The sequence below is a fragment of the Streptomyces anthophorae genome (assembly GCF_049310305.1).
Taxonomy (GTDB): domain Bacteria; phylum Actinomycetota; class Actinomycetes; order Streptomycetales; family Streptomycetaceae; genus Streptomyces.
Genome location: NZ_JBLWQQ010000001.1, coordinates 2,728,956 through 2,844,298, shown reverse-complemented (window position 1 = coordinate 2,844,298; position 115,343 = coordinate 2,728,956). Strand labels below are relative to the sequence as shown.

91 protein-coding genes, 1 tRNA gene, 3 rRNA genes and 1 pseudogene (2 of these 96 cut by a window edge) are annotated in these 115,343 nt (G+C 69.1%); 58 read left to right on the top strand and 38 right to left on the bottom strand.

All coding sequences use genetic code 11. The features are described 5' to 3' along the window. Both ACNYS0_RS12610 and ACNYS0_RS12605 read left to right on the top strand, forming a co-directional pair. A protein-coding gene (locus ACNYS0_RS12610) for a protein kinase domain-containing protein (protein WP_422473303.1) crosses the window boundary here: on the top strand, positions 1-1,651 show its 3' portion. The gene continues 446 nt to the left of window position 1, outside the view; the window shows 1,651 of its 2,097 coding nt (coding positions 447-2,097); its start codon lies off the left edge, out of view; it ends in the stop codon at positions 1,649-1,651. A 119-nt stretch (positions 1,652-1,770) separates the two neighbouring features. Further along, positions 1,771-2,688, top strand: a complete 918-nt coding sequence (locus ACNYS0_RS12605; RefSeq protein WP_422473301.1) for a protein kinase family protein — start codon at positions 1,771-1,773, stop codon at positions 2,686-2,688. Here ACNYS0_RS12605 and ACNYS0_RS12600 read toward each other — a convergent pair. The 7 genes from ACNYS0_RS12600 to eccB form a co-directional block, all read right to left on the bottom strand. Beyond that, positions 2,685-2,984: a DUF397 domain-containing protein gene (locus tag ACNYS0_RS12600; RefSeq protein ID WP_422432346.1), complete on the bottom strand. Its 300-nt coding sequence runs from the start codon at positions 2,982-2,984 to the stop codon at positions 2,685-2,687. The two genes, ACNYS0_RS12605 and ACNYS0_RS12600, sit on opposite strands and share 4 nt — an antisense overlap. A 120-nt stretch (positions 2,985-3,104) precedes the next feature. Then, a complete protein-coding gene (locus ACNYS0_RS12595) occupies positions 3,105-4,511 on the bottom strand; it encodes a S8 family peptidase (protein WP_422473299.1) in 1,407 nt (468 codons plus the stop codon). A 137-nt stretch (positions 4,512-4,648) separates the two neighbouring features. After that, on the bottom strand, positions 4,649-6,034 hold the full coding sequence (locus tag ACNYS0_RS12590; RefSeq protein WP_422473298.1) for a S8 family peptidase: 1,386 nt from the start codon (positions 6,032-6,034) through the stop codon (positions 4,649-4,651). A gap of 87 nt (positions 6,035-6,121) precedes the next feature. Then, on the bottom strand, positions 6,122-7,687 hold the full coding sequence (locus ACNYS0_RS12585) for a hypothetical protein (protein ID WP_422473296.1): 1,566 nt from the start codon (positions 7,685-7,687) through the stop codon (positions 6,122-6,124). 14 nt (positions 7,688-7,701) lie between these two features. Beyond that, complete coding sequence (locus ACNYS0_RS12580) at positions 7,702-8,046, bottom strand: hypothetical protein (protein WP_422473295.1); 345 nt, start codon at positions 8,044-8,046, stop codon at positions 7,702-7,704. A gap of 120 nt (positions 8,047-8,166) precedes the next feature. After that, positions 8,167-9,414, bottom strand: coding sequence for a type VII secretion-associated serine protease mycosin (gene mycP / locus ACNYS0_RS12575; protein ID WP_422473293.1), 1,248 nt, complete (start codon positions 9,412-9,414; stop codon positions 8,167-8,169). A gap of 56 nt (positions 9,415-9,470) precedes the next feature. Further along, positions 9,471-10,973 (bottom strand): type VII secretion protein EccB, encoded by a 1,503-nt coding sequence (gene eccB, locus ACNYS0_RS12570; RefSeq protein ID WP_422473291.1) that lies wholly within the window; start codon positions 10,971-10,973, stop codon positions 9,471-9,473. A gap of 257 nt (positions 10,974-11,230) precedes the next feature. On the opposite strand from eccB, the gene eccE reads away from it, so the two are divergent. The 3 genes from eccE to ACNYS0_RS12555 all read left to right on the top strand — a co-directional run bounded on the left by eccE (position 11,231) and on the right by ACNYS0_RS12555 (position 17,134). Then, positions 11,231-12,634: a type VII secretion protein EccE gene (gene eccE, locus ACNYS0_RS12565; protein ID WP_422473290.1), complete on the top strand. Its 1,404-nt coding sequence runs from the start codon at positions 11,231-11,233 to the stop codon at positions 12,632-12,634. Continuing rightward, positions 12,634-14,289 carry a hypothetical protein gene (locus ACNYS0_RS12560; RefSeq protein WP_422473288.1) on the top strand — a complete coding sequence of 552 codons (1,656 nt, stop codon included), beginning with the start codon at positions 12,634-12,636 and terminating at the stop codon, positions 14,287-14,289. The genes eccE and ACNYS0_RS12560 overlap by 1 nt, the downstream gene beginning before the upstream one ends. Before the next feature lie 262 nt (positions 14,290-14,551). Then, positions 14,552-17,134 carry an AAA family ATPase gene (locus tag ACNYS0_RS12555; RefSeq protein WP_422473286.1) on the top strand — a complete coding sequence of 861 codons (2,583 nt, stop codon included), beginning with the start codon at positions 14,552-14,554 and terminating at the stop codon, positions 17,132-17,134. Between the two features lie 77 nt (positions 17,135-17,211). Here the strand turns inward: ACNYS0_RS12555 and ACNYS0_RS12550 are convergent, their stop codons facing one another. The 3 genes from ACNYS0_RS12550 to ACNYS0_RS12540 form a co-directional block, all read right to left on the bottom strand. Continuing rightward, on the bottom strand, positions 17,212-17,955 hold the full coding sequence (locus ACNYS0_RS12550; RefSeq protein WP_422473284.1) for a sporulation protein: 744 nt from the start codon (positions 17,953-17,955) through the stop codon (positions 17,212-17,214). A 93-nt stretch (positions 17,956-18,048) separates the two neighbouring features. Beyond that, positions 18,049-18,645, bottom strand: a complete 597-nt coding sequence (locus ACNYS0_RS12545) for a hypothetical protein (RefSeq protein WP_422473283.1) — start codon at positions 18,643-18,645, stop codon at positions 18,049-18,051. Between the two features lie 86 nt (positions 18,646-18,731). After that, positions 18,732-19,412, bottom strand: a complete 681-nt coding sequence (locus ACNYS0_RS12540; protein WP_422473281.1) for a hypothetical protein — start codon at positions 19,410-19,412, stop codon at positions 18,732-18,734. A gap of 249 nt (positions 19,413-19,661) precedes the next feature. Between ACNYS0_RS12540 and ACNYS0_RS12535 the strand changes: the two genes are divergently transcribed. The 5 genes from ACNYS0_RS12535 to ACNYS0_RS12515 all read left to right on the top strand — a co-directional run bounded on the left by ACNYS0_RS12535 (position 19,662) and on the right by ACNYS0_RS12515 (position 22,934). Beyond that, entirely contained in the window at positions 19,662-20,003 is a 342-nt protein-coding gene (locus ACNYS0_RS12535; protein ID WP_422473280.1) for a hypothetical protein, read from the top strand. A gap of 93 nt (positions 20,004-20,096) precedes the next feature. Further along, a complete protein-coding gene (locus tag ACNYS0_RS12530) occupies positions 20,097-21,230 on the top strand; it encodes a WXG100-like domain-containing protein (RefSeq protein WP_422473278.1) in 1,134 nt (377 codons plus the stop codon). A gap of 54 nt (positions 21,231-21,284) precedes the next feature. Then, positions 21,285-21,641, top strand: a complete 357-nt coding sequence (locus tag ACNYS0_RS12525) for a hypothetical protein (RefSeq protein ID WP_422473276.1) — start codon at positions 21,285-21,287, stop codon at positions 21,639-21,641. Positions 21,642-21,655: 14 nt separating this feature from the next. Further along, positions 21,656-22,300, top strand: a complete 645-nt coding sequence (locus ACNYS0_RS12520; RefSeq protein ID WP_422473274.1) for a hypothetical protein — start codon at positions 21,656-21,658, stop codon at positions 22,298-22,300. A gap of 1 nt (position 22,301) precedes the next feature. After that, positions 22,302-22,934, top strand: a complete 633-nt coding sequence (locus ACNYS0_RS12515; protein WP_422473272.1) for a hypothetical protein — start codon at positions 22,302-22,304, stop codon at positions 22,932-22,934. An 18-nt stretch (positions 22,935-22,952) separates the two neighbouring features. Here ACNYS0_RS12515 and ACNYS0_RS12510 read toward each other — a convergent pair whose 3' ends face one another. Then, positions 22,953-23,768 (bottom strand): hypothetical protein, encoded by an 816-nt coding sequence (locus ACNYS0_RS12510; protein ID WP_422473270.1) that lies wholly within the window; start codon positions 23,766-23,768, stop codon positions 22,953-22,955. Between the two features lie 287 nt (positions 23,769-24,055). On the opposite strand from ACNYS0_RS12510, the gene ACNYS0_RS12505 reads away from it, so the two are divergent. From ACNYS0_RS12505 to ACNYS0_RS12485, 5 genes are all read left to right on the top strand, one after another. Beyond that, entirely contained in the window at positions 24,056-24,409 is a 354-nt protein-coding gene (locus tag ACNYS0_RS12505; protein WP_422473268.1) for a WXG100 family type VII secretion target, read from the top strand. Positions 24,410-24,498: 89 nt separating this feature from the next. Continuing rightward, entirely contained in the window at positions 24,499-25,632 is a 1,134-nt protein-coding gene (locus ACNYS0_RS12500) for a WXG100-like domain-containing protein (protein WP_422473266.1), read from the top strand. Positions 25,633-25,918: 286 nt separating this feature from the next. After that, positions 25,919-26,245, top strand: coding sequence for a WXG100 family type VII secretion target (locus ACNYS0_RS12495; RefSeq protein ID WP_356389436.1), 327 nt, complete (start codon positions 25,919-25,921; stop codon positions 26,243-26,245). Positions 26,246-26,352: 107 nt separating this feature from the next. After that, positions 26,353-26,643, top strand: a complete 291-nt coding sequence (locus ACNYS0_RS12490) for a WXG100 family type VII secretion target (protein WP_422410395.1) — start codon at positions 26,353-26,355, stop codon at positions 26,641-26,643. A 105-nt stretch (positions 26,644-26,748) separates the two neighbouring features. Then, a complete protein-coding gene (locus ACNYS0_RS12485) occupies positions 26,749-27,438 on the top strand; it encodes a hypothetical protein (RefSeq protein ID WP_422473264.1) in 690 nt (229 codons plus the stop codon). On the opposite strand, the gene ACNYS0_RS12480 is transcribed toward ACNYS0_RS12485, so the two are convergent. From ACNYS0_RS12480 to ACNYS0_RS12465, 4 genes are all read right to left on the bottom strand, one after another. Further along, positions 27,387-28,547: a hypothetical protein gene (locus ACNYS0_RS12480; protein WP_422473262.1), complete on the bottom strand. Its 1,161-nt coding sequence runs from the start codon at positions 28,545-28,547 to the stop codon at positions 27,387-27,389. The two genes, ACNYS0_RS12485 and ACNYS0_RS12480, sit on opposite strands and share 52 nt — an antisense overlap. A 215-nt stretch (positions 28,548-28,762) precedes the next feature. Next, entirely contained in the window at positions 28,763-29,839 is a 1,077-nt protein-coding gene (locus tag ACNYS0_RS12475) for a WXG100 family type VII secretion target (RefSeq protein WP_422473260.1), read from the bottom strand. After that, complete coding sequence (locus tag ACNYS0_RS12470) at positions 29,836-30,159, bottom strand: hypothetical protein (RefSeq protein ID WP_422473258.1); 324 nt, start codon at positions 30,157-30,159, stop codon at positions 29,836-29,838. The genes ACNYS0_RS12475 and ACNYS0_RS12470 overlap by 4 nt, the downstream gene beginning before the upstream one ends. A gap of 424 nt (positions 30,160-30,583) precedes the next feature. Next, positions 30,584-30,940: a hypothetical protein gene (locus ACNYS0_RS12465; RefSeq protein ID WP_422473256.1), complete on the bottom strand. Its 357-nt coding sequence runs from the start codon at positions 30,938-30,940 to the stop codon at positions 30,584-30,586. Between the two features lie 68 nt (positions 30,941-31,008). Here ACNYS0_RS12465 and ACNYS0_RS12460 point away from each other — a divergent pair, with 68 nt between their 5' ends. The 9 genes from ACNYS0_RS12460 to ACNYS0_RS12420 all read left to right on the top strand — a co-directional run bounded on the left by ACNYS0_RS12460 (position 31,009) and on the right by ACNYS0_RS12420 (position 39,335). Continuing rightward, positions 31,009-31,668 carry a hypothetical protein gene (locus ACNYS0_RS12460; RefSeq protein ID WP_422473254.1) on the top strand — a complete coding sequence of 220 codons (660 nt, stop codon included), beginning with the start codon at positions 31,009-31,011 and terminating at the stop codon, positions 31,666-31,668. A gap of 81 nt (positions 31,669-31,749) precedes the next feature. Next, the gene (locus tag ACNYS0_RS12455) at positions 31,750-32,073 is read left to right on the top strand and encodes a type VII secretion target (protein WP_422473252.1); all 324 of its coding nucleotides are present in this window, start codon (positions 31,750-31,752) and stop codon (positions 32,071-32,073) included. A 2-nt stretch (positions 32,074-32,075) separates the two neighbouring features. Then, positions 32,076-33,326 carry an amidase domain-containing protein gene (locus ACNYS0_RS12450; RefSeq protein WP_422473250.1) on the top strand — a complete coding sequence of 417 codons (1,251 nt, stop codon included), beginning with the start codon at positions 32,076-32,078 and terminating at the stop codon, positions 33,324-33,326. 73 nt (positions 33,327-33,399) lie between these two features. Further along, positions 33,400-34,209: a hypothetical protein gene (locus ACNYS0_RS12445; protein WP_422473249.1), complete on the top strand. Its 810-nt coding sequence runs from the start codon at positions 33,400-33,402 to the stop codon at positions 34,207-34,209. Positions 34,210-34,215: 6 nt separating this feature from the next. After that, positions 34,216-34,896, top strand: coding sequence for an SMI1/KNR4 family protein (locus ACNYS0_RS12440; protein WP_422473247.1), 681 nt, complete (start codon positions 34,216-34,218; stop codon positions 34,894-34,896). Next, the gene (locus ACNYS0_RS12435) at positions 34,874-35,515 is read left to right on the top strand and encodes a hypothetical protein (protein ID WP_422473245.1); all 642 of its coding nucleotides are present in this window, start codon (positions 34,874-34,876) and stop codon (positions 35,513-35,515) included. Before ACNYS0_RS12440 ends, ACNYS0_RS12435 begins: the two co-directional genes overlap by 23 nt. Before the next feature lie 469 nt (positions 35,516-35,984). Further along, positions 35,985-36,377, top strand: coding sequence for a hypothetical protein (locus ACNYS0_RS12430; RefSeq protein ID WP_422473243.1), 393 nt, complete (start codon positions 35,985-35,987; stop codon positions 36,375-36,377). Between the two features lie 68 nt (positions 36,378-36,445). Next, on the top strand, positions 36,446-37,846 hold the full coding sequence (locus ACNYS0_RS12425; protein ID WP_422473241.1) for a hypothetical protein: 1,401 nt from the start codon (positions 36,446-36,448) through the stop codon (positions 37,844-37,846). Between the two features lie 91 nt (positions 37,847-37,937). Continuing rightward, a complete protein-coding gene (locus ACNYS0_RS12420; protein ID WP_422473239.1) occupies positions 37,938-39,335 on the top strand; it encodes a S8 family serine peptidase in 1,398 nt (465 codons plus the stop codon). A gap of 150 nt (positions 39,336-39,485) precedes the next feature. Here ACNYS0_RS12420 and ACNYS0_RS12415 read toward each other — a convergent pair whose 3' ends face one another. From ACNYS0_RS12415 to ACNYS0_RS12380, 8 genes are all read right to left on the bottom strand, one after another. Continuing rightward, a complete protein-coding gene (locus ACNYS0_RS12415) occupies positions 39,486-40,940 on the bottom strand; it encodes a hypothetical protein (RefSeq protein ID WP_422473237.1) in 1,455 nt (484 codons plus the stop codon). Beyond that, the gene (locus ACNYS0_RS12410) at positions 40,927-42,042 is read right to left on the bottom strand and encodes a WXG100 family type VII secretion target (RefSeq protein ID WP_422473235.1); all 1,116 of its coding nucleotides are present in this window, start codon (positions 42,040-42,042) and stop codon (positions 40,927-40,929) included. The genes ACNYS0_RS12415 and ACNYS0_RS12410 overlap by 14 nt, the downstream gene beginning before the upstream one ends. Next, positions 42,042-42,371 carry a hypothetical protein gene (locus ACNYS0_RS12405; protein WP_422473233.1) on the bottom strand — a complete coding sequence of 110 codons (330 nt, stop codon included), beginning with the start codon at positions 42,369-42,371 and terminating at the stop codon, positions 42,042-42,044. The genes ACNYS0_RS12410 and ACNYS0_RS12405 overlap by 1 nt, the downstream gene beginning before the upstream one ends. Before the next feature lie 259 nt (positions 42,372-42,630). After that, complete coding sequence (locus tag ACNYS0_RS12400; protein ID WP_422473231.1) at positions 42,631-42,990, bottom strand: hypothetical protein; 360 nt, start codon at positions 42,988-42,990, stop codon at positions 42,631-42,633. Continuing rightward, positions 42,987-43,466: a hypothetical protein gene (locus ACNYS0_RS12395; RefSeq protein ID WP_422473230.1), complete on the bottom strand. Its 480-nt coding sequence runs from the start codon at positions 43,464-43,466 to the stop codon at positions 42,987-42,989. The genes ACNYS0_RS12400 and ACNYS0_RS12395 overlap by 4 nt, the downstream gene beginning before the upstream one ends. A 145-nt stretch (positions 43,467-43,611) precedes the next feature. Continuing rightward, positions 43,612-45,132, bottom strand: coding sequence for an outer membrane protein assembly factor BamB family protein (locus tag ACNYS0_RS12390; RefSeq protein ID WP_422473229.1), 1,521 nt, complete (start codon positions 45,130-45,132; stop codon positions 43,612-43,614). Next, positions 45,129-46,517: a hypothetical protein gene (locus tag ACNYS0_RS12385; protein ID WP_422473227.1), complete on the bottom strand. Its 1,389-nt coding sequence runs from the start codon at positions 46,515-46,517 to the stop codon at positions 45,129-45,131. The genes ACNYS0_RS12390 and ACNYS0_RS12385 overlap by 4 nt, the downstream gene beginning before the upstream one ends. 865 nt (positions 46,518-47,382) lie before the next feature. Beyond that, the gene (locus ACNYS0_RS12380) at positions 47,383-50,070 is read right to left on the bottom strand and encodes an SUKH-4 family immunity protein (protein ID WP_422473226.1); all 2,688 of its coding nucleotides are present in this window, start codon (positions 50,068-50,070) and stop codon (positions 47,383-47,385) included. Between the two features lie 185 nt (positions 50,071-50,255). On the opposite strand from ACNYS0_RS12380, the pseudogene ACNYS0_RS44190 reads away from it, so the two are divergent. Continuing rightward, positions 50,256-50,630: pseudogene (locus ACNYS0_RS44190) on the top strand (WXG100-like domain-containing protein); the annotation flags it as partial. Positions 50,631-51,364: 734 nt separating this feature from the next. Here the strand turns inward: ACNYS0_RS44190 and ACNYS0_RS12370 are convergent. Further along, on the bottom strand, positions 51,365-52,264 hold the full coding sequence (locus ACNYS0_RS12370; protein ID WP_422473223.1) for a hypothetical protein: 900 nt from the start codon (positions 52,262-52,264) through the stop codon (positions 51,365-51,367). On the opposite strand from ACNYS0_RS12370, the gene ACNYS0_RS12365 reads away from it, so the two are divergent. The 3 genes from ACNYS0_RS12365 (at position 52,254) to ACNYS0_RS12355 (ending at position 56,736) form a co-directional block, all read left to right on the top strand. After that, positions 52,254-54,644: a toxin glutamine deamidase domain-containing protein gene (locus ACNYS0_RS12365; RefSeq protein ID WP_422473221.1), complete on the top strand. Its 2,391-nt coding sequence runs from the start codon at positions 52,254-52,256 to the stop codon at positions 54,642-54,644. The two genes, ACNYS0_RS12370 and ACNYS0_RS12365, sit on opposite strands and share 11 nt — an antisense overlap. 60 nt (positions 54,645-54,704) lie before the next feature. Beyond that, on the top strand, positions 54,705-56,045 hold the full coding sequence (locus ACNYS0_RS12360; protein WP_422473220.1) for an SUKH-4 family immunity protein: 1,341 nt from the start codon (positions 54,705-54,707) through the stop codon (positions 56,043-56,045). A gap of 319 nt (positions 56,046-56,364) precedes the next feature. Further along, positions 56,365-56,736: a hypothetical protein gene (locus tag ACNYS0_RS12355; RefSeq protein ID WP_422473219.1), complete on the top strand. Its 372-nt coding sequence runs from the start codon at positions 56,365-56,367 to the stop codon at positions 56,734-56,736. Positions 56,737-56,799: 63 nt separating this feature from the next. On the opposite strand, the gene ACNYS0_RS12350 is transcribed toward ACNYS0_RS12355, so the two are convergent. From ACNYS0_RS12350 to eccCa, 4 genes are all read right to left on the bottom strand, one after another. Next, entirely contained in the window at positions 56,800-57,276 is a 477-nt protein-coding gene (locus ACNYS0_RS12350) for a hypothetical protein (RefSeq protein ID WP_422473218.1), read from the bottom strand. Between the two features lie 74 nt (positions 57,277-57,350). Continuing rightward, positions 57,351-58,373, bottom strand: a complete 1,023-nt coding sequence (locus ACNYS0_RS12345; RefSeq protein WP_422473216.1) for an SUKH-4 family immunity protein — start codon at positions 58,371-58,373, stop codon at positions 57,351-57,353. 162 nt (positions 58,374-58,535) lie between these two features. Beyond that, complete coding sequence (locus ACNYS0_RS12340) at positions 58,536-58,808, bottom strand: hypothetical protein (RefSeq protein WP_422473214.1); 273 nt, start codon at positions 58,806-58,808, stop codon at positions 58,536-58,538. 102 nt (positions 58,809-58,910) lie between these two features. Beyond that, positions 58,911-62,852: a type VII secretion protein EccCa gene (eccCa, locus tag ACNYS0_RS12335; protein ID WP_422473212.1), complete on the bottom strand. Its 3,942-nt coding sequence runs from the start codon at positions 62,850-62,852 to the stop codon at positions 58,911-58,913. Between the two features lie 285 nt (positions 62,853-63,137). Here eccCa and eccD point away from each other — a divergent pair, with 285 nt between their 5' ends. From eccD to ACNYS0_RS12305, 6 genes are all read left to right on the top strand, one after another. Further along, a complete protein-coding gene (eccD, locus tag ACNYS0_RS12330; protein WP_422473210.1) occupies positions 63,138-64,607 on the top strand; it encodes a type VII secretion integral membrane protein EccD in 1,470 nt (489 codons plus the stop codon). Between the two features lie 201 nt (positions 64,608-64,808). Next, entirely contained in the window at positions 64,809-65,096 is a 288-nt protein-coding gene (rpsO, locus tag ACNYS0_RS12325) for a 30S ribosomal protein S15 (RefSeq protein ID WP_306323305.1), read from the top strand. A gap of 292 nt (positions 65,097-65,388) precedes the next feature. Continuing rightward, a complete protein-coding gene (locus ACNYS0_RS12320) occupies positions 65,389-67,605 on the top strand; it encodes a polyribonucleotide nucleotidyltransferase (protein WP_422473208.1) in 2,217 nt (738 codons plus the stop codon). Further along, positions 67,602-68,978: a M16 family metallopeptidase gene (locus tag ACNYS0_RS12315; RefSeq protein WP_422473206.1), complete on the top strand. Its 1,377-nt coding sequence runs from the start codon at positions 67,602-67,604 to the stop codon at positions 68,976-68,978. The genes ACNYS0_RS12320 and ACNYS0_RS12315 overlap by 4 nt, the downstream gene beginning before the upstream one ends. A 36-nt stretch (positions 68,979-69,014) precedes the next feature. Then, positions 69,015-69,770: a 4-hydroxy-tetrahydrodipicolinate reductase gene (gene dapB / locus ACNYS0_RS12310; protein WP_422473204.1), complete on the top strand. Its 756-nt coding sequence runs from the start codon at positions 69,015-69,017 to the stop codon at positions 69,768-69,770. Between the two features lie 9 nt (positions 69,771-69,779). Then, entirely contained in the window at positions 69,780-70,232 is a 453-nt protein-coding gene (locus ACNYS0_RS12305) for a hypothetical protein (RefSeq protein ID WP_422473202.1), read from the top strand. Positions 70,233-70,328: 96 nt separating this feature from the next. Here ACNYS0_RS12305 and ACNYS0_RS12300 read toward each other — a convergent pair whose 3' ends face one another. After that, on the bottom strand, positions 70,329-70,883 hold the full coding sequence (locus tag ACNYS0_RS12300; protein WP_422473201.1) for a hypothetical protein: 555 nt from the start codon (positions 70,881-70,883) through the stop codon (positions 70,329-70,331). A 114-nt stretch (positions 70,884-70,997) separates the two neighbouring features. Continuing rightward, positions 70,998-71,237, bottom strand: coding sequence for a hypothetical protein (locus ACNYS0_RS12295; RefSeq protein ID WP_422473199.1), 240 nt, complete (start codon positions 71,235-71,237; stop codon positions 70,998-71,000). A 221-nt stretch (positions 71,238-71,458) separates the two neighbouring features. Between ACNYS0_RS12295 and thyX the strand changes: the two genes are divergently transcribed. From thyX to ACNYS0_RS12255, 8 genes are all read left to right on the top strand, one after another. Further along, complete coding sequence (gene thyX, locus ACNYS0_RS12290; RefSeq protein WP_422473197.1) at positions 71,459-72,199, top strand: FAD-dependent thymidylate synthase; 741 nt, start codon at positions 71,459-71,461, stop codon at positions 72,197-72,199. A 199-nt stretch (positions 72,200-72,398) separates the two neighbouring features. Next, entirely contained in the window at positions 72,399-73,298 is a 900-nt protein-coding gene (gene dapA, locus ACNYS0_RS12285) for a 4-hydroxy-tetrahydrodipicolinate synthase (RefSeq protein ID WP_422410473.1), read from the top strand. A gap of 147 nt (positions 73,299-73,445) precedes the next feature. Continuing rightward, positions 73,446-75,131 carry a ribonuclease J gene (locus ACNYS0_RS12280; protein WP_422473195.1) on the top strand — a complete coding sequence of 562 codons (1,686 nt, stop codon included), beginning with the start codon at positions 73,446-73,448 and terminating at the stop codon, positions 75,129-75,131. A gap of 514 nt (positions 75,132-75,645) precedes the next feature. Beyond that, a 16S ribosomal RNA gene (locus tag ACNYS0_RS12275) occupies positions 75,646-77,171 on the top strand. A 310-nt stretch (positions 77,172-77,481) separates the two neighbouring features. After that, a 23S ribosomal RNA gene (locus tag ACNYS0_RS12270) occupies positions 77,482-80,604 on the top strand. 88 nt (positions 80,605-80,692) lie between these two features. Continuing rightward, positions 80,693-80,809, top strand: a 5S ribosomal RNA gene (rrf, locus tag ACNYS0_RS12265). The 16S, 23S and 5S rRNA genes sit together here, the layout of an rRNA operon. Before the next feature lie 118 nt (positions 80,810-80,927). Further along, a complete protein-coding gene (locus ACNYS0_RS12260; protein ID WP_422411671.1) occupies positions 80,928-81,593 on the top strand; it encodes a DegT/DnrJ/EryC1/StrS family aminotransferase in 666 nt (221 codons plus the stop codon). 84 nt (positions 81,594-81,677) lie between these two features. Then, a tRNA-Thr gene (locus tag ACNYS0_RS12255) sits at positions 81,678-81,750 on the top strand. A 68-nt stretch (positions 81,751-81,818) separates the two neighbouring features. On the opposite strand, the gene ACNYS0_RS12250 is transcribed toward ACNYS0_RS12255, so the two are convergent. Then, a complete protein-coding gene (locus ACNYS0_RS12250) occupies positions 81,819-84,440 on the bottom strand; it encodes a SpoIIE family protein phosphatase (protein WP_422473193.1) in 2,622 nt (873 codons plus the stop codon). 378 nt (positions 84,441-84,818) lie between these two features. Here ACNYS0_RS12250 and ACNYS0_RS12245 point away from each other — a divergent pair, with 378 nt between their 5' ends. The 10 genes from ACNYS0_RS12245 to ACNYS0_RS12200 all read left to right on the top strand — a co-directional run bounded on the left by ACNYS0_RS12245 (position 84,819) and on the right by ACNYS0_RS12200 (position 99,652). Further along, complete coding sequence (locus ACNYS0_RS12245) at positions 84,819-90,377, top strand: HAMP domain-containing protein (protein WP_422473191.1); 5,559 nt, start codon at positions 84,819-84,821, stop codon at positions 90,375-90,377. Between the two features lie 274 nt (positions 90,378-90,651). Then, positions 90,652-91,332 carry a response regulator gene (locus ACNYS0_RS12240; RefSeq protein ID WP_385769324.1) on the top strand — a complete coding sequence of 227 codons (681 nt, stop codon included), beginning with the start codon at positions 90,652-90,654 and terminating at the stop codon, positions 91,330-91,332. A 138-nt stretch (positions 91,333-91,470) separates the two neighbouring features. Next, positions 91,471-94,230, top strand: coding sequence for a DNA translocase FtsK (locus ACNYS0_RS12235; protein WP_422473189.1), 2,760 nt, complete (start codon positions 91,471-91,473; stop codon positions 94,228-94,230). A 217-nt stretch (positions 94,231-94,447) separates the two neighbouring features. Next, entirely contained in the window at positions 94,448-95,302 is an 855-nt protein-coding gene (locus tag ACNYS0_RS12230; RefSeq protein ID WP_422411673.1) for a helix-turn-helix domain-containing protein, read from the top strand. Positions 95,303-95,368: 66 nt separating this feature from the next. Continuing rightward, entirely contained in the window at positions 95,369-96,841 is a 1,473-nt protein-coding gene (gene rimO / locus ACNYS0_RS12225) for a 30S ribosomal protein S12 methylthiotransferase RimO (RefSeq protein WP_422473187.1), read from the top strand. After that, positions 96,838-97,518 carry a CDP-diacylglycerol--glycerol-3-phosphate 3-phosphatidyltransferase gene (gene pgsA / locus ACNYS0_RS12220; protein ID WP_422473185.1) on the top strand — a complete coding sequence of 227 codons (681 nt, stop codon included), beginning with the start codon at positions 96,838-96,840 and terminating at the stop codon, positions 97,516-97,518. Before rimO ends, pgsA begins: the two co-directional genes overlap by 4 nt. Beyond that, positions 97,515-98,084, top strand: a complete 570-nt coding sequence (locus ACNYS0_RS12215; RefSeq protein WP_422473183.1) for a CinA family protein — start codon at positions 97,515-97,517, stop codon at positions 98,082-98,084. Before pgsA ends, ACNYS0_RS12215 begins: the two co-directional genes overlap by 4 nt. A gap of 109 nt (positions 98,085-98,193) precedes the next feature. Next, positions 98,194-98,574 (top strand): helix-turn-helix domain-containing protein, encoded by a 381-nt coding sequence (locus tag ACNYS0_RS12210; RefSeq protein WP_422473182.1) that lies wholly within the window; start codon positions 98,194-98,196, stop codon positions 98,572-98,574. A gap of 175 nt (positions 98,575-98,749) precedes the next feature. After that, positions 98,750-99,223, top strand: a complete 474-nt coding sequence (locus tag ACNYS0_RS12205) for a Dps family protein (protein WP_422473180.1) — start codon at positions 98,750-98,752, stop codon at positions 99,221-99,223. A gap of 93 nt (positions 99,224-99,316) precedes the next feature. Continuing rightward, positions 99,317-99,652 (top strand): hypothetical protein, encoded by a 336-nt coding sequence (locus ACNYS0_RS12200; RefSeq protein ID WP_422473178.1) that lies wholly within the window; start codon positions 99,317-99,319, stop codon positions 99,650-99,652. Here the strand turns inward: ACNYS0_RS12200 and ACNYS0_RS12195 are convergent. From ACNYS0_RS12195 to ACNYS0_RS12185, 3 genes are all read right to left on the bottom strand, one after another. After that, on the bottom strand, positions 99,600-100,376 hold the full coding sequence (locus ACNYS0_RS12195) for an SDR family NAD(P)-dependent oxidoreductase (protein WP_422473176.1): 777 nt from the start codon (positions 100,374-100,376) through the stop codon (positions 99,600-99,602). The genes ACNYS0_RS12200 and ACNYS0_RS12195 overlap by 53 nt on opposite strands. 130 nt (positions 100,377-100,506) lie before the next feature. Continuing rightward, a complete protein-coding gene (locus ACNYS0_RS12190; RefSeq protein WP_422473174.1) occupies positions 100,507-101,313 on the bottom strand; it encodes an Fpg/Nei family DNA glycosylase in 807 nt (268 codons plus the stop codon). Between the two features lie 93 nt (positions 101,314-101,406). Beyond that, positions 101,407-106,260, bottom strand: a complete 4,854-nt coding sequence (locus ACNYS0_RS12185; RefSeq protein WP_422473172.1) for an ATP-dependent helicase — start codon at positions 106,258-106,260, stop codon at positions 101,407-101,409. An 87-nt stretch (positions 106,261-106,347) separates the two neighbouring features. On the opposite strand from ACNYS0_RS12185, the gene ACNYS0_RS12180 reads away from it, so the two are divergent. Genes ACNYS0_RS12180 through ACNYS0_RS12170 form a run of 3 tightly spaced genes read left to right on the top strand, consistent with a single transcriptional unit; the run spans position 106,348 to position 108,352 of the window. Beyond that, entirely contained in the window at positions 106,348-107,346 is a 999-nt protein-coding gene (locus tag ACNYS0_RS12180; protein WP_422473170.1) for an AraC family transcriptional regulator, read from the top strand. Then, on the top strand, positions 107,298-108,047 hold the full coding sequence (locus tag ACNYS0_RS12175) for an AzlC family ABC transporter permease (protein ID WP_422482608.1): 750 nt from the start codon (positions 107,298-107,300) through the stop codon (positions 108,045-108,047). Before ACNYS0_RS12180 ends, ACNYS0_RS12175 begins: the two co-directional genes overlap by 49 nt. Further along, positions 108,044-108,352 (top strand): AzlD domain-containing protein, encoded by a 309-nt coding sequence (locus tag ACNYS0_RS12170; RefSeq protein WP_422473168.1) that lies wholly within the window; start codon positions 108,044-108,046, stop codon positions 108,350-108,352. Before ACNYS0_RS12175 ends, ACNYS0_RS12170 begins: the two co-directional genes overlap by 4 nt. On the opposite strand, the gene ACNYS0_RS12165 is transcribed toward ACNYS0_RS12170, so the two are convergent. Continuing rightward, on the bottom strand, positions 108,342-109,631 hold the full coding sequence (locus ACNYS0_RS12165; RefSeq protein WP_422473166.1) for an MFS transporter: 1,290 nt from the start codon (positions 109,629-109,631) through the stop codon (positions 108,342-108,344). The genes ACNYS0_RS12170 and ACNYS0_RS12165 overlap by 11 nt on opposite strands. Then, positions 109,631-111,034, bottom strand: a complete 1,404-nt coding sequence (locus ACNYS0_RS12160; RefSeq protein ID WP_422473164.1) for an alkyl sulfatase dimerization domain-containing protein — start codon at positions 111,032-111,034, stop codon at positions 109,631-109,633. Before ACNYS0_RS12160 ends, ACNYS0_RS12165 begins: the two co-directional genes overlap by 1 nt. Before the next feature lie 157 nt (positions 111,035-111,191). On the opposite strand from ACNYS0_RS12160, the gene ACNYS0_RS12155 reads away from it, so the two are divergent. Next, positions 111,192-112,370, top strand: coding sequence for a PucR family transcriptional regulator (locus tag ACNYS0_RS12155; RefSeq protein ID WP_422473162.1), 1,179 nt, complete (start codon positions 111,192-111,194; stop codon positions 112,368-112,370). A 96-nt stretch (positions 112,371-112,466) separates the two neighbouring features. Here the strand turns inward: ACNYS0_RS12155 and ACNYS0_RS12150 are convergent, their stop codons facing one another. Further along, entirely contained in the window at positions 112,467-113,417 is a 951-nt protein-coding gene (locus tag ACNYS0_RS12150) for a hypothetical protein (RefSeq protein ID WP_422473160.1), read from the bottom strand. A 79-nt stretch (positions 113,418-113,496) separates the two neighbouring features. Here ACNYS0_RS12150 and ACNYS0_RS12145 point away from each other — a divergent pair, with 79 nt between their 5' ends. Together ACNYS0_RS12145 and ACNYS0_RS12140 are read left to right on the top strand one after the other, a co-directional pair. Then, positions 113,497-113,691 (top strand): DUF3046 domain-containing protein, encoded by a 195-nt coding sequence (locus ACNYS0_RS12145; protein ID WP_422473158.1) that lies wholly within the window; start codon positions 113,497-113,499, stop codon positions 113,689-113,691. A gap of 57 nt (positions 113,692-113,748) precedes the next feature. Continuing rightward, positions 113,749-114,975: an AI-2E family transporter gene (locus tag ACNYS0_RS12140; RefSeq protein WP_422473156.1), complete on the top strand. Its 1,227-nt coding sequence runs from the start codon at positions 113,749-113,751 to the stop codon at positions 114,973-114,975. A 6-nt stretch (positions 114,976-114,981) separates the two neighbouring features. Here ACNYS0_RS12140 and ACNYS0_RS12135 read toward each other — a convergent pair whose 3' ends face one another. Next, positions 114,982-115,343, bottom strand: the 3' portion of a protein-coding gene (locus tag ACNYS0_RS12135; RefSeq protein ID WP_422473154.1) for a hypothetical protein. 403 nt of this gene lie beyond the right edge of the window; the window shows 362 of its 765 coding nt (coding positions 404-765); its start codon lies beyond the right edge, outside the window; the stop codon is at positions 114,982-114,984.

The following is a 115,343-nucleotide window of genomic DNA, read 5'->3' as shown; positions in this document are numbered from 1 at the left end:
CCCGCGCATCATCGACTTCGGCATCGCACGGCCCGAGCACGGACTGACCCTCACCACGACGGGGGAGGTGCCGGTCACCCCCGGATACGGGGCCCCCGAGCAGGTGCTCGGCCGCCGCGTCACACCCGCCGCCGACATCTTCTCGCTGGGCGCGGTGCTCGGGTACGCGGCCACCGGAAGGCGCGCGTTCGACGGCGGACACGTGGCGGCCGTGCAGTACGAGGTGGTGCACGGTGAGCCCCAACTCCAGGGAATTCAGCCGGAGTTGCTCGCCCTCATCGCACCCTGCCTCGCCAAGGACCCGGCGCACCGCCCCACCCCCGCCCAGATCGCCGAGGCGATGCGGCCGCCCAAGGGCGCGGAGAAGATCTGGCGGCGCGGCTCCATCGCCGACGCGATCACCGAACGGGAGACCGGAGCCCGGCACCTGTCGACCACCATCGTGGGCGGAGCGCAGCAGCCGCAACAGCCCGCCATGTCCCGAAGACGCCTGCTGACGACGCTCGCCGTCGGCGGCACCGTCGCCGCGGTCGGCGGCGGCACGGCCGCGTGGTGGTACGGCTCGCGCCCCGACAGCGCCCTGTTCGACATCCCGGCAGCCGTGAGGACCCCCGTACAGGCCCTGAAGTCCAAGCCCGCCGACGACTACGCCGAGAACGGCGGGTCCATGAAGCTGTGGTCCGTCACCACGGCCGACGCCACCTCGCCCGAACTGCTGCCCGTGCGCGACGTGTTGGTCTTCGCGCTCGGTTCCGGCGGCATCGGGGCGTACGGCGTCAAGAACGGCAAGCGGCGATGGTCGGCCGCCGGCCTGCGGGCCAGGTCCGGCTACGTGTCGCTGGCCGACCGGCTCGTCGTCGGCGCTGACGAGCAGGGCACGCTGCACACCTTCGTACCCTCCACCGGAGCGGCGAAGTGGACGTGCGAGCAGGCCGAGGCCGAGACGCTGCTCGCCGCGGACCCCGGCGCGGTCTACATGATCACGAAGGACGACCGGCTGCGCTGCGTCAACAGCGAGGACGCCGAGGTGCGGTGGACGGTCACCGTGCCCGCGAAGTTCCGCAAGAAGCTGCACGGCCCGGCCGCCGTCGGCGGGGGAGTCCTCGTCGTTCCGGCCACCGACGGCACGGTGCTCGCGGTGCGCACCGACGACGGCCGCACGGCGTGGAAGCAGTCCGAGGAGTCCGAGTCGGTCGTCCGCCCCGCCATCGCCGACGGCATGGTCTACCTCAACGGCAAGACCCTGGAGGCCTACCGGCTCCGCGACGGCAACCGGGAGTGGAGCACGTTCCCGCTCGGCGGCGCCGACTCCGTGTACAGCAAGTGGGGCCCGCCCGAGGTGCGGGGAAACCGCGTGTACGCCAACGCCGTCGACGTCACCCGCTGCCACAACCGGGCCGACGGCAACCAGGAGTGGTTCGCGGTCGGCCCGTCCACGGCCAGCCGGGTGCTGACGCAGGGCACCAGCGTCTGGTCCGTCGACGACGGCGGCGGAATCGGGGAGCTCCAGCTGAAGGGCATCCCGCAGAAGGACGGCAAGAACGCGTGGACGACCAGGTTCCCGCGCCCCCACTACACGCAGCTCGCGGTCGGCGGGAACCGGGTCTTCCTGCTGATGGACAGCACGGTGCAGGCGCTGTCGGTGTTCTAGGCGGCGGTAGGGTCGGGCGAGAGAGCGGCGAGAGAGCGCCGGTGGGGCAGGGGCCTTGTTCGCATCGGGTTTCGTATCGGGTTTTCGCATCGGGTTTCGTATCGGGGGAGTGATCGCACGTGCACAGCGTCAGGGGCGGGGGCGGCCGGCAGGTGGGCCCGTATCTGCTGCTCACGTCCATCGATCAGGAGGGCGCGGCGCCCGCGGCCCGCTCCATCGCCCGCACGCCCGACGGCGACCGCACGGTCCTGCTGAGCGCCCCGGCCCCCGGTGTCGACCCGAACCGCTTCATGGCGGAGGCCGACGCGGCGCGCTACCTGCTGGGCAGTTGGACCCTGCCGACCGTCGAACTCGCCCCGCCCGGCGGAGCCCCCTGGCACACGCGCCCCTACGTCCCCGTACTGCCGCTGCCCACCGCGCTCGCACTCCACGGCGGCCCGCTCCCGGAGCGCACCGTGCGCGCACTCGGCGTCGCCCTCGCCGAGACGCTGTCCGTCATCCACGGCCAGAGCCTCGTCCACGCCGGGCTCTCCCCGGCGGCCGTGCTGCTCTCCTTCGACGGCCCGCGCCTCGACTGCTTCGGGGCGGTACGGGCGGCGGCACCCGACGGAGCGGTACGACGCGACCTGCCGGGCATCGACGTCACGGCCCTCGCGCCGGAACAGGCGGCGGGCGGACAGCCGCGCCCGCTCGGCGACGTGTACGGACTGGGCGCGACCCTCGCGTACGCGGCGACGGGCCACACGGTGCCCGAGCGCGACGAACTCCCGGCGTCGCTGCGCTCACTGGTGAGCAGATGCCTGTCCCGTGACCCGGTGCAGCGTCCTCAACTGGCGGACATGGTGGCCGAGTTGAGCGCTGGTGGTGCGGCGCGCCCCGCCGGTTTCGGCTCGACCGACCACGCCTCGACGCTCCTCACCCCCGGCTGGCTGCCGGCCCGCCTCGTCGCCGCGCTGGCGCACCAGGCGGCATCGGTGCTGGACGCGGACCTGCCGACGCAGCCTGCTACGACAGGTACGTACGGGTACGGCTACTAGACCTCCGCACCACCATTGCGCGGAGCCGGTTCCAGGTCGAACTCCCCGTCCCGGGCGCCGAGTACGAACGCCGTCCACTCCGCCTCGGTGTACCGCAGCACCGTCTCCGGCTCCAGCGACGAACGCATCGCCACGGCGCCGCCCGGCAGCTTGGCGATCTCGACGCGCTCCTCGTCCCCCTCGGTCCCGGGCGCGCTCTCCCACGTGACACCGGAGATGTCGAGCGCGTACAACTCGTTCTTCTCGCGCTCCTTACGGGCCTCGATCTCCTCCGGCGTCTCGCCTGTGGTCCCCACGCCGCACCAGCCCTTTCCGTCACTTCATGGCAAACACCCTCAGCTTAGCGAGAGTCGGCCGACGGCAGTCGGGAATCGACGGGCACTCACCCGAACTCCAGCACGCAGGCCGGCCGGCACCTATTGGCGTGGGGGACCCCACGGCGGGGTCTGCTGCTGGCCGTAGGGGCCGGGCTGCGGTGGGGGCTGGGGCGGGTAGCCGCCCTGCTGGTAGGTGGGTTGGGGCGGGTAGCCACCTTGGTGGTAGGCGGGTGGGGGCATGGTGCCGGGGCCGCCCGGGCCGCCGCGGTTGTTCTTGTTGCGGGAGACGACGACGATCACGACGACCACCACGATGACGACGAGCGCGGCGATGCCGATGCCGACGTAGAGGAGCATGTTGGAGCTGTCGTCCTCCGACGAGCTGGAGGCGTTGCCGGAGGCGGGGGTCGGGGCCTCACCGGACTCGTCACCCGAAGCCTTGGGGAGGGACGACAGGTCCCAGGGGCCGTTCGCGTCGCCCTTGGGGATGCTGGCGGTGAGGGCCTTGAGCGGGCTCAGGTCGCCGTAGCCGTGGTACGCGTCGGGGAGCTTCGACTTGTCGACGCCCTTGGCGATGTAGGTCGACTTGATGACGCGGTTGACCAGTTGGCCGGGGGTGTAGTCCGGGTACTTCTGCTTGAGGAGGGCGAAGGTGCCGGAGGCGATGGCGGTCGACATGGAGGTGCCGTCGGTGGTGAGGTAGTCGCTTTTGTGGGAATTGCCGTCGGCGTCCTCGAAGTCGCCGTTCGCAGTGGCCATGATGAGGCTCTTTGCGGGGGCGGTGAACATCAGTTGCTTGGAGTAGTTCGAGGCGCCGTTGTCGTCGTCCCAGCGGTTGCCGTCCTGCGTGGAGCCGCCGACCTGGACGACCCCGGGGACGGAGCCGAGGCCCCTCTTCTCTTCGACGCCGTCGTTGCCTGAGCCTTGGACGACAACCACGTGGTGGTCCAAGGCGTAAGCGATGGCTTTCTTGTCCACTTCGTCCGCGTAGTCCTGGCCGACGGAGATGTTGATGACATCGGCGCCCTGGTCGACGGCGTACTTGATTGCCTCGTCCCATTCACAGGCATGTGGGTTGTCGGCGCCGACAGGGCCGCCTTCGTTCTCGAAGATGTCGATGGGGAGGACCTCGGCGTCCGGGGCGAGCCCGAGAATGCCCTGGCCGTTGCCGGCCCCATGACCGTGGCCCGCGATCAGCGAGGACATCGCGGTGCCGTGGTCGTCGAGTGTTTCCTTGTTCGCTGGCTGGCCATCCTTGCAGCGCTCTCCAGGAAGGACACTGCCCGTGAGGTCTGGGTGCGAGCCGTCCACGCCGTCGTCGAGTACGGCGACGGTGACGCCCTTGCCGGTGGCGACTTTGTGGATGGCGTTGATGTCGAACGCCTTGTTCTGCCACTGATCGTCGCGGGCCGCGTCCGCAGATGCGGCCTGTGCGGTGCCGAGCACCAGGGCTCCCACCATGGCCGCGCCGCCAATCGCGCGGAGCGTCCTGTGCGCGAAGCGCATGCTCTGACACCTTTCTGGGTTGGTTCCAAGCTCGTGACTCGACGCCGCGGCCTCATGCATGAGGCCCGTGACCGCGGGTGGGCGGTCACGGGCCTCACGGTGTCGCTGGGCGTGTGCAGCGTGCGGCCGGTCAGTGCTTACTGGCGCGGGGGACCCCACGGCGGGGGCTGCTGCTGGCCGTAGGGGCCGGGCTGCTGCGGCTGGGGCGGGTAGCCGCCCTGCTGGTAGGCGGGCGGGGGCATGGTGCCGGGAGCACCGGGTCCGCCAGGCCCGCCCGGGCCGCCGCGGTTGTTCTTGTTGCGGGAAACGACGACGATGATGACGATCACCGCGATGACGACGAGTGCGCCGATGCCGATGCCCACGTAGAGCAGCGTGTTCGAGCTGTCGTCGTCCGAGGAAGAGGCGCTGGGGGCGGAGCCGTCGCCGGCTGCCTTGCCGCTGTCGCTGCCGGAGGCCTTGGGGAGGGACGACAGATCCCAGGGTCCGTTGGCGCCGCCCTTGGGGATGTTGGCGGTGAGGGCCTTGAGCGGGCTCAGGTCGCCGTAGCCGTGGACCTTGTCAGGGAGCTTCGACTTGTCGACACCCTTGGCGATGTAGGTCGACTTGGTGACGCGGTTGACCAGTTGGCCAGGGGTGTAGTCCGGGTACTTCTGCTTGAGGAGGGCGAAGGTGCCGGAGGCGATGGCGGCGGACATCGAGGTGCCATCGGTGGTGAGGTAGTCGCCCTTCTGACTGTTGCCGTCGGCGTCCACGTAGTCGCCGTTGGCGGTGGCCACCGTGATGCTCTTGCCAGGCGCAGTGAAGAGCAGGTGCTTCGAGTAGCTCGACTCTTCCCAGGGGGTCCCGCTCTGGGTCGAGGCGCCTACCTGGACGACGCCAGGGACGGAGCCGAGTCCGCCGTTGTCCTCGACTCCGTCATTGCCGGAGGAGAGCACCAGGACGACGTTGTGCGCGAGTGCGTAAGCGACGGCTTCCTTCGAGTCCTGACCGGCAAAGCCCTGGTCGAGCGACATGCTGATGACGTCGGCGCCCTGATCAACGGCGTACCGAATGGCTTCTGGCTTGGTGCACGCCGTCTTCCGCCCGATTCCGGAATCGTCGCCCTCGCTGCCATCAGCGGAAAAGATGTCGATGGGAAGAATCTTGGCGTCCGGAGCCATTCCCAGCATGCCCTGGCTGTTCCCTGATCCGTGGCCGTGGCCCGCGATCAGCGATGCCATGCCTGTGCCATGGTCGTCGCTGATTTCACGGTTGGCGGGCTGCCCGTCCTTGCACCGCTTACCGGGGAGAACACTGCCTGTCAGGTCGGCCTGATTGCCGTCCACACCGTCGTCGAGTACGGCGACGGTGACGCCCTTGCCCGTGGCGACCTTGTGGATGGCGTCGATGTCGAACGCCTTGTTCTGCCACTGGTCGTTTCTGGTCGCGTCCGCCGATGCGGCCGATGCGGTGCCGAGCACCAGGGCTCCCACCATGGCCGCGCCGCCGATCGCGCGTAGCGTCCTGTGCGCGAAGCGCATGCTCTGACACCTTTCGTGGTGAATTCCGGGCTGATGTGCATGGGGCCCACGACCGGAATGGTCGTGGGCCCCACGAACGGTATCTGGTTACTCGATGACGGGCGGGTTGGCCTTGCGGTCCTTCGGCTTCCAGGTGCTCTCGTCCTCGACGAGGTAATCGGGGAGACGGCTGTTGTTGCCGCCCTCGCCGCGCCCCTTTCCGGCGCCGCGTCCGCCGGCGGCTCCGGCGGGACCGAAGCCGTTGCGGCCGTTCTGGCCCTTGCCTGCGGCGCCGGCACCGCCCGCGCCTGCGCCACGGTTGCGGAGGCCCGAACCGCCGGGGGTGAATGCCCCGCCGGTCTTGCCCTTGGCTCCGCCGACCACGCCGCCCTTCAGGCGTGCGCCTGCGCCGGTCTTGCCGCCGAGACCGCCCTTGCCCGCGCCGCCGGCGCCATGGGCTCCGCCGCCCATGCCGCCCATACCGCGGCCGGCGCCCGTGCCTCGACCTGCGCCAGCGCCGGTACCTCGGCCAGCCATTCCAGAACGTCCGGCCGCACCGCCGCCTGCCCCACGGGCAAGCCCCGCCGCGCCGCCGGCGAGTCCGCCCGCCATGCCACCGGCCATGCCGCCGCCCAGACCGGCTCCACCGGCACCGGCGCCACCGCCAATTCCACCGCCGGCCCCGAGACCGCTACCCGCTCCGGTCGCGGAACCCGGGCCGCCGGTGAGGCCGGGTGCTGCGCTGTCCAGGTCCGTACCGATCTGGGACGGAGCGGCGCCCGAAGTGGTCGGTGGCTTCAGGCCGTTCGCGTCGAAGCCGGGGATGCCCTGGCCGGCTCCGCCTCCGCCGATGCCTGTGCCGCCGCTGATACCCGGGTTGGTGCCGCCGGCCCCGGGGACATTCATGTCGCCGGGGCCCTTGATGTCGGGCTTGTTCGGGACCTCCGGCGGCTTGTAGCGGGTGTCATCACCATTGAGCTGCTGGGCATTCGTCTTGTAGACGTTCCCCAACTGCTCCATGTGTGTCGCAGCCTGGAGCGCCGCCTGCCTCTTGGCGCCCATCTTGTCGCCCCACTTGTCCATGACGGCCTGGGTGTCCATGCCGCTGGCGAGGTCGGCATCGATGCTGCTGCCGGAGCTCCGGACGCTTTGGTACAGCTGGTATTCGGTGTACAGCTGCGTGGCGGGGTTGGCGAGCATCATGGCGAAGTCCTTGGCGGACATGTTGGTGAACATGTCCGTCGCGGTGTCCCAGGCCTCGTCCCACCAACTGACGTCGATGCTCTGGACCTGATCCTGGATCTTGTAGAGGTTGTCCGCGGAGTTGTCCATCGCCTTGCCTGCGAGCTGGGCGAAGTTGCCGCCCTTGGCCATCTCCTGGCTGATCTTGTCAGCCTCTTGCTTGAACTTGTCCGCGGATGAGCCCTTCCACTTCTCCAGGACCTTCTTCACCGCGTTGTCGAACTGTTGCTTGAGGCCGCCGCTGCCGTCGGAGCCCACGAGGTGCTCGTGGACCTCGGTCCAGTTCTGTGCGACTTCCTTGACCGTCTGCGGCTTGGCATCCGCGACCATCTGCTTCAGTTTGTCGAGGTCGTGCTGGTTGAAGTGGGTGTCCCAGCCCTTGCCCGACCCAGTGCCACTCAAGCCGCCGCCCGACGGCGCGTCAGCCACCATCTCCCCGTCCCCCTTCAGGCGTTGCGGTTCGCGACGCCAGAGTCACCGGTCTGCTTGACCGCGTTGTCGGCCTCGGCGTCCTGGTACTTGCCCCGAGCCGTGTCCGTCTTCTTGCCGAACTTGTCGACGAGCTTCTCGATTTTCGCGATCATCTCGACTTCGATCTTCTGCTTCATGTCCCCGTGCGCGTTGTACAGCTCACTCGCCTCAGAGAAGTCAACGCCCAAGGCTCCTTCCGGGATGTACGTCCCGTACTTCGCCTTGTCCTTCGGTCCACTCATATCGCTGAGGACCTGATTCAGCTCCTTGACCACCTGGTCAAGGGCGTCAAGATCGACCTCGTAACCACCATCAGCCATCGCAGGCCGCCTTCCCCGTTCTCCCCGAAATGCTGTTGTGCCGCGCGCAGTTCAGTACGCAGGCAGCTTCTCTAGGATCGCTCCCCGCACACTGAACTCACAAGTCGAGCACAGTTTCCCTCACAGAACGTCCTCGCCCCGCCGCCGCAACCAGTCCCGCCGCGCCATCGCCCCCGCCGCGATCACCGCGAGGCCGATGCCGCCGCCGATCACCAGGTACGTGCCGTAGCGGGAGTTGCGCTCCGCAGGGGTCTCGCCCAGCGTCAGCTTCGCGGCGGTGATCTTTTCGCCGCCGGGGCCCGCGGCCGTCGCGCCCTGCAGGTCCTCGTTGGTGATCTGCTGGGCCGGCGGGGTCTCGTCCTTGACGGCCGCCACGGGGTCGATGACGCCCCAGCCGATGTTGTTGTCGCGGTACGCGTGCGAGCGCGAAGCGGTGTCCTCGAGGTGCCAGATGATCTCTTCGGGCTTCCAGTCGGGGTGCTTCTGCTTGAGCAGGGCGGCCACCCCGGCCGCGTACGGGGCGGCGAACGACGTTCCCTGGTCGACGCACTGGCCGCCCTGGGGGACCGTCGAGACCATGTCGACGCCGGGCGCCGCGATGTCCACGTGCTTGTTCGGCGTGGAGAACGGGGCGCGTTCGTTGTTCCGGTCGGAGGCGGCGACGGACAGGACGTTCGGGTTCTTGAGGGCCGCCGGGTAGGTGTCCGAGGCCTTGCCGGACGAGCCGCTGTTGCCGGCCGAGGCGACGATGAGGACGCCCTTGTCCTCGGCGTTGTTCACCGCGGCCTGCAAGGGGGCGAGCTTGGACACGTTCGCCGTCGTGCCCTGCGAGATGTTGATGATCTTGGCGCCGCCCGAGACGGCGGCATTGATGGCGTCGATCATGGTCGCCAGGTTGCCGCCCTCCTCCGCCGTGCTCGTCTGGAGCGGCAGGATCTTGGCGTGCGGAGCCAGACCGTGGAAGCCCGAACCGGTGATCGGGGAGGCCGCGATGATGCCGGCCACCTTCGTGCCGTGGCCGACGCCGTCGGTCGTGGCCTTGCCCTTGCCCTTCGCGAACGACTTGCCGCTGAGGACCTTCCCCGTCAGCTGCGGATTCTTGGTGTCGACGCCCGTGTCGATGACGGCCACGGTCTGGCCGTCGCCCTTGAGCTTCTTGCCCTCCCACAGCTGCTCCGGGATGACGCGCTGCAGCGACCACGGCGTGCCCTTGATGACGTTGCCGCCGAACTGGCAGTCGGTGGAAGCCAGTTGGGTGCCGTCGTCCGCGACGGCGGGCGTCACGGTCAGGCAGGCGAGTACGGTCGTCGCCGCGAGCGCCGCGGCCGTGCGTCGAGCGGCGACGATGGGTGCCATGGTGGGTGCCACGGTCTCTGTTCCCCCTATGAGTTCTGCGCCGGCGATGCGGCGTCAGGAGTTCCGCGTCAGGAGTTCTGCGTCTGCTCGGCGGCCTTGGTCGTCAGATCGGGCCCGGACGGCAGCAGCTTGGACCACTGGGAGGGGACCGACACCTTGCGCGTCTTCTCGTAGCCGAGGCGGATCTGCGCCCTGCCGACCTCTTCCTTCTCCGAACCCGACCCGTCCTTGCCGGAGTCGTTGTTCACGGGAAGGTAGTAGCGCAGGCCGGTGTCGGTGACCAGGTAGTTGAAGCCGCTGGCGGACTGGCCCTCCTCCTCCTGGTAGAGCAGGCCGCTGCCCGGGCTCACGTAGGAGGACGCGCTCGACGCGACCGAGGTGATGGGCAGGGAGGAGCCGGCCCAGGTGCTCAGGTTGGTCGACTTGCCGCCGTTGTAGACGGAGCAGGAGGTGTCGTTCGAGCCGCCGTTGGCGAGCGACACGGCCTCGGTGGGCCAGGTGTCGGCGCCCTGCATGTGTGCGCCCCTGTCCCGCTGGAGCTCGGGCTCCTGGATGATCTGCGGGGTGGAGTCGCGGAGCGTCTCCCGGAGCAGCTTCGCCTGGAAGGCGGTGACGGGGACGACCTTGTCCTGCTCGACGAGGTAGTGGTCGCCGCCGTTGGTCTTCAGGAGCGTGCCGGTGGTGCGGAACTTGGGCGGCACGCCGGTCGCGTTGGAGGGCTGGCCGTCGCCCGGCAGGTAGGGCAGCTTGATCGGCTGGCGGCTCTGGTTGAGCGTGGCCAGCCAGTCGTCGGTGACGGTGCGCGGCTGGGCGCTGTTGCCGAACAGGGTGCGGACGAGGGAGTCGAGGCTGCCGCCCTGTCCCGCCTGGAGCTTGTACGCCACGCCGCGGCTGCTCACGAGGTACGGAGTCCTGGACTCGTCCTGGACGTACAGGGCCTGGTCGGAGCCCACCTTGCCCGAGCTCTTCGACGTGACCTTCTTCGCGTCGTCCTTGTCGAGGACGAACACGGTCTGCTGCGTGGACGTGGACATCGCGTCGGCGCCGCCGATCGCCTGCTGGCACAGCGCCCACACCTTTGCGGTGCCCGCGTCCTTGTCGTTCGGCATTCGGTCGGGGGCGTACGGAATTCCGACCATCGAGCCCTGGGCGATATTCGATTCGTCGAGGAACTTCTCCTTGACGGTCTTCACGGAACCCTCACCGCTGTTTTTCGGGTTCAACAGAAGCTTCGCGGACGCGAGGTTGAGGACGGGGTGCAGGACAGGCTTGTCCTTGCCGTTCTTATCCTTCTTGTCCGACTTGAGTACGACGTATCGAGTCGCCGACGGATCGGTGACGATGATCCCGGCCTCGGGTGTGTCCCAACCCTTGGGCGCCACCGGGCTGATCATGCCGCAGGCGCCGAAGCCCGCAAGGACCACCACGGCCATGACGATGCCCGGGACCGCGTGCTTGAGCGGCCGCGGGGCGCTGTCCACCGATCCATTGGGGAGTGGTTTGAGAAAAGCGGCAACGGTCCGCTTGCGTGCGAAATTGTAGGCATTCAGCTCATCACGACGTGATGCCATCGTTACGTTTTCTCCCCGTCCTCGCTGGACCGTGCTGGACTATTGCTGCTGGCCCACTTCTCGACCACCCCCGGCGCATGCGCCGCACGGGCCTCTACTATGCCGTGTGGTGATCGGGCCGTAGCGTACGGGTACGGTTTTTCCACGCGCCAGCCGACGTTGGGTCCCGATGGCCCGGGGCGGTCCGATAACGACCGATTCAACCCAGCCGGCCATCACGAATCATCACAGCAGCGAGCGAAGGAGCAGGGCGGGGGATGTCCAGCGCCAGCAGGACCCGACAGCGCGGCAATCAGGGGCGACCGGCCCCGAACGGGCGCCGCGGAGGGGGCCGTTCCGGCGGCCGCCCCACCGGTCGACCGGGCGGGCAGGGCGGACGCGGCGGGCGTGGTAGCCGTACCGCGCAGGTCGCTCCGGAGCCGCAGCAGCAGGCCGCAGGTCCGGTGAGGCCGAAGCTGCCTCGCAAGACCGGCAGCTTCGGACCGATCAGCACGCACCACTTGGTGATCATCGAGATCGCGCTGGCCCTCGTCGTGGCGGCCGCCGCGATCAAGGCAGTGCTGATGGTGCCCGCCGCCATCGTCGGCGGGCTGCTCGTCTTCCTTCAGCTCGGCCGGCGCCGCCGCCACCCGCTGCCCGAGTGGATGGCGATCGGCCGCGCCCTCAAGCGCCGCCGCCGCGCCTTCAACGGGCCGCCGCCCGCCGACATCGACAGCGGATTCGCGCCGCTCCTCGAAGCCGACCCGAGCCTGCGCACGTACGAGTACGAGGCCCGGGACCGGCGCCTCGTCGGTTTCGTCGGCGACGGCTCGTTCCTGACGGCACTCGTTCAGGTGGACTCCGCGCCCGGGCCGCTGCGCCCGCAGGGTGACGCGCGGCCGCTGCCCGTCGAGCTGCTGGCCGACGCCCTGGACGTCGAGGACATCCACCTCGAATCGGTGCAGTTGGTGCAGTACACCCAGCCCGCGCCCGCCCCGCATCTGCCGCCGCAGGCCCTCGCCGCGCAGGCGTACGCCGCGCTCCAGGCGCAGGCCGGCACCCCGGCGGTCCGGATGACGTGGGTGGCGCTCAAGCTCGACCCCGAGCTGTGCCCGGAGGCCGTCGAGGCCCGCGGCGGCGACCTGCGCGGCGCCCAGCGCGCCCTGCTGCGCGCCGCCGACCAGCTGATCAGCCGGCTCAACGGACGGGGCTTCGTCGCCGAGGTCCTCGACGAGAACGCCGTGCTCTCCGCGCTCTCCGTCGCGACCTGCGTCAACCCGCGCGCCAACCTCAACGCCCAGTCGCAGCAGGGCCGTTCGGGTCCGCGTACCGAGGAGAGCGTGCGCGCCTGGCGGTGCGACGACCGCTGGCACGCCTCGTACTGGATCGGTACCTGGCCGCAGCTCGGCCGCGGTGGCACGCCGCTCGGCGCGCTCGCGTCCGGCCTGTCCACCACCCGTACGCTCGCGACGACGTTCAGCGTCGCCCTCGCGCGCGCGGGCCGTGAGGACGTCGCGGTCAGCGGGCACGTGCGCCTCTCGGCGCGGAGTGAGAACGAACTCGGTCAGGCCAAGCGCGAACTCGAGCGCGCCGCCTCCGGCCTCAAGGCCGGCCTCGTCCGTCTCGACCGGGAACAGCTGCCCGGCCTCCTCGCCACCCTTCCCCTCGGAGGCACGCGCTGATGAGCACCCCCGGCAACCAGGACCCCCGCCAGCAGATGACGCCCGAGCAGCACGCAGAGCAGGAGCGCCGCGCCGCGGAGGCGGCGGAGCGACGCAGGCAGTGGGAGGCGCAGCAGGCCGCCGCCCAGCAGCAGGGCGGGTACGGCTACCCGCAGCAGGAACAGCAACAGCAGCAGGCGCAGCAGCAGTTGACGCCGGAGCAGCACGCGGAGCAGCAGCGTGCCGCGGAGGCGGCGGAGCGGCGCAGGCAGTGGGAGGCGCAGCAGGCCGCCGCCCAGCAGCCGGACGGCTACGGCTACCCGCAACAGCAGCAACAGCAGCCGACTCCCGAGGCGGGCGGCTACGGCTATCCGCAGCAACAGCAGCAGCCCACTCCCGAGGCGGGTGGCTACGGCTACCCGCAGCAGCAACAGCCCACCCCCGAGGCGGGTGGCTACGGCTACCCCCAGCAACAGCAGCCCACCCCCGAGCAGGTGGCGCACCAGCAGGCCGCCCAGCAGCAGGCTGCCGCCCAGCAGGCCGCCGCGGAACAGGCCGCGCAGCAGCAGGCCGCCGCCCAGCAGCAGGCCGCCGCGGCCCAGCACGCCGCGGAGCAGCAGCAGTTGCGCGCCCGCTACCAGGAGGAGCAGCGCCGCGCGGAGGAGGCCGAGGCCCGCCGCCGCGAGTGGGAGGACCAGCAGCGCCAGCAGCAGATGGCGCAGCAGCAACAGCTCGCGGCCCAGCAGCAGGCGGCCGCCCAGCAGCAGTACGCGCAGGCGCCGGACCAGCAGCCGCAGGACCCGTCCCAGGGCGTCGTCGGCGGCATCGCCCAGGTGCCGCAGCAGGCGGCCCCCGCCACCGGCACCACCATGACGTACGCGCCCGCGCCGGAGGTCGGCTCCGGCCGGCCCACGCACCGGGCGCTCCCCGAGGACCCCGCGAACGAGGACGACTTCGCGGAGTTCGAGGAGGAGTTCACCAGCCCCGGCTACGGGCTGCGCGGACCGCGCCGCCGTCGGCACGTCATGCCGAAGAAGTCGCTCGGCTCGCTCGGCGTGAGCGTGGGTGATGACGGCGTCGTCATCGGCGTCGACCCGCAGGGCAGCCCCGCCGTCCTCGACGTGCTGCGGCCGAAGCCCCGCGAGATCGTCGTCGTCGGCTCGATGTGGACCGCGCAGATCATCGCGCTGCGCACCGCGGCCATCGGCGCCCGCATCGCCGTCGAGTCGGTGCGGCCCGCCGCGTGGGCGCCGATGGCGCAGGCCGCGGGCGGCGGACTCCAGTGCGTCTCGGTCTACGAGCCGCGCCAGATGGCCGCGCAGGGCGCGTCGGTCGCCAGCCCGGTCCTCGTTGTACGGGACCTGGGCGCGCAGCCCGGCCGCTCCCAGATCGCGCCCACGCCGTGGCAGTCGACGCTGACCGTCGTCCCGTTCCTCGGCCCGCGCGCGCCGCGACTGCTCGCCCGCGCCGACGTCATCGGGTTGCAGAACCTGTCCCCGCAGGAGGCCGAGGCCATCGGCCGGGTGCTGCGCCTTCCCGAGCAGCTCACCCAGACGCTGCCGACGCTCAGCGACGCGACGATGCTCTGGATCGCGGGCGACAAGCGCCAGTTCGTGATGGTGCAGCCGACGGAACCGGAGACCGGGCTGCTCGGCGGCCCGCGCCGGATGGACTGACGCCCGGCGGACCGGGCGTGGGGCCGGTGGCCCCGAAGAGCGTGGGGTGGCCCCGTAGAGAGCGGGTACGCGACGTGTACCGACGGGTACGTGAGACGTACCGCCTTTACGGAGGCCGCCCCGAACCGTTTACGCTGTCCGGACGAACGGCTGAGACGCAAGTGACGCGGGGCCGCTGCGACGGTCGGGGGCGACGACGCGCGACCCACCAGGTCCCGCCGGAACCGGTCGTTCAGGTGCACAGCAGAGACCAGGAGGCACAGTGACCAGTGACCGGGACCAGCGGAACCCGGACCCCGGCGACGGTTCGATCGAGACGGAGCTGACGGGAGAGTTCCGGCTCGATTTCGACGCGCCGTCCTGGTACGCGCAGCCAAGCGAATCGAGTGCGACGCCGCCGTCCGGCACGCCCGCGACCCCCTCGTCCGACACGACAGGGGGCGCGACTCCTCCTCCGCAGCCCGCGCCGGTTCCCTCGTCCGAGGGTTCCGCGCCGCCGCCGGCCGCTCCTGGGTTCCCGACCTTCGGAGGTCCGGGTACGACTCCGGCTCCTCCCGCTCCTCCGGCTCCGGCTGCTCCGGCTCCCGCGGGAGAGGCGGCACCGGCCGCGCCGCCCGCCGCCGATGCCGACCCGGCCGCGTCGAGCCGCAGGTCCGGGTCCGTCGATCCCACGGGTGACCTCTGGGGGGACGACGATGACGATGACGACACCGACGGCGGTGCGGAGCCCGCGACGGCGACGTCCGAGCCCGCGACGTCCGGTGACGCCGCAGACGTGAACCAGGCGGCCGCTGCGGCCGGTTCGGCAGCGCCGGGTGCCCCCGTGGCCCCGGAGAGTGCCGCTCCGGCAGCGCCGGTCGCGCCGCACGCGGCTCCCGGTGCCCCGGCGCCGCAGCCGCCCGCCGACGGCGGTTACGGCTATCCGCAGCCCGCGCAGCAGCAGCCCGCCCCTGGTCAGCCGGCTCCTGCCGCGCCGCAGCCGCCGACGGCCGACGGTTACGGCTATCCGCAGCCCGCGCAGCAGCAGCCCGCCCCCGGTCAGTCGGCTCCGCAGCCGCCGGCCGCGGGTGGTTACGGCTATCCGCAGCCTCCGGCTCCGGGTTACGGCTACCCGCCGCAACAGCAGCAGCCGGGCCAGCCGCAGGCGCAGCCCCAGCCGCAGGCGCAGCCCGCTCCCGGCCAGCCGGGTCAGCCGATGCCCCCGCAGCAGCCGGGTCCGTACGGCCAGCCCGCTCCGCAGCAGCCCGCTCCCCAGCAGCCGGGCCCGTACGGCGCGCCGCAGCAGCCGGGCCCGTACGGGCAGCCTCCGCAGCAGCAGCCCGCCCCCGGTCAGCCGGCTCCGCAGCCGCCGGCCGCGGGTGGTTACGGCTATCCGCAGCCTCCGGCTCCGGGTTACGGCTACCCGCCGCAACAGCAGCAGCCGGGCCAGCCGCAGCCGCAGGCACAGCCCGCTCCCGGCCAGGACCCGGCCCAGGCGCCGCCCGCGCCGCAGGCTCCGTACGGCCAGCCGCCCCAGCAGGGTCAGCCTGCCCCGGGTCAGCCGGCCCCCGGCCAGCCGGCTCCGGGTCAGCAGGCCGCTCCCGGTGCGCCTGCGCCCGCCCCGAACGCGTATCCGCAGCCGGCCGTCGACCCGCGCGCGGGCTGGGACCCGGGTGCGGGCCAGCAGCGTTCGGCGCCGGGCGCGCCCCTCGGCTACAACGCGCAGGTCGAGCTCAGCTCCGACCGTCTCCTGCGCAACCAGCCGAAGCGCAAGAACAACAACAAGGGCCCCAGCAAGTTCAAGCTGGGCGCCAAGGCGGCGGAGGCCGAGCGGCAGCGCAAGCTCCAGATGATGCGCACGCCGGTCATGTCCTGCTACCGGATCGCCGTCATCAGCCTCAAGGGCGGCGTCGGCAAGACGACGACCACGATGTCGATCGGCGCGACCCTCGCCTCGGAGCGCCAGGACAAGATCCTGGCGATCGACGCCAACCCGGACGCCGGCACGCTCGGCCGCCGTGTGCGTCGCGAGACCGGTGCGACCATCCGCGACCTGGTCCAGAACATCCCGCACCTGCACTCGTACATGGACATCCGCCGGTTCACCTCGCAGGCCCCGTCCGGCCTGGAGATCATCGCCAACGACGTGGACCCGGCCGTCTCGACGTCCTTCAACGACGCCGACTACCGGTCCGCGCTCGACGTCCTGGGCAAGCAGTACCCGATCATCCTCACCGACTCGGGTACCGGTCTGCTCTACTCCGCGATGCGCGGAGTCCTGGACCTGGCCGACCAGTTGGTCATCATCTCGACGCCGTCCGTCGACGGTGCTTCGAGCGCCAGCACCACCCTCGACTGGCTGTCGGCGCACGGATACGCGGACCTGGTCCAGCGTTCCCTCACGGTCATCTCCGGTGTCCGCGAGACCGGCAAGATGATCAAGGTGGACGACATCGTCAGCCACTTCGAGACGCGCTGCCGCGGCGTGGTCGTCGTCCCGTTCGACGAGCACCTGGCGGCGGGCGCCGAGGTCGACCTCGACATGATGCGCCCGAAGACGCGTGAGGCGTACTTCGAGATCGCGGCGCTGATCGCCGAGGACTTCGCGCAGCGCGCGGAGGCGCAGATGCAGGCGGGCGGCATGTACGGAGGCCAGCAGCCGGGCATGCCCCCGGCCGGCTTCCCGCCGCAGCAGCAGGGCTACGGCCAGCAGCAGCCGCCGGCGGCCCCGCAGCAGCAGGGCTACGGCTACCCGCAGCAGCAGCCGCCCCAGGCTCCCCAACAGCCGCAGCAGCAGCCGCCTCAGCAGCCGGGTGGCGGCGGCCTGCCGTCCGGCTGGACGACGCAGCAGCCGCCGCCGCAGTAGGCGAGGGCAGTACGAGTACGAGGGAGGGGGCCACGTCCGACACGGACGTGGCCCCCTCCCTCGTACGGGTTACGCGTTCACCGCTGGAAGGTGGCCCGCAGATGCTGGTCGAGCCAGGCGGTCCACGCGGGCAGATCGATGTTGCTGTACGAGAAGGGGTACGGCCCGTGCGGGCCGGTGATCAGGTCCAGCGAGTCGTGGCGCGCCACGAACACGGTCTCCAACTGCCCGCCCGGACGCCGGTAGTCGGAGGGGAACCACATCTCGATCTCCTGCCAGTAATCGGTCTGCGAGTTCCGGCCGCCGCTCGGGGTCCCCTTCTTCACCTCCGCCTCGTCGAAGCGGAAGCCGAGGTTGGCGTACGCCTGGAGCAGCGCGTCCTGCGCCGGCAGCGCGTGCACCTGGATCTCGTCGAAGTCCCCGCGGTCCACGGCGTTGTCGACGGTCAGCTCGGTACGCACCGCGACCCGCGCCCCCTTGAGCGGCCGCCCGCCCAGGACGTGCGTCAACGGGGTCTCCCACGGCACCTCGAACGTGACCTGCCCGTCCTTCGTCTCCCCGGCCTTCAGCTCGAACTTCTCGCCCAGCACAAGGGACTTCACGACACCCGGGTTGCTCCACAGGGTCTCGGTCTCCTCCCGGTCCTCGAACCGGGTGACGATCTCGATCCGGACCCGCTCGACCTCGATGTCCACGGAGCCGCCCTGGAGCCGCACATTGCAGTGCAGCTGATCCCCCGGCCGTACGGCGGTCGCGCTGAGCGTGGTCTCGACCTCGGGCGCACCGACACCGAGCGAACTGAGGAACTTCCGAAAAGCCACGAATACCCACTCCCCGGGCCACCGGCACCACCACCTGGACCCTCCAGGCACCCGCCCCCGACCCGCCGGGGCACCCTAACGTGGGGGTGAGCGTCAGAGCTGTACCTGAGACGACACCAGGGAGACGGTGCAGCCGACGACGGACACCGCGACCAGCGCGACAAGCAGCACACGCCAGCTCGTACCGAGCGTGGTACGCCAACTCTCGCGGGCCCCGATCGTGCACCACCTGGCGAGCCAGTATCCGGTACGGACACAGAACAGGCCGAAGGCGAACGGGGCCAGCCCCATGAAAGCGAAGCCGAGGAACACGGTGCCTTCGTTCGTCTCGGTCGCCCCGTAACCCCAGCCCTTTGTTCCCTGCACGGAGAGTTCGGCTCCTGCGGCCTGATTTCCCGCTCCGCTCACTGCGGCCTCGTCGTCGGTGACCGAGCCGTCATCGGAGCGGAATGTGCCCCGGCAGTCCCACGAGGTGCTGCGGTGGGAATGCCGACCGGAACCGCTGCTGTGCGTCTCTTCGTAGCAGTGGTCCACGGTGAGGGTCCCGTGGGTGCCGATTCGCCCGCTGTCGTTCAGCCAGACGACGCCACCGATTCCCGAGAAGGCCAGCGCGGCCAGGATCAGTCCCCACCCGCACAGGCGACCGATACGTCGTCGCGTGGTCGCCGTGCGGGCGGCAAGGTTGAACATCTATGGACTCCAGTGAAGGGCATGACGCATTGGAGGAGAGCCGTTCGAGTACGGCAGGTTCGGACGGCTCAGAAGTCTGGGAAGGTTCAGAAGAACAGGCTCGCGAAGCCGCCGAACATGAGCAGCACACGGAAGACGATGGCGAGCACGAGACCGATGCCGCCGATCACCCACAGCCAGGACTCCGTGGCGGAAAGCCACTTGGGCAAAGTAGCGGTGCCCTCGGAGTAGGAGGGGCCGACGCCCTTCTTCGGGAAGTGTCCGGCAGCGATGCAGGTGAAGCTGTAGCCGAGGAAGATCAGCGCGAGAAAGCCGAGGCAGAGACAGTTCGCGACGGACAGCCAGCTCGTGACGTACAGGCTGCCGTCCGATGAGCGGTTGACTGGGACCTCGTAGCCCTTCTTGTATCCCTGGTCGTAATCCTGCTCACGGATCTTGTCGATGGCGTCGCCGTCACCGCTTCCCGAGTCTCCGTCGAGCACGAGCCGCGCCGACCTGTCCACGACGTCACCGTCGGAGGAGCGGAACGTCCCCGCGCAGCTGAGCTCGGTGACCCGGTGGCTCGGGCGGCTGCTGTGCGAGCGCGACGAGCCGCCTGAGCCGTACGTCGTCTCGCACTGGCTGATGGTCAGGTCGCCTCGTGTGCCGATGACACCTGTCGACATCGCGGCGGTGGAGAAGCCGTACCAGATGACAGCGAGCGCGGCGATCAACAGTGCGACACCGAACCATCGCCCGATCGGGGAAGGGGGAACGGGGGTGGTCACTCCTGTTTCGGCCGCAGGCTCTGGGGGCGGAGGAGGGGAGGAGAAGGCGGGGGAGGTCATATGAAAAGTCCTGTTGGGCCCTGGGCGGCGGGTAAGGGAGGGTTCGCACCGTAGCGGGCTCGCGTGGAGGCACTACGGCAGGTACGTGAAGGGTGGGTGCATTGTGCGCTCCTGTGAATTCGGTCGACTACAGTACGACACCGGCTCAGCGGAGCCGGAACTGGAACGTGATCAGCAGGGGGAAGGCTCATGGCGGGCGGTACTGGATTCGATATCGATCCGGATGTCCTGAAGTCGATAGGGCGAGAATTCGCGCGGCTCGCTGAGACGTTCGGTTCTGCGGCGAAGAAGTCGGGCGACGCGATCGAGGAGCACGAAGAGGGCTTCGGCGATGACGAGGCAGGGATCGCCACTGCGATCCTCGACTTCTACAAGCCGATCAGCGCGGGTATCCGCGACTCTTTGGAGCACCTCACGGAGGGCCTGAAGGGCGTCGGGGAGAAGCTCGATTCCATGGCCGAGCAGTACGACACGACGGAGCAGGACCACTACAGGACGCTGATGCAGGCGTCCCAGAACCGCGGAGCCTAGCCGCTGACGGCGCCCGCGAGTGAAGGCCGAGCGCGCAGTGCACGCCTTCGTTGATGTACCGCTTTCGTTGATGTACCGCTGAGGAGCAACCCCGTGGCTTTGGACGAGATCACCGTACTGCCGCCTGAACTGGACTTCGTCCTGGACCTTCTCGGGTTCGACTGGCCGAACCTGAATGAGATCAAGATGGTCGAGGCGGCCAACGAGTGGCTCCAGCTCGGACAGGCCGCGGCCGACGCGCAGTCGCAGGGCGGCATGGCCGCTCGACCGGCCGAGAATTTCTCGGGCAAGGCAGTCGAGGCGTTTTCCGATGAGTGGGGAAAGTTCGCCAACGCCGCACTCGGGGTCGGTTACCTCGATGTGATCAGCGTTTCCTCGGGGGCGCTGGCCGGAGCGCTCACGACATGTGCCGCCATCGTGGCCGAGATGAAGATCGCCATCATCGTCCAACTCATCGATCTGGCCATCGAGTTCGCCATCGCGCAAGCGGCCGCGATCGAGACCCTCGGGGCTTCCGAAGCGGCGTTCGCGGCCCGAGTCGTCATGATCAGGCAGCTCGTGGGGCGCCTGCTCAAGGAGGCGGCGCAGAAGGTCTGGCAGGCGATCCAGGACGCACTCAAGGAGCGGGTCGTCAAGGAGGCGAAGACCATCCTTGAGGACCTGGCCAAGGACACTCTGAAGTCCGTCGCGTCGGAGGCGGCGACGCAGAGCATCAAGGTGGGGTTCGGCGCACAGGGCAGCTTGGCGGAGTCCGCTCTGGGGTTTGGTGCCTCCGTGGTCAACCCGGCCATGGGCAAGGTGGCCGGCGAGGTCGAGGTGAACGACGAGGGCACCGGTTACGACTTCGAGGCCAAGGCCGGCGGAAAGGTCGTTCAAGGCCTGGCGGCCGCGGACTCGGGTGATCCGGGTGGGCTGCGAACTGCCGTGCAGGGGGCTGGGGAGCTCTTCAACAACGCCACGGAGAAGCCGTCGGCGTCGTCAGGGACGTCCGGGAGTTCCGGAGATTCCACGCCCGGCACGGCAGATCAGGGCGGCGGCACTCCCGAAGGCGGATCGTCGGGCGGCAGCGGCGGTTCGGAGCCGGCGGGTTCGTCCGGTGACCGCGGTTCGGGTGAGCCCACTGCTGCGGAGTCGGGAGGCACCGCCGGAGCCGACGGTACCTCGGGAGACGGTAGTGCTTCCGGCGGCTCGCAGGCTGCTGCGGACGTGCGCGCCGCGTTCGGCTGACCGCCCGCCCCACCCGCGACCCATCACCGTTCCCGTAGGAGGAGATCCCATCCCATGACCCCTGACAAGAGCAATGGTTACGACGCCCTCGGCGAGCGCGAGTACCCGATCGAGGACAAGAACCTCACCGAAGAGCAGAACGAGCACCTCACTGCGTCGCTTCGCAAGGTGCGTGACATGAAGGACGCGCCGCCCGCTCTGCAGGATCTCGCGCGTCAACTCCTCGGTGGGCGTATGGAGTTGAAGGATGTGCTGGACTCGCCGTCCGGGCATCGTGCCCTGGGTGAGGGGCTGTCCGGGATGCGGGAGCAGTGGCGGAACATGTCTCCGCAGGAGCGGCAGAAGGTCCGGGAGTACGACCCGGACGAGGACCCGAAGAACGCCCCCGGGCCCGACCGCAGGATTCGTTGAGAGCAGGCACGCACGTGACATCCACGGGGGCCGCCGAGCAGTACGTGGCTCGGCGCGATTACATCTTCCGGCGCATGTTCGGCTGGATCGTCGGTGTCGGCATCGTGGCCATCGGCTGCGCCACGGCCTGGGCGGGTGTCGGGTATCTCGACGGGCATGTGTCGGTCTCGGCGCGGCCGGGGTCGCTCGTGGTGCGGTCGTGCGAGCCCGCGGGCGCCGAGTACACCTGCGCCGGCACCTTCGGGGACGACAAGACCGGTGAGCGGACCGGCGGCGCCACCATGACGTGGAGCCGCGATGCCATCCCGAGCGCCGCGATCCCCGCGTTCAAGACGGACGACGGCTACACGGCCACGGCCGACGGCGAACTCACCACGGGCAAGCTGTCCCGGGCCCTGTTCTGGCTCGGTCTCACGGACCTGCTGTGGCTCGTCGGAGCCTTCTTCCTGCTGACCGGCTACCAGCCACGGCCGGCTCTCCACTACGGACCCTTCATCGGTGTCTGGCGCGAACGTGAACGCCGTTTCGGCCGGGTCACCCTGGAGGAGGCGTGGCACGTCCTGCGGCACGAGCGTGGTCCGGCGCTGCCGATCCTCGTCGTCGTGACGGTGCTGTGCCCGGTGCTGTTCGTCGGTAGCTGGCTGGCGGGGGGTGCGTGACATGACGCTGCAAGGCGACGACCTGCGGGACCGCTTCGCGTCACGCAGCGCCTACGTCCTTCGGCACCTGGGCGGCTGGTTGCTCGGTACCTTCGTCATCCTGATGGGGCTCTTCTTCGGGATCGCCGGGGCCGGCGCCCTCGATGGGCATGTGACCGTGTCGGCAACCCCCGGCACGCTCCGCGTCCAGTCGTGCCGCCTGGCTGACGACCACTACATGTGCAAGGGCACGTTCGAGAGCAAGGTCGGCGGGGAGACGGCGACCGGCGTATCGATGGAGCGGATCGGCCGCGCCGAACCGGGCGACCGAGTGGACGCCTACAAGGAGCCGGACGGGTACTTCGCGTACCCCACCGACGGCCTTGAACCGAGCGAGCTGTCCCGCGGCCTCTTCCTCGTCGGGGCCGGGGTGGTCGCCGTGACCTGCGGCCTGTTCGCCGCCCTCACCGGCTACTCGCCGCGCCCCAGCTATACGAACCGGCGCCCTGACCCGTCGTACGGACGCATCGGCCTGGCACAGGCGTGGCGCGGTCTTGGCGGCTGGGGGCCGGTGCGCCCGATCCTCTGCGGGGTCGCAGGCGCCGGTGTGCTCATCGCCGTATGGGGCGCGGTCGTGTCGCTCCTGTATCGCTGAGGTCCGGACGAGCGAGGGCTACAGCGCGAGCCCCAGCAACAGCGACACCACCACACCCAGCGCCCCGACCCCGGCAAGTCCGAAGAGGATCGGCCGCGTCGCGCCGCCCGCCGTGGAGCGCCACGCGGTGCCGAACGACACCCGGCTGCGCGTTCCGGTGTAACCGCTCACGGTCGCGAAGGCGCCCAGGGCGGTGCCGATCAGCATCCCGAAGGCGAAGGTGAACATCAGCCCGGCGTTCCAGGCGTTGGCCTCGACGTACGAGTACTGACGGCTCTCCAGCGTCGAGGCGGAGTCGGTCTGCGTCACCGAGATCTTCGACCCCGCGGGGTGCGAGGACGCGGGTTCGAGGAAGGCGTTGGGGTCGTCGCCCTTGCCGCCGTCCGCGGTGAACGTCCCCTGGCACTTCACCTCTTCGCGCGTGCGGTGCTTGCCGTGCGAGCGGTAGCTGACGGTCTGCGTCGAGCACTGGGACACCGTGAACTCGCCGTGCGAACCGCGCAGCCCGGCGGCGTACGTGGCCTGCCAGGCGAAGATGCCGGCGGCGATGAGCGTGACGAGCATGATGCCGACGCCGATGAGGCGCGCCATGAAAGGGACCTGGTGCTTCGGCGGCACGGGGGCGGGCGCCTGCGGCGGCGGGTAGGCGCCGGGCGGCTGTTGCTGGTACGGCGCCGGGCCCTGCGGCGGGTACGGACCCGGGCCCTGCGGTGGGTACGGACCGGGCGCGGGCTGCTGCTGGTACGGGCCGTTGGGCGGCGGCGGGTACGCGTGCGGATAGGGCTGTGGGGCCTGATGCCCACCCGGGTTGGGCTGCTGTTGGTAGTGGGACATCTTTCGGGTGATTCCCCCTGTGCCGAATGGATCGCGGTACTCGCGGTACGCCCCTGCCCGCTCCTCACGGATGCGGTTGTGGACGGTTGCGGAACGCTACCGCAGGTACATGGCAATCGTGCGTGGAGGCGGTGAAGACCGGCGCTTTGCGGCGAGTGATGTGTGTCGGGATCACTAAGGTCGCGTTGTCGGACATCTACGTCCGGGGGACCGGGGCGTCGCGCGCACCAACTGCGTGCCACCGGGCCCTACTTGCGCGACACGCACGCACATTCATGGGGGAGCACATGGCAGGTTTCGGCTCAGGCAGCTTCGACGTCGACCCGGCGGTGCTCAAGGAACAGGCAGCCACCTTCAGCGAGTTGGGCAAGTCCTTCAAGGCCGCGACCAAGGAGCTCAAGGACGCCCTCGAGAGCGCCGAGGGGGACTGGGGCGAGGACATCATCGGGACCTTCAACGACATCTACGAGCCGGTCCGCGAAGGCATGAACACCTCGATGGAGCACCTCGCCGACGAGCTCGACAAGATCGGCGGCAACCTGAAGGTGATGGCCACCCAGTACGAGGTGACCGAGGACGACCAGGCCCAGATCATGATCGGGCAGCAGTCGAGCCGCCCGGGTCTGGGCATGCAGTTCTGACCGCCGGGCGTATGCACGCGCCGCATTCACGTGTCGCGCCGCCACACACACGTACCACCAACACACGAACCACGGGGGAGTGACACGGCATGGCTCTGACCCTGCCCGACGAGGTCGCATGGGTTCTTGACCTGCTCGGCTACAGCTGGCCCGACGCCGACGAGGACAAGATCCACGAAGCGGCCGAGGCATGGCGCCAGTTCGCCACGGCCGTGCGGGACACGCAGAACGGCGGTGCGAGTGCCGCGAGCGCCGTACTCGGATCGAACTCCGGAGACGCGGCCCAGGGTTTCGAGGACGCGTGGAAGAAGTTCTCGGGCGGCGCCGGAGGCGGCTACCTCGACGACGCCGCGATGGCCGCCGAGATCCTCGCCTTCGCGCTCGACGCGGTCGCCCTCATCGTCGTGGCCAGCAAGATCGCGGTGATCGCGCAGCTCATCGCGCTGGCCTTCGAGATCGCGGCGGCGCAGGCGGCGGCACCGGTGACGTTCGGTCTCTCGGAGATCGGCGCGGCCGGAGCCACCCAGGCGACCCGGCTCATCGTGCGCCGCATCCTCGACGAGCTGAAGCAGAAGCTCATCCAGCAGGTGACGCAGGCCGTCGAGCAGGAGGCGGTGCAGTCGGTCAAGGAGATCGTCCTCGACGTCGTGAAGGAGGCGGCCGTCGAGGCGGGCAAGGCGGCCGGGCAGAACCTCCTCCAGCAGGGCGTGCAGAACCACTTCGGTGCGCAGGACGGCATGAAGTGGGGCGAGGCGGCCGTGGTGGGCGCGGGCACCTTCGCCTCGGAGAGCGTCAACGGTGCCGCGGGCGCCATCGACGAGGCCGCGGGGCGGTTCGGACCTGCCGGTCGGCTGGTCGGAGGTGCCGCGAGCGCGGGGCTCGGCGCGGTCGGTGAGGGCATCGGCGAGGGTGTCCACGCGACGGGTGAGGGCGTGGGCCAGGGTGCCGGGGCGGCGGCCCAGGGCATCGTCGACAGCACGGCCGAGAGCCTGCCGGGTGCGGGGGAGGCCGTCACGGAGGCACTGGACCCGAGGTCGATGGTCTCGTCGCCGGGCGAGGCCGCCCAGGGCGCGGTGGACGGCGCGGTCGAGGGTGCGACCGGGAGGCTAGAGGACGCGGCTCAGGGTGGGCTCGGACGCCTGAGAGGGGAGCAGCCGGCGGCCGACGAGCCGAGCCCCGGACGTACCTCCGAGGACGCCCGCGCCAGATCAGTCTTCGGGTGACGTAACCGGTGTATACGGCGTATGCGTCGTAACCGCCGTAACTGTCGTAACCGATGTAACGGACGTAAGGGGCCTGTGAGAGCGGTGTGGCCCCGCGTTGATCCGTGACATTGTGTGGATCCTGTCACGGCACGGCCGGTCACCTGGGAACCGCCTTGGGTGACCGTGTCAGTTGTGGCTAAAGTACTGTCGCGGCACTATCGAGAAGTGCCACCCGCGCCCCAGTTTCCTTCCGGAGTCGAGCGGCGCGGGGACCGTTGTCGAATTCTCATGGGGGCTAGTGGCCATGGCCGGTCAATTTAATGTGACGCACGAGGAGATGGTCGCGTTCAGCGGCCGTATCTCCCAGGTGAACGAGTCCATCCAGGGTGAGATCCAGCGACTGCAGACGGTGGTCGACTCGATCACCTCTGGCTGGAAGGGCCAGGCGGCCACTGCGTACAACAACCTGCAGAACCAGGTGAACGAGGACGCCACCGCCCTCAACCGCGTGCTGAACGAGATCAAGGAAGCGATCGACGCGACCGCCCAGAACTACCAGACGTCCGAGGACGAGCAGGCCTCGTCGATCTCGCACGTCGCCTCGGGCGCGGAGGCCTCTCCCTTCGGATGAGCCGCCCCGTCCGCTGATCAGGCGCCGCGAGGAGCCGACAGCGGGCAGCGCGCCACCGTCGTAATCCTTCTTCACCTTTCCGTCCAACATCCCCCGGGGGAGACATCATGTCCGGTCAGGTTCTGGTCAATTTCCAGACCATTTCCCAGGCTTCGCAGGACGTCAAGTCCACGGCCAGCAACGTCCGCCAGCAGCTCGACGACCTCGAGGCCGGCGTCAAGCGCATCGCTTCGACCTGGGAAGGTTCGGCCCAGGAGGGCTACCAGGCCAAGCAGCAGGAGTGGGACCAGCGCGCCGCGTCCCTCCACTCGACGCTCGAGTCGATCGCCCGCGCGCTCGACACGGCCGCCCAGAACTACCAGGCGACCGAGAGCCGGAACACCAGCGTCTGGTCGTAATGCGTGACGCGCGAGGCGTAACGCCTGACGCGTAGCCATACGTGACCGGGGGCGGCGGGTGCACTTGCACCGGCCGCCCCCGGTGGCATGTACGGGGGCCACTCGATGAAGCCGGAGTACCGAAGCGAGGTCGAACCGCGCCTGGAACCGGGCGAAGAGTTGATCGCCGCCTGCGAGTGCGACCTGGCGCCGGGGGTACCGGACCGGCCGTTGTGGCTACGCCCGCCGCCGCGGGAGTCCGATCTCGAGCGCCGGATCAAGTCTCGGCTTCCCGGACCTGTGCAGGATTTCCTGCGGCCGAGCGAGCCGAAGCCCATGGGCCGCTTCGAGAACGCCATGGAGTCGACCGAGCGGGCGATCGACAACGGCCTGATGCGGGCCGCACACGGCAAGGCCCTGCACGGCGGCTGGGACGGCCAGGCCGGACAATTCCTGGTGACGCACTACAGCGCTGCGTACGTGCCCGCTGTGACACTCATGCTCGCCGTGACCGACCGCCGGGTCCTCGTACTCGCCGACCGGGCGAAGCTGTGGCAGTTCAAGCGGGTGTACGAACCCCAATGGGAGGCGCTGCGGGCGTCCGTCGCCGGAGATCCGGGCGAACCCGAAGGGCCTCGTCCAGCGTGGCCGCTTCGAGCTCGCCTTCACCGACGGTTCGTGGATCGCGCTGGTGGCGTCGGTGCCCACGTACGCCGGGGGCTTCGCGGCGCGGGTGGGGCCGTGATGGAGAGGCAGCCGGCGAGTCAGCTCTCCATTGCCGTCGCCGGAGCGCGTACCTCCTTCGCGAGGAGTTGACCGACGAGCGGCGCGAGGACCACCACGAGGGCTGTCCAGACCCGCCAGCCACCGTTCGCCGGTACGAGCAGCGCACCCACCGCGGCCGTCGAGACCAGCAGTCCGACCACGAGCCCCATCGGTACCGTGCGCGGCCAGAAGGCGCCGAGTTCGAGGAGCCGTGTACGGCGCCCGGCGTCGGCGGTGAACGCTCCGCGTGCTCCCGTGCCCCCGGCGACGCGGGTCGCGACCGCACCGGGGACCCGCCCGGGCAGCTGCCACCCGTCGTCCGCCACGAAGTCCGCGGTGACCTTGGCCTTGTCGTCGCTGCGCGGGTTCCACAGGAGCCAGCCTTCGGTGCCGGTGAGTACGGGAGCCGCTGTCTGCAACTTCGCCGGGATCGCCAACGGGACGTCTCCTCCAGCTTCGGTCCGCAACGTCAGACACGCGTAACGACTGGTGCTCTTCCCGCTGTTGGCCTGCTTGCCGCCGCTGCTCGCGGCTTCTTCCACGTGCTCCGCCTGCCCGGTCACGACCGTCCGCAGCGCGACCCAGTCACCGTCCACGCGCCGTGCGGCGCGAGGACGCGCCGCGACTCCGGTTCCCACCGCCACCGCCAGGACGACCGCGATCAGCCACGCGACGGCGACGAACGGGATGTTGCGGGAGGGCAGGGCATGCCCGGTGAGCTGTCCCTCGACGGCGTCGACCGAGGTGTCACCGACCGCGCCGAGCCCGGGCTGCGCCGGCACGTAGGCCACCTCGTAGGTGTCTCCCACGCCTCGTACACCCTTGCCGCTGTACGCGCGGAACGTCGCCGGGGTGGCCTTGCCGCCGTCCGCCGACGGCAGGTTGACGGTGTAGTCGGCCATCGCCGAACTCCGCGAACTGCTCCCGGCAGCCTGCACGTTGGAGACGGAGACGATCGACAACTCCTCGATCACGTAGTCGGCGTCGGCGATGGCGGCGGCCGCCCCGGAACGCTCGGGCTGAGCGAAACCGAGGCACGCGGCGAGCACCGCTGTGGTCACGACGGCGAGCGCGACCGCGGTGACCCGCGCCCAGGTCCAACGTGTCCCGTGCAGCGTCGCCGGCACCCCGCTGTCACGTGGCCCCTGAACCGACGCCACGGCCAGTCCGTACGCCTCCGCGCGAGACACTCGCCCACCGGACCCCGCGACCGCCCCCACACATCCGACGAGGACGACGAGCCCGGCCCACGTGAGCGCGGTCCTGACCGCCCCGGCCCCCAGAAACAACCAGCCGCCCGTCACGACGACAAGAGCGCCAATCCCGGCGGCAGAAACCCACCGGCCGATCCGAACGGCCGCGGTATTCATCGGGCTCATCCGAACGCCCCGAACTTCCCGGTGTCAGGCTTGTCCTTCACGCTGTTCGCGCCCTTCTCGTTTGACTTCGCAGCATCTTCCTGCGCGTCCTTGACGTCGTTACCGGATTCTCCGGCTCCCAGGCCGACGGCACCATTTATGCCTACGTCGATGCCGAGTTCACGAGTGCCGTTGAGACCTCCCGGCACGTTGACCGCGTGATGGGTGGCTGCGCCTCCTGCCGCGCCGCCGAGACCGCCGGCGACTGCACCGATGGTGATTTGTGTGGCGTCATTGTCCTCACCTTTGATCGCGTTGTTGGTCAGGTCACCCACAACGCTCGCCCCGGCTCCACCGAGGCCGCCGGAAACGGTGCTCTCGACGATCCCGCCACCGAGGCGCCCACCAATAGCAGCTCCCACTCCGGCGCCACCCAGTGCGCCGTAGCCGGCATTGATGGCGTTGTCCCGCCATTCGGGTCCCTTGCCGCTGGCGATGCTGGTCCCAACTCCAGAGGCAAACCCGCCCGCGTACTGCGTACCCATCTCCACCAGGAACCTCTGCCACTTTCCTGCACGGGCGAAAGTCTGCACTGCACGGAATGCCTTGGCCACCTTGCTCAGGATGGTTCCGAGACGTGTGGCCGCCCGGGCGGCCTGGGCGGCGAGTCTGGCCGCGTTGGCTGCGCCTGCGGCCGCACCGAACCCCAGAGTTACGAAGGACAACGCGACACCTGCGGCGACCGAGACACCGATTTCCAGATAGATCTGGTGGATCTCGTCATTGATCTCTTCGATGGCATCCGCAGCTTCGTCAAGCCCCTTGGCTGCCTCTTCGAACACCGGAAGGGTGTCGTCGACAGCCTTCGTCAGCTCACTCCAGTGCGCCTTGAAGGCGTCGGCGGAATCGCCTCGCCAGTGATCACCAAGAGTGTTCTCCACCTGCTTGTCGAGCTCGGAGAACATGCTCTCGAGGTGCTTGCTCATGGATCGCCAGCCACGAGCAGCGTCACGCAACACATCTGGGCGACCACCAGGATTGATGATCTCAATGCCCGCCTCGTAGACCTTTTCGGCTACGCCCTCGTCGCTCACTGGCCGTTCCCCTTGAACAGGTCTGCCATGGCGTCGTCTGCAGATTCCGTATTGTTGGCGTTGTCCCGCATGCCTGCGCCGATGTCGTCCAAGTGGCGATGGAGGTTTCCGAGCGACTTCGACATGTGCTCGGCCAACTCGATATATGCGGAGGTCACTTCTTCGGACTCCGTGAGAACGCCGAATCCATCGTGAATCTGTTCGCTTCCGGTCTTGGAGCTGAACTCCTTCACGTAGCTCTCAAGGTCGTATGCGTATGCCTCGAAACTCTTTCCCAGCTTCTTGAGTTCCGACTCGTCGATGTACATGCCGTCGGCCACGACGCCAACTCCCCTCCGGCAAGGTCACTTTACCTTCTCATTAACCTTAGCGGCTCTGTCCTGGTGCGCGAAGGGTGGCCCTGGCTGTCGCCTGTGGACTGTGATGCCGCCAGGCCTGGGTTTGTGGCGCCGCTCTCCCGCCGGGATGGGTCGGACTCTTGCCCGAACGGATGAGTTCTTCTCGTTTGTTGGCGGCCCTTCAATCTTCTCGCGTAGGGCAATAGGCCAACCATGGGGAGATTGTCCGGTTTAGAGTGAAAGGCGCGGTGGGGGATCTTCCCGGCGACAACTCCAAGAATTGGCTGAAATGGGGCGAGGTGGTTCTTGCGGCATTGGCGATTTGGTGACGAAGGGAGCGGGACTGTGGGCCCGTGGTGCGCCGCGCGACGTCGGGCGTTTGCCTATGGTGCAAAGTCCTCAAGCCTCAGCCGAACATCGGCCCGTCCCCCAACATGGCGACCCCCGCCCCCGCACACATCGCCGCGAACGCCCACCGCGTCCGCCCGAAGCGTGCCAACACCACCCCGCACCCGCTCACGAACCCACCCGCGAGGTACAGCACCGTCCACACCCCGGCGTCGCTGCCCTGGGCGAGGCGGATGCCCGTGAGGGCGATGGCTACGAATGCGACGAGGGCCGAGACTCCCGCGGAGACTCGACGCGCCTGCCGTGCCGCGCGTCGGCGGTCCACCACGAGCCGCTCGCGTCCCTGGCCCCGGAACCGCGCCTTGAGCGCCTGAGGCATCGTCAGCTCTTCGTCGACTCCCGAGCCATAAGTCATGTCCCGGAGCCTAAACGGCACCGATCTCCCTGGTGCCCGACGCGACAGGTTCCCTACACTCCCTGCCCATGTCGACACCTCACGCCCACGCCCCCGCACCTGGTGCAACCGTCATACGCACAGGTCAGCGCAGTGCGACCAAGGCGCTGCCGCTCGGTGTCGTGCTGACGGCGGTGGGGCTGCTCGTGCTGTTCGGCGGGGTGGCGGTCACTGTCGGCCTCCGTGACGCCGAACCCAGCCCGAAGGGCGTCGTCGGCATCGTGATGGGCCTGCTCATCCTCTTCGTCAGCGTCACCAGCCTCATCTCCGCCTGGGTGTCGCGCCGTTCGACGGTGAGCATCGACCGGACCGGCCTGTGGGTCAGCGACGGCAAGGTGCGCGGCGTCGTCCCCTGGCACACGCTCGCCGGCGTCGGCCTGCACTGGAGCAAGCTCGGCCGCACGAAGGTCTACTCCATCGAGCTGTGCCCCTCGGGCCCCATCGACCGCGACGACCCGGTCCTGTGGCCCCTGGTCCGCGACGAGGCACCCCTCCACCCGAACCTGCCCCGCCTGCGCTACCGCCTCCCCGTCCCGCCGGGCTCGCGCGACGCGGTCGTCATGGCGATCCAGTCGTACGTTCCCCAACTGTGGCTCGGCGAGGCGGAACGCGAGTCCGGGCACCTGGGCGCACCGGACCGTAAGGGGCACCGGGAGCGGACGCGGCGGTCGCGCGGACAGGAGGGCTGAACCGCGGGCCCGTACGATGATCGCCGGATTCGAACCGGCGACCGGTGACGGCGGTTCACAACGGGGGAGTTGCCCACACCCATGGCAGACATCGACATCAATGCCGCACGCGTACGCGCCACGGCCGATGACACCGAGTCCCTGGCCCGCCAGACGGCCAAGCGCCTCGGCCACGCACTCGACACCAGCGACGAGGTGGCCGCCTCCCACCACGGCCACGGCTGGCGCAGCCCGGCCGAGCTGAGGGACTGCGCGCACAAGTGGGAGGAACACATGGTGTCCCTCGCCAAGCGGATGGGCGAGCTGAGCGAGAAGCTGCGGGATTCCGCGGCCGGTTACGACCGCGCGGACGTCGAGGCCGAGTCCCGCCTGCGGGCCGGCCTGACCGACCTCGGGAGGGCCTGACGATGGTCGCGTACGAGGGTGTGGCAGGCGCCCACCCGAAGACCTGGGCCACCGCGGCCGACGAATGGCACGCCCTCGCCAAGCACGCCCTGGGCGCGGCGAAGGACCTGCGCGAGTACGGCGCCAAGCCGCTCGCCGACAACTGGACGGACGAGGTCGGTGCCACGGCGGCGGCCGAGTTCGAGAAACTCGCGAACCAGCTCGAGTCCGCGTACGACATCCTGCTCGCGGTCAACATGGTCGCCGACGGCATGACGACGACCATCGAGACCGCGCAGAGCACCCTGCACGCCGCGCTGGACCTCGCCGCGCGCCACGGCCTGGAGATCGCCGCCGACGGCACGATCACGGACCCGTCGGCGAGGGCCGAGGGAGCGGACTCGTACAGGTCCGAGGTGCAGGACCTGATCGACCAGGCGGTCCAACAGGTCACCGCAGCCGATGAGTTGGCGGCCGCCGAGTTCGCCGAACTGGCGGGACAGACCGGTGTCGGCGACCCGGACAAGGCGCTGGGCGACCTCCAGGAGCTCGCCTCGCACGTCCAGATGCGGATGCTCGCCGCCGACATCCCGGTCGGCGAGGACAGGGAGACGGCCCGCCGCTGGTGGAACGGCCTCACGTCCGAGCAGCGCAAGGACATGATGCTGGCCCAGCCCGTCGCCCTCGCCGGCCTCGACGGCATTCCCGCCGACGTACGCCGGGAACTGCGCGGCACCGACGGCAAGTTCGACCGCGTGAAGATGGTCGAGTACGCCCTCGCCAACTGGAACAAGGCCGACCCCACCGACTTCGGCAACAACTGCGCCAATTTCGTCTCCAACGCCCTTCAGCACGCCGGGATGAAGGAGAAGACCAGCCTCTGGGGCCCCGCGGACGACGACACCTGGATGGCCGGCCCGCGTACCGGCATCGACGCGATCGACAAGCGCGTCTCCTACTCCGACAGTTGGGCCGCGGCCGAGAACCAGCAGAACTTCATGCTGGAGCACGGCGGTTCGGAGGTCCCGCAGGCGGAAGTGAAGCCGGGCGACATCATCTACTACGAGCAGGCCGGCACGGGTGACACCGAGGACAGGGGCAACACGCACCACGCGGCGATCGTCACGGCGGTGATGCCGGACGGCGAGATCAAGTACACCCAGCACAACAACGAGTACCAGAACGTCAGCCTCGAGGGCCGCCTCCCCTCGACGGAAAAGAACGAGGGCGACCAGAACCTGCGCTTCGTACGCCCGAGCCCGAACTGGTACTGATGCGGTCCCGCCAGGCCGGCGGCCTACTTCGCGTAGGACCGTAGGAGCCGACAACGACAAGGGCCTGGGCCTCATGAACTCTGCCGAGAAACTGATCTCGTACGCCCGGGGAGGGCACTTCCAGGAGGCACTGCCGCAGCTGCTCGAGATCGCTCACCGGCCCGGTGGCGCGCGGGGCCCCGTCTGGGAAGCGGCTGCCGCAGCGATCCAGATCCTTCAGTGGCTGGACCGCCTCGGAGAGGCCGCGGATCTGGCCGAGTCGTTGATCCGCACGGACGGCCCGGGCGGGGGCGAGCTGTGCGACCAGGACATGCCGTTCGACGACGCGTTCCTGGCCGCACCGAACGTCACGCCGGAGGCCATCGCGGACCGCCTTGTCGCGGTGGCGGAGACACTGCCGCCCGGGCGAGTGCTGGAGCAACGGCTGTCCTGGCTTTCCGAGCAGCTGGCTCAGCCTCCTCTGGCACAACTGATGCCGGGGTTCAAGCCTTGGGGCGTACCGCTTCCGCCGTCGGGCGCCAAGCACCGTACTCCCCTCGTGGAGCGCGATTACGAAACGCTCGGCGCCGACGAACAGCACGTCGTGTGGATGTCACTCAGAACCGCCAACGACTTCCCGCGCGCACACGACCTCTTCGTGCAGCAAGGGCACACACCGCCCCGGTACGCCGAGTGCTGCTGGTTGGCGGGCTGGTACGCGTACCAGGGGGACATTGAGCGCGGCGAAACCCTGTTGCTCGCCGCACACAGCCGCTGGCACCCGTACAAGAAGTGGGACGCGGTCCCGACGTGCCCCGTCCTCCAGCCCACGCTTCGCTCGGCCGTCACGGACCGGGTGCGTGAGCACTTTCTGACCCGCCCCATCGGCCCGGAAGCGAAGTGATTCGAAATGTCCGACGAGGCACTGGAACACCTCATGAGCCGCGCCCGCGGCCCCATGGGCCCGGGGATCGACCTGGACCTCGGCAGGGAGACCGGCCCCCTCGCCGAGCTCGGCACGGTCCTCTCCGCCATCAACGGCTTCTTCCTCTTCAACGCCGGCGTCCAGGTGTTCCGCGCGGGCGACGAGGGCCTCGGCCCCGACCTCCTCACCTGGAACGCCGAGGACACGTGGAAGGACACCTACGACGATCTCGCCGACGACGTCCTCTGTTTCGGCCAGGACATCTGCGGCACGCAGTTCGGCATCGTCGAGGGCGAGAAGGTGGTCACCTTCGACCCGGAATCCGCGGAACTGACCGACCTCGGCACCAGCCTGAACGACTGGGCCCAGTGGCTCCTCGACGACCCCGACGTCAACGGCACGGCGAGCTTCGCCTACGCGTACCAGAAGGCGAACGGGGCCCTGGATCCGGCCGAACGCCTGCTCCCACGCCAGTTCTTCGTCACGGGCGGCGGCTACGACTTCGACAACCTCCAGGTCGTGGACGCGGTGACGGCGATGCGGATCCGGGGGCCGATCGCGCAGCTGGTGTTCGACCTTCCTGATGGGGCGACGCTGCGGTTGCCGAGTGAAAGTCAACTTGGCCGAGGAGCCCATGGACACGATGAATCAGCCGGAGACCCCTGACATCCCGCAGGTCCTGAAGCACACTTCCTGGCTGCTGACACGACACATCATCCGACGCCTCGCCTTGAGTCTGGCTCTGATGGCACTGCCACCGGTGTTGTTCTCATTGGGGGCGCCGAACACCTTCTTCCTGGCCCTGCCCATCCCGGTGGGAATGTGGCTCCTCCTGTTCCTCGCGCTACGACTCAGACACGGCTGGCGCTTGAACGTGTGCAAGAAAGTCCTGCACACCTATCCGCTCGAACACCGAACGCGAGTGGTGAGGAAGCACGGGGACGGGACCGGGACCGAGTGGAAGTACCTCGGCACCATTCACACGATCAAACTCTCCAGCCGCGGCAGCCACGGGGCGCCCCGTATGCGGGCCGTCAACGCCACGACGATGCGACGCTGGCCCGAGGGCGCCGACGACGGCGGCGCCTGGTTCGCCGGTGATCCGATCTTCGGCGGCGTCATGATCGTCCCTGGCGCCAAGGACATGATGTTCATGCAGCCCGCCAATTGGCAGAAGTACGCCCAGGCACGTGCCCAAGCCGAACCGGCCCGGATTGAGAGGGCTCAGCGGGCGGGCATCGCCGAACTGGTCGAGCGCGACCCGATCGTCGGCGGCTGGGTGTAAGGGGACAGGACACGTGGTCCTGCGGTACGCGGCGTACGACCTGGGTCAGTACCGCGGAGCCGAGGCATGGGCCTGGGGTGGGGCCGCGCGCATTCCCTGCGGAGCGTTCTGTCGTGCAAGTCCCCCTGGCAGTTGGATGGTTCGGCCAGCGGGCACGGGCACGCGTTGAGTGAGGCAGGCGGTCCGAGTGGTGCCTGGCGGGGTCGCGCCGTGGGACTTGGAGGCAGACCGTACCGGGGCGTTTCTCGGGTCTCCACTGCCGAGGGGACACGCGTGCGAGGTGATTGCGCGCTTTATGCCCCATAAGGCAGCCTGTCCGCCGCGCCTGTCGCGGAGTTGTGACGGGTAGCACCGAGCGGGGTGTGGGTGCCGTTCGATAGGCTAAGGACAGGCTTGTGACAGGGGACCGGACTTATCGCCCCCAACGGGAAGAACGGGACTAGCGGGATGAACGGGGAGGGTCAAGCGCATGGCCAGTGACGGGTACAAGGTCGATCTGAGTGCGCTCGACAACGTCATCAAGAGGCTGAACGCGGTTATTGGTGACCTAGGCAAGGCGAACACGGACACAGAGCACAGGACGTACCTGCCTGCCGGTGCGCTGGGCAGGAGTGTGGGAGGGCACCGCTTCGAAGAGGCGGAGGACCTCTCCAAGGCGCACTCCGAGATGAGGGAGTACCTCAAGGAGGTCGTCCGTCACCTGGAGTCGGTGATGGACGACTTCGGGACCAAGACCAAGAAGGCGCACGGGGCGTATCAGGATGCCGAGGCAGACACGGCGGGCGGGATGCACGGGGCGGAATCGGCTTCGGCACCGTCTTCGTCGCCCGCGGCCTCCACGGGGTCGATGTCCGGTGTGTAGCAGGAGAAGCGCACGCGGTAGCGGGTATGTAGGACATGACGTGAGAGACGAAGGGGGCCTCGGGCGCAATGAGTGACGAGGGTACGAGCTACACCTACAACGCGCCGACCCAGTGCTACGCCGGCGACAACACGACTGACTTCAAGAACCTGGACATGGACACCATGAAGGCCATGGTCCAGGACGCCAAGCCGGAGGACGTGCATCACGCTGCCCGGGGCTGGAAGGGCGTCCACGAGCAGCTCGTCGGGATCAAGGAATCCTACGAGCATGCCGTGGCCGAGGTGATGCAGCACTGGGAGGGTTCATCGGCCGACCAGTTCCAGGCTCGGTCAAAGGTGATCTCCAAGAAGATCCATGACACGTCCACGTACGCCTCGCACGTCTCCACTGCCATGACGAGCGCGGCGAACGTGCTCGGCGAAATCCAGCCCATCGTCAGGGACATGGAGAAGCCGAGCAAGGCCAGCAGCGCGACGGACTGGGCGACAGACGGCGGCCGTGACACGGAGGGCCTTGACCGGGACCTCGCCAACAAGAATGTTTCTGCGCAGCAGGTTGCCGACAGTCGTGAGGGCGACATGTCGGCGGGGCGAGAAGCGCAGATGCAGATGGCCGTGAAGATGGAAGAGCTGGGGACGGCCTATAACGCGCAGTCCAAGTCGATGGGGTCGTGGAAGAAGAATCCCCGACGAGACGACAGCGAGGACTATCCGGGTGACCCCGGTGGCGTCGCCCCTGTGCCCATCGTCGCTGGTTCCGTAGGCGGCCCCTCGGGCGGTTCCGGTGCTGGCAACCTCAGCCGCTCAACAGCGTCGGGCTCTGCGGTCAAGAGCATGAAGTCGCCGACTGCCGGTGGCATCAGCGGAGGAATCGGCTCCCAGAAGCCGACGGCCGGTTCGCAGATTGGAGCTGGCAACCTGAGCTTCGGAGGTGGCTCGGGTTCCGGGACCACTGGCATCGGCGCAGGTTCCGGCGCTGGTGTCGGCGGCGCCGGTGGCGGCATGGCTGGTTCCGGAGCCGGCGCCGGCGGTGCCAACGGTGCAGGGATCGGCGGCGGGATCGGTGCCGGTGCAGGCCTCGGTGCGGGTGCCGCCGGCCGTGGCGGCGCAGGTGCTATGGGCCGTGGTGGCATGGGTGGTGGCGCGGGTTCCGGAGCCGCCGGTAAGAATGCTGCGAAGGGCCTGAAGGGCAACTCGCTCGCCCGCACCAAGGGCGGCGAGATCGGCAAGTCCGTCGTCAAGCCTGGCTCGGGACAGCAGGGCGGTTCCGCTCTGCGGCAGAAGCCAAAGACCGCGACCGGCGGTGCTGCGAAGAACGCCGGACGGAATGGTCTCGCCGGGCACGGTGCCCAGACGGGCAAGGGCAAGGACAAGAAGGGGCGCGAGAACGCCCGCCCGGACTACCTCGTCGAGGACGAGGAGACCTGGGCAAGCAACCGCACCGTTAACCCCAAGGTCGTGGACTAGTCAGGCCTACTGGTTAATATGCGGTGAAAACGAGACGGGGCCCGCAGCCTTCAGGCTGTGGGCCCCGCCCTGCGAGGGAAGGTGTTACGGCATGAGCTTCACGCGAGCGCTGCGCGCGGTCGGCGCTGCAGCAGCGGCGGGAGCGCTGCTCTTCGCGGCCGCGCCGACGGCGTCGGCGGACCAGGTGAGAGACGACCAGTGGCCTCTTACGGCGTTCTCTGCCGACAAGATCTGGAGCGTGGCAACCGGGAAGGGCGTCACTGTCGCCGTTATCGACGGTGGCTTCAAGACCGACCACCCCGACCTCACCGGCCAGTTCCTCAAGGGGAAGGACTTCATCGGAGGGGGCATCTCGAGCCAGTCCGGTGTGAACGAAGCCGATGTGGCACACGGCACCGCGATGTCCGGCATTATCGCTGGGCACGGTCATGGTGCGGGGAACGAGAGTGGCGTAAAGGGGCTGGCCCCCGATGCCAAGATCCTCCCCATCCGGTCTATCGGAGATGTCTCCGAAAATAACGCCACATACTTCGCGGAGCCGATCAAGTACGCCGTAGATCACGGTGCTGATGTCATCAACATCTCTCGTGGTGCGGATATTTCGGGTAATGACTCATCGGCGCTCAAGGCGGAACGTGAAGCCATCTCTTATGCCCTGGATCATGGCGTGCCCGTTGTAGCAGCATCAGGCAATGAGGGAAAGACGGGAGTTGAAAACCTGCTTGCCCCCGCTATCGAACCTGGCGTGGTTACTGTCGGTGCCGTCGATTCGCAGGGCAAGATCTGGAACAAGTCCAACTATGGGCCTCAGCTCATGCTTGCCGCACCTGGTGTGAAGAACGTCGCCCTAGGCCTCGATGCTGACGGCTACGACATGAATAATGGCACTTCTGACTCCACTGCCTATACCTCAGCAGCCCTGGCCCTACTCAAGCAAAAGTTCCCCGACCTTTCCGCGGGCCAGCTGGTCAACCGTCTCGTCAAGACCGCTGGCCTCCCCCCTTCCGAGAAGGGCGCGTCGCTCCCCGACGAGCACTACGGTTACGGCTTCATCCAGCCGCTGGCGGCGCTCACGAAGAACGTCCCCGCAGGCCCCAAGAATGGCCCGCTGAAGGTCGATGAACTGAATTCCGCCATCGCCAAGGACAAGGGCGGTGACACCTCGGCCCCGTCGTCCTCGTCGCCCGACGCCGCCTCCGACTCTTCGGACTCCGGCGGCATGAGCACCGGCCTGATCATCGGAATTGTCGCCGGTGTCCTCGTCCTCCTGGTGATCGTCGTGCTCGTTATCGTGCTCAGCCGCAAGAAGAACAACGGCGGCGGCCCACCCCCGCCCCCCGGTGGTGGCTGGGGTGGCGGCGGGCACCAGCCGTATCCGACGCAGCAGCCGTACCCGGGCTCGTACCCGCAACAGGCGCCTCAAGCGCCTCCCGGGCCGCCGGGCTCGTACCCCCAGGCTCCCTCGCAACCGCCGTACGGCCAGCAGTAGTTGCTACCGCCATAGGTACCGCCCTCGCGCCCCACGTCCGCCTCGGACGTGGGGCGCTTCGCTATTGCGCGAACCAGGGTGGGCCCTTCAAAGTGGGCCGACGGAGTTCTGGTCGGAAGAGATCGAGATCAGGGCCCGCCACGGAGGGAGTCAGCCCGCTTGCGTCCCACCCTCCGCCACAGCCGAGCGGTAATGCGCCTTGTGCGGGCCGACCGCCACAAGCACACAGAGCGTCAGTCCGATGACGACACCAGAGACCCCGATCACCCAGCGCAAGGCGCCCGGGATATCGAAGGTCAGCAGTGCAGCGCAGCCAACGAGTACCGCGGCGAGCATCAGGACGGACGGTGCCACGTACAGGGGCCACGCCGAGTGAGGATCCCAGAGGCGTAGAACGCGCGGCTCGCCGTTCTGCGCGGTGGCCTTGTCGATGGAGACGCCCTCGGTGGTCATCATCCGAGCGTCGTCGGGGTGGAGCATCCCGTGCATGACCCAGCCGTCGTCGGACACCAATGCCGCCGGAGTGTCGCTCTTGGAAGCCCCGTCGTTGTCGGCGTCGCCTCGGGCATCCCAGCAGAGCCAAAGAGGCTGGCCCGCCAGGGACTTGGGAACTTGATCCTCTGTGACGGAGACCAGGAAATGAGCGGTGCGTGACGATGGGGTCACCACCTTCAGGCACACCTGCTTCTTGGACTCCCGCACCGACATTCCGGTGCTGAGGAATGTCACGCGTACGGCCATGGAGGTCCCCCTCAGCCGGGAGAAGGAGCGGAAGCCGTAGGTGAGGGAGATGCCGAACAGGGAGAGGGCCAGGCCGATCGCCCAGGCGATGCCGATGACCCAGCGGGCGGAGGCGCGCAGGGTGAAGCCGTCCAATGCGAAACCGAGTGTGTCTTCGTCCCCTGCGACGGCGCCCAGTTCGGGCTGTGACGGGGCGTAGAGGACGGAGACGTCGATCTCTGGGTGCGGACGGTCGTCTGTACGTGGATGGACCGTTGCCGCCATGGAGTCCTCGCCCGCACCCCTGGGCAGCCTGACGACTGCCGTCGAGGTGTAGTAGCTGCGGCCGCGACTCGGATCGTGGAACTGGACGTCGCGGACCTTCTCCACCCGGACGTTGGCGAACTCTGCACCGGCATCTACGATCTGCTGCATGGGTGCCGGACGCTGAGGCGTGCCCATCGCCAGTGCGAGAAGGGTGACCAGCGCTGTACTGACGCCCAGGTACCAGGCGAAGGACCGCGCCATCATGCCCCGTCGTGAGGGCAGCGCCCGGGGCGGCTGCTGCGGCCCCGTGGCAGGAAGTCCGCCCGTCTCCACGGAACCGGAGAACTCGGCGTGGGCGATCGAGGAGTACGGCTGCCGTCCCCCTGCCGAGCGCTGGAAGGCGGCGAGACCACCGACGCAGACCAGTGCGCACCCGAGGGCGAGGAGGATCGCCGTCCTGCGCCACTCCGGATTCGCGGAAAAGAGCCACAAGGGCAGGATGGGGGCAAGGGTTGCCAGCCCGAGCGCGGCGAATCCGACACCGGCCCTACGGGGGCCCGGACCCACCCGACGAAAGGCGGGCGCGGTAGTGCTTGAAATGTGGTCAGCCGAAGACATCTCGTACCTCATCGGTTGCTGAGGCATCTTGCCCCTTAGGTCCCTGCTTGGCGCCTGGCGGGACGTCCTTGGTCTGGTCGTCGAGGTCTTCCAAGTTGTCCTTGGCGTCGTTCGCCGCGACCCCACCGGCAACGGGGACGGCCGTACCCCACGCAGTGTCTCGCGCCGCGTCGTGACTCTCGGGGGTATGCGTTCCCCTGAGGTCGTTTGCGATATCGCGAAAGCCTCTGTCGACGCTTCGCATAGTGCCGCCCGCGCCACCGGCTGCCCCTCCGGTGACGGCGTCGATCGCGGCTTGCCGCCCGTCGAACTTTTCGTCCCCGATCGCGGAGTTCAGAACGTCGCCGCCGACTCCGCCGGCTGCACCGCCGGCGATGCCGCTGATGACCTCGCCGCCGCCCAGGCGGGTTGCGGCTGAGGCAGCTCCGGTACCGAAGGTCGCACCGGCGATGCCTCCCCTGAGGTTGTTCTCGACCTCGAAACCCTTGCCGCTGAGGAGGCTGGTGGCCATACCGCCGACGGTGCCGGTAGTGGCGTTCAGCGCGAAGGAGGACATCAGTTTCGCCATGACAGCGGTGACTCTGCTGAAGTCTCTGAAGGCCTTATATGCGTTGGCAATCGTCCGCAGTATTCGGCCCAGCATGTTGGCCGCACTCAGAGCCTTTTCGGCCAGCATCGCTATGCGGGCAGTGCCGACTGCGGCGGATACGCCGAAGGTGAGGAAAGACATACCGACCGAGACTCCGACGGAGATTCCGATCTCTATGTAGATGTCCTCGATCTCATTGTTGACCTCTTCGATGGCGTCCGCGGCCTTTTCGAGGCCTGCGGCGGCTTCATCGAAGTTTTCCGTCACAAGGTCGGCGGCCTTGGCGCACTCATTCCAGTGTTCATGGAACGCTTCGGCGGCCGGGCCCCGCCATGCGTGCCCGACGGTGGCGTTGACCTGCTTGTCCAGAGCGCCAAAAATCTGACCGACCTCAGTCTTGAGGTGGCGCCACTGCTGAGCGGCCTGTCTCAGTTCATCCGGTCGGCCACCGGGATGGACGACCTCAATGCCGAGCTCAACTATCTCCTCGGCAACGGACTCGTCCCCACTCATCACTTGCCCCCGTGATTGCCGAACAGTGCGCCAACACCCTCGTCGTTGGTTTCCGTGTTCGCGGTTACCTGTCGTAGGCCGGAGCCGATGGCGTCGAGGTGCGTGTAGATGGACTTCATGGCATCGGTGACGTCTGCGGAGTATTCGATATACGCAGAGGTGACTTCCTCGGACTCAGTCAAGACGCCGAAACCATCACTGATCGCCTCCTCTCCGGTTTCCGCGGAGAATTTTCGGAGTGTCGATTCAAGGTCGTAGGCGTGCTGTTCAAAGCTCTTCGCCAACTTCATCAGTTGCGCATGATCGACGTACGATTCCTGGTCTGCCACTTGTCCTGCCCTTCTGCGCTCGATCCGGCCCTCGGCGCATGCGCCCCGTGCGCCACACCCTAGTTGGCGTTCCTTGGCCGCTGTCCTCGGTGCCGACGTAGGCGGTGTAGGTCCACGCGCGTTCGGTGTCGTATTCCTGCGCCCAGGGCAGGAGCTCGTCGATGTCAGCCTCGCCGAGGAACTCGTACTCGTAGGAGTTGTTGGTGGAGCGGTCCGGTCGGTAGCGGGCGATGCTCGGCGTCCGCTGCCCGGCCGGCCGTCAGTGCCGATCCGTGGCGCGCGGGTGTCCCGTACCCGCGAAGGTGATCCAGCAGGTCTCGCGGGCGATGTCGAGCAAATACCAGATGCGGCCGCCGCCGGTCACTTCGATCTGCCACTGCTCGCAGGTCTGCCCGCGGTGGATGCCGTGCGCCAGGCTGCCTTTGAGGCGGTGGTGTCGGGGTGTCTCGGTAGCTGGTCTGGCGGTGGTGCGCATGGTCACCCAGGCGCGGTAGGTGTTCTCACGGGCCTGTTGGGCGAGGCTCTCCCAGCCTTTCGCCGAGGCGGCATCGGCGAAGCGGACCTCCCAGTGGCCGTCCGCTGCCGGGGGCGCGGCGCGGTCCCCGCGGCCTGCGCTCACGCGGCACCTCGCGGGTCCGTTACGGGGCCGTAGTCCTCGCCGTGGTCCTTGGTCAGCGCGGCAAGCAACTCGGGATCCGAGTGGACCTCGGCGGTGTGCTGCCAGGAAATGAGGAGTTGTGCGACAGATGCGCTGTTACCGATGGAGTCGGCGGCGCGCATGGTGTCGACCAGTTCGACGGCGAAGGCGTGGAGATCGGGCTCGGGCAGGAAGCGGACCCATGGGAAGGCCTCCGGCAGTATGTCGAGGAGCAGTTCCATGCTGCCGGGCTCGCGGCGTGCCATTGCGGTCAGCATCCGGGTAGCTGCCGACACAACGGTCTGGTCCTGTTCGGCCCGTGCTGCGGTGGTGAGGACCAGATCCTCGCCGTCTCTGCGGTGCAGGAGCAGTCTGGGGGATACCTGGAGCCGGGCAAGCGTCTGCTTGTTCTTGTTGACCAACTCGGAGAAGTTCACTGCCGCGTTCTCAGCACTCATGGATTTGAAACTACTTTGAAACTGGGCGGCGCGCCATCACTCAAAAGAGGGCAGGCCCTTGCACCCCACGTGCCTGTCGATGTGACGGTGCCCGCCGGGTGGGGCAGGCGACCCCGTGAGGGCCGCCCCCCCCACCCCCGAAGCGTCAGTCGCTCATCTTGATGAGGGACGCCTCGTGCGCCTCGCTCGCGACCGAGCTCTTGCCGGTGTTGGAGACCGAGGCCAGGAACATGCGGTCGTCGTGCAGGTAGGGCATCGCCCAGGCATCGTGACCGAGGGCGCCGTCCAGGTGCCCGTAGTACTGCTCCTGCGTCTCGGAGCCGGACTTCGGGTCGAGGCTGACGAGATACATGGGGGAACCGTCGCCGCCGAAGGTCTCCTCCCGCCAGCCGGTGTCGTCCTGCTTCAGCGCCAGGAGCTCGTTCCCGGAACCCTGGACGAGCGAGTACTGCACGTCCTCACTGACCCCGGTGGACCAGACGCGCTTGCCGCTGTCGAGGTCGTACGCGTCGATCGCCGATCCCAGGGCCGAACCGTCGTGCTTCTCGGCGATGTAGAGCGTGTCGCCGATGACCTTCATCGCGGCCTGCGGGTCGCCCTCCGTCGCGGCCTCCTTCTGCGAGAAGAGGCTGCTGGCGGATGCGTAGGCGTCCTTGCTCTCCCCGAGGACCATGACGTTTCTGGCCTTGCCGTCGTCCCGCAGTACGGCGTACCCGTTCTCCTTCACGTCCTGTGGGACGCCGACGATCACCGGAGAGGTCGACACGACCGTCGCGTCCTCGCCGTAGTCCCACTCGCCGTCACCCATGGCGTAGGTCCACGTCGCCTTGCCGGTGGCCGGATCGACGCCGGCCGCCGTGGAGCTCTGGCCGTCCGGGGAGCCATAGGCCCAGCGGGTGGTGCAGATCTGAACTCGCACCAGCTGCTTGCCGCCGACGTACCCCTGGCCTTCGCACGCCTTGCCGCCGTACGTCTCCTTCTTGCTGTCCTTCCAGAGCACCTTGCCGGTGCGCAGGTCGTACGCGGTCTTGTCGTTGACGACGACCGTGCCGCCGCTCACCGCGGTGGCGGGGCCGTCCTGGCGCTTCGGGATCGTGTGCTGCCACAGCTTCTTGCCGGTCTTGAGGTCGACGGCGAACAGGCCGTTGCAGTCGTGGACCGCGCCGACGGCGAGGACCGCGATGTTCTCGCTGGACACGGAGGAGGCGTGGCAGATCGTGGAGGCTCCCTTGCCGGGGGCGGCCATGCCCCACTGAAGGTCCCCGCTGTCGGCATCGAGGGCGCTGATGCCGTCCGTCTGGGCGCGGACGACGTTGCTTCCCGTGAACCACGTGCCGAGGTAGTTCTGCGTGTCGGATTCGCCTCCGTAGTACGGAAGGCTCCACTCGACCTCGGTCTTGGTGGGGTCGAGCAGGATCCAGGCCACCAAGCCGAAGACGCCCGACATGATGACGCTGAGCACCAGGAGGAAGACCATCAGTCCCTTGCCCCGCTGTTTCCCGGGGGCAGAGGATGCCGGATGCATGGGCGTGAACTGCTGCGGAACGAAGCCCTGTTGGGGCTGTGGCGGTGCGTACGGCTGCTGTTGCTGCGGCGGATACGGGGAGTTGTACGGCTGCTGGCCCGGAGTGGGCGGCATGCCGTTGGAGTAGCCGGGCGTCGTCATGAGATCTGCTTCCTCACGTAGTCGGCCCAGGCGCTCTGGAACTCGTCCGTACCCATACCGGTGGCCTTCCGCAGCTGCGCGTCCATCCCCTTGGGGGTCTTGTACTGCTCGGCCACGAAGGCGAGGGCCTTGTCCTCGCCGTACTTCTCGGCGATGAAGCGGATGCCCAGCCAGCCAAGGGTGTAGTGCGCGCTGTTCTCCGCGTCGTCCGGGCTGTGGAAGTCCTCGCTGAGGGGGAGCTTGCCGTCGAAGGGATCGACGTAGCTGCCCGCGTAGTACCTCTTCAGGGAGCGCAGTTCCTTGGTCGCCGCCGAGGGATCGTTCCGCATGGCCATGTATTCGGCGAAGCCTTCCACGACCCACAACTGGGACTGGCCGTCAGGGCCCGTGAGTGGCTCCACCATGGTGTGCGCCAGTTCGTGGTGGCTGATCTCGAGGACGCTCGCGGCATGGTCGGGGCGCTGGAACCGGCTCTGCGCGGTGTCCATGACGATGCGGGCTCCACCGTTTTGAACGTTCACCTTGGCCTTGGTTCCGCCTGCCGTCACCGCCGGCATCTGGATCGAGACGCCGGCCTCGGCGATCGACTCGTCCTCCTCTTCGCCGGAGCCCTCCCGGTACATGTGCTTGTACACCTTGCGGTTCTTCTCGAGGGTGACGACGAAGCCGGGCATGGTGTGACCGCTCTTGGGGCCCTTGGCGGCCCAGACCGCGAGGTTGTCCGTCGCCGCCTTCTCGATGTACGGGGCGAAGCGACGGGCGTCGGCCGACTGGGCGGAGTCCGACATGATCACGGTGTGCGGCTTGACGGTGACGGCCATCGAGTCGTACGCGTCCCAGGGCGCCGGGTAGTTGGTCATCTCGCCGTAGCCGGGGATCTCCGGAGTGGACGGGCCCACCGCGGTGACCTTCAGGTCCGCGTTCTCGGTCTTCTTCTCGACCGTCCAGCGGTACAGCTCGGCGACGGGGCTGGCGTCAGCACCCTTCACCTGGTGGACGAACGCCACTTCGACAGTGGCGGAAGCGCCCGCTCCGTAGTGGTCGACGGCCCGGCCGTCGATGTTGAGGTACTGGTACTCGGACACCGCGAACGGGACCTTGCGGAGGTTCGCGAACAGCGAGGCCTGCTTGTTCTTGAGGGCCGGCGAACCGCCTTCGAACGGCTTGAGGTAGGCACCCTTGTCGCCACCCGTGAGCGCCTTGGAGTGGTTCTTGAGGAGGCCGGCCATGTCGGCCTGAGTGATCTCGGTGGCCTGGCCGCCCTTGCCCGCCACGGGCAACGGGTCGTCACTGACCGCCTGCGCGATGCCGAACACCATGAGGCCGAGCGCGAGGACTGCGATTCCGCCGAAGGCAACGGTCACCCATTTGAGGACCGGGTTCACGCCGCGCGACGTATCGCTCGGTGGCGCGTTCGGCGGTCCCGGGGGCGCAGGCGGCGGAGACGGCGGCCTGGGTGGCTGTTGCGGGGGATACGACTGCCCGTATCCCTGCGGCGGTTGAAACGACATGGATCCCTCGTTATAGGGGGGACACACGTCCGTCCCCCGTGACGACGCTTGTCATGCATCCGGCTCAGGGGACGCGAACGTCATTCTTATCAGATACTTATATCGGCAACTCTGGTAACTCCCGTGGCGCCGAGTCCGGCAGGAGGGTCAGGAGAGCCCGGACAGGCGGCTGCCCCGGCCTGGGGTTTGTGGCAGCTGTGCGCTTCGGGGGCGTGCGTCGGTTACCTGGCTTCCGGCCGCATTTGGAAGGGGGTCAGGGCTTTGACCGAAGTGACCGGAACAGAGGTTGAGCGTGGCCACGATGAAAGAACCCGGTGTGTGAGTTCCCGAGAGCGACTGAACTCCCAGGGTTCGGAAGTCAGTCGGATGAGTGGTGCGGTCAGCCGCGCCGAGGTCTGGGACGCCGTGCATCATCAGGGCAGCAGAACGGGCAGCTGGCCGCAGGGTATTGAGGCCGGCCTGTGGTTCGCGGGGGGACAGGCTCTTCGGCGCGGCGCGGCGCCGCGTTCGAACCCGGCAGTGGCGAGCTGCTGATCATGCAGCCCAACGGTTGGAATCTCTGGGCCCCGGAGAGGAAGAGCGCTGGTGCTGAACGCATCGCGCGGGCCCGGAGGGCAGGGATCAGACGCCTTCGGATCCGGCGGCTGGTGCGAGTGAATGGGTGTCGCGAGAGCGACGCGCACCCTGCTTGCTCAGTACGTGAGCGGGCGCACTACGCGAGTAGGGCCCCGCCCCCTCCTCAGAACAACCCGTGCCACATCTGCTCGATGATCAGGGACCACCAATTGTCCGGCTCCGACAGGGCGTTCGGGTCGATGGTCAGGAGGCGGGTCTGGAGGTCGGCGACGATGTTGCCTGCCGTGTGCGGGTCCGCGTCGACCATGTGGCCGCGGGTCGCGTACAGGGTGGCGAGGGAGTACGCGAAGGCGGCGACCGAGGAGTTCACGTACTGGAGGCGGCCGTCGAGGGGCAGCGCCGCCCAGACCTGGCCGGTGTCGCGCTGCACCGTGATCACGCATACGCCGTCGGTGCCGATGCGGGTGTGCGTGGCGAGGGTGTTGGCCGCGTCGGGGGACAACTGGACGCCTGTGCCGATGAGGTGGGTGCGTACGTCCGCGAACATGCCGCCCATGACGGGCGGGACGCCGGGCGCGTCCGTGTCCGCCAGGAAGAAGAGGGGGACGTCCGCGGGGAGGCCGGTGGTGGCCAGGGTCGTGCGCGCCGCGTCCGGGAGGGCCGCCGTGGCCAGGAGCTGTGGAGCGTAACGGCGTACCTTCTGCTCGCCGAAGACCTGGGTGAGCAGCGGGCCGAGTTCCGCGTCCGGCAGGACATGCGTGGGCGGTACGGGGTGGGGGAGCGGGGCCCGGGACGGTTGCGGCGGGGCTTGCTGGCCGGCGAGTTGGGCCATCATCTGCGCGTGCGAGGTGAGCGCGGTGATGCCCTCGGTGCGGGAGGCCTGGTCCCGGCCGTAGGGGTGGGCGTGCGAGTGGGAGGCCTTCGGGAACGTGGACAGCAGGACGTTCGCCGTGTAGCCGCCGGGGAAGTAGCCGGGGGACAGGTCCGTGTGGATCGCCACGACGTTGTCCACGGGCACCCGCAACTCGCCCAGTTGCGCCATGCCCTGGTACTCGGCCGGTGGCTTGCCGGGGGCCGACACGGCGGTGACGTAGGCCTCCTGGCCGGTGCGCGGGTCGACGTAGGTGAACACGGCAGTGTTGCCCGGGCCCGTTGCCGGGCGGCCGCGTGGTGGGTCGGCGGGTGCCGGAGTGGGGGCCGACTGGTGCGGCTGCGGCTGCGGCTGCGGCTGCGGCGATGGCGCGGGCGGCGCCAGCGGGTAGTCCACCACGGTGGGTGTGGGTGTGGGTGTGGGTGTGGGTCGGGAGGCCGTGGAGTTCGGGCCCCGGGCGGTCGAGCCCAATGCGTCCGCGTACTGCGCGAGTCCGTCTTCCTCGAACGCCGACGCCAGCATCCGCGCGCGCTGCGCCGGCCCCGCCTGCGTACGCGTCATCAGCGGTGCGATCCGCAGATACGTACGTCCCGGAGCCGGCAGCGACGCCCGCGCCCGGTCGTCCGGGGCGATCTCCTCCAGCGCGGCCCGCAGCACCACCGGGTCCGCGTGCACAAGGAGCCACGGGTCCTTGAGCAGGCGCGGCAGCTGGCCCGCGCCCAGGAGGTGGCCGACGATGCCGTCCCTGACGTAGGGGTCGGCCTGCTCCCAGCCCTCGTCGGGCACCCGCTCGGCCAGCTCCATCGCGAGGCAGAGGTGGGCGGCGCGAACGTCCGGCAGCGTGGCACGGAGAGCCTCGGCGAGCGCCGGGTGGGTGAGGGCGACGAGGGTGGGCTCCGCTTCGTCCTCGTCGTTCACCGTGGTGACGAACGGGCCGGCGAGGAGCATGCCGCCCGCGATGTCCTGCGACAGGTCGCGCGCGGCCAGCGCCGAGGCCAGTGGTGCCCACAACGGAAGCGGCAGTCCTTCGCCCTCGGCCAGGGCCAGCGGAGCGAGCATCGCCGACAGGAGGGCCGGGTCGGCGCCGAGGCGCTGGGCGTGCATGGCCACGGCCTCGGCGGGACCTGCGGGGAAGAGAGCGGCGTTGGGCGGCGGTTCCGGCGCCAACAGGTGTGCGCTGACGGCCAGTTGGGCGGTGAGGCGGCTGCCTCCCGGGCCCGCGGCCGTCCGTGACGCGATGCCCTGCGCGAGCCAGAGCCGCATCTGCGGGTCGTCGGTGAACGGCAGCCGGGGCGCCCCGAACGTCGGGTCGAGCGCGATCTGCGTCTGGAGGGTGAGGCCGTGAAGGTCGGCGTGCTCGGGCGCGTCGAGATCGATGACCTGCGCCGTCCCGGCGGGGAGTGCGGCGGCGATCTCGGCGGCCACCGCGCGCGGGACCTCGGCGAGCAGTCGTACGGAGGGAAGCCCCGCGAGCGGCAGCAGCAGCTCGCGCGCCATCCGCTCGGCCCCGCGCCCGGCCCGTACGGGACCGGCCTCGGCCACGTCGGGCACGACGATCACGTGCTCGCTCGCGCCCAGGGCCTCGTAGACCTCCGCGTCGCGCGCGACATTGATCCCGTAGTGATCGGCGAGCAGCCACAGCACCTGCGCGGGCGTGCGTCCCGCGGCGCTCGGCACGGCGGGCGCGGGCAGCGCCGGCGGGACCGTCCACGGGTCGAGGCGCGAGAGGTCGATGCGCTCGCGGTGGCCGGGGTCGCACAGCATCAGGAAACCGGTCAGCAGACGCGAACTGCCGCACCCCGGGGACCCGGTGAGGAGCGCGACGCGCGGCGCGTCCGGCACGGCGGCCCGCCAGACGGCGAGCGCGCGCAGGGCGGAGGCACGGCCGCCGATGAACGGATGCGGCTCGTAGGCGACCTGCTGCGGCCCTGCCATGGGGTGCTGCTGCGGCGCCGCCATGGGGCTGTTCTGCCAGCTCACGACTCTCCCTGGTTCCCCGTAAACACGTGCCTGCTCACTCTACGGGCGAGCTCTGACAGCGGGGTACGTGAGGCCGACGGGGGTTGTCCGGGCGTCAGTGCGGCTTGGTAAACTCCGCGCAAAATTACGTCTGTTGAGGCACGCGTGGGCCTACGGATGTACGGCGACACGGGGGAGATGCCGCCATGGCGATGATGTTGCCGGACGAGCTGGCGTGGTTGCTGGAGATGTTGGGCTTCGATTGGCCGACGGCCAATGAGGACCACATGATGCAGTGCGCGCAGACGTGGCGGGACTTCGGGGCGCAGGTCGGGGACATCCAGTCGGATGCGGTGCGCTCGGCGGGCAATGTCACGTCGGACAACTACGGCGAGTCGATCGACGCGTTCGTCGAGAAGTGGGACAAGTTCTCGGGCGGGTCGGGGTATCTGGACGATGCGCGGCAGGCGGCCGAGGTGATCGCGTCGGTCTTCGACGTCGCGGCGATGCTGATCATCGGGATGAAGATCGCGGTGATCATCCAGCTGATCGTGCTGGCGATCCAGATCGCGGTGGCGGCGGCGACGGCGGTGGTCACGTTCGGGTTGTCGGGGGTGGCGTCGGCGGCGATGACGCAGGCGTCCCGGGTCGCGATCCGCAAGATTTTGAAGGAGGCCGCGCAGGCGCTGATGGAGGCGGCGCTGGAGGCGGTGAAGGAGCCGTTCGTCTCCGCGCTGGAGGAGATGAGCAAGGATCTCGTCGCGCAGACGGTGAACCAGAACTTCGGTGCGCAGGACGGCTACAACCTGGGCCGGACGGCGGATGCGGGCAAGACGGCGGTCAAGGACGGCTTCGACAACTTCGGCTCCACGTTGGGTGAGTCGCTGCGGGACGGGGCCGGGGGCCGGGCCGGGTCGCATGCGCGGGGCGGGCTGGACAGTGCGGCGGGGAACGGGGCGTCTTCGTCGGGCGGGACGGACGCGGATGCCGGGGCCGGGGCCGGGGCCGGTGATGGTTCCGGTGGGGCTGCGTCCGGCGGGTCGACCGGGGGCGGCTCGGGCGGTTCCGGTTCCGGTTCCGCTTCCGGTGGTTCCGGGGCTGGTTCCGGGGTGTCCGGGGTCGGGGGTGAGGGAGGCGGTGCGTCTGGTGGATCCGTTTCCGGCGGCGCCGGTGGAGCGGAGACAACAGGCCGTAGCCATACGGGAGTTGGGGCGCAAGCGGGTTCGAGTGTTGACGCCGGATCGGCCCCGGCCCCGACCCCGCCCCCTTCTTCGGCGCCGTCGTCCGACCGGCCGCTGACCCCGTTCGACGCGGGCTACAACGAGCAGCAGCCGACGCCCGGATCCTCCGCGAGCCCGTCGAGTTCGCCGGACGCCGCACCGTCGTCCGGAACGCCGGACGTGTCGACGGGTACGGGCGCGGACGCGCAGCGCAATGGCGGCGGCGAGACGGCCACGCCCGCGCCCGCCGCGCCGTCGGACCCGTCCTCCGCGGTGCCGCACGCGCGCGTGGACGCGGACGTGACCACGCCCTCGCCCGCGCCGACCTCCACGCCGGACACGTCGCCGCCCACCGGGCAGCCCGATCCGTCCCAGGGCATCAACACGGCCTCGGAGAGCGTCGCCCCGACGCAGGAGACCAACGGCCCCGCCGCACACGCCCCTTCGCCCGACCGCGGCAACGACCCGTCCCAACCCACGGCGACGGTGACGGCGACGGCGACGCCGGCGGGCACCCCCACGCCCACCGACACCTCGTCACCCACGCCCACCTCCGCCTCTACGACGCCGGGCTCCATACCCGGCGCGGGTGCGGGCGCCCACACGGGCTCCGACTCGCCCTCGCGTACGTCGGCCAGCCCCACGTTCCACTCCCAAAGCGCCACGGCCACCGAGGCCCACGCCCCGACCCGCCCCGCACCCACGGCGAACCCGACGCCCACCGGCGACCAGCACCCCACCACACCGGCCCCGAACCAGACGCCGAACGTCGCACCGACCACGACCCCGGGCCCGGTCACGAACACCCCCACCACGCCGACCCAGGGCCCGTCGCGCCAGCCCACCCCCACGACGACGCATCCCCGTACGGACACACCCCGTGCCGAGGCCCCCCAACGCACGACACCCACCCCCACACCGACCCGCCGCGAGCCGACAACCCCCTCGACGCCCCGCCCCAACACCCCGAACCAGCCCGGCGGCTTGTCGTCCACGCCAACCCCGAACCAGCCTGCCAACCAGACGCCGAACCAGCCGTCGAATCAGGTTCCGAGCCAGACGCCGAACCAGCCGACCAACCCGGCCCCAAGCCAGACGCCGCAGCACACTCCCAGCCAGACGCCGCATCAGCCTGCGAACCAGATCCCGAACCAGGTGCCGGTCCAGGTCCCGATCCACACCCCGAACATCAACCCCGGTACCCAGCAGCCCAGTTCGAACGGCCACCCCGCGCAAACCGCCTCCGACACCGCGCCGCCCAAGCAGGACCAGCCGGCGCCGCTTTCGCAGGGCCAGAGCCTCCAGCAGATCCGCGACAGCCTCAACCACGCCCCGTACGGCCTGCTGACGCCGGACCCCGCCCACCAGCAGGCCCTGGCCGACGCCGTCCCCCGCAACGAGGACGGCACGCCCCAGCGCCACCCCGACCCCAACGGCGAATGGGCCCAACTCCAGAACGACGGCGGTCTCCAGCAGCCGGGCCGTTCCAACAACTGCCTCGACAACGCCCGCGCCGGCCTGTCCACCTGGTTCGGCGACCCCCAGGTCTCCGCGCCCCGCACCCCGGACAAGAACCAGGACGGCTCGCTCGACACGATGTCGCCCGAGCGTGACTCGTACAACAACCTCGACGCCTGGGCCGGCCGCCCCCAGATCTGGGCCGGCGACGACCACCCCAACCCCTACGGCCGCATCGCCAGCCACCTCCAGGAGGCGGGTCCCGGCTCGGCGGCCGTGGTGGGCGTGCAGTGGCCGGGCGGCGGCGGTCACGCCTTCAACGTCTACAACCACAACGGCCAGATCATCTGGGTCGACCACCAGACCGGTGAGGTCAGCCCCAACCCCATCCACACCGGCGCCGCCGGCGTCCGCTACGTCCCCTTCGACCCCAACGGCCAGACCATGGACGCCCCTTGGGAGAAGAAGGACGAGACGGCGGAGGAAGGGGACCAGAAGCAAGAAGACTCGCAGTCGCAGGGGGTCCAGAAGCAGAACGGGAACCAGACACAGTCCCCGCAGGGCCCGACCGCGAACCAAGCCGACGATTCCCCGCAGAGCCCGACCGCGAACCAAGCCGACGATTCCCCGCAGAGCGATACGACTCCCGCCACTCCCACGCCGCCGGGCCCCGGCGGCGACACCCCGGCCCATGGCCCGAGCCCCGACTCCATGGCTGCGACCACGTCCCCGGCCGGCTACGGAGCGGCGCCCTCCGAAGCCGACGGCAACGCCTCCCCGCCGAAAGGCCCCGCGCTCACACCCCATCCAGACGACTCGGATCCTTACCTGGAGCGAGAGGGCCCCGCGACTCTCCGGCCCACGACTTCGGACGACCCCAACTCTCCAGGGCTTCCCCCGGACCCGGCGCAGCAGGCTCTTCGTGCCCGCAATCCCGTGTTCCAGGTGCAACACGAACGAGTTGACGCGCAGATCGACAAGTGGGCCGATCCGAACCACCCTGCTGCCCACGACGGTGTCAGCCCTCTCGCGAATGTCCTCAGACAGACGGCGGGGCAGACGCCCGACGGCACTCCCATGACATTCGACCGCGAGAGGCTCAGGCTGGCCCTCCCGGGCTTTGACGGCCTGAACCGCGGCGAGCAGATGCATGTCGTGAGCACTCTGGCGCGCCTGAGTCACACCTTCCACGAGCGGCACGGTGTGAGCGGTTACGAGGAGTCCCCGGACCGCACGGTCTCGGCAGCCGCCGAGAATCGCAGGGAGGCCAAGAAGACGGTCGGCAACGACCTGGCCAACAAGCACGGCCTGGGCGATTCTCCCCATGTCCCGGACCTCAGTGAGAAGAACTATGCCGTCATTGAAGTCGACAACGGGAACGGGGAAATAGAGTACGTAGTCGACTCCTCCATACCGACGGGCTCTCCGGGGGAAATATCGGCGCGCCATTCGGAAGACCATCTCATGCAGTGGGTCGAGGAAAGGAATCGCCGGGACGGAAACGGTGAGAGAAAGATCGTCGGTCTCTACACCGAGCGTGAACCTTGCGGAAGCAAGAAGGGTGGCCGAGGGTCATCGAACTGCTCGTCCTTGCTGAAGAAGAACCTCGCGGCCGACGTGCCCATCTACTACAGCTCCACGTATCGCGTGGACGGGGAGGTCGTGGCCGAAAGGCGAGAGATCCGCGCCGACGTTCAAAGGGCCGCCCGTGAGATGATTGCGCAGAAGCATGGGGTGAAGGGTGGAAAAATGGACAGGGCGGATCTCAACGCCCTTGCGTCCGGGGTGGATGAGCTGAGTCCGAAGACTCCCGCGGAAGAGCGAATGAACGAGGAGTTCAGGGAGCGCGTCCTGTCCAAGGTTGAGAATTTGTACGACGCCCTGGCCCAGGAACTCGGTACGCAGAACAAGAAATGACGCAATGTCGGGGAGTTTCAGTTGCCTGAAAATGTGTTTCCTGAAAATGTCCATGAGTTCTTGAGTTCGGACATCAGCGCTCTGCTCGCCTCTGCCGAGCGCAGTTACGCCCCCCGGGTGGAACTCCCGCTCCCCGTCCACTACGCCTTGCAGCTGTGGCTGGCAGGCGTGCGTCCTGCGGACCGGGGGGAGTGGGCTGCGTGGTTGCATCTGGCCGCCACGGCCCACGCCGATGCCGAAGTCGCCGCCGAGATCGACGACTTGCCGACAACGCTCCCCTGGCGCGTGCGCTGGCACCACTGGCGGCCGCCGGGGGCCGTATCGTTCGACGGCTGGCTCCCCGGCCCGATCGAGCGGATCGAACCGGCTCCCACGGACTGGTCCCCGGACGGGCGCCCCGCGGTGATCGGACGCGAGTACGTTTCCGATGAGTCGCCCCACTGGGCCTGGGACGCGGCGAGCGGTCGACCGCTCGCGGGGCCCAGTACCGGTCCTCTGCCGACCCCTGGGCAGTCGAGTCCCATCGGCACCTTCAACGAGTTCACGCTGCCGCTCTGGACGGATCTTGGGGGGCCCTCGCGGTGTCTACCGCTCGTTACGGGGCACCTGCGCATGGACGGCCTCACTGGTCCCACGATCTACTGCTCGCCCGGCGGCGTGTTCGCCATCGACTCCACTACGGACGACCCGCTCACCTCGGCGTGCACAAATCCTCCGGAGAGGCCGCAGACGCGTACCTTCCCCTTCGACGTGGTGCCCGGTTTCGACGCCAGGACGTACGGCAGGCACCCGGACTTCCCCGCCTTCGAGGCCGCGGACTTTCACCGCGTGCCCCCGGCGGACCTCCCTACGAGCATGGGCGACCACGCGAGCCGGGAGACGCTCGTCGAGGTCGGTGTCCCGGTCTTCCGGCGCCACCCGCTGGAGCTGACACCGCCGCGCCGGCGGCCGCACGCTTCCACCGACGAGGACGACGGCACCAACGGCACCGACGACCTTCTTCCCATCGGCTCACTGGAAGGCGGAACGCTGGTCATCGAGTGCTCCACCGGGGTCGTCTACCGCCTGCCACCCGGATCCGACGGCACCCGGCTCGGCCCCTGGCATCCGGACGAGAACACCGACGCCGAGGAACGAACCACCCCGTGGTTCGAGGCAGTCAACACCCTTGAGGACGTCGAGGGCCCCGAGGACGACACGTACGTCACGTGGATCGCCCCCGACCTCGCCACGTTCCTCACCTTGGCGTCCAGGTACATCGGTATCCGCTCCCAACTCCGCATGACCACAAGCGGTTTGGAGCTCGACACGTTGTCCGCACGGATCGAGGTCGGCCTCGGCAGCGCTGTCCCCATGGCGATGTTCAGCTGGTGGACGGCGACTCTCAAGAGCGTTGTGTGAGCAGCAAGGGCCTGCAAGGGGCGCAAGGGCCTGCAAGGGGCGCCAGGAGTGGGTGGAAGCATGCACCGGTGAGCCGGGACCTCGTTTCCCGCCATCGGCATCGAAGGCGGCGGGTACCAGGGGAAGGGCGGTGCCGTCGGTCGGAGTCCCGAGCCCGCCGAGATCTTTGCCGGCGCCTACGGCCAACGTGGGCGGCGCCCACTTCTGGGAGGCGGCCACCGGGAGCCTCGCGGATCACTACGAGCCGTAGAGAGCACGTAGAGAGCACGTAGAGAGCTCAGGATGAGCCGCAGCCCCCTGGTCGGCTAGGGTCGCGGGCATGACACGTACGGGTGGAGACGGCACCGGACTGCAGTGGGAGGCGGACTTCTCGCGGAAGTGGGAGACCGAGCTCCCGCCGGAGGAGCGCGCGCTGGCGGAGGAGCGGGAGCGCGTCGCCGAGGCGGTGCGGCGCGAGCGGCTGCGGGGGATCGTGTGCGCGGCCGTCTTCCTCGCGGCGGCCGTCGCGGCGCTCATCGGACAGGCCGTGGGGAGCGCCGGTGCGGTCGCGATCGGTGCCAACGCCCTGGGGGTCGTCGGCGGCTGCGGCGCGCTGTGGCTCGCCGTGCGCGGCGCGGGTGGCATGGGACGTAAGGGGCTGTGGCTGATGGTCGGCGCGCTGCTCGTCATCGGGGTGGGTCAGGCGATCTGACCCGCGCCACGGGCCCCCGCCTCGTACCCGCCCGGCAGGCCCGCCAGGCGGGCCCGGCCCCCGTCACGTCATCTTGCTCATGCTGGAGATCGTGCCGCCCCCGCCCGCCGCGAAGTCGACGTCGTTCTGTTCCTGGCGGATCAGCTGCTCGTTGAAGGACTCGTTCTCGCTGTGGTTCTTGGCCATCGCGCCGAGCGCGCCGCCGATGTTCGTCAGCTCCTGCGCGAGGTGCTGCATCGACTCGAACATGCCGGTCTGAAGCCCCTCGTAGGCGATGCCGAACTTCTCGCCGATCTCGTCGTCGCCCCACGGCGGCATGTCCGCCTTGTCGGCGAAGCTGGTCAGCCCCTGGACGAAGCCCTCCACCTGGCCCTTCTCGGGCGCGGGTGCCTCGCCGCTGGTGGGGGCGCAGGCGTTCACGGACGCCAGGCCGTTCTGGAGGGCGGCCGCCGCCTTGGCGAACGCGGTCCCGAAGTCCTGGAAGTTCGCGCCTTCCGTGGCCAGGGACGTCGTATCGGTACGGAATCCTTCGCGGGGCATGAGTGTCCTCTCGGGCTGCGGACGGGGCGGACAGACGGACAGACGGACAGACGAACAGACGGACGGGCAGCGGGTCAGAACAGGCCGTGCCACATCTGCTCGATGATCACCGACCACCAGTTGCCGGGATCGTCGAAGCACGTGGGGTCGAGCGCGATGAGGCGGGCCTGCAAGTCGGCGACCGCGGAACCGGCCTCGTACGGATTCATGCCCGGCATCGGCCCGCGCGTGGTGACGAGCGCGGCGAGGCAGTGGGCGAAGGCCGCGACCGAGCCGTTCACGTAACGGCCGCTGCCCGTCGCCGGGTTCGCCGCCCATACGCTGCCGGCCTCCTGCTGCACCGTGATGACGTACTGGCCGTCGGTACCGATCCGGGTGTGCGCGGAGAGGATGTCGGCGGCGGCGTCGGACAACTCGGCGCCGAGCTCCCGCAGATGGGTCGCCGCGTCCACGAACAGGCCGCCGCGCGGAGGGTCCTCGGGCCGGTCCGCGGTGAAGAAGAAGCGGACGTCGGCGGGGAGGCCGGGGCTCTCGAGCACCGCGCGCGCGGCGTCCGGGAGCGCGGCCGAGGCGAGCAGCTCCGTCCCGTAGCGCTGTACGGGAAGGTTCCCCGGGAGCTCGGCGGCCGGCGCCTGCGCCGAACCCGTCGGGGCCGGCAGCGGCACGCGGTGCGGGCGCGGCGGCGGCGCCTGGCCCGCGAGCCGCGCCATCGACTCCACCTGCGCGGTCAGCGCCGCGACGCCTTCCGCGCGCTCCGCCGGGTCCCCGCCGTACGGATGGCCAAAGGAGAGCGCCGCGTTCGGGAAATTCGCGCTGAGTGCGTCGAGTGTGTAGCCGCCCGGCAGGGAGCTGGGACTGAGGTCGGTGTGGACCGCCACCACATTGCTCGCGGGCACCTCCGCGGCGCGCAGGTCCGCCCACCCCTGGTACTCGACGTGCGGCAGGCCCGGTCCGGAGACGCGCGTCAGATACGTCTCCTCGCCGGTGCGCGGATCGACGTACGTGAACACCACGGTGTTGCCGGGCCCGGTGGCGGCGCGGGAGCCGCCGCTGTCCGGCTGCGCGGCCTGCCGTTCGTCCTGGTCGTGCGTGGTCACGGCTGGGTCTCCATCGGACGGGGTGGTGAACGGTCAAGGAAGGCGTCGAAGCGGCCGGCCGGCAAGGCCCTCGCGAAGTGGCCGAGGACCGCGGCGCGGTGACCGCGAAGTCTAGTGCCGCCCGGTGACAGTGGGCAGGGCGAGATCTGGCGGCGTCCCGCGTCAGCCCCGGCCGATCTGCCGCCGGTACAGGCTGATCGCCGAGTCCGGCGGGAAGTTCGGGACGTACATCGTCGAGCCGTCCGTCTTCGAGATGACCAGGTGGCTGCCCCCGTACGAAGGCGGCTCGGTCGGCGGGAACGTCGCGTAGATCAGGAAGCCCAGGTCGAACTCCTGGACGTTGAGCGTCGCGGGGGTTCCGTCCGCGCACTGCGGCTGGAAGGTCGTCCGGGCGATCGCGAGCGCCTCATCGGCGGTGCGGGGCGGCGTGCTCAACTGTCGTCTCCTTCACGTCGGTTCGGGCAAAAGCGTACGGCGCCGGGCATCGGTTCCCCGATCCCCGGCGCCGCACGGTACGCATCGTCGCCCAAGCGGCCGCTAATTGCTCCGCATCGGCATCCAGGCCGTCTGCACCAGCTGCGCCCCGCCCTTGCGGGTGACGAGCATGCCTCGGCCCGGCGGCAGCTTCTGCGGCTTGAGCGGGCCGAAGATCTGGCCCTCGCCCGGGTCACCGGACAGCACGAGACCGGTCGCGCCGAGCTCCTTCATGCGCTGCATGACGGGCTCGAAGGAGGACCTGGCCGCACCGGAGGAGCTGCGCGCGATGATGACGCGCAGGCCCAGGTCGCGGGCGAACGGCAGGTACTCGAGCAGCGACTGGAGCGGGTTGCCGGAGCTGGTCGCCACCAGGTCGTAGTCGTCGACGATGACGAACGCGTCCGGCAGGTCGTACCAGGACCGGTTGCGCAGCTGCTCCGGCGTGACGTCCGGACCCGGCATACGGCGGCCCATGGAGCCCGCGAGGCCGGTGACGACCTCCTGGAGCTGCGGGCCCGAGGCGCAGTACTTGTAGAGGTGCGATTCGGGCAGCTCGCTCAGGTGCGCGCGCCGGTAGTCACCGGCGACGATGAGCGCCTTGTCGGTCGCGTACCGCTCCGAGATCTGCTTGGCGATCATGCGCAGGAACGCGGACTTGCCGGACTCGGACTCTCCGTAGACCACCATCAGCGGGTCGGTCTCGAAGTCGATGAACGACGGCGACAGCGTGGTCTCGTCGACACCGATCGCGACGCCCCGCTCGGGGAAGTCGTTGCCCTTGGGGACCTCGCTGATGTGCAGCTTGGTGGGCAGCATCCGCACCGGCGGGGCCGGCGGGCCCTGCCAGTGCTCGGCGACCGTCGTCACCATGTGCTCGATGGCCTGGCCGAGGGTCTCCACGTCGGACGAGGCGTCGATGCGGGGCAGCGCGCTGAGCGAGCTGAGCTTGTCGGGGGTCAGACCGCGGCCGGGCATGCCGAGCGGCACGGCCTCCATCTTCTTGCGGTCGAACTCCGACTCCATCGGGTCACCGAGCTTGAGCTCCACACGGTTGAGGAGCTGGTCGCGCAGGGCGGGCCTGACCTCGGTGTAGCGGCCGGAGCCGATGATCAGGTGGATACCGAAGCCGAGACCGCGGGAGGCCAGATCGAGGATGACCGGGTCGAGCTGCTCGTAGTCGGTCTTGAAGGCCGCCCAGCCGTCGATGATGAGGAAGACGTCGCCCCACCGCTGGTCCGGGTACTGCCCGGCCGCACGCCGGGACCGGAACGTGCCGATGGAGTCGACGTTGTTGGCGCGGAAGAACTCCTCGCGCTCGTTGAGGATGCCGCGGACCTCGGCGACCGTACGGCGCACCTTCTCGGAGTCGAGGCGCGAGGCGGCCCCGCCGACGTGCGGCAGGCCCTCCATCGCGAGCATGCCGCCGCCACCGAAGTCCAGGCAGTAGAACTGCACTTCGGACGGGGTGTGGGTGAGCGCGAACGAGGTCATGATCGACCGGATCAGGGTCGACTTGCCGGACTGCGGACCACCGACCACGAGACCGTGACCGGCCGAACCGGAGAAGTCCAGGTACTGGATGTCGCGGCGCTGCTCGAACGGCTTGTCCACGAGCGCCATCGGCACGACCAGCTTGCCGAGCGCCGGGTAGTCGGCGGCGTGCAGACCGCGCTCCGCGGTCGCCGACAGCGGCGGGAGCAGCGAGTCCACCGAGGGCGACTCCTCCAGCGGCGGCAGCCACACCTGGTGGGCGGGCGGTCCCTGGCCGACGATGCGCGCCACGATCACGTCGAGGACGGTGTCCGCGAGCGCGTCGTCGACCTGGTCGGGAACGACCTCGGGCTCCGGCTCGTGGATGATCTGCTCGGCGACGGGCGCGGCCGTGAACAGCACCGGCTGCCGGTGGGTGCGCGAACCGCCGCCACCGCCGCCACCGGCCCGGTAGACGCCACCGACGTACGCCGCCTTGAACTGGATCATCGTCTCGGTGTCGTACTTGAGGATGCCCGAGCCGGGGACGTTCGGCAGGTGGTACGCGTCGGGGACACCGATCGCGGTACGGGACTCGGCGGCCGAGAACGTACGCAGACCGATGCGGTACGAGAGGAAGGTGTCCAGACCGCGGAGCTTGCCCTCCTCCAGGCGCTGCGAGGCGAGCAGCATGTGCACACCCATGGAACGGCCGATGCGGCCGATCTGGATGAACATCTCGATGAAGTCCGGGCGCGCGGTGAGGAGTTCGGAGAACTCGTCGAGCACCATGACGAGCGAGGGCAGCGGGTCCAGCGGGGCGCCGGCCGCGCGGGCCTTCTCGTAGTCGGTGATGTTCGCGTAGTTGCCCGCCGAGCGGAGCAGTTCCTGGCGGCGCTGGAGTTCACCGGTGATCGAGTCGCGCATGCGGTCGATGAGGGTGAGGTCGTCGGCCAGGTTGGTGATCACGGCGGCGACGTGCGGGAGTTCGGACATGCCCGCGAAGGTCGCGCCGCCCTTGAAGTCGGCGAGGATGAAGTTCAGCGTCTCCGAGGAGTGCGTCACCGTGAGGGCGAGCACGAGGGTGCGGAGCACCTCGGACTTACCGGAACCGGTGGCGCCGACGCACAGGCCGTGCGGGCCCATGCCCTCCTGGGAGGCCTCCTTGATGTCGAGCATGACCGGCTGCCCGTCGCGGTCCACACCGAGCGGCACACGCAGCCGCTCGTGCAGGGTGCGGGGCCGCCAGGTGCGCGCGACGTCGACCGAACCGGCGTCGCCGATGCCCATCAGCTCGGTGAAGTCCAGGTTGGCGAGGAGCGGTTCGTCGCCGTCCGCCGAACCGGCGCGCAGCGGCGCGAGCTGGCGCGCGAGCGCCTCGGCCTCGGTCAGCGACAGGGTGTCGCAGGTGCCGGTGTACTGGGTGCCGCCCTGCGATTCGAGCAGCAGCTCACCCGGCTGCACCTGCACGGAGAGCGAGCCGCGCAGCTCCTCCACGATGCCGGGGACGACCTCGATGATCGTGACGCCCTGAAGGCCCTCGGCGCCCGCGATGAGCGAGTCGTCGGGGATGCCGCCGCCGTCCATGACGACGACGAGGTGCGGCTGGTCGACGACCGGAGTGCCCTGCGGGTTGAACCGGCCGCGGCCCTCCAGTTCGTCGGCGAGCATCTCCTCGACCTCGCCGAGGTCGCCCACGATCACGCGCTGCGATCCGGCGCCGTCGTTGGTGCTGTGCTGCACGTGCGGCAGCCACTTCGTCCACTCCCACTCGGCCATCGCGCCGGGGGAGGCCACCACGGCGACCCGCAGGTCCTCGGGGGAGTGCAGGGTGCACAGTTGGGCGATCATGGCGCGCGCGGCGCCGTACGTGGTGTCCGGATCTCCGGAGACGCTCACGTGGTAGAAGGACCGCAGCGACACGGCCAACGGCAGTGCGTCCAGCGTGCCGTGGGTCTCCAGGAACGACTTCATCGCGTGCGCGGTGAGCGGTTCCAGCTCGTCGAGCGGCGCGGTCTCGGGCGCCATCAGGGGAGTTGCCAGCTGCTGCGGGCCGAGGCCCAGGCGCACCTGGGTGAAGTCCGAGTCGCTGGAGCGCCGTTCCCACACCCGGCGGCCCTCGGCGACGAGCGCCCACAGCTGTTCCGGGTTGGGGTGCAGGAAGTACTGCCCGTCCCGCTGCATGCGCGCGGTGGTCCGCACGTCACGCCGCACCTGGGTCAGGTACTTGAGGTAGTCCTGGCGTTCCTGGGCCATCTCGGCCCCGCCGCCCTGCCGGGCCTTGATCAGCTGTGCGAGCGCCATCGCCAGGGTGGAGACGATCATGACGCCGCCCATGATCTTCATGATCGACTGGCCCGAGGTGAAGAAGAACGCCGAGGACGTGCCCATGCCCAGCATGGGCAGCAGGCTCATCATCAGGTTCTGGTCCTCGGCCCGCGCCAGCTCCGGCGGCGGCTCGAGACGCACCTCGTCCGTCGGTACGTCGGGTGGCAGCACCCGAGGCGGTCGCTTGACGATGACCACGCTCACCGAAGCACCAGTCCTTAAATCTTCAGTCGACGATCAGTTCTGCGCGCACGGATGTCGTGCACGTCGGGAAATGTCGGACCGCCCCCGTTACTGGCGGTTCCCCCAGGCCGAAGACAGCAGAGCTCCGGCGTGCCCGGTGATCCTACTGACTCCCGTCAAGTAGCGGGGCCTGTGGGGTGAGATGGGCTCAGGACGCTACGCTGTCGCACCGCGCGTGACGCCGTCCGGACGCCGCGCCGCCGCACCGATGCCACACCAAGTCATGACATTAGGGGGAACCGCGAGGTGAGCACCACAGCTCTTGCCGGGGGCGGAACCGGCTTCTGCCGGGTCACCGTCGCCGCACCGGACGCACGTATCGATGTGGCACTGCCCGAAGACGCCGCTCTGGCCGACATCTACCCGGAGATCCTCCAGCTCTCCGGGCAGAGCCAGGCCGAGGGCGACCCCACCGGGTACCACCTGGTCCGCAGGGACGGCACCGTTCTCGACGCCGGCCGCTCGCTCGCCGACCAGCGGGTCCTCGACGGCGACGTGCTGCTGCTGCGTCCGTTCTCCGAGTCGCTGCCCGCCGCGGTGTTCGACGACGTCTCCGACGCGGTCGCCTCCGCGGTCCGCCGCGACCGGCGCCGCTGGAGCGACGGACTGATGAGCGTCGTCGGCCTCGGCGCGGGCGTCCTGCTGCTGACGCTGATGGCGTTCGCGCTCTGGTTCTCGAACCCGGTCGACCGCGACATGCACAGCCTGCCCGGGATCATCGCCGGTGTCGTCGGCGTCCTGCTCGTCTCTTTCTCCGTGGTCCGTGCGCGGGTGTACGACGACCGTGCCGCGTCCACCTCGCTGGGCCTCGCCGCCCTGCCGCACCTGCTGATCGCGGGCTCGGGGATCTTCCCGGCCGAGGACGGCTCGGGCCCGGGCCGGCTCCAGCTGCTGTCCGGCTGCGTCGTGGTGCTCATCGCTGCCGCGCTGCTCGTGGTGCTGCTGCCGCACGGCGACGCCGTCTTCGTCGCCGCCGCCCTCGGCTCGGCCGTCGGCGCGCTCGCCACGTTCGGCGCACTGATCACCGAGGCCTCGCCGAGCGAGGTCGCCGGTGTCACGGCGGTCGTCTCGATCATCGCGATGGCCTGGCTGCCCGGCATGTCCGCCCGCTCCGCCCGGCTGCCCATCGGCTACCGCTCGCCCGACCAGATCTCCCAGGGCCGCGACTACGGGCGCGACGAAGAGGAGCACATCGACTTCGACCGCATCGGTGCCCAGGTCAAGCGCGCCCACGAGCTGCTCCTCGGCCTCGTCATCGGCTGCGCGGCCCTCGCCGTCGCCTCGGCCGGTGTCGTCCTCGGCTTCTCCGACGACGTCTGGGCGCAGCTGCTCGCCCTGGCCGCCGGCATCGCCGTCATGCTGCGCGCCCGGCTGTTCGACTACACGGCGCAGGTCGCGTCCCTGGTCGTCGGCGGTCTGCTGATCCTCGGCCTGCTGATCCTCGGCGTGACCCTGAACACCCCGCACGACCTGCTCCAGAGCTTCCTCCAGGGCGACAGCGCCCCGCTCAACATCCACATCCTCTGGTTCGCCGCCGCGATCGGCGGGGGAGCGGGCCTGCTCGTGATCGTCGGCCTGTCCGTGCCGCGCAAGGGTGTCTCCCCGTTCTGGGGTCGCATGCTCGACCTGTTCGACGGCTTCGTGCTGCTGACCCTCGTACCGCTGTGCCTCGCGGTGCTCGGCCTCTACACGCAGGTGCGCAGCATGGTCAGCTGATCCGGGGCCCGGCGGCCGCCGTCCGGCCGGCCGCCGGGCTGCTGGTACGCTGTGTGACGGCCGTTTGTGTACGCGCCCCCGGCATTGCAGGACATTCCTGGGGGCAGCGCCCAGCGGATCCCCGCCTCCCGAGTTTCGGAAGCTCTCCTGAGATGTAGACCAGGGGCACTCGGCGGCAATCAGACTCTACGAGGAGTAAGCGTGGCTCTCGACACCGCTACGAAGAAGCAGATCATGACCGAGTTCGGCACCAAGGAGGGCGACACCGGCTCCCCCGAGGTCCAGGTCGCCATGCTCTCCCGCCGCATCTCGGACCTGACCGAGCACCTCAAGACGCACAAGCACGACCACCACTCGCGTCGTGGCCTGCTCATCCTGGTCGGCCAGCGCCGCCGCCTGCTGCAGTACCTGGCCAAGAAGGACATCCAGCGCTTCCGTACGCTGGTCGAGCGCCTCGGCATCCGCCGCGGTGCGGCCGGCGCCCGATAAAGACGCTGTGAGAGGGGGCGGTTCCCGATTGAGGGGGCCGCTCCCTTTGCCGTACGTGCGCACTGTCACCGAGGCTTTGTAGTCTGGTGACGCACGACGACGCATATGAGGAGAAGCGTCACCTCGCCGCCGCCGGTCCTCGGTAGTGGCCCCCGGAGACGCAAGAGGATCCCCGGGAGCTTCGATCGAAGACCGGCCCGCACCCAAGGCGCGCTTCTCCACCTCGTCCCTCTGCCACACGGGCAGCAGCGGACAAAAGACGTAACAGACGAAAGTAACGGAGAAAACGCTAGTGGAGAACGAGACCCACTACGCCGAGGCCGTCATCGACAACGGCTCCTTCGGCACCCGCACCATCCGCTTCGAGACGGGCCGTCTGGCCCGCCAGGCCGCCGGCTCCGCCGTCGCCTACCTCGATGACGACACCATGGTGCTGTCGGCCACCTCGGCCTCGAAGAACCCCAAGGACAACCTCGACTTCTTCCCCCTCACGGTGGACGTCGAGGAGCGGCAGTACGCGGCCGGCAAGATCCCCGGCAGCTTCTTCCGCCGTGAGGGCCGTCCCTCCGAGGACGCCATCCTCACCTGCCGCCTCATCGACCGCCCGCTGCGCCCGTCCTTCAAGAAGGGCCTGCGCAACGAGATCCAGGTCGTCGCCACGATCATGGCGCTCAACCCCGACCACCTGTACGACGTCGTGGCGATCAACGCCGCGTCCGCGTCCACGCAGCTGGCCGGACTGCCCTTCTCCGGCCCGGTCGGCGGCGTCCGCGTCGCGCTGATCAACGGCCAGTGGGTCGCGTTCCCGACGCACACCGAGCTCGAGGACGCCGTCTTCGACATGGTCGTCGCCGGTCGCGTCCTTGAGGACGGCGACGTCGCGATCATGATGGTCGAGGCCGAGGCCACCGACAAGACCATCCAGCTGGTCAAGGGCGGCGCCGAGGCGCCGACCGAGGAGGTCGTCGCCGCCGGTCTGGACGCCGCGAAGCCCTTCATCAAGGTGCTGTGCAAGGCCCAGTCGGACCTCGCCGCGAAGGCCGCCAAGCCGACCGCCGAGTTCCCGATCTTCCTGGACTACCAGGACGACGTGCTCGAGGCCCTGACCTCCGCGGTCAAGACCGAGCTCTCCGCCGCCCTCACCATCGCGGGCAAGCAGGAGCGCGAGGCCGAGCTGGACCGCGTCAAGGGTCTGGCCGCCGAGAAGCTCCTCCCGGAGTTCGAGGGCCGCGAGAAGGAGATCTCCGCCGCGTACCGCTCGCTGACCAAGTCCCTGGTCCGTGAGCGCGTCATCAAGGAGAAGAAGCGCATCGACGGCCGCGGTGTCACCGACATCCGCACCCTGGCCGCCGAGGTCGAGGCCATCCCGCGCGTGCACGGCTCGGCGCTGTTCGAGCGTGGCGAGACCCAGATCCTGGGCGTCACCACCCTCAACATGCTCCGCATGGAGCAGCAGCTGGACACCCTTTCGCCGGTGACCCGCAAGCGCTACATGCACAACTACAACTTCCCGCCGTACTCCGTCGGTGAGACGGGCCGCGTCGGCTCCCCGAAGCGTCGCGAGATCGGCCACGGCGCGCTCGCCGAGCGCGCGATCGTGCCGGTCCTGCCGACCCGCGAGGAGTTCCCCTACGCGATCCGCCAGGTCTCCGAGGCGCTGGGCTCCAACGGCTCGACGTCCATGGGCTCGGTCTGCGCCTCCACCATGTCGCTGCTGAACGCCGGTGTGCCGCTGAAGGCCCCCGTCGCCGGTATCGCCATGGGTCTGATCTCCCAGGAGATCAAGGGCGAGACGCACTACGTCGCCCTCACCGACATCCTCGGTGCCGAGGACGCGTTCGGTGACATGGACTTCAAGGTCGCCGGTACGAAGGACTTCGTTACGGCCCTCCAGCTGGACACGAAGCTCGACGGCATCCCGGCCTCCGTCCTGGCCGCCGCCCTCAAGCAGGCCCGCGACGCCCGCCTCCACATCCTCGACGTGATGATGGAAGCGATCGACGTCCCGGACGAGATGTCCCCCAACGCCCCGCGGATCATCACGGTCAAGATCCCCGTGGACAAGATCGGTGAGGTCATCGGCCCGAAGGGCAAGATGATCAACCAGATCCAGGAGGACACCGGCGCCGACATCACGATCGAGGACGACGGCACCATCTACATCGGTGCCGCTCAGGGCTCGCAGGCCGAGGCCGCCCGCGCCACGATCAACGGCATCGCCAACCCGACCATGCCGGAGGTCGGCGAGCGCTACCTGGGCACCGTCGTGAAGACGACGACCTTCGGTGCGTTCGTGTCGCTCATGCCGGGCAAGGACGGTCTGCTGCACATCTCGCAGATCCGCAAGCTCGCCGGCGGCAAGCGCGTGGAGAACGTCGAGGACGTCGTCGGCGTGGGCCAGAAGGTCCAGGTCGAGATCGCCGAGATCGACTCCCGCGGCAAGCTCTCCCTGATCCCCGTGATCGAGGGCGAAGAGGGCGACGAGGCGAAGGACGACACCGACAAGTGACGTCCCGTAGCACCCAGGCGACGGCCCGCACCTCTTCGGAGGGGCGGGCCGTCGCCCGTACCCAAACCCTCATCAAGGGCGCGAACGGCATCGGCACGGTCCGCAAGACGACGCTGCCGAACGGTCTGCGCATCGTCACCGAGACCCTGCCCTCGGTCCGCTCGGCCACCTTCGGCATCTGGGCGCACGTGGGCTCGCGCGACGAGACGCCGACGCTGAACGGTGCGACGCACTACCTGGAGCACCTGCTCTTCAAGGGCACCAAAAAGCGCAGCGCGCTGGACATCTCGGCCGCCATAGACGCGGTCGGCGGCGAGATGAACGCCTTCACGGCGAAGGAGTTCACCTGCTACTACGCGCGCGTGCTCGACACCGACCTGCCGCTCGCCATCGACGTCGTCTGCGACATGCTGACCGGCTCGCTCATCGAGGAGGAGGACGTCGACGCGGAGCGCGGCGTGATCCTCGAAGAGATCGCGATGACCGAGGACGACGCGGGCGACGTCGTGCACGACCTGTTCGCGCACACGATGCTCGGCGACACCCCGCTGGGCCGCCCGGTCCTCGGCTCGGTCGACACGATCAACGCGCTCAGCAGGAACCAGATCACGCGCTTCTACAAGAAGCACTACGACCCGACGCACCTGGTCGTGGCCGCGGCGGGCAATGTCGACCACAACAAGGTCGTACGCCAGGTCCGTGCCGCCTTCGACAGGGCGGGCGTCCCGCAGGACCTCGCCGCGCCCGTCGCCCCGCGCGGGGGCCGCAAGACCCTGCGCACCGCCGGACGTATGGAACTCCTCGGCCGCAAGACCGAGCAGGCCCACGTCATCCTCGGCATGCCGGGCCTCGCCCGTACGGACGACCGCCGCTGGGCCATGGGCGTGCTCAACACGGCGCTCGGCGGCGGCATGTCGTCCCGCCTGTTCCAGGAGGTCCGGGAGAAGCGCGGGCTGGCGTACAGCGTGTACTCGTACACCTCGGGCTTCGCCGACTGCGGCCTGTTCGGCGTCTACGCGGGCTGCCGGCCGAGCCAGGTGCACGACGTGCTGAAGATCTGCCGCGACGAGCTGGACCAGGTCGCGCAGCACGGCATCAGCGACGACGAGATCAGCCGCGCCATCGGCCAGCTCGCGGGTTCCACGGTCCTCGGCCTCGAGGACACGGGGGCGCTCATGCACCGCATCGGCAAGAGCGAGCTGTGCTGGGGCGAGCAGATGTCGGTCGACGCGATGCTGGAGCGCATCTCGGCGGTGACCCCGGACGAGGTGCGCGCGGTCGCACGCGACATCCTGGGACAGCGCCCGTCCCTGTCGGTCATCGGCCCGCTCAAGGACAAGCAGGCATCGCGCCTGCACGAAGCGGTCGCGTAACCCCTTTTCCGTACGCACTGAAGGAACTGGTAGATCATGAGCAAGCTGCGCGTGGCGGTCATCGGGGCCAAGGGCCGCATCGGCTCCGAGGCCGTACGGGCCGTCGAGGCGGCCGAGGACATGGAGCTGGTCGCGGCCCTCGGCCGGGGCGACAAGCTGGACGCCCTCGTGGAGTCCGGCGCCCAGGTCGCGGTCGAACTGACCACGCCCGACTCGGTGATGGAGAACCTGGAGTTCTGCGTACGCCACGGGATCCACGCCGTCGTCGGCACCACGGGCTGGACGGACGAGCGCCTCGCGCGGCTGAACCAGTGGCTGGCAAACTCCCCGGAGACGGGCGTGCTCATCGCCCCGAACTTCTCCATCGGCGCGGTCCTGACCATGAAGTTCGCGGAGGCGGCAGCGCCGTACTTCGAGTCCGTCGAGGTCATCGAGCTGCACCACCCGAAGAAGGTCGACGCCCCGTCCGGCACGGCTGCCCGCACCGCGCAGCTGATCGCGGCGGCACGGGAGAAGGCGGGCAGCGCCCCCGCTCCCGACGCCACGGCCACGGCGCTCGACGGAGCGCGCGGCGCGGACGTCGACGGCGTCCCGGTCCACTCGGTCCGCCTGCGCGGCCTCCTGGCGCACCAGGAGGTCCTCCTGGGCGCCGAGGGCGAGACGCTGACGATCCGGCACGACTCGCTGCACCACAGCAGCTTCATGCCCGGCATCCTGCTCGGCGCCCGCAAGGTCACCACGCACCCCGGCCTCACCTTCGGCCTGGAACACTTCCTCGATCTGAACGGCTGACCTGCTGCGATGCGCGCGAAAATCACCTATGCCGTCACGGCCCTCGTCCTGGTCTTCTACTTCGTCCTGGCCGGCGACCGCGGCGTGATGCTCCTCCAGCAGGGCACGGCACTGACGATCACCTTCGGTGTCGCGGTGCTGATCCTGCCGGTGATCGGTGTGTGGTTCCTGTGGGCGAACACCCGGTTCGTCACCAAGGCCAACCGGCTCGGCGAACTCCTGGAGGCGGAGGGCGGGCTGCCCGTCGACGAACTCCGGCGCGACCAGTACGGCCGCATCGACCGGGACTCGGCCGACGAGGTCTTCGCCAGGCGCAAGGCCGAGACGGAGGACGCGCCGGGCGACTGGCGCTGCTGGTTCCGTCTGGCCGTCGCCTACCGGGACGCACGGGACACTCCGCGCGCGCGGAAGGCGATGCAGCGCGCGATCGCGCTCCATGAGGGCCGCTCCGTGAGCGTCTGACCCGCGCAGGCGCCCGATCCACGGACGAAGGGGCCGCACCGGCATCGTGCCGGTGCGGCCCCTTCGTAGGTGCGCGTACGGGTACGCGCGTGTGCGTCAGCGCCGGGCGCGGTACTCCTCGGCCCAGACCTCCACGGTGTCGGCGGCCCGGTCGAACGCCGTGCGCCGCCCCAGGAAGTCCGCGCTGTGACTGGTGAGCAGCGTCGTCTGGTCCCCCTGCTGATCCCGCTGTACGAGGATCAGCGCCTGCCCCTGCACGGTGCGGGGCAGCCCGAGCCAGCGCACGGGCTGCTGCACCGTACGCGCCGTGGCGACCCGGTCCCACGGCGCCGTCCGGGTGCGGAAGAAGGCGACGTGCCGCACGCCGCGCGCGCTCACCCAGGTGCCCATGCGCAGCAGTCGCAGCGCCGACGCGATGATCAGCACCGCGAGGATGCCGCAGAGCGTGGCGGCAGGCGTGTCGCCCGCGACGGCGATGATCACCGAGGCGAACAGCACGTACGACGCCAGGAGCAGCAGCAGCGCGGCCGCTCCCACCCGGTACGGGCCGGGGCGGTAGGGACGGCGCCACTGGTCGCGGTCGTCGAAGGGCAGCGGGATGTCCGCGGCCTCGTCCAAAGCACGGTCGGCCGTCAGGAAGGGCAGGGGCACGACGGGTCCTCACTCGGTCCACGCGGTATGGGGGCTGTGCCCGGTGAGGCTATCCGGGGTCGCACCCGCCTTCCACTCCAGGGGGCCAGAGGGGGCGGGGCCGACCGGCGACCGTCAGCGGCTGTCGGCCGCCTCCGACTGCTGTACGTGCTGCGTGGTCTGATCGATCGACAGGGCGGGCATGCCGATCAGCAGGGCGCCCACGAGGCCGGCCACGACGGTGAGGCCGACGAGCGCGCGTCCTGCGCGCTGCCCGGCGGAGGGACGCTCACGCGCGGGCGGGGTGACGTTGCTACGGAACTGGTCGGCTTCGGCTATGAAGGCGAACGGTACGGGCTCGCGCCGACGGAACATGGGACTGCTTCTCCTCAAGCGACTGGTGATGCTCGATCAAAAATGTGTTCATCTACACAGACGATCGATCGCTTCAAAGGGTGCCCTGTTTCACCAAATTCACCAAACTTCGCTCCTCTTCGCCGGAGATCGTTGTGACAAGCGAGCGAATGCCCTGTTGTCAGTGGTGGCCCGTAGAGTGGGCGCCGCCCTTGCGAAGTGATGGGAAGGACCCCGGCAGCATGACCGAAACCCCAGCTGAAGACCTCAAGCCGACGTTCCTCGGCGACGTCACCGTCGAGCTGGTGAAGCACACCGCGAGCGACACGGACGTGCTGTTCGCGGCCCGCGTCTCGACGCTCGGCGAGCAGTCGATCGACGAGCTGTCGAAGGACCCCGAGCGCTCCAAGGGCCTGATCAACTACCTGATGCGGGACCGGCACGGCAGCCCCTTCGAGCACAACTCGATGACGTTCCTGATCAGCGCCCCGATCTTCGTCTTCCGGGAGTTCATGCGGCACCGCGTGGGCTGGTCGTACAACGAAGAGTCGGGCCGCTACAGGGAGCTCCAGCCGACGTTCTACGTCCCGGACGCCGACCGCAAGCTGGTCCAGGAGGGCCGTCCGGGCAAGTACCGGTTCGTCGAGGGCACGCAGGCGCAGCAGGAGCTGACGGGCCGCGTCATGGAGGACTCGTACCGCCAGGCGTACGAGGCGTACCAGGAGATGCTGGCCGCGGGTGTCGCCCGCGAGGTGGCCCGCGCGGTGCTCCCGGTCGGCCTGTTCTCGTCGATGTACGCGACGTGCAACGCGCGCTCGCTGATGCACTTCCTCGGCCTGCGCACGCAGCACGAGCTGGCCAAGGTGCCGTCCTTCCCGCAGCGGGAGATCGAGATGGTCGGCGAGAAGATGGAAGCGGAGTGGGCCGCCCTGATGCCGCTCACCTACGCGGCGTTCAATGCCAACGGCCGCGTGGCGCCGTAGCTCGGGTATCGGCACAGATGTACGGACGCTCGACTGAAGTGTCCGTATTGCGGCTTTTCGTAAAGTTCATCTAGCCTGATCAAACGGACCCGGCACTGCTTGAACCCCCGAGCAGGCAGTGCCGGGCTCCACCTTTGTTCTGACTTGTCGCATCCCCCGAGGGGGGACCCGGTACTGAGCAGCGAGTAGCGTGTTACCCATGGCTCCGACCTCGACTCCGCAGACCCCCTTCGGGAGGGTCCTCACCGCCATGGTCACGCCCTTCGCGGCGGACGGCGCACTCGACCTCGACGGCGCGCAGCGGCTCGCCGCCCACCTGGTGGACGCAGGCAATGACGGCCTGGTCGTCAACGGCACCACCGGCGAGTCCCCGACCACCAGCAACGCGGAGAAATCGGATCTCGTACGAGCCGTCGTCGAGGCCGTCGGCGACCGTGCCCACGTCGTCGCGGGCGTCGGCACCAACGACACCCGGCACAGCATCGAGCTCGCCCGCCAGGCCCAGCAGGCCGGAGCGCACGGCCTGCTCACGGTGACGCCGTACTACAACAAGCCCCCGCAAGAGGGCCTGCTCCGCCACTTCACGGCGATCGCCGACGCGACCGAGCTCCCCGTGATGCTCTACGACATCCCGGGTCGCAGCGGTGTCCCGATCAACACCGACACGATCGTCCGGCTCGCCGAGCACCCGCGCATCGTGGCCAACAAGGACGCCAAGGGCGACCTCGGCCGCGCCTCCTGGGCCATCGCCCGCTCGGGCCTCGCCTGGTACTCCGGCGACGACATGCTCAACCTGCCGCTGCTCTCGGTCGGCGCGTGCGGCTTCGTCTCGGTCGTCGGCCACCTCGTCTCGCCCGAGCTGCGCGCCATGCTCGACGCCTTCTCCACGGGCGACGTGCACAAGGCGACGGAGATCCACCAGAAGCTGCTCCCCGTCTTCACCGGCATGTTCCGCACGCAGGGTGTCATCACGACGAAGGCCGCTCTCGGCCTCCAGGGGATCCCCGCGGGGCCGCTGCGCCTGCCGCTCGTGGAACTCACCCCCGAAGAAACGGCCCAGCTCAAGATCGATCTTGCTGCCGGCGGGGTACAACTCTGATCACAGACTTGGCAAAGCTTCACAACTGAATGAACAGAATCACCAACTGAACAGCAAGACCCAAGAACCACCACAACTGCTATTGCACGAACGTCATGCGCGCCACGTGCCTACAGGTACGTGGCGCGCGTGTTTGAGGAGAGTCTTTTGAGTCATCCGCATCCTGAACTCGGCGCCCCGCCGAAGCTTCCGAAGGGCGGCCTGCGGGTCACCCCGCTCGGCGGCCTCGGTGAGATCGGGCGCAACATGACCGTCTTCGAGTACGAAGGCCGTCTGCTGATCGTCGACTGCGGAGTGCTCTTCCCCGAGGAGGAGCAGCCCGGAATCGACTTGATCCTGCCGGACTTCACGTCCATCAGGGACCGTCTCGACGACATCGAGGGCATCGTCCTCACGCACGGCCACGAGGACCACATCGGCGCCGTCCCGTATCTCCTGCGCGAGAAGCCGGACATCCCGCTGATCGGCTCCAAGCTGACCCTCGCCCTCATCGAGGCGAAGCTCCAGGAGCACCGCATCCGCCCGTACACCCTCGAGGTGTCCGAGGGCGAGCGCGAGCGCCTGGGCCCGTTCGACTGCGAGTTCATCGCGGTCAACCACTCCATCCCGGACGCGCTGGCCGTCGCCATCCGCACCCCCGCGGGCATGGTGGTCCACACCGGCGACTTCAAGATGGACCAGCTCCCGCTGGACCGTCGCCTGACCGACCTCCCGACGTTCGCGCGGCTCGGCGAGGAGGGCATCGACCTCCTCCTGACCGACTCGACGAACGCCGAGGTCCCGGGCTTCGTCCCGCCCGAGCGCGACATCTCGAACGTGATCCGCGGAGTCTTCGCCAGCGCGCAGAAGCGGATCATCGTCGCCTCCTTCGCCAGCCACGTGCACCGCATCCAGCAGATCCTGGACGCCGCGCACGAGTACGGCCGCCGGGTCGCCTTCGTCGGCCGCTCGATGGTCCGCAACATGGGCATCGCCCGTGACCTCGGCTACCTGAAGGTCCCCGCCGGCCTGGTCGTGGACGTCAAGACGCTCGACGACCTGCCCGACAGCGAGGTCGTCCTGGTCTGCACGGGTTCCCAGGGCGAGCCGATGGCGGCCCTGTCCCGCATGGCCAACCGCGACCACCAGATCCGGATCGTCTCCGGTGACACGGTGATCCTGGCTTCGTCGCTCATCCCCGGCAACGAGAACGCGGTCTACCGCGTGATCAACGGCCTGACCCGCTGGGGCGCGAACGTGGTCCACAAGGGCAACGCCAAGGTGCACGTCTCGGGCCACGCGTCCGCGGGCGAGCTCCTGTACTTCTACAACATCTGCAAGCCGAAGAACCTGATGCCGGTCCACGGCGAATGGCGCCACCTGCGCGCCAACGCCGAGCTCGGCGCCCTCACCGGCGTCCCGCACGACCGGATCGTCATCGCCGAGGACGGCGTCGTCGTCGACCTGGTCGGCGGCAAGGCGAAGATCTCCGGCAAGGTCCAGGCCGGTTACGTCTACGTCGACGGCCTCTCCGTGGGCGACATCGGCGAGCCCGTGCTCAAGGACCGCAAGATCCTCGGGGACGAGGGCATCATCTCGGTCTTCGTGGTGGTGGACTCCAGCACCGGCAAGATCACCAGCGGCCCGAACATCCAGGCCCGCGGTTCCGGCATCGAGGACTCGGCGTTCCACGCCGTCCTCCCGAGGATCCAGGACGTCCTGGAGAAGTCGGCCCAGGACGGCGTCGTCGAACCCCACCAGCTGCAGCAGCTCATCCGCCGCACGCTGGGCAAGTGGGTCTCGGACACGTACCGCCGTCGCCCGATGATCCTCCCGGTCGTCGTCGAGGTCTGAGGCACGTAAGGAGCGGGGCGCCTCGATTTGCATCGGGGCGCCCCGCTCCAGTACGTTTACGGCTCCGCTCAAGGGGAACCCGCCGCACTCACGTGCTCGGACCAACTCCCCGACAGGGGCGGGAAATTCCGACTCAGAATCTCTGATAAAGTCGGCACCGCCGAAAGGCAAAGGCCCTCCAACGGCCACCGGAAATGAAATCCGAACCGGAAACGGAACGGAAAACGGATCTGGTAAGGTTGGAAACACGAAATACCGAAGGGAAGCGCCCGGAGGAAAGCCCGAGAGGGTGAGTACAAAGGAAGCGTCCGTTCCTTGAGAACTCAACAGCGTGCCAAAAATCAACGCCAAAATTTGTTGATACCCCGTCTCCAGCATCCGCTGGGACGAGGTTCCTTTGAAAAGTCCTGCCGGTCCTTTGGACGGGCAGGCGCACAGCGAGGACGCTGTGAACGGTCGGATCATTCCTCCGACCGTTCCGCTCTCGTGGTGTCACCGGGATATCCCGGAAACATTCACGGAGAGTTTGATCCTGGCTCAGGACGAACGCTGGCGGCGTGCTTAACACATGCAAGTCGAACGATGAAGCCCTTCGGGGTGGATTAGTGGCGAACGGGTGAGTAACACGTGGGCAATCTGCCCTTCACTCTGGGACAAGCCTTGGAAACGAGGTCTAATACCGGATAACACTCCCATTCTCCTGGATGGGGGTTAAAAGCTCCGGCGGTGAAGGATGAGCCCGCGGCCTATCAGCTTGTTGGTGAGGTAATGGCTCACCAAGGCGACGACGGGTAGCCGGCCTGAGAGGGCGACCGGCCACACTGGGACTGAGACACGGCCCAGACTCCTACGGGAGGCAGCAGTGGGGAATATTGCACAATGGGCGAAAGCCTGATGCAGCGACGCCGCGTGAGGGATGACGGCCTTCGGGTTGTAAACCTCTTTCAGCAGGGAAGAAGCGCAAGTGACGGTACCTGCAGAAGAAGCGCCGGCTAACTACGTGCCAGCAGCCGCGGTAATACGTAGGGCGCAAGCGTTGTCCGGAATTATTGGGCGTAAAGAGCTCGTAGGCGGCTTGTCACGTCGATTGTGAAAGCTCGGGGCTTAACCCCGAGTCTGCAGTCGATACGGGCTAGCTAGAGTGTGGTAGGGGAGATCGGAATTCCTGGTGTAGCGGTGAAATGCGCAGATATCAGGAGGAACACCGGTGGCGAAGGCGGATCTCTGGGCCATTACTGACGCTGAGGAGCGAAAGCGTGGGGAGCGAACAGGATTAGATACCCTGGTAGTCCACGCCGTAAACGGTGGGCACTAGGTGTGGGCAACATTCCACGTTGTCCGCGCCGCAGCTAACGCATTAAGTGCCCCGCCTGGGGAGTACGGCCGCAAGGCTAAAACTCAAAGGAATTGACGGGGGCCCGCACAAGCAGCGGAGCATGTGGCTTAATTCGACGCAACGCGAAGAACCTTACCAAGGCTTGACATACACCGGAAACGTCTGGAGACAGGCGCCCCCTTGTGGTCGGTGTACAGGTGGTGCATGGCTGTCGTCAGCTCGTGTCGTGAGATGTTGGGTTAAGTCCCGCAACGAGCGCAACCCTTGTTCTGTGTTGCCAGCATGCCCTTCGGGGTGATGGGGACTCACAGGAGACCGCCGGGGTCAACTCGGAGGAAGGTGGGGACGACGTCAAGTCATCATGCCCCTTATGTCTTGGGCTGCACACGTGCTACAATGGCCGATACAATGAGCTGCGATACCGCAAGGTGGAGCGAATCTCAAAAAGTCGGTCTCAGTTCGGATTGGGGTCTGCAACTCGACCCCATGAAGTTGGAGTTGCTAGTAATCGCAGATCAGCATTGCTGCGGTGAATACGTTCCCGGGCCTTGTACACACCGCCCGTCACGTCACGAAAGTCGGTAACACCCGAAGCCGGTGGCCCAACCCCTTGTGGGAGGGAGCTGTCGAAGGTGGGACTGGCGATTGGGACGAAGTCGTAACAAGGTAGCCGTACCGGAAGGTGCGGCTGGATCACCTCCTTTCTAAGGAGCATCTAGGCCGCCAAACTTGTTTGGTGGTCCAGGGCCATTACGTCGGCACACGTTCGACGGTGGTTGCTCATGGGTGGAACGTTGATTATTCGGCACGGTCAGGATGAGGACTGTTAGTACTGCTTCGGCGTGGAACACAGAGCTTCAACTGAACGTGTCGGGCACGCTGTTGGGTGTCTGAAGGTACGGGCTGTAGAGCCTGATCCTTCAGTGCCGGCCCCAGTGCACTCGAACCGGAAGGTTTGGGGTGATGGGTGGTTGGTCGTTGTTTGAGAACTGCACAGTGGACGCGAGCATCTGTGGCCAAGTTTTTAAGGGCGCACGGTGGATGCCTTGGCACCAGGAACCGATGAAGGACGTGGGAGGCCACGATAGTCCCCGGGGAGTCGTCAACCAGGCTTTGATCCGGGGGTTTCCGAATGGGGAAACCCGGCAGTCGTCATGGGCTGTCACCCGCTGCTGAATATATAGGCAGTGTGGAGGGAACGCGGGGAAGTGAAACATCTCAGTACCCGCAGGAAGAGAAAACAACCGTGATTCCGGGAGTAGTGGCGAGCGAAACCGGATGAGGCCAAACCGTATACGTGTGAGACCCGGCAGGGGTTGCGTGTGCGGGGTTGTGGGATCTCTCTTTTACGGTCTGCCGGCCGTGAGACGAGTAAGAAACCGTTGATGTAGACGAAGGACATGCGAAAGGTCCGGCGTAGAGGGTAAGACCCCCGTAGTCGAAACGTTAGCGGCTCGTTTGAGAGACACCCAAGTAGCACGGGGCCCGAGAAATCCTGTGTGAATCTGGCGGGACCACCCGTTAAGCCTAAATATTCCCTGGTGACCGATAGCGGATAGTACCGTGAGGGAATGGTGAAAAGTACCGCGGGAGCGGAGTGAAATAGTACCTGAAACCGTGTGCCTACAAGCCGTGGGAGCGTCGCTGTATGTGCTTGCACATGCAGTCGTGACTGCGTGCCTTTTGAAGAATGAGCCTGCGAGTTTGCGGTGTGTTGCGAGGTTAACCCGTGTGGGGAAGCCGTAGCGAAAGCGAGTCCGAACAGGGCGACATAGTAGCGCGCTCAAGACCCGAAGCGGAGTGATCTAGCCATGGGCAGGTTGAAGCGGAGGTAAGACTTCGTGGAGGACCGAACCCACCAGGGTTGAAAACCTGGGGGATGACCTGTGGTTAGGGGTGAAAGGCCAATCAAACTCCGTGATAGCTGGTTCTCCCCGAAATGCATTTAGGTGCAGCGTCGTGTGTTTCTTGCCGGAGGTAGAGCACTGGATAGGCGATGGGCCCTACCGGGTTACTGACCTTAGCCAAACTCCGAATGCCGGTAAGTGAGAGCACGGCAGTGAGACTGTGGGGGATAAGCTCCATGGTCGAGAGGGAAACAGCCCAGAGCATCGACTAAGGCCCCTAAGCGTACGCTAAGTGGGAAAGGATGTGGAGTCGCAGAGACAACCAGGAGGTTGGCTTAGAAGCAGCCACCCTTGAAAGAGTGCGTAATAGCTCACTGGTCAAGTGATTCCGCGCCGACAATGTAGCGGGGCTCAAGCGTACCGCCGAAGTCGTGTCATTGCAGCTATAGGGCCAACGCCCGCTGTGATGGGTAGGGGAGCGTCGTGTGCCGGGTGAAGCAGCACCGGAAGGTAGTTGTGGACGGTTCACGAGTGAGAATGCAGGCATGAGTAGCGATACACACGTGAGAAACGTGTGCGCCGATTGACTAAGGGTTCCTGGGTCAAGCTGATCTGCCCAGGGTAAGTCGGGACCTAAGGCGAGGCCGACAGGCGTAGTCGATGGATAACCGGTTGATATTCCGGTACCCGCTGTGACGCGAAAGACATCGAATCCAGTGATGCTAAGGCCGTGAAGCCGTTCCGGACCCTTCGGGGAATGGAAAGTGGTGGAGCCGCCGGCCCAAGCTGGTAGTAGGTGAGCGATGGGGTGACGCAGGAAGGTAGTCCAGCCCGGGCGATGGTAGTCCCGGGGTAAGGGTGTAGGCCGTGCGGTAGGTAAATCCGTCGCACACGAGGCTGAGACCTGATGCCGAGCCGATTGTGGTGAAGTGGATGATCCTATGCTGTCGAGAAAAGCCTCTAGCGAGTTTCATGGCGGCCCGTACCCTAAACCGACTCAGGTGGTCAGGTAGAGAATACCGAGGCGTTCGGGTGAACTATGGTTAAGGAACTCGGCAAAATGCCCCCGTAACTTCGGGAGAAGGGGGGCCATTCCTGGTGATGAGTCTTGCACTCTGAGCTGGGGGTGGCCGCAGAGACCAGCGAGAAGCGACTGTTTACTAAAAACACAGGTCCGTGCGAAGCCGTAAGGCGATGTATACGGACTGACGCCTGCCCGGTGCTGGAACGTTAAGGGGACCGGTTAGTCACATTTCGGTGTGGCGAAGCTGAGAACTTAAGCGCCAGTAAACGGCGGTGGTAACTATAACCATCCTAAGGTAGCGAAATTCCTTGTCGGGTAAGTTCCGACCTGCACGAATGGCGTAACGACTTCTCGACTGTCTCAACCATAGGCCCGGTGAAATTGCACTACGAGTAAAGATGCTCGTTTCGCGCAGAAGGACGGAAAGACCCCGGGACCTTTACTACAGTTTGATATTGGTGTTCGGTTCGGCTTGTGTAGGATAGGTGGGAGACTGTGAAGCGGCCACGCCAGTGGTTGTGGAGTCGTCGTTGAAATACCACTCTGGTCGTGCTGGATGTCTAACCTGGGTCCGTGATCCGGATCAGGGACAGTGTCTGATGGGTAGTTTAACTGGGGCGGTTGCCTCCCAAAGGGTAACGGAGGCGCCCAAAGGTTCCCTCAGCCTGGTTGGTAATCAGGTGTTGAGTGTAAGTGCACAAGGGAGCTTGACTGTGAGACCGACGGGTCGAGCAGGGACGAAAGTCGGGACTAGTGATCCGGCGGTGGCTTGTGGAAGCGCCGTCGCTCAACGGATAAAAGGTACCCCGGGGATAACAGGCTGATCTTCCCCAAGAGTCCATATCGACGGGATGGTTTGGCACCTCGATGTCGGCTCGTCGCATCCTGGGGCTGGAGTCGGTCCCAAGGGTTGGGCTGTTCGCCCATTAAAGCGGTACGCGAGCTGGGTTTAGAACGTCGTGAGACAGTTCGGTCCCTATCCTCTGTGCGCGTAGGAATATTGAGAAGGGCTGTCCCTAGTACGAGAGGACCGGGACGGACGAACCTCTGGTGTGCCAGTTGTCCTGCCAAGGGCATGGCTGGTTGGCTACGTTCGGAAAGGATAACCGCTGAAAGCATCTAAGCGGGAAGCCTGCTTCGAGATGAGTATTCCCACCCCCTTTGAGGGGTTAAGGCTCCCAGTAGACGACTGGGTTGATAGGCCAGATCTGGAAGCACCGCAAGGTGTGGAGGTGACTGGTACTAATAGGCCGAGGGCTTGTCCTCAGTTGCTCGCGTCCACTGTGTTGGTTCTGAAACCACGAACAACCGTCGTAGCCATGTGCCACGGCTCCGGTTGACAGTTTCATAGTGTTTCGGTGGTCATAGCGTGAGGGAAACGCCCGGTTACATTCCGAACCCGGAAGCTAAGCCTCACAGCGCCGATGGTACTGCAGGGGGGACCCTGTGGGAGAGTAGGACGCCGCCGAACTAATTTTGATAAAGAGCTGATCCCCGAACCTTTTGGTTCGGGGATCAGCTCTTTTTTGTTGCTCGTCACCTGTCGTTCACGTCGCGTGGGCACGATCCCTGACATGGGCACAGTTGAAATGCTGCGAGCCGCAGGTGTCGGTACCGGGGACGAGGTCATCGTGCCGGCGTTCGGTAACGCCGAGGTGGCCGAGGACGTCGTGCGGGCGGGGGCCGTACCGGTCTTCGCCGACATTCACCCGGAGACGTACTGCATCGATCCCTCCCACGTAGCCGCAGGCGTGAGCGCGCGGACGGCCGCGGTCGTCGCCGTGCACCGCTTTGGGCACCGGGCCGATCTCGCCCGGCTGCGGGAGCTGGGCCGGCGTCACGGCCTGCTCGTCCTTGAGGAGCCGGGCGAGTCCGAGAAGTCGTACGACGAGGTGGCTCAACGCCGTGTGCGTGCCGCCTATTTGAGTGCGCGGCTCACCGGCGTGCGGACTCCCGTCGGGCAGGAGGGGCACACGTATCAGCAGTACGTGGTGCGGGTGCCCGGTAATGGGCGGCCTGATCGGGACGCTTTCGCGCGGGTGTTGCGAGGCAAGGGCGTCGAGTGCAGGGTGCCGGTGAAGACGCCGGTGCACCGGCTGCCGGGTTTCCGGTACGACATCGCGCTTCCGGAAACCGAGCGGGCCGCCGACGAGACGCTTGCCCTGCCGGTCGAAGCGGCAATGTCACGGCGGCAGTTGCAGCGGGTCGTGCATGCCTGCAACGCATTGGGCGGATTGTTGCAGCCGGCCTTCTAGAGCCGTCCTGATGGTGGTTCTGAGGGGCCTCAACATCAGGTATGCTTTATGTCGTTGCCGAGCGGAAAACCGCGAAAGCGACAGGCCCCTATAGCTCAGTCGGTAGAGCGTCTCCATGGTAAGGAGAAGGTCAGCGGTTCGATTCCGCTTGGGGGCTCTTCAATTAAGGTCTCCGCCCATCGGGCGGGGGCCTTTTCTGTTTCCCCCGCCCCCGCCCCGGGCCTGTCAGTCGTGGTGCAGGCCCGGGACGCGCATCGCGAGGATCGCCATGTCGTCCGACGGGGCGTCAGCGGCGAAGCGCTCCACCGCGCGCATGATGCGGGCGGCAACAGCCCCGGCAGTGAGGCCCGTACAGGTGGAGAGGACGTCCGCCAGGCCGTCGTCGCCGAGCATGCGGCTGCCCTCGCGGCGCTCGGTGATGCCGTCCGTGACGCAGAGCAGGACGTCGCCCGGGTCGAGCGTCAGCGTCTGCTCGTACAGCTCCAGGTCGTCCATGACGCCGAGCAGCGGCTGGGGCTCCGCGTACGGCGCGACGGAGCCGTCCTGGCGCAGGCGGAGCGGGAGCGGGTGGCCGGCGCAGACCATCTTCACGATCGCCGAGCCGTCCTCCTGCGGCCACAACTCCCCGTAGAGCAGTGTCAGGAAGCGGCTGCGGGCGCCCTCGTCGAGGATCGCCGCGTTCAGGCGCTCCAGGACCGCCGGGCCGCCGAAGCCCTCGCGGGCGAGCAGGCGCAGGGCGTGGCGGGCCAGGCCGGTGACGGCCGCCGCCTCCGGGCCCGTGCCGCAGACGTCGCCGATGGCGAAGCCGTACGCGCCGTCGCGGATGGGGAACAGGTCGTAGAAGTCGCCGCCCACCTCGTTGCCCTCGCCGGCCGCGCGGTAGATGACCTCCACCTCGACGCCGGGGACGTCGGGGAGCTCCGGGGGCAGGAGGCTGCGCTGGAGGGACTGGCTGATCGCCATGCGCTCCGAGTAGAGGCGCGCGTTGTCGAGGGCCAGGGCGGCCCTGCGGCTCAAGTCCTCGGCCAGCTCCAGGATTTCCTGGCGGAAGTGCTCGTCCGTCGGCTTGCCGAGGGTCAGCATGCCGATGACGCGGTTGCGGGCGACGAGGGGGAGGACGACGGTCTCGCCGCCGACCGCCGAGGCCGTCTGGAGCGTCGTGCCGATGCCGGAGCTGACGCTCGCCGGTTCGCCGAGGCCCAGGCTTCTCATGGACGTACGCAGGGCTGCTTGATGGGCGGCCTCCGCCGGGGCGGCCCAGACGCGGGCGCCCGGGGTCGGGACCGGGTCCGGGGGCGCGATCTTCGAAAGGAGCGCCTTGAGGCCGTCGATGCGCTCCTCGTCCTCGTGCAGCACATAGGAGAGGTACGGCTCCGAGGCCTGGTCGGCGATCGTGTAGACCGCGCACCAGGTGGCGAGGGTCGGGACCGTCATCTGGGCCATGAGCGCCAGGGTCTGGTCCCTGTCGAGCGTGCCCGCCAGAAGGTCGGAGGCCTCGACAAGGAAGCTGAGTGAGCCGCGGCGGAGCTTTTCCAGCTCTCCCAGGCGGGCCGACTCCACGGCCAACGCGATGCGGTCGGCGGCGAATTGGAGGCGCAGCGCCTCTTCGTTCGAGTAGCGGTCCGGGGCCTCCGCCGCGACGCCCAGGGAGCCCGTGAGGCGGCCCTCGACCTTCAAGGGGACCGTGACGACCGAGCGCATGCCCGTGCCGTTCAAGAGGGGGACCGCGCCCGGGACTTGGGTCAGGTCCTCGTGCACGGCGGGCATGCGGGCCGAACCGTAGCGGTTGGGGCCGACCTCGACGGGCACGCGCGCGAAGCGCTGCCGGGCGGAGGGCAGGCCGGTCGAGGCGCGGACCTCGAGCTCCGTCTCGTCGTCCGTGGCGAGCAGGAGGAACGCCGAGTCGCCGTCGAGCATGTCGCGGGCGCGCTCGACGGTGCGCTGGAGCAGTCCGTCGAGGTCGTCGGGCGCCGGCGAGCCGATGAAGACCTCGAACGGGTCGGAGCCCTGGCTCTCGGAGTGCGACGCCGAGTCGGGGGAGGGGAGGCGCAGCGGGGTCTGGAGGATCGCCCGCTCGTGGTCGCGCACGAGGAGGCAGACGGTCGACGGGTCGCCGTCCGTGTCGCGGACGCGCAGGTGCGAGGCGTAGACGGGCGTCACGCGGCCGTTGGCGCTGCGGATGCCGTAGCTGCCCTCCCAGCGCGAGAGTTGGAGCGCGTCGACGATGCCCGTGCTGGTGCCGGGCGTGTGCGGCCAGGCCGCGAAGTCCGTGAGGGGCTTGCCTGTGACCTGCTCGGCCGCGTACCCGAAGAGCTCCTCCGCGTCCTCGTTCCACCCGGTGATCGCGCCGACCCGGTCGATCTGGACGACGGCCACGCGGACCCGCTCGTCCGCGAGCGGGAGGAGGTCGGTGGGGAGGTTGGGGCCGGCGGCGCGGGTGCCCACCGAGCGCTCGGGCAGGTCGAGTTGGAACCAGACCCGCTTGTGCGTGGCCGAATAGTCGACGCCCCAGCGGCCCGCGAGCGCGGCGCAGAGCTGGAGGCCGCGGCCGCCCTCGCGGTCCGGGCTGCCCATGTTCATGGCGGACGCCTGCAATGGAATCTCGCGCTCCGGGTACCGGTCGGAGACCTCGATGCGGACGTGGTCTTCACTTCGCAGGCACAGAACCTCCGCGGATGTGCCCGCGTGGACCACGGCATTTGTCACGAGTTCGCTGGTCAGAACGACGGCGTCGTCGATGATGTCCGCGTGGCCCCACCCTTGGAGGGTGTCGCGTACGAAGGAGCGGGCGGTCGCGACGGAGCGTCCGACCGGCTCGAAAGTGGCAGCCGCGCGCGCGGTGATCACAGAACTCCCTGTACGAGTTGTACTCGATGTCCGAGTGTCGAGGCCCAGGTCTCCCGTACCCATGTCTCGGCCGCCCCTCCGATGCCCGCTCGTTTTCCGCCACCGCCCAGGCCGGGCAGACCGGGGTGGGTGGACAGCCGCATGCAAGGTTACTTACCTTCGCCGTCCATGCGGATGCCGGTCGTCTGTGTTTCCGCCCGGAGGGTGTGCGGACGGTGTGCGAAGCTGCCGAACTGTTATGGCCTGGTTCAGCCATGGTGAAACACTGGGCAAGCTTCCATAGAAGAACGCATTGAAGTGTCGATGCGACGGTAGAAGCGAATCCGAGAAACACCCGAGCAACCCGAGCAGTACGTCGATCCCTGCGGGAGGGACACAGTGGAGTCTGGCGCAGCGACGCGAAGCAAGAAGGCGCGCGCAGAAGGCGGACAGTCCCTGACAAAACAGCGCAAAACGCGCGGTGGCAGCGGCACGACGACCGTGGATACCGCGGCGCTGAACAGGCTGCTCGCAGGTCTTGTCGCGATGAGGGACGGGAATTTCCGCAAGCGCCTGACCGTCAGCGGCGACGGCGTGATGTCGGAGATCGCGGCCGTCTTCAACGAGGTGGCCGACCGAAATCTGCACCTTACGGGCGAGATGTCGCGGGTGCGGCGCATGGTCGGGCGCGAGGGCAAGCTCACGGAGCGGCTCGAAACGGGCGCCTGTGAGGGCTCCTGGGCCACCGCGATCAACGCGTCCAACGCGCTCGTGGACGACCTCGTACGGCCCGTCTCAGAGGTCGGGAGGGTGCTCTCCGCGGTCGCGGACGGCGATCTGTCACCCCGGATGGAGCTGCGCGCCCAGGTGCCGGAGGGGAAGCCCGAGGGGCACGGGCATCCGCTGCGCGGTGAATTCCTGAAGGTCGGCCGGACGGTCAACAACCTGGTCGATCAGCTCTCCACGTTCACCGACGAGGTCACGCGGGTGGCCAGCGAGGTGGGCACCGAGGGCAAGCTCGGTGGACAGGCGCGCGTACGCGGAATGTCCGGTTCGTGGAAGGACCTCACGGATTCGGTCAACACAATGGCGTACCGGCTGACCGCACAGGTACGTGACATTGCTCTCGTCACCACCGCCGTGGCCAAGGGCGACTTGTCCCGGAAGGTCACGGTTCACGTCGCGGGCGAGATGCTCGAGCTGAAGAACACCGTGAACACGATGGTGGACCAGCTGTCGTCGTTCTCCTCCGAGGTCACGCGTGTGGCCCGGGAAGTGGGCACGGAGGGTGAGCTCGGCGGCCAGGCGCAGGTGCCCGGTGTGGCCGGGGTGTGGAAGGACCTCACCGATTCGGTGAACCTCATGGCCGGCAACCTGACCGCGCAGGTGCGTGGAATCGCGCAGGTCACCACGGCCGTCGCCAACGGTGATCTGTCGCAGAAGGTCACGGTGTCGGCGCGCGGCGAGGTCGCCCAGTTGGCCGAGACCATCAACCAGATGACGGAGACCCTGCGCACCTTCGCGGACGAGGTCACGCGGGTGGCGAACGAGGTCGGTGCCGAGGGCCAGCTCGGCGGCCAGGCCAATGTGCCGGGAGCCGCCGGCACGTGGAAGGACCTCACCGATTCGGTGAACACGGTTTTCCGAAACCTCACAACTCAGGTGCGGGACATCGCGACCGTCACGACGGCGGTGGCGAACGGTGATCTGTCGCAGAAGGTCACCGTCGACGTCGCGGGCGAGATGCTCGAGCTGAAGAACACCGTGAACACGATGGTGGACCAGCTGTCCGCCTTCGGTTCCGAAGTCACGCGTGTGGCCCGGGAGATCGGTGTCGAGGGTGAGCTCGGCGGTCAGGCGCTCGTGCCCGGCGCCGCCGGTACGTGGAAGGACCTGACCGACTCCGTCAACACCGCGTTCCGCAACCTCACCGGACAGGTGCGCAACATCGCCCAGGTGACGACGGCGGTTGCGAACGGCGACCTGTCGCAGAAGGTCACCGTCGACGTCTCCGGCGAGATGCTCCAGCTGAAGAACACCGTGAACACGATGGTGGACCAGCTGTCGAGCTTCGCCGACCAGGTGACGCGGATGGCGCGCGACGTGGGCACGGAGGGCCGCCTCGGCGGTCAGGCCCGCGTGGACGGCGTGAGCGGCACGTGGAAGGAACTGACCGACTCCGTCAACTTCATGGCCGGAAACCTGACGTCGCAGGTGCGGCAGATCGCTCAGGTCACGACCGCGGTGGCGCGTGGTGACCTGTCGCAGAAGATCGACGTGGATGCCCGCGGCGAGATCCTGGAGCTGAAGAACACCATCAACACGATGGTCGACCAGCTCTCCGCCTTCGCGGACCAGGTGACCCGGGTGGCCCGCGAGGTGGGCACCGAGGGCCGCCTGGGCGGCCAGGCGCAGGTGCCCGGCGTCGCCGGGGTGTGGCGCGATCTGACGGATTCCGTGAACGGCATGGCCGGAAACCTCACGGCCCAGGTGCGCAACATCGCGCAGGTCGCCACGGCGGTGGCGCGCGGTGACCTGTCGCAGAAGATCGACGTGGACGCGCGCGGCGAGATCCTGGAGCTGAAGAACACCCTCAACACGATGGTGGACCAGCTGTCGGCCTTCGCCGAGCAGGTGACGCGGGTGTCCCGCGAGGTGGGCACGGACGGCATCCTCGGCGGACAGGCCGAGGTGCAGGGTGTGTCGGGTACGTGGAAGGACCTGACGCAGTCCGTGAACGGCATGGCCAACAACCTGACGCTTCAGGTGCGCAACATCGCCGAGGTGACCACGGCCGTGGCGCGCGGCGACCTCTCCAAGAAGATCACCGTCGACGCCAAGGGCGAGATCCTCGAACTCGTCACCACGGTGAACACGATGGTGGACCAGCTGTCGTCGTTCGCCGAGCAGGTGACCCGGGTGGCCCGTGAGGTGGGCACCGAGGGCCAACTCGGCGGCCAGGCGCGGGTTCCGGGCGTCACCGGCATCTGGAAGGACCTGAGCGACAACGTCAACCTGATGGCCAACAACCTGACCATGCAGGTGCGCAACATCTCCCAGGTCGCCAACGCGGTGGCCAACGGTGACCTGACCCGTCAGGTCACCATCGAGGCGCGCGGCGAGGTCGCGCAGCTCGCCGACACGTTCAACACGATGGTGCGGACCCTGAGTTCGTTCGCCGACCAGGTCACCAAGGTGGCCCGCGAGGTGGGCACGGACGGCATCCTCGGCGGCCAGGCCCGCGTACCCGGAGTGTCCGGTACGTGGAAGGACCTGACCGAGTCCGTGAACGGCATGGCCTCGAACCTGACCGGACAGGTGCGCAACATCGCGATGGTCACGACCGCCATCGCCAAGGGCGACCTGACCAAGAAGATCGACATCGACGCGCGCGGCGAGATCCTCGAGCTGAAGACCACGATCAACACGATGGTCGACCAGCTGTCGTCCTTCGCCGAGCAGGTGACCCGGGTGGCCCGCGAGGTGGGCACCGAGGGGCAGCTGGGCGGCCAGGCACGCGTGCGTGACGTCGACGGCACCTGGCGCGACCTCACCGAGTCGGTGAACGAGATGGCCGGGAACCTGACCCGTCAGGTGCGCGCCATCGCGGCCGTCGCCACCGCGGTGACCCGCGGCGACCTCAACCTCAAGATCGACGTCGACGCCGCGGGCGAGATCCAGGTCCTCCAGGACAACATCAACAAGATGATCTCGAACCTGCGCGACACCACGATCGCCAACGAGGAGCAGGACTGGCTCAAGGGCAACCTGGCCCGTATCTCGGGCCTGATGCAGGGCCGCCGCGACCTCGACGACGTCGCGGGGCTCATCATGAGCGAGCTGACGCCCGTGGTGTCGGCGCAGCACGGCGCGTTCTTCCTGGCGCTGCCGCTGGACGACAGCGCCGACGCGACGGTCGCCGACGAGGACGCGTACGAGCTGCGCATGTGCGGGAGCTACGGCTACTCCATGGGCTCCATGCCGACCGCGTTCCGGCCCGGCGAGACGCTCATCGGGACGGCCGCGCAGGAGCGGCGCACGATCCTTGTGGACAACGCGCCCAGCGGCTACCTGAAGATCGCCTCCGGGCTCGGTGAGGCGCCGCCGGCGCAGGTCATCGTGATCCCCGTACTGTTCGAGGACACCGTGCTCGGTGTGATCGAGCTGGCGTCGTTCACGCCGTTCACGCAGATCCAAAAGGACTTCCTGAACCAGATCGCCGAGATGATCGCGACCAGCGTCAACACGATCTCCGTCAATACGAAGACGGAGGTCCTGCTGAGGCAGTCGCAGGAGCTGACCGAGCAGCTCCGTGAGCGTTCCGCCGAGCTGGAGAACCGACAGAAGGCCCTCCAGGCGTCCAACGCCGAGCTGGAGGAGAAGGCCGAACTGCTCGCCCAGCAGAACCGTGACATCGAGGTGAAGAACACCGAGATCGAGGACGCGCGGCAGGTCCTGGAGGAGCGTGCCGAGCAGCTCGCCGTCTCGATGCGCTACAAGAGCGAGTTCCTCGCCAACATGTCGCACGAGCTGCGCACGCCGCTCAACTCGCTGCTCATCCTTGCCAAGTTGCTGGCCGACAACGCCGACGCGAACCTCACCCCGAAGCAGGTCGAGTTCGCCGAGACGATCCACGGAGCGGGCTCCGACCTGCTCCAGCTGATCAACGACATCCTGGACCTGTCGAAGGTCGAGGCGGGCAAGATGGACGTCTCCCCGACGCGCATCGCCCTGGTGCAGCTCGTCGACTACGTAGAGGCCACGTTCCGGCCGCTGACCGCGGAGAAGCAACTCGACTTCTCCGTAAGGGTGTCGCCGGAACTGCCCACTACGTTGCACACCGACGAGCAGCGGCTCCTTCAGGTGCTGCGCAACCTGCTCTCCAACGCGGTGAAGTTCACCGACTCCGGTGCCGTCGAGCTCGTCATCAGGCCGGCGGGCGCCGACGTCCCGAACGCGATCCGTGAACAGCTGCTGGAAGCCGGCTCGTTGACCGAGGTGGACGGTGACGTGATCGCCTTCTCGGTGACCGACACCGGCATCGGCATCGCGGCCAGCAAGATGCGCGTCATCTTCGAGGCGTTCAAGCAGGCCGACGGCACGACGAGCCGCAAGTACGGCGGTACGGGCCTCGGCCTGTCCATCAGCCGCGAGATCGCCCGCCTCCTGGGTGGCGAGATCCACGCGCAGAGCGAGCCCGGTCGCGGCTCTACCTTCACGCTGTACCTTCCGATGCACCCGAGCGAACTGCCGCCACAGGGGTACGCGCAGCTCGCGCCGACCATCGAACCGGGGGAGCGGCTCGCCCTCGACGCGGCGCCCGAGCCCGAGCCCGCGGAGGTGGAGACGCCGGCCGAGGTGAGGTCCTACCAGGACACCCAGAACGGGCCCGCGGCGCTGTTCCGGCGCCGGCGCAGGTCGACCCCGGCGCAGCCCGAGCGCACGGCGCTCCAGGGGCCGACGCAGGCCCAGCCGCTGCCCGCTCAGGAGCGCGCGGAGGAGCACTGGGACGGCGGCGGCATGTCGGGCGCGACGGGCGCGGCCGAGAAGAGCACGCCCACGCCCCGGCACGGGCTGCTGTTCGCCGGCGAGAAGGTGCTCATCGTCGACGACGACATCCGCAACGTGTTCGCGCTCACCAGCGTCCTGGAACAGCAGGGCCTCTCGGTCCTGTACGCGGAGAACGGGCGCGAGGGCATCGAGGTGCTCGAACAGCACGACGATGTGACAGTCGTGCTGATGGACATCATGATGCCGGAGATGGACGGCTACGCGACGACGACGGCGATCCGAAGGATGCCGCAGTTCGCCGGGCTGCCGATCATCGCGCTCACCGCGAAGGCGATGAAGGGCGACCGGGAGAAGGCCATCGAGTCGGGCGCTTCCGACTACGTTACGAAGCCGGTCGATCCGGATCATCTGCTCTCTGTGATGGAGCGGTGGATGCATGGTGAGTGACCGGAAACCGGAATGTTCAGGATGAGTTGCTGACTGAGTGTGGTCGAAGCCGTGTAGAGACGCGGGATTCGGGGAACCTTCTGGTCTCCCACCGCGTTTCTGCTACGTGCACGGTGACATCGCGGTGACAGGGTGTGGCGACAGGCGGGGTGCGGCTACCATGACCGGCACAAGGACGGACGACGCAAGGGAGTCGTCCCCTGGGGTGGCGAAAGGAGCCTCCCCGAGTCCTGCGGACAGGGGCGGCCCCATGCCGGGGCGAGGAGGGCGGGCCATGGTGCAGAAGGCCAAGATCCTCCTGGTCGATGACCGGCCGGAGAATCTGCTGGCGCTGGAGGCCATCCTCTCCGCGCTCGATCAGACACTGGTACGGGCATCGTCCGGGGAGGAAGCGCTGAAGGCGCTGCTCACGGACGATTTCGCGGTCATTCTGCTGGACGTTCAGATGCCGGGAATGGACGGTTTCGAAACCGCGGCGCACATCAAGCGCCGCGAGCGGACACGGGACATCCCGATCATCTTCCTCACCGCGATCAACCACGGACCGCATCACACGTTCCGTGGCTACGCGGCGGGGGCGGTCGACTACATCTCCAAGCCGTTCGACCCCTGGGTGCTGCGCGCCAAGGTGTCGGTGTTCGTCGAGCTGTACATGAAGAACTGCCAGCTCCGGGAGCAGGCGGCGCTGCTGCGGCTCCAGCTGGAGGGCGGCGGCAAGGCCGTCGGGGACGCCAAGGAGCCCGCGGGGCTGCTCGCCGAGCTGTCGGCGCGGCTCGCCGCGGTCGAGGAGCAGGCCGAGGCGCTGTCGAAGCAGCTGGACGACGAGTCCGCGGACGCGGCGGCGGTGGCCACGGCCGCCCACCTGGAGCGCAAACTCACGGGGCTGCGCAGGGCACTTGACGCCCTGGAGCCCGGGACGGGGAGCGGAGCGCCCTCGTTGCCCTCCCAGAACTGAGACGACCGCCCCCGGAACCGGGGGCGGCCGCTCGGGCTTTGAGCGCACGTCAGTTTTCACCCCGTCAGTCCGCGACACGATCGGGTGAAGCGGTAGGCACACGTGTCCAAGGTCGGCTCCCCCGGTAACCTCAGACCCATGGCCTCACGTCCCGCAGCCAAGAAGACGCCCGCGAAGAAGACGGCGGCGCCGACCAAGGCTCCGGCGAAGAAGGCCGCTGCCAAAAAGGCCCCCGCGAAAAAGACCGCGGCCAAGAAGGCACCCGCCAGGAAGGCCCCGGCGAAGAAGCCTGCACCCAAGCAGGCACCCAATCCGACCGGGGGCCTCTACAAGCTCGTCCGGGCCCTCTGGCTCGGCCTCGCGCACAGTGTGGGGGCGATGTTCCGGGGCATAGGGCGTGGCGCGAAGGGGCTCGACCCGGCGCACCGCAAGGACGGGCTCGCGCTGCTGCTGCTCGGGATCGGGCTGATCTGCGCGGCCGGTACCTGGTCCAACCTCCAGGGCCCGGTCGGCGACCTCGTCGACATGCTGGTGACCGGCGCGTTCGGCCGCCTCGACCTGCTGGTGCCGATCCTGCTCGGAGTCATCGCCGTGCGCTTCATCCGGCACCCCGAGAAGCCCGAGGCCAACGGGAGGATCGTGATCGGCCTCTCCGCGCTCGTCATCGGCGTGCTCGGGCAGGTCCACATCGCGTGCGGCTCACCCGCGCGCGGGGACGGCATGCGCGCCATAAGGGACGCGGGCGGGCTCATCGGCTGGGCCGCCGCGACGCCGCTGAGCTTCACCATGACCCAGGTGCTCGCGGTCCCGCTGCTGGTCCTGCTGACCGTCTTCGGGCTGCTCGTGGTGACCGCGACGCCCGTCAACGCCATCCCGGAGCGTCTGCACCAGCTCGGCGTGAAGCTCGGCGTGGTGCACGAAGAGGCGTCCTTGGCCGACGCGGCCCCGGACGAGTACGACGACGAATGGCGCGAGGCCACGCCCGTGCGCTCGCGCAAGCGCGCCGCGGCCCCGGAGTCGTACGACCCGGACCGGGCCGAGGAGGAGGCGTTCGCCAAGCGGCGCAAGTCGCGGCGGTCGGTGCAGCCCGCGATGGAGCGGCCGATGGACGCGGTCGACGTGGCCGCGGCGGCCGCCGCCGCGCTCGACGGGGCCGTGCTGCACGGCATGCCGCCGTCGCCGCTCGTCGCGGATCTCACGCAGGGCGTCTCGGGCGAGGGCACCGGCGAGAACAGCGGTGAGACGTCCACAGAGGACCGTTCGGCGCCCGTGCCGGGGGCCAGGTCCAAGAAGACCCCCGCGGGCGTCAAGAAGGAGCCTGAGCCGACGCCCACGTCCCTCGGCGTGCCGGACCTCACCAAGTCCGCACCCGAGGCGAGGGGCGACATGCCGCCGCGCGCCGAGCAGCTCCAGCTCGCCGGCGACATCACGTACGCGCTGCCCTCCCTCGACCTGCTCACCCGCGGTGGCCCCGGAAAGTCGCGCAGCGCCGCCAACGACGCCGTCGTCGAGTCGCTCCAGACCGTCTTCACCGAGTTCAAGGTCGACGCGGGCGTCACGGGCTTCACGCGCGGCCCCACGGTCACGCGGTACGAGATCGAGCTCGGCCCCGCCGTGAAGGTCGAGAAGATCACGGCCCTGGCGAAGAACATCGCCTACGCCGTCGCGTCGCCTGACGTCCGGATCATCTCGCCGATCCCCGGCAAGTCCGCGGTCGGCATCGAGATCCCGAACACGGACCGCGAGATGGTCAACGTCGGCGACGTGCTGCGCCTGGCGGACGCCGCAGAGGACGAGCACCCGATGCTGGTCGCGCTCGGCAAGGACGTCGAGGGCGGCTACGTGATGGCCAACATGGCGAAGATGCCGCACATCCTGGTCGCCGGTGCCACCGGTTCCGGCAAGTCCTCGTGCATCAACTGCCTGATCACCTCGATCATGATGCGGGCGACCCCCGAGGACGTCCGGATGGTCCTCGTCGACCCCAAGCGCGTGGAGCTGACCGCGTACGAGGGGATCCCGCACCTCATCACGCCGATCATCACCAACCCCAAGAAGGCCGCCGAGGCACTTCAGTGGGTCGTGCGGGAGATGGATCTGCGCTACGACGACCTCGCGGCCTTCGGCTACCGGCACATCGACGACTTCAACCAGGCCGTCAAGGACGGCAAGCTCACCACGCCCGAGGGCAGTGAGCGGGAGCTGAAGGCGTACCCGTATCTGCTGGTGATCGTCGATGAGCTCGCCGACCTCATGATGGTCGCGCCGCGGGACGTCGAGGACTCCATCGTCCGGATCACCCAGCTCGCGCGCGCCGCCGGTATCCACCTGGTCCTCGCCACGCAGCGTCCGTCGGTCGACGTCGTCACCGGCCTCATCAAGGCGAACGTGCCCTCACGGCTCGCCTTCGCCACCTCCTCGCTCGCCGACAGCCGCGTCATCCTCGACCAGCCGGGCGCCGAGAAGCTCATCGGCAAGGGCGACGGCCTGTTCCTGCCCATGGGGGCGAACAAGCCGACCCGTATGCAGGGCGCTTTCGTCATAGAGGACGAGATCCACGCCATCGTGCAGCACTGCAAGGACCAGATGGCGCCCGTCTTCAGGGACGACGTCACGGTGGGCACCAAGCAGAAGAAGGAGATCGACGAGGACATCGGCGACGACCTGGACCTGCTGTGCTCGGCCACGGAGCTGGTCGTCTCCACGCAGTTCGGCTCGACCTCCATGCTTCAGCGCAAGCTGCGCGTGGGCTTCGCCAAGGCCGGGCGCCTCATGGACTTGATGGAGTCGAGGAGCATCGTCGGACCAAGTGAAGGTTCGAAGGCTCGTGACGTACTTGTGAAAGCCGATGAACTGGAGGGAGTGCTCGCGGTGATCCGCGGGGAGGCTCAACCGTAAGGTGATCCCCTCGAACGACGTCACCCGTACGGGCACCGGGGCAACCGTTTCCTCATCGGCTGCGTCAAGTTGAGGGGGAGACAGCCTGGTACGTCGCCGGCGGGATGGCAGGCCATTCCGATGGCGTACAAAGTCCGACCGCCCGGTTGCCTCACCCATTCACACCCCCCCTACACTGAACCTCCAGCAGGTGGCTACACGCTCGAAAGGCGCCCCCGTGTCCATCGGCAACTCCCCTGAAGACGACCGCCCTTCGGAAGACCGCATCCCGCACGCGGACGACGACCGGCCGTCGATCGGTCGTGCCCTCCAGCAGGCACGCGTCGACGCGGGTCTGTCCGTCGACGAGGTCAGCCAGTCGACCCGGGTGCGCATCCCCATCGTGCAGGCCATCGAGCAGGACGATTTCTCGCGCTGCGGCGGTGACGTGTACGCACGGGGCCACATCCGTACGCTCGCGCGTGCCGTGGGTCTCGACGCCGAGCCGCTGCTCGAGCAGTACGGCGACGAGCACGGCGGACGCCCCGCGCCGACGCCGGCCACGCCGCTGTTCGAGACCGAGCGGATCCGCTCCGAGCCGCGCAGGCCCAACTGGACGGCCGCCATGGTCGCCGCGATCGTCGCGGTCGTCGCCTTCGTCGGCTACACCGCCTTCAGCGGCGGCGACAGCGACGGCGGCCAGCAGCAGGCCGCCGAGGGGTCCACCCCGGCGACCAGCAAGCCCACGACCACGAAGCCGAGCCCCAGCACCAAGAAGCCCACGGACCCGAAGCCGGACCCGACCGACAGCGCCATCGCCGCGGCCCCGGCGGACAAGGTCACCGTGAAGGTGAACGCGTCGGACGGTCGCAGCTGGATCTCCGCCAAGGACCACAACGGGCGGATCATGTTCGACGGGCTGTTGCAGGACGGCCAGACGAAGACCTTCCAGGACAACCAGAAGATCGACCTCGTCCTCGGTGACGCGGGCGCGATCAAGCTGTTCGTGAACGGCAAGCAGATCGAGGACGAGTTCAGGTCCGGCCAGGTCGAGCGGCTGTCGTACACGAAGGGTGACCCCGAGGTCGGCTGAGCCCGGCGTTCCGGCGGTAACCCCTCGCGGCGTGGGCTGTCAGTGGGACGAAGTAGTCTTGATGCCATGCCCGAACGCCGTACCGTCGCACTTGTCACCCTTGGCTGCGCCCGTAACGAGGTGGACTCGGAGGAGCTCGCAGGCCGCTTGGAGGCGGACGGCTGGGAGCTCGTCGAGGATGCCGACGCAGCCGATGTCGCCGTCGTGAACACCTGTGGCTTCGTGGAGGCCGCGAAGAAGGACTCCGTCGACGCCCTCCTCGAAGCCAATGACCTCAAGGGTCATGGCCGGACGCGGGCGGTGGTAGCGGTCGGCTGCATGGCCGAGCGCTACGGCAAGGAGCTCGCCGAGGCGCTGCCCGAGGCCGACGGCGTGCTCGGTTTCGACGACTACGAGGACATCTCCGGCCGCCTCCAGACCATTCTGTCCGGGGGCAACGTGGAGGCGCACGCCCCGCGTGACCGCCGCAAGCTGCTGCCGATCAGCCCTGCCGAGCGCCAGGAGGCGGGCTCCGGGATCGCGCTGCCGGGGCACGCGCCGGTGGAGCCCCCTGTCGACCTGCCCGAGGGCCTCGCGCCCGCGTCCGGGCCGCGTGCCCCGCTGCGGCGCCGGCTCGGCGGCACCCCTGTGGCGTCCGTGAAGCTGGCGTCCGGGTGCGACCGGCGTTGCTCGTTCTGCGCCATCCCGTCGTTCCGCGGTTCGTTCATCTCGCGCCGCCCCAGCGACGTACTGAACGAGACGCGCTGGCTCGCAGAGCAGGGCGTCAAGGAGATCATGCTGGTCTCCGAGAACAACACGTCGTACGGCAAGGACCTGGGCGACATCCGGCTCCTGGAGTCGCTGCTGCCCGAGCTGGCCGATGTCGACGGGATCGAGCGGGTGCGGGTCAGCTACCTCCAGCCCGCCGAGATGCGTCCCGGCCTGATCGACGTGCTGACGGGGACCGAGAAGATCGCCCCGTACTTCGACCTCTCCTTCCAGCACTCGGCGCCCGGTGTGCTGCGTGCGATGCGGCGCTTCGGTGACACCGACCGCTTCCTGGAGCTGCTCGACACCATTCGGACCAAGGCGCCGCAGGCCGGTGTCCGGTCGAACTTCATCGTGGGCTTCCCCGGCGAGACCGAGGCCGACTACGCGGAGCTGGAGCGCTTCCTGAACGGCGCGCGCCTGGACGCCATCGGCGTCTTCGGCTACTCCGACGAGGAGGGCACGGAAGCGGCGACGTACGAGAACAAGCTCGACGAGGACGTCGTCGCGCAGCGTCTCGCGCGTCTGTCCCGGCTCGCCGAGCAGCTGGTGTCGCAGCGCGCCGAGGAGCGCGTGGGCGAGACCGTGCGGGTGCTCGTCGAGTCCGTCGACGAGGAGGACGGTGTCCTCGGTCGCGGTGCCCACCAGGCGCCCGAGACCGACGGGCAGGTGCGCCTCACGAGCGGCGCCGGTCTGGCGATCGGCCGTATGGTCGAAGCAAAGGTGGTCGGTACCGAAGGTGTCGACCTCGTGGCCGAGCCGCTGGAGATCGCTGAGGAGGCGGACAGATGACCGGAGTCCCGGCGTCCGCTGCGGGCGGCACCGGCAGGCCGTCGCCCGGAAGCAAGCTGGGTACTGCGGCCGTCAACCAGGCGAGCCTGTGGAACATCGCGAACATCCTGACCATGATCCGGCTCCTCCTGGTGCCGGGCTTCGTGGCGCTCATGCTGGCCGACGGCGGGTACGACCCGGCGTGGCGGGCCTGGGCGTGGGCGGCTTTCGCCGTTGCCATGATCACGGATGTTTTTGACGGGCATCTGGCGCGTTCGTACAACTTGGTCACCGATTTCGGAAAGATCGCCGACCCGATCGCCGACAAAGCGATCATGGGCGCCGCGCTGATCTGCCTCTCCTCGCTCGGTGATCTCCCCTGGTGGGTGACCGGCGTCATTCTCGGGCGCGAGCTCGGGATCACGCTGCTGCGATTCGTCGTCATTCGGTACGGGGTCATTCCGGCCAGCCGCGGCGGCAAGATAAAGACGCTGACGCAGGGCACGGCCGTCGGCATGTACATCCTCGCGCTGACCGGGCCGCTCGCGACGCTGCGCTGGTGGGTGATGGCGGCCGCCGTCGCGCTCACGGTGGTGACCGGGCTCGACTACGTGCGGCAGGCCGTCGTGCTGCGCCGCGCCGGGCTCGCCGAGTCGAAGGCTGCCGCACAGGCGTCCGCGGAGGCTGCCGAGAAGTGACGTACGAGGCGGTCGAGGCGCTGCGCCTGTTGACGGAGCGGGGGGAGACCCTCGCCGTCGCGGAGTCGCTCACCGGGGGTCTGGTGGCCGCGGAGCTCGTGGCGGTGCCGGGGGCCTCCCAGGCCTTCCGCGGCTCGGTCACGGCGTACGCGACGGAACTCAAGCACCGGGTGCTCGGCGTCGACGCCGATCTGCTCGCCGCGCACGGGCCGGTGCACCCCGAGGTCGCGCTGGCCATGGCGGTCGGCGTGCGGGACGCGCTGGGTGCGGAGTGGGGTGTCGCCACGACCGGCGTAGCGGGGCCCGAGCCGCAGGACGGACAGCCGGTCGGCACCGTCTATGTGGCGGTGGCGGGGCCCGGAGCTGATCATTCCCAGGGTGCGGCCGATTTCGCTGGTAGCCACAAAGTGGCCGCTCTGCGATTGAACGGCGATCGGACGGAAATCCGTATGGAGAGTGTACGGAGCGTACTCGGACTGCTCGTCGAAGAGCTGGTCGGAGCGCATTCCGGCGAACGTACTGGGAAAGCGCGGGCACAGGATACGGAACAGAACGGGGGGTTTTGATGTTTGCAGCCCTGAGTGAACACGACATCGCTCCCCGCACGGCCGCGGCACGAGGCGGTACGGTGGGGCGTGAAGGATGCGGCTACGCGGTCCGAGGAGGGAGCCACCGATGATTCTGCTCCGTCGCCTGCTGGGTGACGTGCTGCGTCGGCAGCGCCAGCGCCAGGGCCGTACTCTGCGCGAAGTCTCCTCGTCCGCCCGAGTTTCGCTCGGCTATCTCTCCGAGGTGGAGCGGGGGCAGAAGGAGGCTTCCTCCGAGCTGCTCTCCGCGATCTGCGACGCGCTTGACGTACGGATGTCCGAGCTGATGCGCGAGGTGAGCGATGAGCTCGCCCTCGCCGAGCTGGCCGAGTCGGCAGCAGCGGTCCCGTCGGAGCCGGTGCACGCACCGGTTCGTCCGATGCTCAATTCCGTCTCCGTGGCCGGTGTCCCGCCGGAACGCGTGACGATCAAGGCGCCTGCGGAGGCTGTGGACGTCGTAGCGGCGTAGCGCCTGCGCTCAGTGCTCTGAGCCCAGCTTGACCATGGGGAAAGCCCCGGCCGAGAGGATCGGCCGGGGCTTTCTGCTGTGCGCTTCGGGGTGCGCCGGTGAGGGCCGTGCTCGATATGCCCGTAATAGGCCATGTGTGCCATGGTTGAGGGTGATTTCGATACGGAGGTGACGTATGTACGTCGTGAAGAGTCCGCTGACCGATGCCGATCTGAAGACCGTGGGCGAGGCGTTGCAGGGTGCCCTCGTCGACCTGGTGGACCTGTCCCTCGTGGCGAAGCAGGTGCACTGGAACGTGGTCGGTCCCCGGTTCCGGTCGGTGCACCTTCAGCTCGACGAGGTCGTGGACACCGCCCGGCAGCACTCCGACACGGTGGCCGAGCGGGCCTCGACGCTGGGCGTCCCGCCGGACGGCCGAGCGAAGACGGTGGCGGACACCAGCGGCGTCGGGGTGGCCCCTGACGGCTGGGTGAAGGACACGGACGCGGTGGGGACGCTCGTGGACGCGCTCGGCGCGGTGATCGCGCGGATGCGCGCGCGGGTGGACGCGACCGGCGAGGCGGATCCCGTCAGCCAGGACATCTTCATCGGGATCACGGCGGACCTGGAGAAGCACCACTGGATGTTCCAGGCGGAGAACCGGGGCTGAGACCGGGAACTGCCCGAGAGTCCGTCCCGGCGCCCCGGGGCAGATTGACTGTGGTCGTGGTCCCGGAGGTCGTCGGGCGGAGGTGAGCGGTCGGTGGCATGGGCTGGGTGGCGGGCGCTCCGGTGGGTGCCGGCGGTCGTGTGCGGGGCGCTGTGGTGGTGGGGCGCGCTGCGGCTCGCCTTCGCGCCGGGCGCCGGAGTGTTCGAAGGGGCGCTCGTCGCCGGGGGCTGGGGGCTGAGCCTGCTGCCCGTGCACGCGCTGCCGAAGTCCCGGGCGGCCGGTGTGGCGGGAGCGCCCGGACGGCACGGCGCGCGGCGCGTGCGTACGCGGGCCGTGCACGCCGGGCGTGAGGTCGCGGGCGGAGTGCGGCGGGAGGTCACCAGGGCATGGCGACGCCTCCGTTCGGGCGGAGGATCTGGCCCGTCGTGAACGACGCGGCGTCCGAGGCGAGGTGCAGCACCGCGTGCGCGATGTCCTCCGCCTCGCCGACCCGGCCGAGCGGTGACATGCGCACCATCAGGGCTTCGGTGTGGGCCTGCGCGCTCTCGTCGTGGCGGGTCGTCATCGGCGTACGGATCCAGCCCGGCGCCACCGCGTTGACGCGGATGCCGTGCGGGCCGACCTCCGTGGCCAGCGTCTTCGTGAGCTGGACGACGGCGGCCTTCGCCGCGCCGTAGCAGAGCAGCCCGGGGCCGCCGGTGTCGACCGCGCCGGAGGCCATGGTGACGATGCTGCCGCGGGTACCGGCCGCGATCATGGTGCGGGCCGCCTCCTGGCACGCGTACAGAACGCCCTTGAAGTTGATGGCGAGGACGCGGTCCAGGTCCTCCTCGCGGGTCTCCAGGACCGGGCTGTTGTGCATGACTCCGGCGATGGCGGCCATGATGTCGAGGCCGCCGGAGGTGGTCGCCGCCGTCGCGACGGCCTCCGCGATCTGGGTGTGGTCGGACACGTCGACGGTGTGGGTGTGGGCCGTGCCGCCGCTCTCCTTGATGAGGGCCGCCGTCTCGTGCAGGCCCTGTGCGTCGCGGTCGGCGCAGTGGACGGCGGCTCCCGCCTGCGCGAGGAGCGTCGCCGACGCGCGGCCGATGCCGCTCGCCGCGCCGGTGACGAAAGCGGTGCGTCCGGTGAGGTCGTACGCGGTGACGGGCATGCTGGGACCGTACGAGGTTTTCTGACGGAGCGTCAATTGTCGTGCGGGGGTTGTATTTGGTGGTCGCGGACGGCGGCTGCGCTTGGTGGCTTTGGTGGGTGGCGGTGCGCGGCGACGGGCGTGGGTTCGGCTACGTCGTGGGGGCCGGGCCCTGCTGGCAGCGCGGGCACCAGTACGTGGGGCGTTCGCGGGAGCCGTCGCCCTGGTCGGCCGTGCGGATGGGGGTGCGGCAGCGCAGGCAGGGGCGGTGGGAGCGGCCGTAGACGTAGAGGCGTTCGTCGGGGCGGGGGCGGCCCGTGGTGATGCGGGACGGCCGGTCGCGGTTGGCCTCGAGCAGCTTCTTGGCGAGGAGCGGGAGGCGGTCCGCGGTCTCGGCGGGCAGTTCGCCGGCCGGGAGCCACGGGGTGACGCGCAGCAGGAAGCAGAGCTCGGACTTGTAGATGTTCCCGATGCCCGCGAGGTTGCGCTGGTCGAGCAGGGCCTCGCCGAGCGGACGGGCGGGGTCGCCGAGGAGGTTGCGCAGCGCGGCGTCCGGGTCCCAGTCCGGGCCGAGGAGGTCGGGGCCCAGGTGGCCGACGGCCTTGGACTCCTCGGTGGTGCGCAGCAGCTCCAGAACCGGGAGCCGGTAGCCGACCGCGGTGCGGGTCTCGGTGCCGAGGATCGCGCGGATCTGGTGGGACGGACCGCCGCGCCAGCGCTCGCCCGGCGCGTAGATCTTCCACGCGCCGTCCATCCTCAGGTGCGAGTGCAGGGTGAGGCCGCCCTCGATCCGGGTCAGCAGATGCTTGCCGCGCGGGGTGACGTCCAGGACGGTGCGCCCGGTGAGGTCCGCTGTGGCGTACCGCGGGACACGCAGGTCCGAGCGGGTCAGTACCTGGCCCGCGAGGGCGCCGTGCAGCCGCTTCGCCACCTGCGCGACCGTGTCTCCTTCGGGCATGGCGTCCAGCGTAGGGCGGTGTGGAGGCGTTCGCTGCGGGCCGGGGCGCCGACCGGTGTCCTCAGGCGGCGCGGCGAGGTGGGAAGGGCGGCCTCACGCGCGCAGGCGCAGGCCGCGCGGTGTCGCGTGGAATCCGGCTCCTTCCAGGAGAGAGGCGTACGGGGAGCTGAGCGCGGGTTCCGCGTTGACGCGCTCGACCGTGATGGTGCCGAGGGCGCCGGAGCGGGCCGCCTCGGCGAGCGCCTGCGCGGCGGCGGGCATGCGGGGGTCCTCCGCGAGCTGGGCGGGGGTGAGGGCGGGGCTGGAGGTGCGCGCTTCGGTCGCGGTGCCAGCCGCATTCGAAGCCGTCGCGGCGCGGGCCGGGTCCGAAGCGGTGTGGGCCGGGTCGGACGCGGACCAGGCCAGGAGGGTCTTGCCGCCACGCTCCATGTAGAGCGTCAGTTCGCCGTCGACCAGGACCACCAGGGAGCCCGCCTTGCGGCCCGGCTTGTGCCCCGGCTTCTGGCCCGCGCCGGTGGGAGGCTCGGGCCAGGGCAGAGCGGCCCCGTACGCGTTGGCCGGGTCGGCCGCAGCCAGGACGAGGGCGCGGGGCGCGGCGGTCCTGCCCTTGCCGGCGGGGGCATCGACCGGGGCGTACGGATCCGGGGGTGCGGCGCCGCGCTCCTGCGCGTTCGCCGCCGCGCGCAGGCGGTCCACGGCGCCGTCCATCGCGAACTGGGCCGCGCCGAGCCCCTCCACCACGTAGCCGCGCCGTGCCTGTCCGCTCTCCTCGAAGACGGACAGGACCCGGTACGTCGCCGAGAAGCCGCCCTCGACGCCTTCGGCGGCCACCGCGCCACGGGTGACCACTCCATGCCGGTCGAGGAGGGTGCGGGCCAGGGTGTGGGCGCGCACGGTCGGATCGGGCTCCAGGGCGGGCAGCAGCGACCAGCGCCCCGCGACCGTGGGCGGGCCGGTGCGTGATGTGGGCCGGGCGCCCGCGGTGAGGCCTCCGTAGCGGCCGCGCGGCACGGCTCTGCGGGCGCGGTGCGCGGTGGAGCCCGCGGTGCGGCCGGAGCCGAGCACCGCGCGCATCGGGGCCAGCGTGTCGTTCGTGAGGCGGCCCGACCAGGCCAGCTCCCAGAGGGCGTCGGCCAGTTGGGGATCGGTGAACTCGAAGGGTGCGCCTCCCTGGCCGTCGAGGCCTTGAGCGAGAGGGGTGGCCCGGACCCGGTCGGCGATCTGGCGGAAGAACAGGCCGTAGCCGCCGGAGAGCGCGTCCAGGACCGCCTGGTGGAGCGGCGTGAGCTCCAAGGGGTGCGGGGGCGGGAGGAGCAGCGGGGCCGTGTCGGCGAGGTAGAGGCTGACCCAGCCGTCCTTGCCGGGCAGCGAGCCCGCACCGGCCCACAGGACCTCGCCGGATGCCGTGAGTTCGTCGAGGAGCGCGGGCGCGTAACCGGAGACGCGTGAGGGCAGGACGAGCTTCTCCAGGGCGGAGGCCGGGACCGAGGCGCCCTGGAGCTGTTCGACCGCCCGGACCAGACCGTCGACCCCGCGCAGCCCGTGCCCGCCCACGTGCTGCCACTGCGGAAGGAACTGGGCGAGCGCCGCCGGCGGCACCGGCTCCAGCTCATGGCGCAGCGCGGCCAGAGAGCGGCGGCGCAGCCTGCGCAGCACCGTGGCATCGCACCACTCCTGGCCGATGCCCGCAGGGTGGAACTCGCCCTGGACGACACGGCCCTGGGCGGCCAGGCGCTGGAGCGCGCCCTCCGTCACCGCGGCGCCGAGACCGAAGCGGGCCGCCGCCTGGGTGGAGGTGAACGGGCCGTGGGTGCGGGCGTAGCGGGCCAGGAGGTCGCCGAGCGGGTCCTTGACCGGCTCCGTGAAGGCCTCGGGGACGCCGACCGGCAGAGCCGTCCCGAGGGCGTCGCGCAGGCGGCCCGCGTCCTCGATCGCCGCCCAGTGCTCGGTGCCCGCGATCCGCACGCGGATGGCGCGCCGGGCGCCCGCCAGGCTCTCGGCCCAGCCGGGCTCGGCGCCCCGCTCGGCCAACTCCTCGTCCGTGAGCGGCCCGAGGAGGCGCAGCAGGTCCGCGACGCCTTCCTCGTCCTTGACGCGACGGTCCTCCGTGCGCCACTGAAGCTCCTGCTCCAGGTCGGTGAGGACCTCCGCGTCGAGCAGCTCGCGCAGCTCTGCCTGGCCGAGGAGTTCGGCGAGCAGCCGGGAGTCCAGGGACAGCGCGGCCGCGCGGCGCTCGGCCAGCGGTGAGTCGCCCTCGTACAGGAACTGCGCCACGTAACCGAACAGCAGCGAGCGGGCGAAGGGGGAGGCCTCCGGGGTGGTGACCTCGACGAGGCGGACCTTGCGGGACTCGATGTCGCCCATCAGCTCGGCGAGGCCCGGTACGTCGAAGACGTCCTGGAGGCACTCGCGGATCGCCTCCAGGACGATGGGGAACGAGCCGAACTCGCTCGCCACCTGGAGCAGTTGGGAGGCGCGCTGGCGCTGCTGCCACAGCGGGGTGCGCTTGCCGGGGTTGCGGCGGGGCAGCAGCAGCGCGCGGGCGGCGCACTCGCGAAAGCGCGAGGCGAACAGGGCGGAGCCGCCCACCTGGTCGGTGACGATCTGGTCCACGTCACCCTTGTCGAAGGCGACGTCGGCCGCACCGATGGGGGCCTGCTCGTCGTCGTACTCCATGCCCGGCTTGGCGGGTTCCTGGTCGAGGAGGTCCAGGCCCATCAGGTCGGCGTCCGGGAGGCGCAGCACGATGCCGTCGTCGGCGTGCATCACCTGGGCGTCCATGCCGTACTTCTCGCTGAGCCGGGCGCCGAGGGCGAGCGCCCACGGAGCGTGCACCTGGGCGCCGAACGGGGAGTGGACCACGACCCGCCAGTCGCCCAGCTCGTCGCGGAACCGCTCGACCACGATCGTGCGGTCGTCGGGGATGTGGCCGCAGGCCTCGCGCTGCTCCGCGAGGTACGACAGGACGTTGTTCGCGGCCCACTCGTCGAGCCCCGCCGCGGTGAGACGCACGCGCGCGTCGTCGGGCTTCTGGGAGCCGACCTCGCGCAGGAACGCGCCCAGCGCCCGGCCCAGTTCGAGCGGGCGGCCCAGTTGGTCGCCCTTCCAGAAGGGTAGGCGGCCGGGGACTCCGGGGGCGGGCGAGACGAGGACGCGGTCGCGCGTGATGTCCTCGATGCGCCAGGAGCTGGTGCCGAGCGTGAAGACGTCCCCGACCCGGGACTCGTAGACCATCTCCTCGTCGAGCTCGCCGACGCGGCCGCCACCCTTCTTGGGGTCGGCTCCCGCGAGGAAGACGCCGAAGAGGCCGCGGTCGGGGATCGTGCCTCCGGAGGTGACGGCGAGGCGCTGCGCTCCGGGGCGGCCCGTGACGGTGCCGGCCACACGGTCCCAGACGACGCGCGGGCGCAGCTCGGCGAAGGCGTCGGAGGGGTAGCGGCCCGCCAGCATGTCGAGCACGCCCGTGAACGCCGACTCCGGCAGTGAGGCGAACGGGGCGGCGCGGCGGACCAGCGTCAGCAGATCGTCGACCTGCCAGGTGTCCAGGGCCGTCATCGCGACCAGCTGCTGGGCGAGCACGTCCAGCGGGTTCGCCGGCAGGCGCAGGGACTCGATGGCGCCGGACCGCATGCGCTCGGTCACCACCGCCGACTGCACCAGGTCACCGCGGTACTTCGGGAACACGACCCCCGTGGAGACCGCGCCCACCTGGTGGCCCGCACGGCCCACGCGCTGCAAGCCGGACGCGACGGACGGTGGCGACTCCACCTGCACGACGAGGTCGACCGCGCCCATGTCGATGCCCAGCTCCAGGCTCGAGGTGGCGACCACGGCGGGAAGCCGGCCCGCCTTCAGGTCCTCCTCGACGAGGGCACGCTGCTCCTTGGAGACCGAGCCGTGGTGGGCCCGCGCGATGACCGGGGGAGCACCCTTGGCGGCGCCCGATTCCGCCATCAGCTCGGCCGGGGAGTGGTCCTCGGGAAGGGGCTCGCCGGTGGCGCGCTCGTAGGCGATCTCATTCAGGCGGTTGCACAGGCGCTCGGCCAGGCGGCGGGAGTTGGCGAACACGATCGTCGAGCGGTGGGCCTCGATCAGGTCCGTGATCCGCTCCTCCACGGAGGGCCAGATCGAGGGGCGCTCGGCTCCCTGGTCGGAATCGGCCACCGGGGAGCCGCCGAGCTCGCCCAGATCCTCCACGGGGACGACCACCGACAGGTCGAACTCCTTGCCCGACGGGGGTTGGACGACCTCCACCCTGCGCTGAGGCGAGAGATAGCGCGCCACCTCGTCCACCGGCCGCACCGTCGCGGACAGGCCGATGCGGCGGGCCGGGCGCGGCAGCAGCTCGTCCAGCCGCTCCAGGGAGAGAGCCAGGTGGGCGCCGCGCTTGGTGCCCGCCACCGCGTGCACCTCGTCCAGGATCACCGTGTCGATGCCCGCCAGCGCGTCGCGCGTGGCCGACGTCAGCATCAGGAACAACGACTCTGGTGTGGTGATGAGGATGTCCGGCGGGCGCGTGGCCAGTGCGCGGCGCTCGGCGGGCGGGGTGTCGCCGGAGCGGATGCCGACCTTCACCTCGGGCTCGGGCAGGCCGAGGCGGACGGCCTCCTGACGGATTCCGGTCAGCGGGCTGCGCAGATTGCGCTCCACGTCCACCGCGAGGGCCTTCAGCGGCGACACGTACAGGACCCGGCAGCGCTTCTTCGGGTCGGCCGGCGGTGGTGTCGACGCGAGCTGGTCGAGCGCGGCGAGGAACGCGGCGAGTGTCTTGCCCGAGCCGGTCGGCGCGACGACCAGCACGTCCGAGCCTTCGCCGATCGCCTTCCACGCACCGGCCTGCGCGGCTGTGGGCGCGGAGAAGGCCCCCGTGAACCAACCGCGGGTCGCGGGGGAGAAGCCACTGAGGGCCTGCGAGGCGCTGTGGGCCCCTTGCCTGGACCTGACCATGCCCCCATCCTGCACCCCACCACTGACAATGGCGGTGACCTGCACAAACGGGTGGTTCGTCGCGAGGGCCTGACGCAGAATGGGGCCATGGCACGGACAGCGGGGAAGGGCGAATGGGCGCGGCACTGGCGCTATGAGCGGCTGCCGGGGCTGGACCTGCTGCGGGCCCGCTACGTCCGGCACACCTTCCCGCGCCACAGCCACGACGGCTTCGTGATCGGCGCGGTCACGCGTGGGGTCGAGGCCATCGGTCTGCCCGACGGGACCTTGAACGCGGGCCCAGGGACCGTCGTCATGCTCAATCCGGAGGTGGCGCACACGGCGCGGGCGGGCGGCCCCGACGGCTGGGCGTACGCCACGCTCTACCCCTCCGCCCAGGTCATCGCCGAGATCGCCGCGGAGACCGGCACCGGGCGCGGCACCACCGTCTTCGGCGAGCAGATCGTCACCGATCCGCAGGCCTCGCAGATGGTCAACGAGGTGCACAGGGCGGCGGAGCAGGGCAACGCGCTGGCGGCCGACAGCCTCCTCAGGGTCGTGCTCGCCCGCTTGCTGCGCGCCCACGGAACCTCGCTCGCGGCACGGCCCAGGCGGTCCGCAGGGGCCACGGCCGCCGACCGCGCACGTGAAGTCCTCGAAGAGCGGCTGGCGGACCCGCCGTCCCTGGAAGCCCTCGCGGACGAGCTCGGCACCAGCCCCTTCGCGCTGCTGCGCGCCTTCCGCGACACGTACGGGATGCCGCCGCACACCTGGCTCACCAACGCGCGCGTACGCGTGGCGCGGCGGCTCCTCGAGGCGGGGACGGCGCCCGCCGACGCCGCCGTGGCCCTCGGCTTCACCGACCAGCCGCACCTGAACCGGCACTTCACCCGGATCGTCGGGGTGCCGCCGGGCGCGTACCAGCGCGAGCGCAAGAACGTACAAGAACAGGACGCGGGCCTCCTCGTACCGTGCGAGGCGTGGCAGACAAGACGACATCCACAGACATACGCCCAGCACAGGCCGACCTTCCTGAGCCCGAGCGGACGGACCGGCTCCTGCTCGACTCCGAGTGCGGCTCCGGATCCGAGCAGGCGGGCGCGGTAGGCAAGCCCGACGCCGCCGTCGTCCGTGACGCGCTCGGTGTCGGCGTCGCGGTGGGCCTTTCCGGGTTCGCCTTCGGAGTGACCTCGGCGGGGAGCGGGCTCAGCGTGCTGCAGACCTGCGCGCTCAGCCTCCTGGTCTTCACGGGGGCGTCGCAGTTCGCGCTCGTCGGGGCGCTCGCGGCCGGCGGCAACCCGCTCACCGCCGCCGCGGGGGCGTTCTTCCTGGGCGTGCGCAACGCGTTCTACGGGCTGCGCCTGTCCCAGCTGCTCGCCCTCCCGCGCGCGGTGCGGCCGTTCGCCGCGCACTGGGTCATCGACGAGACGTCGGCCGTGGCCCTGGCACAGCCGACGCGACGCAGCGTGCGGCTCGGCTTCACCGTCACCGGGCTGACCCTGTACGTGCTGTGGAACCTCACCACGCTGCTCGGCGCCCTGGGCGCCTCGGCCATCGGCGACACCGACGCGTGGGGGCTCGACGCGGCCGGACCCGCGGTGTTCCTGGCGCTGCTCGCTCCGATGCTGAAGACGACCACGGAGCGGGCCGTCGCGGGCCTCGCCGTGCTGCTGGGCCTCGGCCTGCTTCCTGTGCTGCCGGCCGGGGTGCCGGTGCTCGTCGCTGCTCTGGCGGCCCCGGCCGCGCTCTACGTAGAGGGACGCCGCCGCGCCGCGGCGTCCGACGCACCACAAGGAGAAGACCGTTGAACGTCTGGATCGCCATCGCGGTCACCGCGGTCGGCTGCTACGCAGTGAAACTGATCGGTCTGCTGGTGCCCGCGGGAGCCCTGGAACGACCCGTGGTGAAACGTCTTTCGGCGCTGCTCCCGGTGGCTCTGCTGGCCGCCCTCACGGCCCAGCAGACGTTCGCGGACGGGCGTGTTCTGGTCCTCGACGAGAGGGTGGCCGGGGTCGCCGCGGCCGCCGTCGCGCTCGTGCTGAGGGCGCCGTTCCTGGTGGTGATCGCGGCGGCCGTGGTGGTCACAGCGGGCCTACGGGCGTTTACGGGGTGACCTGGTGCGCGCGGAGGGCGGCCGGGGTCTCCGGGACGCCGAGCCGCCCTGCCGTGCGCTCGGGGCGGCAGAAGGCGGCCGCCAGGACACCGCCCGTCACCAGGAGGCCCGCGGTCAGCAGCCAACCGTGTTCATAGCCGGCCGACACCGTGGCGGCCCCGTCCACCAACCGCCCCAGGACGAGCGGCGAGACGATGCCACCGAGGGCGTACACGCACGTCAATACGCCCAGGACCGTGCCTCGTTGGATCGGGGGCGCGATACGGGAGCAGGCCGTCACCGCGACCGTGAGCATCACCATGGCGAGCGCCATCGGCCCCAGCATCATCGGTACCTTCACGGCGTGCGATGCGGAGAGGCCGAACAGCGCGGTCGCGCAGCCCGAGAGTGCGACAAGGAGGCCCGCTCCCGCGCCCACCGGGAGGCGGGGCGGCGTGCCCTTCAGGGCCGAGCGTCTCGCCAGCAGGCCGTGTGCCAGGAGGATGACTCCGTGAGCGACGGCACCCGCGCCGACCATGGTGCCGGCCTGGTGCAGGTCCCAGCCCATGACCGTCTCCATGTAGTCCGGCGCCCAGGTCAGCGTCGCGCTCATCGACCAGTACGCGGCGAAGGACCCGAAGGCCGCGGTCAGGAACGTGGGTGACAACAGGATGCGGCGCAGCGGCACCGTGAGGCTGTCCTGTGGCGCCTCTCCCGCGTCTTTGCCGACACTTGGGGCCAGCGGACCCTCCTTGCCCCACACGAGCCACAGCGCCGCCCAGACGAGGCCGACAAGACCCACGGCGCCGAACGACCAGCGCCAGCCCCAGTGGGTGATCACCCAGCTCAGCGCGGGCGCCGCCACCGCGACCCCGGCCGCGGCGCCGACGAGCAGCAGCGCGGTCGGCAGCGCCCGCTCACGCTGCGGGAACCAGCCGTGCACGTGATGCATCGCGACCGGGGCCGCCGGCCCCTCGGCGGCGCCCAGGAGGACGCGCGTGACCACCAGCGCGCCGAAGCCCGCCGCACTCCACAGCATCGGCAACTGCGCCGCCGACCACAGCAGGGCGAGCCCCAGGAGCAACGGCGTCGTGCGCACCCGCTTCGTGAGCGCCGATACGCCGAGGGCCGCCACCGAGAACAGTGCGAAGAACGCCGACTGCGCGGTGCCGAACTCCTGGCGGCTGACACCGAAGTCCGCCCGGATCTCGGGGCCCGCGAGCCCCAGGACCGCCTTGTCCGCGAAGTTCACGACCATGAAGGCGAGCAGCAGCCATGTGGTGCGCCATGCGCCGCGCATCAGCAGCAGCCGTCCTCGTCGTCGACCACGCCGACGCTGATCGAGCCCCCGGCCCGCTTGCGGCCCTCGGGGGAGCGCGTCAGCTCCGTGGCCACGTCCGTGCCCTCGGCCACCGCGGCGGACTCGGCGGCCGCCCAGGAGAAGACCCCGCGTGCCATGGTCGAGGGCTCCTTGCCCGCCCGCCGCGCGTACACCTCGGCACGCGTGCGTGCCACGTCGCGATCCGTGGGAGCTGCCAGGGCCGCCGTCTCCGCCAGATGCGAGGCGAGCCGTGTGTCGCCCGCGGCGAGCAGCTCCCGTGCCCGCTCGGCCAGCGCCGCTGCCCCGCCCGCCGCGCGCGCGTACTCGGCCGCGACGGCCGCCTCGGGGGCAGGCTTGAGGTGGGCCGGGTTCTGGTCGTACCAGCCGCCCCACAGACGCCACAGGTTGCGCACGACGAACTCGGGCTCGTCATAGGCGGGGTGGAGGTACGGGCGGGACAGGAGCTCTTCGGGGACCTTCACCTCGTGGATGACCGTGTCGAGCCGGTGCCCCGCGTTCATCAGCTCCCGCGTCTGCTCGCAGAGCGACTCCAGGAAGCGCGCGGTGTCGTCCAGGGCGCGGTTCACGCGTTCGACGCCCATGATGGGCACGCCGTGCCCCGGCAGCAGCAGCTCCGCGCCGAGCTCCTGCATGGAGCGCAGGGCCCGCGCCCAGTCCTCTGGGTAGCGCTGCACCTTTTGCGGGTTGCCCGCGTTCGGCGTGTTCCAGATGAACAGGTCCCCCGTGCACAGGGCCTTGAGTTCCGGCACCCATACGTAGGTGTGGTCGTCGGTCTCCCCGCGCGCGTGGACGAGCTCGAAGGTCAGCTCGCCGCGGCGGAACGTCAGCCGGTCCCGGTAGACGGTGTCCGGGTAGCGGTACGCGGTGGGCCACTCCAGGGAGGGCACGCCGAACTGGCGACGGTTGATCCACGAGTTGTATCCGGCGGTCCGGATGTAGCGGTCGAAGCGGGCGGACACGGCCTCGTGCGCCACCACCTCGGGGCGTGCGGTGCCGGTGTTCTCCGCCTCCTTGTCGAAGGGGAACACTCCGAAGACGTGATCCACGTGCCCGTGTGTGTACACCACGGAGCGCACCGGGCCCGCCCCGAACCCCTTGACCGCCGTGTGCAGTCGCGCCGCCGTACGGAAGTCGCCCGAATCGACGAGCACCGCACCGTCACCGGTGTCGAAGGCGGTCACGTTGGCGAAGGCGGGGAAGAAGCCCACCCGCGGGCTCAGTCGCACCAGTTCCTCCCCCGTGTAGGCGCCCGAGAGATGCGGGAGCAGCGTCTCCGTCCCCTCCCAGACCCGGTCCGCGTAGGCGGCGTAGTCCACCGGCTTCCGTGCTGCCGTCTCCGGTGCGGTGTTGTGCTCGGTCATGGGTGCGGTTCCTCCGGGTGGGGTTCGTTTCCTGGGCCGCCTCCGAGTCAAGGCGCACGGAGAAGCCCGGAACAGCGTTCGGCGTCACATCCCGACCGCCCCGGTGCTGTGACGCGTCACAATGGGGCGCTCAGCAGCCGACGTCGGTGGAGGGCCCGTGTCGTTGTCCCCGGAAGCACGTTCTCTCGCCGCGCGCTGCGAGCCGCGCGTCAACGAACTGGCGCGGCGCATGGCAAGGGAGGCCTTCGAGGAACTCCCCGGCTACGCGGAGCTGCCGGACGATGTGAAGGACCTGGAGATCGCGGCGACCGCGCGGTACGGCGTGCGGCTGTTCCTGCGCCACGTCGACGACCCGGACGCCCGACGGCCCGGAAGCCACCAGCTGTTCCGCGAGAGGGCCGCTCAGCGGGCCGAGGAGGGCATGCCGCTGCACCTCCTGCTGCGCACGCACGCCCTTGGCTCCTACGTCCTGTGGCGGGCGCTGCGCGAGGCGGCGGGGCCCGGGGACGAGGCGGCCCTCGTCGAACTCGTGGACCTCCTGCTGCGGGCTCAGCCGGACGTCGTCGGGGCGGTCGCCGAGACGTACCTGGACGAGCGGTCCGCGCTGGAGGCCGAACGGCACGCGCAGCAGCGGTCGTTGGTGCGAGGGCTGCTCGACGGGATGGTTCCGCCCGGACACGTGCTCCTCGACCAGCTCCGGCTGACGGGGCCCGCCCATGTGCTCGCACTCGGGACGGACGCCGCTCCCTCGGAGGGGCCCGTCGCGGTGCGCCGCCGGCTGCGCCGGTTGCAGCGCGTCCTGGACCGGACCTTCGGTGCGACCGTGCTCACCCTCCTGGACGGTGACGGAGGACGGGTCGTCGTCCCGAAGGACCTCCCTCCGCCCGACGACCTGCCGCACCACCTGAGCCGGGCGGGCGGCCTGCCCGTACGGGTGGCCGCGGTGCGGGCGGACGGCCCCGAGTCCATCCCCGAAGCGGCCCGCACGGCGACCGAGATCCTGCGCATCACGCGCGCGTGCGGCCTGCCACCGGGTCTGCACCGCCTCGACGACGTGCTCCTCGAGTACCACCTCTCGCGGCGCAACGAGAGCAGCCACCTCATCGCCGCGCTCCTCGACCCGGTCGCCGAGCGGCCGGAGCTCCTGGAGACGCTCCGCACGCATCTGACCCACCAACAGGACCGCAGGGCCACCGCCGACGTGCTCGGGCTGCACCCGAACACGGTCGACAACCGGCTGGCGAAGATCGCCGAGTGGACCGGCATCGAACTGTCGTCACCCCGTGGCACGGCTCTGGCCATCGCGGCGCTGCTCCTGCGCGACGCGGACCACTGAGCGGGAACGGGGCACTACGGAAGAGCGCGGCGCGACAACAGCGGAACTACAGCGGCGCTGAGGGACGAGAGGCACCAGCGGCGGGCACCAGCGGCGCTAAAGAAGACGCCCGTAGGCGCGCAGCGTGCGCAGTGCGTCGATGGTCACCATGGGGCGTGCCTCCATGGAGATCGCCGGCGCCCACTGCTGCCAATTGATCGGCCAACCACCGTCCTCCTGCTGCTCGCTCACCAGGTGGTCGAGCGACCGGGCCATCTCCTCGTCGGTGAACCAGGAGCGGGCCAGCGATTCGGGAACCTTGGCGAAGTCGTACGGGAAGTGGTGCTCGTCCGGCCCGTAGCCGGGCGCCACCGGATAGTCCTCCCTGCGCTCCGGATCGAGCACCGCGAGCCGCTGCTCGCGCACGAGACGGCCGAGCCGGTCGGCTGCGACCCGCGCGCGCGAGCGGTCGGGTGCGCTGTCCAGGAAGGCGACCGCGGCCTGGACCTCGTACGGGTGGGATGTCTTCAGGGACTCGACGGACGACCAGCAGAAGTCGGTGGCCCGGAACAGCCAGGCGTTCCACACCTCGTTGCGGTGCAGCAGTCCGACGACGGGGCCGGTGGCCAGCAGCTCGCTCGGCGGGTCGTCCACCACCGGGACGAACGGGGCACAGGGGTAGCCGCGTTGGCTGGGATGCACCGCAGGAAGCGCGCCTTCCGGGGTGGAGACGGCGGTCAGGTAGCGGCACACGCGCTCCACGCGCTGCCCCGAGCACCGGCCGATCGAGTCGAGGACCCGCAGCGCGTGTCCGGTGTGCAGGGGCTGGCTCACCGGGCCGCGCAGGTCCGGTTCGAGAGCGTGTCCATAGCCCTCGTCCTCGTTGCGGTACGCGGTCAGCGCCGTCTCGACGGCGTCGGCCGCCGCGGGGGAGCCGCCCAAGAAGTGATAGGCGAAGCGGCGCTGTTCAAGGACTCGTGCGGTCAGCCAGATGAATGTCTCGGCACGGGACAGCGGGGAGCGTGCCGGGGGCGACGGGGGGAGTGGGGAAGCTCCGGATTCGGCCATGCACCGACCGTAGGACGGAAAGCGTTCTCGACGAGCCTCCCGGGCACGGCTGCACTCTCAGGGGCGGGATACTGGACGCATGCGGTTGACGGTCTTCTGGCAGCGAATGACGGATCACTTCGGATCCGGTTACGCCGACACGTTCGCGCGTGATCATGTGATGGCGGGGCTCGGTGGGCGAACGGTCCACCAGGCGCTCGACGCGGGCTGGGATGCCAAGGACGTCTGGCGTGTCGTGTGCACAACGATGGACGTACCGGATGGGAAGCGCTGAAGAGTGACGGAACGGGGGCGGCCGACGATTGTCGGCGGCGTGGGCGAGACTGACAGCGTGGCACCGACAGACGAAACCTCCCAGGTGGCGGACGACGCCGCGCCGCCCGGCACCACGCCGCCCGAGCGGCCGCCGGGCTCCGCGCCGACTCCGCGCGCGGGGATGCCGCGTTGGCTGCCGCGCGCCATGGTGCTCGCTCTGGCCCTCATCGCCTGCTTCCAGCTGGGCTACTGGGCCTTCCACCAGCTGATCGGGCTGTTGATCAACGTGCTGATCGCGTTCTTCCTGGCGCTCGCCGTGGAGCCCGCGGTCAGCAGGATGGCGGCGCGCGGCCTGCGCAGGGGCTTCGCCACCTTCCTGGTGTTCCTCGCGGTGACGGCCGTGAGCGCGGGCTTCGTCGTGCTGCTCGGGTCGATGCTCGCGGGCCAGATCGTGGACATGTTCGACGACTTCCCGAAGTACCTCGACCAGCTCATCAGCTGGGTCAACGCCACGTTCCACACGGACCTCAACAGGGTCGAGGTGCAGGACAGCCTGCTGCACTCGGACTGGCTCCAGAAGTACGTCCAGAACAGTGCCACCGGCGTCCTGGACGTCTCCACGCAGGTGCTCGGCGGGCTGTTCCAGCTCCTGACCGTCCTGCTGTTCTCCTTCTACTTCGCCGCCGACGGCCCGCGCCTGCGGCGTGCGCTGTGCTCGGTCCTGCCGCCCGCCAAGCAGGCCGAGGTGCTGCGCGCCTGGGAGATCGCCGTCGACAAGACCGGCGGGTATCTCTACTCGCGCGGCCTCATGGCGCTCATCTCGGGGATCGCGCACTACATCCTGCTCGCGGCGTTCGACGTCCCGTACGCGCCCGTGCTCGCCGTGTGGGTGGGGCTCGTCTCGCAGTTCATCCCGACCATCGGCACATATCTGGCGGGCGCCCTGCCGATGCTGATCGCCTTCACGGTGAACCCCTGGTACGCGCTGTGGGTGTTCGTCTTCGTGGTCGTGTACCAGCAGTTCGAGAACTATGTGCTGCAACCGAAGCTGACCGCGAAGACCGTGGACATCCATCCGGCGGTCGCCTTCGGTTCGGTCATCGCGGGCACCGCGCTCCTGGGGGCCGTCGGAGCCCTGATCTCGATTCCCGCCGTCGCGACGCTTCAGGCGTTCCTGGGGGCGTACGTGAAGCGCTACGACGTCACCGACGACCCGCGCGTGCACGGGCACCGCAGACGAGGGGCATCGGTCTGGGTGCGGATGCGACGCGTCGTGAAAGAGCCGGATTCCGGGGAGCGGTAGCCCGCTTCAGTACGTGAGGGCCGCCCACAGCGCGGACGCGAGTACGGCGGCCGCGTAGCAGCCGACCGCCGCGTACATGACGCGCAGTTTGCGGCGTTCGCTCCAGGCCGTGCGGGACATCAACCAGGCCAGGGCCGGGAGCACCAGCACGGCGTGCAGGCCGACACCGTGCAGCGGCTTGAGTGGGGCCGTCGAGTGGTAGGCCGCTTCCTGGTGGCCGGTCCGCGCCAGGAGGACACCGCGCGCGATCATCGCCGCGCCGGACGCGAGGGCCACCAGGAGGACGGCGAAGCCGGTGCGCACGGCGAGAGCCATCCCGGTGGGGCCGCCCGGGCTGTTCCTGAAGGACACCACGGCGAAGCACGTCA

What these genes read in the sequence shown, in the direction of transcription:
- ACNYS0_RS12595 (WP_422473299.1), bottom strand. Translation starts at nt 4,511, where the DNA reads ATGCGCTTCGCGCACAGGACGCTCCGCGCGATTGGCGGCGCGGCCATG.
- ACNYS0_RS12590 (WP_422473298.1), bottom strand. Translation starts at nt 6,034, where the DNA reads ATGCGCTTCGCGCACAGGACGCTACGCGCGATCGGCGGCGCGGCCATG.
- ACNYS0_RS12585 (WP_422473296.1), bottom strand. Translation starts at nt 7,687, where the DNA reads ATGGTGGCTGACGCGCCGTCGGGCGGCGGCTTGAGTGGCACTGGGTCG.
- ACNYS0_RS12580 (WP_422473295.1), bottom strand. Translation starts at nt 8,046, where the DNA reads ATGGCTGATGGTGGTTACGAGGTCGATCTTGACGCCCTTGACCAGGTG.
- eccB (WP_422473291.1), bottom strand. Translation starts at nt 10,973, where the DNA reads ATGGCATCACGTCGTGATGAGCTGAATGCCTACAATTTCGCACGCAAG.
- eccE (WP_422473290.1), top strand. Translation starts at nt 11,231, where the DNA reads ATGTCCAGCGCCAGCAGGACCCGACAGCGCGGCAATCAGGGGCGACCG.
- ACNYS0_RS12560 (WP_422473288.1), top strand. Translation starts at nt 12,634, where the DNA reads ATGAGCACCCCCGGCAACCAGGACCCCCGCCAGCAGATGACGCCCGAG.
- ACNYS0_RS12545 (WP_422473283.1), bottom strand. Translation starts at nt 18,645, where the DNA reads ATGTTCAACCTTGCCGCCCGCACGGCGACCACGCGACGACGTATCGGT.
- ACNYS0_RS12535 (WP_422473280.1), top strand. Translation starts at nt 19,662, where the DNA reads ATGGCGGGCGGTACTGGATTCGATATCGATCCGGATGTCCTGAAGTCG.
- ACNYS0_RS12525 (WP_422473276.1), top strand. Translation starts at nt 21,285, where the DNA reads ATGACCCCTGACAAGAGCAATGGTTACGACGCCCTCGGCGAGCGCGAG.
- ACNYS0_RS12515 (WP_422473272.1), top strand. Translation starts at nt 22,302, where the DNA reads ATGACGCTGCAAGGCGACGACCTGCGGGACCGCTTCGCGTCACGCAGC.
- ACNYS0_RS12510 (WP_422473270.1), bottom strand. Translation starts at nt 23,768, where the DNA reads ATGTCCCACTACCAACAGCAGCCCAACCCGGGTGGGCATCAGGCCCCA.
- ACNYS0_RS12505 (WP_422473268.1), top strand. Translation starts at nt 24,056, where the DNA reads ATGGCAGGTTTCGGCTCAGGCAGCTTCGACGTCGACCCGGCGGTGCTC.
- ACNYS0_RS12500 (WP_422473266.1), top strand. Translation starts at nt 24,499, where the DNA reads ATGGCTCTGACCCTGCCCGACGAGGTCGCATGGGTTCTTGACCTGCTC.
- ACNYS0_RS12495 (WP_356389436.1), top strand. Translation starts at nt 25,919, where the DNA reads ATGGCCGGTCAATTTAATGTGACGCACGAGGAGATGGTCGCGTTCAGC.
- ACNYS0_RS12490 (WP_422410395.1), top strand. Translation starts at nt 26,353, where the DNA reads ATGTCCGGTCAGGTTCTGGTCAATTTCCAGACCATTTCCCAGGCTTCG.
- ACNYS0_RS12485 (WP_422473264.1), top strand. Translation starts at nt 26,749, where the DNA reads ATGAAGCCGGAGTACCGAAGCGAGGTCGAACCGCGCCTGGAACCGGGC.
- ACNYS0_RS12465 (WP_422473256.1), bottom strand. Translation starts at nt 30,940, where the DNA reads ATGACTTATGGCTCGGGAGTCGACGAAGAGCTGACGATGCCTCAGGCG.
- ACNYS0_RS12460 (WP_422473254.1), top strand. Translation starts at nt 31,009, where the DNA reads ATGTCGACACCTCACGCCCACGCCCCCGCACCTGGTGCAACCGTCATA.
- ACNYS0_RS12455 (WP_422473252.1), top strand. Translation starts at nt 31,750, where the DNA reads ATGGCAGACATCGACATCAATGCCGCACGCGTACGCGCCACGGCCGAT.
- ACNYS0_RS12450 (WP_422473250.1), top strand. Translation starts at nt 32,076, where the DNA reads ATGGTCGCGTACGAGGGTGTGGCAGGCGCCCACCCGAAGACCTGGGCC.
- ACNYS0_RS12445 (WP_422473249.1), top strand. Translation starts at nt 33,400, where the DNA reads ATGAACTCTGCCGAGAAACTGATCTCGTACGCCCGGGGAGGGCACTTC.
- ACNYS0_RS12440 (WP_422473247.1), top strand. Translation starts at nt 34,216, where the DNA reads ATGTCCGACGAGGCACTGGAACACCTCATGAGCCGCGCCCGCGGCCCC.
- ACNYS0_RS12435 (WP_422473245.1), top strand. Translation starts at nt 34,874, where the DNA reads ATGAATCAGCCGGAGACCCCTGACATCCCGCAGGTCCTGAAGCACACT.
- ACNYS0_RS12430 (WP_422473243.1), top strand. Translation starts at nt 35,985, where the DNA reads ATGGCCAGTGACGGGTACAAGGTCGATCTGAGTGCGCTCGACAACGTC.
- ACNYS0_RS12425 (WP_422473241.1), top strand. Translation starts at nt 36,446, where the DNA reads ATGAGTGACGAGGGTACGAGCTACACCTACAACGCGCCGACCCAGTGC.
- ACNYS0_RS12420 (WP_422473239.1), top strand. Translation starts at nt 37,938, where the DNA reads ATGAGCTTCACGCGAGCGCTGCGCGCGGTCGGCGCTGCAGCAGCGGCG.
- ACNYS0_RS12415 (WP_422473237.1), bottom strand. Translation starts at nt 40,940, where the DNA reads ATGTCTTCGGCTGACCACATTTCAAGCACTACCGCGCCCGCCTTTCGT.
- ACNYS0_RS12410 (WP_422473235.1), bottom strand. Translation starts at nt 42,042, where the DNA reads ATGAGTGGGGACGAGTCCGTTGCCGAGGAGATAGTTGAGCTCGGCATT.
- ACNYS0_RS12395 (WP_422473230.1), bottom strand. Translation starts at nt 43,466, where the DNA reads ATGAGTGCTGAGAACGCGGCAGTGAACTTCTCCGAGTTGGTCAACAAG.
- ACNYS0_RS12390 (WP_422473229.1), bottom strand. Translation starts at nt 45,132, where the DNA reads ATGACGACGCCCGGCTACTCCAACGGCATGCCGCCCACTCCGGGCCAG.
- ACNYS0_RS12355 (WP_422473219.1), top strand. Translation starts at nt 56,365, where the DNA reads ATGACACGTACGGGTGGAGACGGCACCGGACTGCAGTGGGAGGCGGAC.
- ACNYS0_RS12350 (WP_422473218.1), bottom strand. Translation starts at nt 57,276, where the DNA reads ATGCCCCGCGAAGGATTCCGTACCGATACGACGTCCCTGGCCACGGAA.
- dapB (WP_422473204.1), top strand. Translation starts at nt 69,015, where the DNA reads ATGAGCAAGCTGCGCGTGGCGGTCATCGGGGCCAAGGGCCGCATCGGC.
- ACNYS0_RS12305 (WP_422473202.1), top strand. Translation starts at nt 69,780, where the DNA reads ATGCGCGCGAAAATCACCTATGCCGTCACGGCCCTCGTCCTGGTCTTC.
- ACNYS0_RS12295 (WP_422473199.1), bottom strand. Translation starts at nt 71,237, where the DNA reads ATGTTCCGTCGGCGCGAGCCCGTACCGTTCGCCTTCATAGCCGAAGCC.
- thyX (WP_422473197.1), top strand. Translation starts at nt 71,459, where the DNA reads ATGACCGAAACCCCAGCTGAAGACCTCAAGCCGACGTTCCTCGGCGAC.
- dapA (WP_422410473.1), top strand. Translation starts at nt 72,399, where the DNA reads ATGGCTCCGACCTCGACTCCGCAGACCCCCTTCGGGAGGGTCCTCACC.
- ACNYS0_RS12260 (WP_422411671.1), top strand. Translation starts at nt 80,928, where the DNA reads ATGCTGCGAGCCGCAGGTGTCGGTACCGGGGACGAGGTCATCGTGCCG.
- ACNYS0_RS12240 (WP_385769324.1), top strand. Translation starts at nt 90,652, where the DNA reads ATGGTGCAGAAGGCCAAGATCCTCCTGGTCGATGACCGGCCGGAGAAT.
- ACNYS0_RS12235 (WP_422473189.1), top strand. Translation starts at nt 91,471, where the DNA reads ATGGCCTCACGTCCCGCAGCCAAGAAGACGCCCGCGAAGAAGACGGCG.
- rimO (WP_422473187.1), top strand. Translation starts at nt 95,369, where the DNA reads ATGCCCGAACGCCGTACCGTCGCACTTGTCACCCTTGGCTGCGCCCGT.
- pgsA (WP_422473185.1), top strand. Translation starts at nt 96,838, where the DNA reads ATGACCGGAGTCCCGGCGTCCGCTGCGGGCGGCACCGGCAGGCCGTCG.
- ACNYS0_RS12210 (WP_422473182.1), top strand. Translation starts at nt 98,194, where the DNA reads ATGATTCTGCTCCGTCGCCTGCTGGGTGACGTGCTGCGTCGGCAGCGC.
- ACNYS0_RS12205 (WP_422473180.1), top strand. Translation starts at nt 98,750, where the DNA reads ATGTACGTCGTGAAGAGTCCGCTGACCGATGCCGATCTGAAGACCGTG.
- ACNYS0_RS12195 (WP_422473176.1), bottom strand. Translation starts at nt 100,376, where the DNA reads ATGCCCGTCACCGCGTACGACCTCACCGGACGCACCGCTTTCGTCACC.
- ACNYS0_RS12190 (WP_422473174.1), bottom strand. Translation starts at nt 101,313, where the DNA reads ATGCCCGAAGGAGACACGGTCGCGCAGGTGGCGAAGCGGCTGCACGGC.
- ACNYS0_RS12185 (WP_422473172.1), bottom strand. Translation starts at nt 106,260, where the DNA reads ATGGTCAGGTCCAGGCAAGGGGCCCACAGCGCCTCGCAGGCCCTCAGT.
- ACNYS0_RS12180 (WP_422473170.1), top strand. Translation starts at nt 106,348, where the DNA reads ATGGCACGGACAGCGGGGAAGGGCGAATGGGCGCGGCACTGGCGCTAT.
- ACNYS0_RS12165 (WP_422473166.1), bottom strand. Translation starts at nt 109,631, where the DNA reads ATGCGCGGCGCATGGCGCACCACATGGCTGCTGCTCGCCTTCATGGTC.
- ACNYS0_RS12160 (WP_422473164.1), bottom strand. Translation starts at nt 111,034, where the DNA reads ATGACCGAGCACAACACCGCACCGGAGACGGCAGCACGGAAGCCGGTG.
- ACNYS0_RS12150 (WP_422473160.1), bottom strand. Translation starts at nt 113,417, where the DNA reads ATGGCCGAATCCGGAGCTTCCCCACTCCCCCCGTCGCCCCCGGCACGC.
- ACNYS0_RS12145 (WP_422473158.1), top strand. Translation starts at nt 113,497, where the DNA reads ATGCGGTTGACGGTCTTCTGGCAGCGAATGACGGATCACTTCGGATCC.